This is a genomic window from Pseudomonas sp. EpS/L25 (assembly GCF_001512295.1).
Classification (GTDB): domain Bacteria; phylum Pseudomonadota; class Gammaproteobacteria; order Pseudomonadales; family Pseudomonadaceae; genus Chryseomonas.
The window spans coordinates 87,857-200,415 of the sequence record NZ_LNUP01000014.1 but is presented as its reverse complement, the minus strand read 5'-3'; the positions used below and the strand labels follow the sequence as shown (position 1 = coordinate 200,415).

Sequence of the window (112,559 nt, the reverse complement as noted above, 5' to 3'; positions counted from 1 at the left end):
GCCTTGGCGGCAGGGGCGCCCGGCATCCGCCTGGAAGCGGACCTGGGCACCAATGCCATCGTGCTGATCGGTCCGCCACGGGAGCTGGCCGCCTACAAGCGCATCATCAAGCAGCTGGACATCCGTCGCGCCCAGGTGGTGGTGGAGGCCATCATCGCCGAGATCACCGACACCAAGGCCAACCAGCTCGGCGTCCAGTGGCTGTTCCTCGATCGCAACGGCAACCTGCCGGCGGGCAGCGTCAACTTCACCAATGGCACGCCCATCAACGGCCTCGCCGCCGCCGCGGCCAACCAGGACACCACCGCCCTGGGCAGTCTGCTCTCGGGCATGCAGGGCATCTCCGCCGGGGTCGGTCGCCTCGGCGGCAGCGGGTTGAATTTCGTCACCCTGCTGCAGGCCATGCGCAGCGAGAGCGGCTTCAACCTGCTGTCGACGCCGACCCTGCTGACCCTGGACAACGCCGAGGCCTCCATCATGGTCGGTCAGGAGGTGCCCTTCGTCACCGGTTCGGTCACCAGCAACAACGCCAATCCCTACCAGACCATCGAGCGCCGCGAGGTGGGGGTCAAGCTGCGCCTCAAGCCGCAGATCAACGAAGGCGATACCGTGCGCATGGAGATCGTCCAGGAGGTCTCGTCCCTGGCCGACAATGTCCGCGCCAGCGACGTGGTCACCAACAAGCGCGAGATCAAGACCACGGTGATGGTGGAGGACAACGGCCTCATCGTCCTCGGCGGCCTGATCAGCAACGAGGGCACCGACAGCGACCAGCGGGTGCCGCTCCTGAGCGACGTGCCGGTGCTGGGCAATCTGTTCAAGTCCCGTACCCGCTCCAGCACCAAGCAGAACCTGGTGGTGTTCATCCGCCCGCGCATCCTGCGTGATCCGGGCCTGGTGCAGCAGATCAGCGAAGACAAGTACCGTGGCATGCGCGCGGCCGCCCCGGCCGCCGCCTTGCCGGTCACTCCGCCAGGCGATCGCGGCGCGCCCACGCTGCAGAGTCTCTATCCCTCGGCGCGGGCGCGCCTGGACGGCCTCTGATGACGGCGACACTACCCTATCGCCTGGCGCGCCAGGCCGGCATCGCCCTGGTCGCCGAGCCCGACGGCTATCGGCTGCTGTGCCGCCTGGATGCCGACCTGGCACTGCTGCAAGAAGTGCAGCGCCGCCACGGTCCACCCCTGGGCTGCGGCTGGCTCCCCCGCGAGATCTTCGAGCAGCGCCTGGGTCCGCTCTACGAGGCCGGTCAGGCCAGCAGCGAAGCCCTGGTGGAGGGCCTCGGCGAGACCGTCGACCTGGCCGGGCTGATAGAGGAGTTGCCGCGGGTCGAGGATCTGCTCGACAGCGCTGGCGAGGCGCCGGTGATCCGCCTGATCAACGCCCTGTTCGCCGAGGCCCTGCGCCTGGACGCCTCCGACCTGCACGTGGAGACCTTCGAGCAGACGCTGGTGGTGCGGGTACGGGTGGATGGGGTGCTGCGCGAATTGCTGCGCCCGCCGCGGGCGCTGTCGGCCATGCTGGTGTCGCGGATCAAGGTCATGGCGCGGCTGGACATCGCCGAGAAGCGCCAGCCCCAGGATGGCCGCATCACCCTGAGGGCCAGCGGTCGCGACGTCGACATCCGCGTCTCGACGCTGCCTGGCGTCCACGGCGAGCGGGTGGTGATGCGGATTCTCGACAAGCAGGCCAGCCTGCTGGAGCTGGCGCGCCTTGGCCTGCCGCCGGTCATAGACACGGGCCTGCGTGGTGCCCTGGCCCAGCCCAATGGCATCCTGCTGGTCACCGGGCCCACCGGCTCGGGCAAGACCACCACCCTCTATGCCAGTCTCGGCCTGCTCAACGAAGGCAGCCGCAGCATCCTGACCGTGGAAGACCCGGTGGAATACGCCTTGCCCGGCATCGGCCAGACGCCGGTCAATCCCCGTGCCGGCCTGACCTTCGCCACTGGCCTCAGGGCCATCCTGCGTCAGGACCCGGACGTCATCATGATCGGCGAGATCCGCGACGTGGAGACCGCCAGCATCGCCGTGCAGGCCAGTCTCACCGGCCATCTGGTGCTCTCCACCCTGCACACCAACAGCGCCCTGGGCGCCATCACCCGGCTGCGCGACATGGGCGTGGAGCCCTTCCTGCTGGCGTCGAGTCTCAAGGGCGTGCTGGCCCAGCGGCTGGTGCGGCGGTTGTGCGATTGCGCTGTCTGGCGCCCGCTACGCACGGCCGAACAGGCGCTGCTGCCAGGGCTGGCCGGGCTCGAACGGCTGCGCGAGCCCCAGGGTTGCCCGAGCTGCAACGGCAGTGGCTATCGCGGTCGCCTGGGCCTCTACGAATTCGTCGCCCTGGACGCCGAACTGGCCGAACTTATCTATCGCGGCGCTGGCGAAGGCGAGATGGCCCGGCTGCTCGACGGCCGCCGCGCGACCCTGGCCGAAAGCGCCCTGGAGCGCCTGGCGGCGGGCGAGACCAGCCTGGCGGAGGTGCTGCGTGCGGTGCACCAGTAAGGTCCTCGGCGGAGCGCTGCGCTGATGCCGGCCTACCGCTACCTGGCGCTGGACGGCGACGGACGTCGCCGGCGCGATGTCATCCAGGCCGAGAGCGAGCGCCATGCCCGCCAACTGCTGCGCGAGCGCGGTCTCTTTCCCCGCGAGGTGCAGGCGACCGGTCCGGCGCGTGGCACGCGCAGTCGCGCCGGGCGGCTGGACGCCAACAGCCGGACCGATTTCACCCGCCAACTGGCGACCCTGGTGGGCGCCGCCATTCCCCTGGCCGAGGCGCTGCAGATGCTGGAGCGCCAGAGTCGCCAGCCGGCGCTCAAGGCGCTGCTCCTGGATCTGCTGGGCCAGGTGCGCGAGGGCTATACCCTGGCCGACAGCCTCGGTCGCCATCCCGGTACCTTCGATCCGCTGTACCTGACCCTGGTAGCCGCCGGTGAGCGGGCCGGACGCCTGGGCCCGGTACTGGAACGCCTGGCCGACTATCTCGAGCGGGTGCAGCGCCAGCGGCACAAGGCGCGTACCGCGCTCATCTATCCCCTGGCGCTGGCGTTGGTATCCGTCGCCGTGGTGGCGGGGCTGATGACCTTCGTGGTGCCCAAGCTCACCGAGCAATTCATCCACAGCGGCCTGCAATTGCCCTGGATCACCCGCGCCCTGGTGGCGGTCAGCGATGGCCTGCTGGTCTTCGGGCCCTGGTTGCTGGGTCTGGTTCTGCTGGCCGGCTTCGGTCTGCGGCGCCTGCTGCGCCAGGTCGAATGGCGGCGACGCTGGCACCGGCAACTGCTGCGCCTGCCACGCCTGGGCGAGTTGCTGCGCACCCTCGACAGCGCCCGCCTGACCCGCAGCCTGGCGATCCTGGTCGGCAGCGGCATCCCGGTGCTCGAAGGCCTGCAGGTCAGTCGCGCCACCCTGGGCAACCAGGTGCTGCGCGATGCCCTGGACGCCGCCATCGAACAGGTCACCGCCGGCAGCGGCCTGGGCCGGGCGCTGGATCGCACCGCGGTGTTTCCGCCGCTGCTGGTGAACATGGTCGCCAGCGGCGAGGCCAGTGGCACCCTCGATGCCATGCTGGAGCGGGTCGCCGATGCCCAGGAGCGGGATTTCAACCAGCAGGTGGACCTGGCCCTGGCGCTGTTCGAGCCGGTGCTGATCCTGGTCCTCGGCGGCGTGGTGCTGGCCATCGTCCTCGCCATCCTGCTGCCCATCATGCAGCTCAACCAGGCGCTCAACCTCTGATGCGCCCCAAGGAGACTTTCGCGATGCGCACCCACGCCGTACCCGGCCGCCAGGCCGGCTTCACCCTCATCGAGATCATGGTGGTGATCTTCATCATCGGCCTGCTGGTGGCCATCGTCGCGCCCAACGTGCTGGACAACCAGGACAAGGCCATGCAGCAGAAGGCCCGCGCCGACCTCGCCAGCCTGGAGCAGGCGCTGGACATGTATCGCCTGGACAACCTGCGCTATCCCACCGCCGAGCAGGGCCTGGCCGCCCTGGTGAGCAAGCCGACCCAGGCCCCCGAACCGCGCAACTATCGCGCCGACGGCTATATCCGCCGCCTGCCGGAAGACCCCTGGGGCGCCGCCTATCGCTACCGTATCCCCGGCGAGCACGGTCGGGTGGATCTCTACACCCTCGGCGCCGACGGTCGCGAAGGCGGCGAGGGCAGCGATGCCGACATCGGCAACTGGACCCTCTGAGTCACCATGCCAGGGCGACAGGATGGCTTCACCCTGCTGGAGCTGATGGTCGTGCTCTTGATCGTCGGCCTGCTCACGGCGGTGGGCGTGGCGCGCCTGGGCGGCGGCAGTCCGGCCGGGCAATGGCGGCTGGAAAGCCTGGCGAGCGACTTCCAGCTGGCACGGGACACCGCTCGCCGCAGCGGCCGCATCCTCGGCTGGCAGGCCGACGCCACCGGCTTTCGCTATCTGCAGCTGGTGGCCGATGCCCAGGGCCCGCGCTGGCAACCCCTGGCCAGTGCCGATCTGCCCGACGGGCGCTGGCCCAGCGACTTGCGATTGGCCGAGCCGGTGGGCGCGCAGCCGCGGCTGATCTGGTGGCCGAACGGCGATACCCGCCCACAGCGCCTGGCCTTCGCCGAGGAAGAGCGGCAGTGGCTGCTGACGGTGGATGCGCGCGGTCGCGCCGCGGTGGAACGGCCATGAGGCAGAGCGGCTTCACCTTGCTCGAGGTGCTGGTGGCCCTGGCCATCGTCGCCTTCATGGCGGTGGGCGTCAGCCAGGTGATCGGCCAGCGGCTGGACATCGCCGGCGTCGCCCAGTCCCGCGAGCTGGCCCAGCTCTGCGCCCGCGAGCTCACCGCCCGCTGGCAGGTGGAAGGCCCTACCGCCGACCAGGGCGAACTGAGCCAGGGCGGCGAGCGCTGCTACTGGCGTCTGGACGACGAGGGCGGCCCCCTGGGCACGCAGCGCCTGTCGCTCTATGCCGATGCCGCCCACAGCCGTGCCCTGGGCGACTGGCCGGTCTACACCGGGGCGCGCCCATGAAGCACCAGCAGGGCATGACCCTGATCGAGGTGCTGCTGGCCATCGCCCTCACGGCGCTGCTCGCCGTGCTGCTCGGCAACCTGGTCAATCTCTGGCTCGATGCCCGCGGTCGCCTGGCCGCGCGGGAGTCGACCAACGCCCGGGTGCTGGACTTCTGCGGCCTGCTGGACCGGCGCCTGGGTGGTCTGGTCCTGCGCCCGCTGCAAGAACACCGCCGGCCGTTGCACAACGCCCCGCTGGACTGGCGCCCCGCCGAAAACCGGCTGGACTGGGTCGCCCTGGATGCCTTGCCGCTCGGCGCGGAGCAGGGCGCCGGTCGGTTGCGCCGTCAACGCCTGGAATGGGACGCCGCCCAGGAGCGCCTGCGGCTCTGGCGCAGCGCCGAGCTGGACGCGGTGGACACTCCTGCCTGGCAAACTGTCCTCGACCAGCCCGGCGTCGAACGCCTGCAACTGGAATTCCATGGCGGCGGGCGCTGGCTCGCCTATCCGCCCCAGACCGAGCCCGCCAATGGGATACGGCTGACCTTCACCCTCCAGGGTGCCGGCTATGTCTGCACCTTCGCTCTGCCTCAGACAGGTTGATGCCATGCACGCCTCCTTGACCCTCGGTCGCCATCTGCCCCTCTGGCGCCGCGCGCTCAGCCCGCCCCGTAGCGGCGAACGCCTGCTGCTGCGCACGCGTCGCCCCGGTCCGCCCGGTCCGGACAATCCACTGGTGGCGGCGCGCCTCCAGGATGACCAGCTCCAAGCCGCGACAGCGCTGCCAGCGAGCGCCCAGCCGGTGACCCTGCTGCTGCACGGCGAAGACTGCAGCCTGTTCGACGTCGCCGCGCCCAAGGGGCTGCGTCCCCACGAATGGGGGCTGCTGCTGGAAGACCACCTGCTGGCGGACGCCAGCGGCCAGCACCTGGTCTGCCTGGGTCGTGCCCCTGGCCGGCTGCGCCTGCTGGCGCTGGATCGGACGCTGCTGGACGCCTGGCGCGAACACTGCGCCGCCTGCGGCTGGACGGTGGCGGCCTGCTGGGTCGACTTCCAGCTGTTGCCTGAGCCGACCACCGAGGGCGGGATCGGCTTGCGCCTGGGTGACAGCCTGAGATTCAAGACCCGCGTCGACGACCGGGAGCTCTGGCTGACCTGGCCGCGCGCCCTCGAAGCCAGTCTGCCGCCTGACCTGACCGCGCTCCTCACGCCGGCCTCGAACGAGACCCGGGATGACCTCTGGCCCCGGCCCGCCAAGGGCGTCACGCCCCAGGATCTTTGGCCACGCCAGGGCCGGCGGCGGACCCTGCCCACCCTCGGTCTGCCTCGGTCGCTGGTACTGGGTATGGCCGCTGCCGCCGTGCTGGCCGCGGTGCATCTGGGGCTGCAACAGCTCCAGCCTTGGCGCCAGGCCCAGGCGGACCGGCACTATGTCGCCCAGCGCCTGGGGCTGGCCAGTGAGCGGCTCGAGGCTGGCCGCGCAGCGCGGGAACTCCAACTGGCCGGGCGCACCCAGCGCCAGTTGGAAGAGCGCTGGCGCCTCTGGCAGCGCCTGGGCGGTCCCCTCGGGGCCGCCTTGGCCGCCCAGCCGGGTCTGCGGCTGGTGGAGTGGTCGCTGGACGAACAGGGCATTCGGGTGGCGCTGGACGGACCGGCCAGCCTGGACCAGGCCCTGCGCAACCGGCTGGTCCCGGAATTCGACGCCTTGCAAGGGCAGCGGCAGGCCAACCGCCTGACCCTGCGCCTGGCCACTGCCATGGAGAAAGGACCATGACCTCCATCCTGCAACGCTGGCAAGGCCTGTCCGCCGAGCGCCGCCGCTTGGCCCTGGGCGGCCTGGTCATTCTGGTGCTGGCCACCATCCTGCTGCTGCGACCGACGCCCGGCAGCCGTCCAGTCACGGCGGACTGGTCCCAGCTCGCCGACCAGGCCCGCGCCCTGCCCGTCGCCCAGCCCCTGCAAGAAGCGGACTGGCGCGGGGCCGTGAGCGGGGTGACCTTCAGCGCCCTGACCCTGGCCGAGCCGGCCTGGCAGCTGCGTGGCGAAGCCACGGACGTGGGCGCCGTCGAGCGGCTGCAGGCCTGGGCGCGCACGCGGGGCTGGCTACCGCGGACGCTCAAGATCAGCAGCCAGTCGAACGGCGTGACCTTCGAACTGGAAGTGCTCGCGGTGCTGACGGGGCGGGCGCCATGATCCGCTGGTTCAGGCGTATGGCGTTGACCTTGTTCGCCCTGCTGATCTTCACCCTGGGTTGCCTGCTCTATTGGCCCGCGGCGGACTGGCTGCCGCGGCTCCTGCCGCCCCAGGTCACCCCGGTCGGCCTGCAGGGTTCGCTGCTCGGCGGCGACCTGCAGCGCCTCGACTGGCCGGGCGGCGGGGCCGGCCCCTGGCAGTGGCAACTGCGCTGGCCAGGCCGACTGCAGATTGCGGTGGGTGAGCCTGCGGCTGCGCCCTGGGGGCTGACCCTGAGCGGCTGGCCCTGGCAGTGGCGAGCCGAGCTCACCGGTGGCGACCTGCGCTGGTTGCAGACACCCGGTAGCACGCTACTCGCCGGTCGGTTGCTCGGCGCGGTGCGCCTGGAAGGCAGCTGGCGGCGTTGCCAGGCGGCCAGCGGCAGCTGGCAGGGGGATGGCCTGCAGATTCTGGTACCTCGCCGCCTTGCCCTGGGCGAAGCCCGGCTGCAGGTGGATTGCCAGACCGCACCCTGGTTGCAGGGCGTCTTCGAGCGCACTGGTCAGCATCGTCTGGAACTGCGCCTGAGCCTGGCCAACTGGCGCGGACAGGTTCAGGGTAGCGCCCAACCGGGCAGCGAACTCGCCCCTGTGCTGCAGGGTATCGGCTGGCTCAAGGCCGGCCAGACCCAGGTGTCGGGGCGTTTCTGATCAGCCAGGCGTGCTCAGGCGACCCGCAGGCCCTGATGCGAGCCCAGCTTGGCCAGATAGACCAGCCCCTCTTCCCATTGCCGGTGTCCGGAGCGGGTATTGATATGGCCGGCGCCCGGCAGCACGTCCAGCTCACTGCCCCAGTCCCGCGCCAGGGCTTCGGCCCGCGGCAGGCTGATGGCGTGGTCGTTGTCCGAGGTCACCACCCGCGACGGGAAGGGCAGCGGCTGGCGAGGCAAGGGTGCGAAACCTACCAGTTCCGCCGGGCAGCCTTGGCGTTCCACGTCGGCCGGCGCGACCAACAGCGCCGCCAGCACCCGCTGCCGCCGCGCCACCGTGGCGCTGGCCGCCCAGCGCGCGACGGTCACGCAACCCAGGCTGTGGGCGATCAGCACCACGGGGGAGGGCGAACTGGCGATGGCCCGGTCGAGGCTGTTCACCCAGCGTTGCGGATCGGGGCGTTGCCAGTCGTCCTGCTCGACGCGGCGGGCATCCGGTAGGCGCCGTTGCCAGTGGGTCTGCCAGTGCTCGGGGCCGGAACCTTGCCAGCCGGGGAGGATGAGATAGCGGGTCATGACGGAGCTCCGCGGACGAAAGGGGAGAGCCGATAGTGCCGATGGACGACCCGCAGGAGAAAGAATAAAAGGCGCTTTGGTTATGCCGAAGGAATCAACGAGGGGGTAATGATCGCGGCCATGGGCCGCTCCTACAGGGCGTAATGCTTTTGTAGGAGCAACTGTCTTCTCAAGCGGGCTCAGATCGCCAAGGAGTACCGTCCCTGAGCATGGCATTGAGCCGAATCAGCAAGACGCGTAGGCAGGCGATCAGGGCTACCTTGGCGGGTTTTCCACGCGATGTTCGGCTGGCTGAAGGAGAGTCGCAGGATCGGCACTCGCTACGACAAGCTGGCAAAAAGTTTCGCGGCGATGGTCACGCTCGCTTGCACGCTGCGCTGTCTGCGCCAGTATTTTTCGTACAGAGCCTAAGGTGCCTCCACGCTCACCAAAAGGTTGTGGTCATCTATCTTGGCGATCAAGGTTTTCCCTTTAAATGTCGCGGCGAAGCAATCATCTTTTTTCTGATCGTCAGGACGGATATGATTGCAGAGTCTTTTGTTTTTGGTGATGCTTTCGCTCTGACTTGTTACCGTGGTCCATCGCTTTCTTTGGAGCGCATAATTCACTCCCTGGGACTCGAGCATTACGCCTTCAAGAAGTTCATCGCTGTTTTTTGAGCGCCGGACCGCCAGGGTCTCTATTCCCATCGGTGATCTTTGCAGCAGAGGGGTTGCTGAATCGAGGTTTATCTGCGAAGTTTCTTCAGTGCTATAGATTCTAATGATGTCAATTTCGTATATTGCGATACGGGGGCTTTTTTGCTTTATACTATGGAGGGCATACAAGGAAAATATTGATATAAAGAGTAGCAGTACCGTCTTTTCGAGAGTTTTCTCTAGTTTGCTATTTTTGGGTTTTAAAATCAGCTCGATCACTGGTCCAATGAGTATTACGCCTGCATAATATATTAATATTTCGGTGCGAAGTATTAGTGCGATATCTGCTTGAAAGTACGTCCATCGGCCAATGAGTACAGTCCCTAGAGCAAGGCTTGCTAATGCAAAATAGGTTACAGGCTTTCTATTGAGCGAAACGTCCATCCGGTCTCCAAAAAAAGGCTGCATATGCAGCCCTTTTGAGGTCTAGCTATTTAGCTTCTGCATTCTGCCGGCGCGAATTTGCCAAGCAGGGTAGCACCGCCCGGAGCGCCAGTCTTGCCTGCCGCAAAGCAGGTCCAGATGATCGGATCGGCTGGCGGAGTGCCCGCTACGAGCGCCGCACCGTTTGCTTGGGGTACGAAGACGATCTGGTTAGCCCCAGCAGCAGCGACGCGTGTAGTGTAGGCGACGGTAATAACGCCACTTGCTGTGGTTATCGCCACGTTGGTGACATTGTTCGAGCCTATGGGATTGGTGCAGGTACCTGCAGCGGTGCAGGTAGTAGCGTTACCAGTGCGATAGCCAGCCCCCAGGCCGCCGTTCGCTGCAGGGGTTGCGTTCGCGGCGTTGTCCGCGACTACTATCTTCGCTTCGGAAGCGAAGGTCATTCCTTCCGCCACCCGACTACGGATTGTGTAGTCCTGATAAGCAGGAATTGCTACGGCAGCCAAAATACCGATGATCGCCACCACGATCATCAGCTCGATCAAGGTAAAGCCTTTCTGAGCTTTCATTCCAAATCTCCGAGGTTGGGTCAGGCCAACATGCCTGTTTGAGGTATAGCATAGGGCGTGCCAAAGAAAAGTGGCGACTACAGCACGTTTTTTGTGAGGCAAAGGTCAGTAAAGGGGCAGGTCGTGACAAAAAATGTCAGCTGCTTGACGCCATTTTGCGGGCACCTTTGGCAGTGCTATAACGCTGACTCTAGCCAAGGGTGGGGATGACTATGAACGAGACGGTGATGCTTTCGGGACTGGCGCGGCAGCTGGTAGACGCGCAACTCCTGGCTGAACCGGCAGCCCAGCAAGCGCTGGTCAAGGCCAAGCAAGCCAAGGTACCCCTGGTGACCTATCTCGTTCAGCAGCGGCTGGTGCAGAGTCGTCCTCTGGCGGAGTTGGCAGCCCAGGAGTTCGGCGTGCCTTTCCTCGATCTCGCCGCCATCGACAAAGATCAGTTGCCCAAGGACATCGTCAACGAGAAGCTGATGCAGCAGCATCATTTTCTGCCGTTAAGCAAAAGGGGCAACAAGCTCTTCATTGCGCTCTCCGATCCGACCAACCAACAGGCTATCAACGATGTGTCCTTTGGCAGCAAGCTCGCTGTCGAGGTGGTACTGGTCGAGGACGACAAGCTGCACCAGGCCATCGAAAAGTATCTCGATGGGGGGACCGGCGGGCTGGATCTTGGCGATATAGATCTGGAAGTTGACTTGGAGGGTGGTGAGCGCCCTCAGGAAGCGGTAGCCGGAACCGATGCCGACGATGCGCCGGTGGTCAAGTTCGTCAATAAGATGTTGCTGGATGCTATCAAGAAGGGCTCGTCCGACCTTCATTTCGAGCCCTATGAAAAGATGTACCGGGTGCGTTTCCGTACCGATGGCGTCCTGCACGAGGTCGCGCGGCCACCGGTGCAATTGGTCTCGCGGATCTCGGCGCGGCTCAAGGTGATGTCCAACATGGATATCTCCGAGCGCCGCAAGCCTCAGGACGGACGGGTCAAGCTCAAGGTGTCCAAGACCAAGTCCATCGATTTTCGGGTCAACACCTTGCCTACCCTTTGGGGCGAGAAGATCGTGATGCGGATTCTCGACTCTTCCAGCGCCCAGATGGGGATCGATGCGCTGGGCTACGAGGATGCACAAAAGCAGCTCTATCTGCAGGCACTCAAGCAGCCTCAGGGAATGATCCTGGTGACCGGCCCTACGGGTTCGGGTAAGACGGTATCGCTCTACACCGGCCTGAATATTCTCAACACCGACGATATCAACATTTCCACGGCGGAAGATCCGGTGGAAATCAACTTGGAAGGCATCAACCAGGTCAACGTCAATCCGCGGCAGGGATTGGACTTTTCCCAGGCGCTACGCGCCTTCCTGCGTCAGGATCCCGATGTGATCATGGTGGGCGAGATCCGTGACCTGGAGACCGCTGAGATCGCCATCAAGGCGGCTCAGACCGGTCACATGGTGATGTCGACCCTGCACACCAATAGCGCGGCGGAAACCCTGACGCGCCTGCGCAACATGGGCGTGCCAGCCTTCAACCTGGCGACCTCGGTCAACCTGATCATCGCCCAGCGTCTGGCCCGCAAGCTCTGCAACAAGTGCAAGCGTGTTCACGAGGTGCCCCATGAGGCGCTGCTGGCCGAAGGATTCAGGGAGGATGAGGTGGGTAGTTTCACCCTCTACCAGCCCATTGGCTGCGAAGAGTGCAACGCCGGCTACCGTGGGCGAGTGGGGATCTATGAGGTGGTGAAGATCACCCCGGCGCTGCAGCAGATGATCATGGAGGAGGGCAACTCCATCGAAATCTCGGTGCGGATGAGAGCGGAGGGCTTCAATGACCTGCGGCGGTCTGGCCTGGTGAAGGCGATGCAGGGGATTACCAGTCTGGAAGAGATCAACCGGGTGACCAAGGACTGACAGACTCCCTCACCCTAGCTTTCTCCCGGAGGGAGAGGGGACTTATCGGAGCGTTGGTTAATGTTCGCCACGGGCCTCAGACACCTCAGAGTGCGAAGATCGCCCGTGTTTGGCGCGATGCTTGCCTCCGAAGCTGCAGCACGCTCTGCGAAGAGCATTCTTTTGACGGGTCCGCCAACGCGGGCCGAGCTTTTGACGAGTCGAGGCCATGGCCGATAGAGCTATCAAGTTGGGCAATTTCACCTGGGAGGGGACCGATCGCAAAGGGACCAAGGTGAAGGGCGAGATGACGGGCTTGAATCCCGCGCTGATCAAGGCGCAGCTGCGCAAGCAGGGGATCAATCCGACTCGCGTTCGCAAGAAGTCCGTATCTCTGTTCGGCAAGGGCAAGAAGATCAAGCCCCTGGATATCGCACTCTTCACCCGGCAATTGGCGACCATGATGGGTGCAGGTGTGCCCCTGCTGCAGGCCTTCGACATCATCGGCGAGGGCTTCGACAATCCCAACATGCGCAAGCTGGTGGATGACATCAAGCAGGATGTCGCCGCGGGTAACAGCCTGGCCAATTCCCTGCGCAAGCAGCCGCAGTATTTCGATGACCTCTATTGCAACCTGGTGGATGCCGGCGAGCAATCCGGTGCGCTGGAGACATTGCTGGATCGGGTTGCCACCTATAAGGAAAAGACCGAGGCGTTGAAGAAGAAGATCAAGAAGGCCATGACCTATCCGGCAGCGGTGATCGTCGTCGCGGTGATTGTGTCGGCCATTCTGTTGATCAAGGTAGTGCCGCAGTTCCAATCGGTATTCGAAGGCTTCGGCGCCCAGCTACCAGCATTCACCCTGTTCGTCATCGGCATCTCCGAGATTCTACAGGAGTGGTGGTTGTTGGTGCTTGGCGGGCTGTTCGTACTTGCTTTCGTGCTGCGGCATTTCTATAAGAAATCGGAAAAGTTCCGCGACGCTACCGACCGTGGTTTGCTGAAGATTCCGTTGATCGGCTCGATCCTCTACAAGTCCGCCATCGCTCGTTACGCCCGTACCCTAGCGACCACCTTCGCGGCCGGTGTACCCCTTGTGGATGCCCTCGACTCCGTTGCCGGCGCCACAGGCAACGTGGTGTTCCGCAATGCCGTGGAGAAGATCAAGGGAGATGTGTCCACCGGTATGCAGCTCAATTTTTCCATGCGTACCACGGGTGTGTTCTCCTCCATGGCCATCCAGATGACGGCCATCGGTGAGGAATCGGGTTCGTTGGACGAGATGCTGTCCAAGGTCGCGACCTTCTATGAGGACGAGGTCGACAACATGGTCGACAACCTCACCACCCTGATGGAGCCGATGATCATGGCGGTGCTGGGGGTGTTGGTGGGTGGCTTGATCATCGCCATGTACCTGCCGATCTTCCAGCTCGGCAACGTTGTCTGATGGTGCTACTGGAGTTCCTGGCCAGCGTGCCACTGGCCGCGGCCTTGTGTGCGCTGCTCCTGGGGTTGCTGGTGGGCAGCTTTCTCAATGTGGTGGTCTATCGCTTGCCGGTGATGCTGAGGCGCGATTGGCAGGCAGAGGCGCGCGAGGTGCTGGAGCTGCAGGTCGAGCCGACCGGAGCCTCCTTCAATCTGGCGCGTCCCGCTTCGCGTTGCCCCCATTGCCAGCGCACCGTACGGCCCTGGGAGAATGTGCCGGTGCTGAGCTATCTGCTCTTGCGCGGTCGTTGCAAGGGCTGTCAGGCGACCATCAGCCTGCGCTATCCACTGGTCGAGCTTGTTTGCGGACTGTTGTCTGCCTGGGTGATCTGGCATCTGGGTGTGACCTGGCAGGGTGGGGCTTTTCTGCTGCTGACCTGGGGGTTGCTGGCGGCCAGCCTGATCGATGCCGATCATCAGCTCCTGCCGGATGTCATCGTCCTGCCTCTGCTGTGGCTTGGGCTGATCGCCAATCAGTTCGGGCTGTTTACCAACCTCAGTGATGCCGTCTGGGGCGCAGTGGCGGGGTATCTGAGTCTGTGGTTGGTGTTTCAGCTGTTCCGCCTGGTGACCGGCAAGGAGGGCATGGGCTACGGCGACTTCAAGCTGCTGGCGCTGCTCGGGGCCTGGGGCGGTTGGCAGATCCTGCCCTTGACCATCCTGCTGTCGTCGCTGGTGGGTGCCATCCTGGGCATCATTACCCTGCGTCTGCGCCGGGCGGAAACCAGTACGCCGTTGCCGTTCGGCCCTTATCTCGCCGTGGCGGGGTGGATTGCCTTGCTCTGGGGTGATCAAATAACCGGCTTGTACCTGAATTTCGCCGGATTCCGATGACTTCTACCTGGACCCTCGGTCTGACCGGGGGCATCGGCAGTGGCAAGAGCGCCGCTGCCGAGCACTTCGCCCGCCTGGGCATTACCTGTGTCGACGCTGACCAGGCCGCCCGCTGGGTGGTCGAGCCAGGACGACCCGCGCTGGCCGAGATCGCCAGGCATTTTTCGCCAGCCGTCTTGCAGCCAGACGGTAGCCTGAACCGGTCGGCGCTACGGGCGGCGATCTTTGCCGATCCGGCCAAGCGGCGCTGGCTCGAAGCTCTGCTGCATCCCATCATTCGTCAGGAAATCCTGGCGGTCTTGGCCCAGGCAACGTCACCCTATGCCATCCTGGTATCGCCGTTGCTGTTCGAATCGGGACAGCGTGCCCTGGTGCAACGCGGCCTGGTGATCGATGTACCGGAAGAGCTCCAGCTCGAACGGGCCATGCGTCGCGATGGCGTGGACGAGGCTCAGGTACGGGCCATCCTGGCGGCGCAGCTGCCGCGGGCCGAGCGGTTGGCCAAGGCCGATGACGTCATCTGCAATGACGGCGATCTCGCCAGGCTCCATGCCGAGGTGGAGCGCCTGCATTCCTTTTATCTGACCCTTGACGGAGGCCAAGCATGAGCACTCTTACCGTGGATTGCCCCACCTGTGGCGCACCCGTGGAATGGAGCGAGAAGAGCCCCAATCGGCCCTTCTGCTCCGACCGTTGCAAATTGATCGACCTGGGCGCCTGGGCGGCGGAAGAACATGCCATCCCCGGCAATGAACTCGAAGACGATCTCTATTCGGAAGACCTCAATCGGCGCGGCCACTAGGCCGCGTGCTACAGCCGTTGCGCCCAGGCCTTGGCGGTCGCCAGGGCGGCCTGACGTAGCTTGGCCGCCAGTTCGGGCTTTTCGTATTCCAGCGGGCTAGAAGCCGTCACCGTATGGATGCGGTCCCCCTTGATGAAGAAAACCTGGGTGCCCAGCAGCGGCTTGCTGCAGGCGCTGGCGCCTTCGCCAAGACCGTCGACGGCCTTGCATTCCAGCTGTTCGCTGAGCGATTGCACCTGCCGCCGCAGCTTGGGCAGCGCCCGCCCGCCATTCTCGTAGCCCGCCGACAGGCCTAGCAGGTAGTTGGCCGGCTGGCCGGTGTCGCGATCGGTGAAGGCGCAGCCGCCGGCGATCTGGCGGGCATAGGCCAGGGGTAGGCCGGAGGTTTGCTGGAGCAGGGGCAGCGGCAGTTGGGCCTGCAGGCTGGCGCAGTCGACAGGGGCTGTGTCAGCGGCGTGGGCGAGGGCGACGCCTAGGAGCAGGGGAAGGGCGGCGATGAAGCGCATGAAAACGTCCTGTCGATGGCCGGCGGCCGATAGGCGGTGAGTCTACCGGCTGGAAGCCCGTTGCAGGCGGGTGGAAGAGGCGGCTGTGCACTGCGTCATGCGCAGGCGAGCACATCGCGGGCTGGTGTCCAGGGCGGGTGATCCTTACCCTTGCCGCAGATAGCGAACAGCGAGGCGTAGGATGTCCGAGGCGCTTACTCCCGGATTCATGGTGGTACACGGCAATCGGCTCGAAGAGCTGCGCAGCCTGGCGGTTGGCTGGATGCGTCGTTATCCCCTGGCGCCACTGGAGAACGAACAGGTGCTGGTGCAGAGCAACGGCATCGCCCAGTGGCTCAAGCTGGCGCTGGCCGAGGATCCGCGCGGCGACGACGAGGGCGGCTGCGGAGTGGCCGCAGCCCTCGAGGTGCAGTTGCCGGCGACCTTTCTCTGGCGGACCTATCGCCAGGTGCTGGGCCGCGACAGTGTGCCGCCATCCTCGCCGCTGGATAGAGCGCCCCTGACCTGGCGACTGATGCGCCTGCTGCCGACCCTGCTCATGCAACCGGACTTCGCCGCGCTGCGGCGCTTTCTCGATGATGACGGCGATTTACGCAAGAGATACCAGCTGGCCGAGCGTCTCGCCGATCTGTACGACGGCTACCAGGTCTATCGTGCCGACTGGCTCAACGACTGGGCGGCGGGCCGGGATTTGCTGGCCAGCCTGCGCGACAGTCGGCGTCCTTTGCCGGAGAACTGCCGCTGGCAGGCGCAGCTGTGGCGCGCCCTGCTGGCCGATGTGGGCGACGGCGGGCTGGCCCAGAGTCGCGCCGGCGTGCATCGGCGCTTTCTACAGGTGATGCAGGCAGCGACCGAGCCGCCGGCCGGTCTGCCGCGGCGGGTGGTGATCTTCGGTTTGTCGGCGATTCCGGCACAGACCCTCGAAGCCCTGGCGGCCCTGGCCCAGTTCAGCCAGGTGCTGCTCTGCGTGCACAATCCCTGTCGCCATCACTGGTCCGACATCGTCGCCGACCAGGACCTGCTGCGGCAGAACTATCGTCGCCAGCAGCGCAAGCCAGGCATGCCCCAGACCCTGGATGCCGAGGCGCTGCACCAGCATGGCCAGCCCCTGCTGGCGAGCTGGGGCAAGCAGGGCCGCGACTACATTCACCTGCTGGATGAATTCGACGAACCCGACGGCTATCGCCGCCTGTTCGAAGATATCAACGGCGGGCGCATCGACCTCTTCGCCGATACCGAGCCGCAGCATCTACTGGGCCAGTTGCAGGATGACATCCTCGAATTGCGGCCGCTGGCCGAGACTCGTGCGCGTTGGCCGGCGGTCGATCCGGCGCGGGATAGATCCATGCGTTTCCATGTGGCTCACAGTCCGCAACGGGAGGTGGAGATCCTCCATGACCAACTGCTGGCGCGCTTCAACAGCGATGCCAGTCTGCGACCGCGCGACGTCATCGTCATGGTGCCGGACATTGATGCCTATGCGCCGCACATCCGCGCGGTGTTCGGCCAGCTCGAACGCCAGGATCCGCGCTTCATCCCCTTCAGCCTGGCCGACCAGCACCAGCGCGGCTTCCAGCCATTGCTGATCGCCCTGGAGCATCTGCTGCAACTGCCCGACAGCCGCTTCGCCCTGAGCGAGATCCTCGACCTGCTGGACGTCCCGGCGTTGCGTGCGCGCTTCGGGCTGCGCGAGGGCGATCTGCCGACCCTGCATCTCTGGCTGGAGGGCGCCGGCGTGCGCTGGGGACTGGATGCCGAGCAGCGCAGTCGCCTCGACCTGCCCGAAGGCTTGACGCAGAACACCTGGCGCTTCGGCCTGAGACGCATGCTGCTGGGCTACGCCGTGGGCAGCGGCGCGGCCCTGGGCGATATCGAGCCCTTCGACGAGGTGGGCGGCCTGGACGCGGCCCTGGTCGGGCCGCTGGTGGATCTGCTCGATGCCCTGGACGCGGCCCAGGCGGCGCTGGCCCAGCCGGCGCGACCGGCGGAGTGGGGCGCACGCCTGCAGGCGCTGCTGGCACTGTTCTTCAGCGCCCAGGACGAGCACGACGAATACCTGCTGGAGCAGTTGGAAAGTCTGCGCGAGCGCTGGCTGGAGTTGTGCGAGGACGTGGCGCTGGAGGAGGAATTGCCGCTTACCGTGGTCCGCGAAGCCTGGTTGGCCGGGCTGGATTCCGGCGGCCTGGCCCAGCGCTTTCTCGCCGGGGCGGTCAACTTCTGCACCCTGATGCCCATGCGCGCCATTCCCTTCCGCGTGGTCTGCCTGCTGGGCATGCACGACGGGGCCTATCCGCGTATCCAGCCGCCGCTGGATTTCGACCTCATGGCCCAGGACTATCGCCCCGGTGACCGCTCGCGGCGCGAGGACGACCGCTATCTGCTGCTGGAGGCGCTACTCTCGGCGCGCGACCAGTTCTATGTCAGCTGGGTAGGGCGCAGCATCCGCGATAACAGCGAGCGCCCGCCCTCGGTGCTGATCGCCCAGTTGCGTGACCATCTCCAGGCCGGTTGGCGCCGGGCGGGTCATGAGGAGGAACCCGAGCGTCTGCTGGCGGCGCTGACCCAGGAGCACCCCCTGCAACCCTTCAGCGCCCGCTACTTCCGCGGCGAGCGCGGCTATTTCAGCTTCGCCGCCGAGTGGCTGGGTGTGCACGATCGCACCACGCGCAACGAGGATGCCCTGTTGCCGCCGTTGGTGCTCGAAGAGCCGCTGGGTCTCGATGACCTGGCGCGTTTTCTGCGCGGACCGGTGGATCTGTTCTTCGCCAATCGCCTCAAGGTGCATTTCGAAGCGCCCGATGCGCCGGCGGAAGACGAAGAGCCCTTCGGCCTGGACGCCCTGACCCGCTATCAGTTGGGCGAAGACCTGCTGGAGGCGGCACTGGCCGACCCTGCCGAAGCCGACCGGGCGCTCATCGCGGCGGCCGAGCGCTTGCGTGGCAGCGGTCGCCTGCCGCTGGCGGGCTTTGGCGAGCGGGCCGGGCAGGCGCTCCGCGAGCCGCTGCCCGCCGTGGTCGCCCAGGTCGAGGCCCTGACGCTGCGCTGGCCCGAGCCCCTCGAAGAGGCCGTGACCCTGGATCTCGAACATCGCGAGCTGCAACTGGTGGCCAATCTCGAACGGTTGCGCCGTGGTCCTGAGGGGCTACTGGCCCTGACCGCCCAGGCCAACGGCCTGGGCAATGCCCGTACTCGCAAGTGGCATCGGCTGCTGCGGCCCTGGGTGCAGCATCTGGTCGCCGCGGCTGGTGGTCTGCAGTTGACCACCGCGGTGGTGGCGACCGATCTGACCCTGCTGCTGGCGCCCTTGGACGCCCACCAGGCCCGCCGTCAGCTGAACGAACTGCTCGATGCCTGGGGGCTGGGCCAGCGGCGCCCACTGCCGGTGGCGCCGCGCACCGCCTTCGCCTGGTTGGCCAACGAGCCGGAGAAGGCCTTGGCCGCGGCCGAGCAGGCCTATCAGGGGGAGGCGGCGGCCCATCCGGCGTTGCGTCGGCAGTACCCGGACTTTACTGCGCTGCTGGCCGACGAGGAATTCGATGGCTGGTGCCAGACCCTCTATGCCCCGGTGTATGCCGCCGGTTGGCAGGTCGTCGGCGGGGAGGGGCAGGCATGAATCAGCGTCCGCTCGCCCTGCGCTTTCCGCTGCAGGGCAACCAGCTCATCGAGGCCAGTGCCGGGACCGGCAAGACCTTCACCATTTCCGCGCTCTATGTCCGCCTGGTACTGGGTCACGGGACGCCCGAGACGGCGTTCGGCCGCGAGCTGTTGCCGCCGCAGATCCTGGTGGTGACCTTTACCGAGGCGGCCACCCAGGAGTTGCGCGACCGCATTCGCCATCGCCTGGCCGAGGCGGCGCGCTTCTTCCGGGGCGAAATCGAGGCGCCCGATCCGCTGCTCGACGTCTTGCGCGAGGACTTTCCGGTCGAGCGCTGGGCCGACTGCGCCCGGCGCCTGGACATCGCCGCCCAGTGGATGGACGAGGCGGCGGTCTCCACCATCCACAGCTGGTGCCAGCGCATGCTGCGCGAGCACGCCTTCGACAGCGGCAGCCTCTTCGTGCAGAGCCTGGAGCAGGACCAGAGCGAATTGCTCGCCCAGGTGGTGCGCGATTACTGGCGACGCTTCTGCTATCCCCTGGAAGGCGAGGCGCTGGACTGGGTGATCGAACACTGGGGCGAGCCTCGTGCCCTGGCGGCGCGTCTGCGACCTCTGCTGAGCGAAGCCCTGGGCGCTCCCCAGGGCGAGCCCGCGACGTTGCTGGCTACGACCCTGGCTGAACGCCAGGAGCGGTTGGCACGCCTCAAGGCCCCCTGGGCCCAGTGGGCGGAAGAGCTGCGCGACCTCTGCCAGGCCGGCTGCGACGCCAAGGTGGTCGATGGACGCAGGTTGCAGAAGAGATTCTTCGGGCCCTGGTGCGACAAGCTGGGCGCCTGGGCGGAAGATCCCGCCAGTGAAGTCCTCGATATCGGCACCGGTTTCACCCGGTTGACCGAGGAGGGCTTCGCCGAGGCCTGGACCAAGGCCAGTCCGCCGGATCATCCGGCGCTGGCGGCCATGGCGCGATTGCCCGGGCAACTGGCCGAGCTGCCCAGCCCCGAGGTGCCCCTGCTGGAACACGCCGCGGCCTGGGTGCAGCAGAAGTTCGAGCGCGAGAAGCTGCGCCGCGCCGAGCTGGGTTTCGACGACATCCTCACCCGCCTGGACAAAGCCTTGCAGGCCGATGGCGCCGGGGCGCGTCTGGCGGCGTTGATCCGCGAGCAATTCCCGGTAGCGCTGATCGACGAGTTCCAGGACACCGACCCGGTGCAGTACCGCATCTTCAGCACCGTCTATGGCGCGGGAGAGGGCACCGGATTGTTCCTGATCGGTGATCCCAAGCAGGCCATCTACGCCTTCCGCGGTGCCGATATCCACACCTACCTGCAGGCCCGCCGCGCCAATGCCGGCCATCTGCATTCTCTGGACACCAATTTCCGCTCCACCGCCGCCATGGTGGCCGCGGTCAACCAGGTGTTCCAGCATGGCGAGGTCACGGCGCCGCGGGCGGCCTTCCTGTTCCGCCAGGGTGAGGACAACCCGGTGCCCTTCGAGCCGGTCCGCGCCCAAGGGCGGCGCGAGGTGCTGGAGATCGACGGCGTACCCGGCGCGGCCCTGACCTTCTGGCACCTGGCCGGCGACGAGCCCCTGGCCGGCACCGCCTATCGCGCCAGTCTGGCCGAGAGCACCGCCAGCGAGATCGTCCGGCTGCTGACCCTGGCAGCGGAGGGACGCGCAGGCTTTAGCCAAGAAGACGGCGAGCTCAAGCCCCTGCGGCCCGCCGATATCGCCATCCTGGTGCGCGCCGGCAGCGAGGCCCAGGCGGTACGCCAGGCGCTGGTGCGGCGCGGGGTGCGTAGCGTCTACCTGTCGGACAAGGACTCGGTGTTCGCCGCCCAGGAGGCCCGCTGCCTGCTGGATTGGCTCAAGGCCTGCGCCGAGCCCGACGTGGATCGCCGCCTGCGCGCGGCCCTGGGCAGCCTGACCCTCGACCTGCCGCTGGCCGAGCTGGATGCCCTCAACCATGACGAGCAGGCCTGGGAGGCTCGGGTGCTGCAATTCCGCGGCTATCGCCAGCTCTGGCGTGGCCAGGGCGTGCTGCCGATGCTGCGCCGCCTGCTGCAGGATTTTCGCCTGCCGCAGCGGCTGATGGCCCGCGCCGACGGCGAGCGGGTGCTGACCAATCTGCTGCACCTCGCCGAATTGCTGCAGCGCGCCGCTGGCGAGCTGGACGGCGAACAGGCACTGATCCGTCACCTGGCCGAGCAACTGGCCGCCCAGGGCGCTGCCGACGAACAGATCCTGCGCCTGGAAAGCGACGCCGAGCTGGTCAAGGTGGTGACGGTGCACAAGTCCAAGGGCCTGGAATATCCGCTGGTGTTCCTGCCCTTCGCCTGCGCCTATCGCGCCGAGGAGGGCGCCACCCTGCCGCTGCGCTATCACGACGACCAGGGCAGGGTGCAGCGGAGCTTCCGCCCTTCGGCCGAGGAACTGGCCCGCGCCGACGACGAGCGCCTGGCCGAAGACCTGCGCCTGCTCTATGTCGCCCTGACCCGCGCCCGGCATGCCTGCTGGGTTGGCGTGGCCGATCTGAAGCGCGGGCGCAGCAAGGACTCCGGCTTCGCGCGCAGCGCCCTGGGTTACCTGGCGACCGGTGGCGAGCCCTTGGCGAGTTCGGCCACCCTGACCACCGCGCTGAGCACCCTGATTGGCACTCAGCCCGACAGCCTCATCCTGCCGCTGCCGGAGGCCAGTCCTGAGCGGCTGCCGGAAGCGCGTGAGGCCCCTGTGACGCTCAAGGCTCTGACCGCCCGCCGTGCGGCTCGCGAGGACTGGTGGATCGCCTCCTACAGTGCCCTACGCATCGGTACGCGCCTGGGCGAGGCGCGGGAGGAGGGCCAACTGAATCTGGAGCTGGATCTGGATACCCCCACGGCCCAGAAGCTGTTCGACGACGACCGCCTTGCCCCGGACGAGGCCCGCCAGCCGGCTGCCGGCGAAGACCTGCATCGCTTTCCCCGCGGCCCCGGTCCGGGCACCTTCCTGCACAGCCTGCTGGAGTGGGTCGGCGAGGAGGGCTTCATCGCTATCCAGGCGGCGCCCGAGCGACTGGACGACCTGATCGCCCGGCGCTGCCAGCGGCGGGGCTGGAATCACTGGATTCCGGTTCTGCAGCGCTGGCTGCGCCAAGTGCTGGCCCAGCCGCTGCCCTTGCCCGGCGGCGCGCAACGGCTGGGCGAGCTGGCCCGCTACCAGGTGGAGATGGAATTCTGGTTCGCCACTCACGGCGTCGACCTGGAGCGCCTCGATGACCTGGTTCGCCGCGGCACCCAGGGCGGTCAGGCGCGACCGCTGCTGGAACCGGGGCAGCTCAATGGCCTGTTCAAGGGCTTCATCGACCTGGTCTTCGAGCACGAGGGGCGCTATTTCGTGGTGGACTACAAGTCCAACTGGCTGGGCCCCGAGGCGACTGCCTATACCCGTGCGGCCATGGAAACGGCCGTCCTGGCCAAGCGCTACGACCTGCAGTACGTGCTCTACAGCCTGGCCGTGCACCGGCTGCTCAAGGCGCGGCTGCCCGACTACCGCTATGAGCGCCACTTCGGTGGCGCCGTCTACCTTTTCCTGCGTGGCTGCGATCCCGCTGGCCATGGCGTCTTCGTCGAGCGTCCTGCTCAGGCCCTGATCGAGACCCTGGATCTGCTGTTCAGCGGTGCGGAGAATGCCCATGTCTGACTTCAGCCCTGCCACCGAACGGCTGCTGCGCCTGGCGTCTCTGGTTGAGGAGCGTCCACTTGCGCCTCTCAGCCAGCGTGAGGACCTCTTTCGCCTGCTGGAACTCTGGGTGCAGCGCGGCTGGCTGCGCCAGGTCGACCGGGCCTTCACCAGCTTTCTCGGTGAACTCGAACCCCAGGGCGAGTCGGCGGTGCTGTTGGCCGCGGCCCTGACCAGTCACCAGCTCGGCCATGGCCATGTCTGCCTGGATCTGGCCGCCACCCTGCGCAATCCGGACGCGGCGCTGTCGCTGCCCCCCGAGGGCGACGAGGCGCGCAGCTCGCTGCTGCCGTCGCAACTGCTCCAGGGCTATAGCCTGGACGCCTGGCGCCAGGCGCTACGGGCCAGCGCCCTGGTCGATGGCGACGGCAGCGCGCCGGAACGGCCCCTGGTGCTGGGCGGTGAGCGTCTCTACCTGCGCCGCTATTGGAACTACGAGCGCGAGGTGGCCGCCAGCCTGCGCCAGCGGCTGGCCACAAGGGAGCCCCTGCCGGTGGATCTCGCCGAGCGTCTCGACCGGTTGTTTCCACCGGATGCCGCGGCCGACGGCGAACCCGACTGGCAGAAACTGGCCTGCGCCCTGGCGGTACGCGGCGCTTTCAGTATCGTCACCGGCGGACCTGGCACCGGCAAGACCACCACCGTGGTGCGGCTGCTGGCGCTGCTCCAGGCGCCCGCGGTGGCGGCCGGACGGCCCTTGCGCATCCGTCTGGCCGCGCCCACCGGCAAGGCGGCCGCGCGCCTTACCGAATCCATCGGCGGCCAGGTCAGTCGCCTGCCGGTGGACGAAGAGCTGCGTCGGCACATTCCCACCGGGGTGACCACGGTCCACCGGCTGCTGGGCAGCCGGCCCAATACCCGCCACTTCCGCCATCACCGCGGACATCCCTTGCCGCTGGACGTACTGGTGGTGGACGAGGCCTCGATGATCGACCTGGAGATGATGGCCAGTCTGCTGGCGGCCTTGCCGCCGAGGGCGCGACTCATCCTGCTCGGCGACAAGGACCAGTTGGCCTCGGTCGAGGCGGGTGCGGTGCTGGGCGATCTCTGTCGCGATGCCGAGGCCGGGCGCTACAGCCCCGCCACCCGTGCCTGGCTGGAAGCCGTGAGTGGCCAGTCACTGGCGGCCACCACCCTGGCCGTTGGTGATGATCAAGCCGACGCCCTGGCGCAGCAGGTGGTGATGCTCAGGCGCTCGCGGCGCTTCGGCGCCGGCAGCGGCATCGGCCAGCTGGCCCGCCGGGTCAATGCCCAGGACGGCCAGGGCGCTCAGCAGGTGCTGGTCGACGGCGGCTACGCCGACCTGCATCGGGTGCTGCTCAAGGGGCCGGAGGATCGCGCCTTGGAACGCCTGGTGCTGGAGGGCCGCGGGCGTGCCCGTGGTTATCGCCACTATCTGGAGGTTTTGCGGCAGGCACGGCCCCAGGCCGACACCGCACTGGAGGATCCGGCCTGGACCCTCTGGGCCGGCCAGGTGCTGGCGGCCTTCGACGACTTCCAACTGCTCTGTGCCGTGCGCAAGGGTCCCTGGGGCGTGGAAGGCCTCAACCTGCGCATCGCCAGCGCCCTGCTGGCGGCCGGCCTGCTGTCGGGCGAGCATGGCTGGTACGAGGGACGCCCGGTGCTGGTGACGCGCAACGACTACAGCCTGGGCCTGATGAACGGCGACATCGGCATCACCCTCTGCCTGCCCGATGCTACCCAGCCCGGACGCAAGGTGCTGCGGGTCGCCTTTCCCCGGGGGGATGGCAGCGGCGGACTGAGATTCGTCCTGCCCAGCCGCCTGGCGGCGGTGGAGACGGTGTTCGCCATGACCGTGCACAAGTCCCAGGGCTCGGAGTTCGCCCATACCGCGCTGCTGCTGCCCGAGCAGCTAAGCCCGGTCCTGACCAAGGAGCTGGTCTACACCGGCATCACCCGGGCACGCGATGACTTCACTCTCATCGAGGCTCGGGGCGGCATCTTCGCCGAGGCCGTGGCCCGTCGGGTCCGCCGTGTCAGCGGGCTGGACCTGGATTTGCGAAACACTGTGTAAATGTACAGATAAATGCTGGACGCTCCCGCCTGGCCTGCCTAAGGTGAGGGGGAGCCGTCCGTGATGAGAGCGCCATGACTTCCCTGCCTTTCGTTTCCCTTGTGCTTCCGCTGTTGCTGCTGGCCGGCTGGGCCGGTTCGGCCGTCTGGCTGACCGGACGCCAGCGCTATCTGCAACAGCAACTCGACAGCGCCGCCGAGCGCTACGACATGCTGCGTGACGACCTGCAACGCGCCGAATTGGCCAACGGTCGTCAGGTGGTGGAGCTGGGCGCCGAGCGCGAACGCACCGCCGCCCTGCAGCGCCAGCTGGAAGCCAACCGGGAACTGGAAGCCGAACTGCGCCAGCAGGCCCGTCAGGCCCAGCTGCAGGCGGCTGAACAGCACGCCCTGGCCGAAGCCACCCGGGCCCAATTGCAGGGCATCCAGGAGCAACTCGCCGAACTCCGCGAGCGCCAGCACCGCGAGCAGCAACTGCACGCCGAGGTGCAGGAGCGCCATGCACGCCTGGCCGAAGAGCACGCCACCCTCAAGACCACCCTGGCGCAGAAGGAAGAGCACTTCCAGGCGCAACACCAGCTGCTGCGCGAGAGCCGCGAGCAACTCAAGCTGGAATTCGAACAACTGGCCGGGCGCATCTTCGACGCCAAGGGGCAGGCCTTCGCCCAGCACAGCCAGCAATCCCTGGATGCGCTGCTGCGGCCGTTCCGCGAGCAGATCGAAGGCTTTCGCGCCAAGGTCGAGGACATCCACCACAAGGACGTCCAGCAGCAGGCCGCCCTCGGCCAGCAGTTGCTCGACCTCAAGGAGCTCAATCGCCAGATTACCCAGGAGGCCCATGACCTGGCCACCGCCCTGCGCGGCCAGAAGAAGGCCCAGGGTAACTGGGGCGAACTCATCCTGGAGAACGTGCTGGAGCGCTCCGGCCTGCGCGAAGGACGCGACTTCGTCCGCGAACGCAGCTTCACCACCGAGACCGGCCGGCGGCGACCGGACGTGCTGGTCCATCTGCCGCAGAAAAAGCATCTGGTGGTGGACGCCAAGGTGTCGCTCAACGCCTATACCCGCTACGTCAACAGCGAGGACGAAGGCGAACGCCGCCTGGCCCTGGGCGAGCACGTGCGCGCCGTGGGCGAGCGTATCCGCGAACTGGCCGACCGCGAATATTTCAGCCTGCCGGGGCTGAATTCGCCGGAGATGGTCTTCCTGTTCATTCCCATCGAATCGGCCTTCGTCGAGGCGCTCAAGGCCGATGAGAGCCTGTTCCAGCGAGCCATCGAGCAGAATGTGCTGGTGGCCACCCCGACCACGCTGCTGACCAGCCTCAACATCGTCCGTCAGCTCTGGCGCTTCGAAGACCAGAATCGCCACACGGCGGAATTGGCCGAACGCGCGGCCAAGGTCTACGACAAGTTGCGCACCTTCCTCGGCAGCATGGACGGCATCGGCAAGAGCCTGGACAAGGCCGGCGAAGCCTATCGCAAGGCCTGCGGCCAACTGGTGGGCGGCCCGGGTAACCTGGTCAAGCAGGTGGCCGACTTCAAGGAACTGGGCGTCGCGGTACGCACCGAGCTGGACGGCCAGTGGACCGAGCGGGCGGAGCTGGAGCTCAACGTGGTGGAGTTGGAAACCGCGGCCGAGTTACCCGGCCACGGTTGATCCGACCCTGGAGGAGGGGGCCCGACCGGTGCAGGACGCATCCGTCGGGTCTTGTCGCTTAATGGTGCTCGCGGGTGGCGCGGAATTTGATCTCGGGCCAGCGCTCTTCCATCAGCGCCAGGTTGACCCGGGTCGGCGCCAGATAGGTGAGATGGCCGCCGCCATCCACCGCCAGGTTCTCGAAGGCCTTGTTCTTGAAGTCCTCGAGCTTCTTCTTGTCATCGCACTCGATCCAGCGCGCCGACCAGACGTTGATCGCCTCATAGGCGCACTCCACCTTGTATTCTTCCTTCAGGCGGCTGGCGACCACGTCGAACTGCAGCACGCCCACCGCGCCGAGCACGATGTCGTTGTTGCGCTCGGGGAAGAACACCTGGGTGGCGCCTTCCTCGGCCAGTTCCTGCAGACCCTGGCGCAGCTGCTTGGATTTCAGCGGGTCCTTGAGGCGCACGCGGCGGAACAGCTCCGGGGCGAAGTGCGGGATGCCGGTGAAGCCCAGCGCCTCGCCTTCGGTGAAGGTGTCGCCGATCTGGATGGTGCCGTGGTTGTGCAGGCCGATGATGTCGCCGGCGAAGGCCTCTTCCAGGTGCTCACGTTCGCTGGAGAAGAAGGTCAGGGCGTCGGCGATCTTCAGGTCCTTCTTGATCCGCACGTGGCGCAGCTTCATGCCCTTCTCGTACCTGCCCGAGCAGATGCGCATGAAGGCGATGCGGTCGCGGTGCTTGGGGTCCATGTTCGCCTGGATCTTGAACACGAAGCCGGAGAACTTCTCCTCCACCGGCTCCACTACCCGCTCGTGGGCGGCGCGCGACAGCGGGCGCGGCGCCCAGTCGACCACGGCATCGAGCACCTGGTCGACGCCGAAGTTGCCCAGGGCGGTACCGAAGAACACCGGGGTCATCTCGCCGCGCAGGAAGGCCTCGCCATCGAATTCGTGGCAGGCGCCCTGTACCAGTTCCAGCTCCTCGACGAACCGGTCGTAGAGATCGCCGAGGTGGGCGCGGGCCTCGTCGGAGTCCAGCTTGTCGATGGTCTTGGTGGCGATGCGCTCGTGGCCGTGGCCGGGGGTGTAGACGTAGATGCGGTCGTCCGAGAGGTGATAGACCCCCTTGAAGTCGCGATAGCTGCCGATCGGCCAGGTGATGGGCGCGGCCTTGATCTTGAGTACCGCCTCGATCTCGTCGAGCAGTTCGATGGGGTCGCGGATGTCGCGGTCGAGCTTGTTGATGAAGCTCACGATGGGGGTGTCGCGCAGCCGGCAGACGTCCATCAGGGCGATGGTCCGGGGTTCGACGCCCTTGCCGCCGTCGAGCACCATCAGCGCCGAGTCCACCGCGGTCAGGGTGCGGTAGGTGTCTTCGGAGAAGTCCTCGTGGCCAGGGGTGTCGAGCAGGTTGATCATGTGCTCGCGATAGGGGAACTGCATCACCGAGGTGGTGATGGAGATGCCGCGCTGCTTTTCCATCTCCATCCAGTCGGAGGTCGCATGGCGGTCGGATTTGCGCGACTTCACCGTACCCGCCACGGCGATGGCCTGGCCCATCAGCAGCAGCTTCTCGGTGATGGTGGTCTTGCCCGCGTCGGGGTGGGAGATGATGGCGAAGGTACGGCGCTTGGCGACTTCGGCGGCCTGGGTGGTCATGGATGAACCTGGGCGTGGAGAAAAAAGTGGGGGCGAAGTATAGCAGGGCCGCAGGCCGTGCTTGAATGAAGGGACAGCCATCTTCGGGGAACTCGTCATGCTCTGGTCCGAATCCGCCGAAACCCACGAGGTGTTCAACCAGCCGCCGCCGTTCGAAGGTACTTCTCTCTATCGGAGCGACCCGGCGCTGATCGCCGGTATCGAGCGCTACGGTGGCGCCTGGGGCGCGGCGCAACTGGAGGCCTATGGCGTCATGGCGGGCGGACCGTTGCTGGCGCTGGGCGTCCAGGCCAATCGCCAGGCGCCGGAATTCCACAGCCATGACCGCTATGGTCGGCGGCTCGATCGGGTGGAGTTCCATCCCGCCTGGCACGGGTTGCTGGATGCGGCGGTGAACGCCGGTATTCCCAGCGCGCCCTGGAGCGACCCGCGGCCCGGTGCCCAGGTGGTGCGTGCCGGGCACATGTATTTGCACAACCAGGCCGAAGCCGGCAGCAGTTGCCCGCTGACCATGACCTACGCCAGCGTCGCCGCCCTGCGCCAGGCGCCGGCTCTGGCGGCGCTCTGGCTGCCCAAGGTACTGGCACGAACCTACGACCCGCGCGAGCTGCCGGTGGCCCAGAAGGACGGCGCCCTGCTGGGCATGGCCATGACTGAGAAGCAGGGTGGCACCGACCTGCGTGCCACCACCACCCAGGGCCGCTACCTGGGCGACATGGCCGAGGGGCGGGCCTACGAGTTGCTCGGCCACAAGTGGTTCTGCTCGGCCCCCATGAGCGACGGCTGGCTGACCCTGGCGCAGACCGAAGGAGGCCTGACGTGCCTGCTGCTGCCGCGTATCCGCCCCGACGGCAGCAAGAACTCCTTCCACATCCAGCGCCTCAAGGACAAGCTCGGCAACCGTGCCAATGCCTCTTGCGAGATCGAATTCCGTGGCGCCCTGGCCTGGCAAGTGGGTGAGGAAGGCCGGGGTATCGCCACCCTGTTGCAGATGGTGGCCCTGACCCGCTTCGACTGCCTGCTGGGCTCCGCCTCCCTGATGCGCCAGGCGCTGGCGCAGGCGGTGCACCACTGCCGCCATCGCCAGGTGGGTGGCCGGCCACTGGTGGTGCAGCCGCTGATGACCGCCGTGCTGGCCGATCTGGCGCTGGAGAGCGAGGCCGCCCTGGTGCTCGCCCTGCGCCTGGCCCAGGCCCTGGAGCGGCCGGCGGACGCGCGCGAGCGCCAGCTGCTGCGGCTGTTCACCGCGGTGGGCAAGTTCTGGGTCTGCAAGCGCGCCCCGGCCTTCATCAACGAGGCGGCCGAGTGCCTGGGCGGTGCCGGCTACATCGAGGACGGCAACCTGCCACGCCTGTATCGCGAGGCCCCGGTGAATTCCATCTGGGAAGGCTCGGGTAACGTCCAGTGCCTGGACGTCCTGCGCGCCCTGGAGCGCGAATCCGGGTTGCGCGAGACGGTGCTCGGCCTGCTCGCCGGCAGCGGCGACGCGCGGCTGGAGGCGCGGGTGGCCCGTCTGGGGCAGGCGCTCGCCGGTACGCCGCCTGGCGAGGCCGCGCGCCGGCTCTGCGAGGACCTGGCCTTGGCGCTGCAGGCTCGGCTGTTGCTGGAAGGCGATGCCCAGGTCGCCGAGGCCTTCATCGCCACCCGGCTGCAGGATGGCTCCGGTCGGGTCTATGGTGCGCTACCGCCGGGTGTACCCACGGCTGAACTGGTGGCGCGAGCGCTCGCCTAGTGTGGTGTTTCAGACGTTCGCGCAAGAATTGGCGAATGATTTTTGGGCGGTTCGGCGTTCCGACCGGGCCAGGCGCCTTGACGAGCCATAGCAGGGCTATGCCGAGGCGTGGGAAGGTCGCCAGGACGGTCCGCCGCTGCGGCCAAAAAAGCGCCGCCAAGATTGTGTAGGTTCTGTACGAAAAGTCGCCGAGCGAAGGTTAGGCGAGGCGAAAAAGGCTGAGGAAGCGGAGTTTACGAGTGGTAAATGAGCATTCCGAATGCCTTTTTCAACGAAGCATCACCGAGCGCAGGCATTTTTCGTACAGACCCTAGATAACTGCTGAAAAATCACACTAGGGCTGGGGCTGGATCTTGCCTTCGCACAGCGGCGGTGTGCGTCGCTGGCGTACCAGGCGCTTGCCCAGGGCCATGCCGGGTATCTCGATGTACCTGTGGGTCAGGCAGGCCAGAGCGAGCACCGTGGCGAGCTCCAGTAGCACCAGCAAGTTGTCCAGCAGCGGACTGCCGGTGGCGATGTAGCGGATCATGAAGGGCACCGGGACGTCGTGGGAGGGGGCCACTACCGTGAAGTCCTGGTGCAGCAGCTTGCCCAGCACGATGACGGCGCTCTTGAACACGAAGATCACCGCGGCGTGGCCCAGATAGATCGAGTAGGAGAGCACGCCCAGGCGGACGAAAACGCCATGGTGCAGCACGCTGGAAATCAGCCCACGCTCGAAGGCGAAGGTCAGGATGGTGAAGCAGAACACCAGGCTGGCCAGCACCCCTTTCTTGGCTACCGGCAGATCCGAGGTCATCACCGCGGTGGCGGCGATCAGGCAGGCTACCTCCAGCAGGGTGCCACCGAACTGCTCCGGCTGCCGGGTCTTGATCCAGACGTAAAGGCGATAGGTGCAGGCGCCGCCGAAGAAGCACGACAGCCCACGGAAGATCTCGGTCTTCAACGGCAGCACGGGAAACAGCAGCTGCAGGAAGGCCAGCAGGGCGATCACCAGGAACCATTGGCGGTGGTGACCCTGGCCTTTGAGGACCAGCAGGCCGAAGACCAGGTAGAGGTAGTACTCGATGCTGATGCTCCAGGACGGATAGTTGAACGAGCCGGTGATGGCTTCACCCAGCCAGGACTGCAGCAACAGCAGGTTGGGCAGGAACTGTTCGGGACCGGTGGCACCGCTGAAGGCCGGATCGTTGAAGGTGATACCCAGTCGCTCGGCCAACAGGCGGCCGGTCTCGAGCAGCACATAGAGCGCGAGCATGGCCAGATGCAGCGGCAGGATGCGTGCCGAGCGACCGATGGCGAAGTCGCGGTAGTCGTTCGGGGAGCGCAGGCGGGTTTCGTAGGTGTGCATCAGTACGAAACCGCTGAGTACGAAGAAAAACTCGACGAACAAATAGGCGTTGGCGATCAGCGGGTTTTCCGAGGCGGCCTGGGCGACGTAGGTGTGGAACAGGACCACCGCTACGGCCAGCAGGCCGCGAAAGCTATCCAGCGCGACGAATCTTTCCATGGAACTTCCCTGTGGGTACACGATGAAGGAGGGCAGCGAGTGGCAGTGCCAGCCCTAGGGCGATAGGGATAGCGGCTCGGGAAGGTGAACGAGGGGTGACATGGCATCCTGGCTCTTGTGCATCGCAAGTGGCTTCCAATAGTCGAACTATTACTTGCTGTTACACTTTGATCGCCAAAAGCCCACGAGTTCTTGCTAGGCCCTCCGTGGCCAGGCTTTTTTGTGATTGCAGTCACCGATTTTCGGATAGGTTGTCGCACAACCGCAAGAAGACGCCGCCTGGCTTGCCGGGCGGCGCTTCGCTCAGCGTGGTCCCAGCGTCCGGCAGTCGGACGGCTTGACGTACTTCTGCAGCACAGCCCATTGCGGGCGCGGCTTGCCGTTCACCGGCTCGATGGCCAGCGTGTAGTTGCCCCAGTTGGGACCGGCCGCCCAGTACATCGCCGGGATGCATTCCTGGCGCAGGCGCGCCAGCAGGCGATCCATCGCCGCCAGCCAGCGCGGGTCGTTGTCCGGTACGCCGAACTCACCGATATGGCCACGCTTGCCATGCTGCTTGAGCCAGGTGATGAAGGGCTCGACGCGACGGATTCCAACGTCCGGATCGAAGTCGGTCATGTCCTTCTTGAGGTACTTGCCGCCACCGTCGTTATCGAAATAGACGTGAGCGGAATAGATCAGGTTGTCCGCCGGATCCTTGAGCTCGAGCAGCTTGGCGTTGTAGCGCGGCCAGAGGTAGCTGCTGGACCAGCCATTCCCCTCGACCAGGATCGGTCGGGAACGATCCACCTGACGTACCGCGTCGATGCCGTGCTGGGCCGCGATCGGCCACTGCTCAACCGCGTCATGGGGCTCGTTCATGATGTCGTAGGCGACCAGCGCCGGATGTTGGTGCCAGCGCTGGGCGAGGCGGCGGAGCACGTCGGCATAGGCCTCGTAGGGCACGGCCGGGCTGCCGATGACCTGGCCGCGGTATCTCATGTAGTTGTGCAGATCGAGCACCACGCGCATGCGGTAGCGCTTGGCGTTGTCCAGCGTCTGGTCGATCAGCTTGGCGTAGGTCGGATCGAGGTCCGCGCCGAGACGAGGTTGCAGGCGCTCCCATATGACCGGGAAGCGGATGACCCGGATACCCTTGGCCGCCCAGCGCCGGTAGTGGCCGGCATCGGGAAAGAAGTAGTTGGTCCCTGGCTTGCCCGGCAGGACGTGGGGGGCGAAGCCGGCGCCGGAAAAATTCAGGCCGACCAGGTCGGTGGGGAAGTCCCGGGTATCGGCGGGTGCGGCCGATGCGTTACCGAGGCTGAACAGCAGGACGAGAGGCGCGAAAGCGAATTTCAGGCGAAGCGTCATCGGCAAGGTCCCTGGCAGTGACGGAGGACGGTGATCGCGGGCAGGCGCTGCCCGACTCGCCCATGAGGCCAGAATAGCCGCCGGGAAGTTGCAGTCGTCGTGTTCAGAAGGTGAGGCAGGCAACGTTAATGCCGTGCCAAGACCATGGAATTGCGAGCTGGGTTGGGGCGGAAGGAAGTGGCGGGCATGGCCGCGAGGTGCTCGAATGGCGGCGGAACGGCCGACGCCGAAGGGATCGAGGCGGTCGATGAGCTGCCTGCGACAGCTTTCCGTCCGACGACGGCGCAGGGCAGATCATCCAGCGGTGATCCTCAGCGGCGCAGGCAGATTCCTGCCCATTGCTCGGCTTCGTTGCGGGCCGAGGCCTCGTCGCTGAATTCGGCGATCAGGCCACCGTGGGCATACACCACCACCCAATTTTCCACCTTGGGTTGCAGCAGCAGGACGGGGGCAGGAGACAGGGTAGCGGAGTCCAACGATGCACAAGCCGTCATGTCATTCATAACGTTCCCTTTGAAGTTAGCTCGTTAAATAGTCTGTTGTTATAGCGGTACCAGGAGCGGCATCGAGTGCTGTCACTGGGCCACCTATTGACCTTGAGATGGCTGAATGATCCCTCGACGCGTCAGCCACTCGTCAGAATGATAGAGGGGTGCCAAAACGCTGGCGATGTACTAGCGCACAGAAAGATGTTTCAACCATGACCATACGTCAGCTGGCCTGTGTCCTCTGCCACGAAACCAGGACGGTCGTCCCGGCTGTTTGCGAGGGGTGTCACCTCGACAGTGCCAAGTGGATAACAACGAGGCTATTAAGTTTGCGTACTGCTATCCGATGCGATGAGCTCATGGATACCCGCTTGGGTGCCCGCGTCACCGCAAGTCGACACGGGACGCTCGTTCGTTCGCTATCCCTCTGGCTTCCTGACCGGGGTTGGCATTGAGCCAGCCTATTGGGTTAGCCTGAAAAAGAGTTGGCGAACTATCGACCACGATGGGCGTCAATCACTTCGGTCGAGGCAAAGTGCCATGTCGCTACCCGCGTAGCGGACACCCAAGGGCGCTGCGGACGTTCGCTAGCCGCATCACCCCGTTGGTCCAGCCGGCATCCCTCCATGCCCCGCTGCGTCTCGACCCTGAACCTGGGCAGCCGTCGTGCACCTCGCCCTTGGTGCGAGTTCCGCAATTGGAAGGCACGCGGCCTGTCCGCTCGTTGAAGGAGCCTGACATGGCGAAGTTCAAGACCCTCCTGCTCGGCACGGCCGTGGGAGTGGTGATCCTGGCACTGCTGGTGCACTGGATCGGTATGGATACGCTGCGTACCTATCGCGCAGACCTCTGGTTCTATCTCCAGGCTCATCTCTATCTGGTGGCGCTCTCCATGATCGCGGCACTGCTGGTGGGCATTCCCGCCGGCGTGGTGCTCAGCCGGCCGCGCTTCGCCAGCAGCGCCGAGCGCTTCATGCAGGTGTTCAACATCGGCAATACCGTGCCACCGCTGGCGGTGCTGGCCATCGCCCTGGGCATCGTCGGCATCGGCGACGGCCCGGCGATCCTGGCGCTGTTCCTTGCCTCGCTGCTGCCCATTGTGCGCAACACCTACGAGGGTCTGAGGAACGTGCCCGGCTCGCTCAAGGAGGCCGCCACGGGGATCGGCATGACGCCCAACCAGGTGCTGACCAAGGTGGAACTGCCCAATGCCGTGCCCATCATCGTCGGTGGGGTAAGGGTGGCCCTGGCGATCAACGTCGGCACCACGCCGCTGGTGTTCCTGATCGGCGCCAACAGCCTGGGCAGCCTGATCTTTCCCGCCATCGCCCTGGAGAACCAGTCGCAGCTGCTGCTGGGCGCTGCGGCCACCGCCCTGCTGGCGCTGCTGCTCGATGGCCTGGTGCTGCTCGCCAGTCGCCTCTGGCTGGAACGCGGCCTGGCCCGCTAAGGAGACGAGATGAAGAAGTTGCTTATCGCCCTGGGCACCGCCTGGTTCGGCCTGACCCTGGCCAGTGGTGCCCAGGCCGATCCCATCCGTATCGGTGCCAAGGTCTTCACCGAGCAGGCCATCCTCGCCGAGCTTACCGGCCAGTACCTGGCCAAGCACGGCTACCAGCCGGAGATCGTCGGCGGCCTGGGCAGTACCATCGCCTGGAACGGCGTGAAGAACGCCCAGCTCGACCTCACCTGGGAATACACCGGGACCTCGCTGGTGGCCTACAACCACGTCACCGAGCGACTGGACAAGGACGCCTCCTACCAGCGCGTCAAGGAGCTGGACGCCAAGACCGGGCTGGCCTGGCTGGCGCCCACGCGCTTCAACAACACCTATGCCCTGGCGCTGCCGGAGAAGGTCGCCCGACAGCATCCCGAGCTGAACACCATCAGCGACCTGGCCGGGTTGCTCAAGGCCGAGTCCGGCAAGCGCCACCTGACCGCACTGGACATCGAGTTCGCCAATCGCTCCGACGGTCTCGCCGGCCTGGTCAAGGCCTATGGCCTGACCTACACCCGCGACGACATCCGCCAGATGGACCCGGGCCTGGTCTATACCGCCCTGCGTAATGGCCAGGTGTTCACCGGCCTGGTCTACACCACGGACGGCCGCCTGGACGCCTTCAAGCTCAAGGTGCTCGAAGACGACAAGGGCTACTTCCCCGACTACACCGCCGCGCCGGTGGTGAACGCCGGGTATCTGGCCAAGCATCCGGATCTCGCCGAGTTGCTGAGGCCCCTGGCCGAGAGCCTGGACCAGACCACCATGCGCCAGCTCAACGCCAAGGTGGACATCGAGCGGCAGACGCCGGCCCAGGTAGCCCGCGACTTCCTCGCCCAGCACCCCCTAAGTGGAGGGCAATGACCCATGGATTTCGTCACCTCCTTCAATCACATCGACTGGCTGCAGGTCCTCGAACTGACCCGCCAGCACATCACCCTGGTGGGCGTCGCCGTGACCCTGGCGATCCTGGTGGGCGTGCCCCTGGGCATCCTCATGACGCGCTACCCCTGGCTGGCCGGGCCGCTGCAGGCGGTGGCCACCGTGGTCATGACGCTGCCCTCCATCGCCCTGTTCGGTCTCTTGCTGCCGTTCTACTCCAAGTTCGGCCAGGGCCTCGGTCCGTTGCCGGCCATCACCGCGGTGTTCCTCTATTCGTTGCTGCCGATCCTGAGGAACACCTACCTGGCGCTGACCAACGTCGAACCGGGCATTCGCGAGGCAGGCGCCGGCATCGGCATGACCTTCTGGCAGCGCCTGCGGATGGTCGAGCTGCCCATCGCCCTGCCGGTGATCCTCGCCGGGGTGCGCACCGCCGTGGTCATGAACATCGGCGTCATGACCATCGCCGCCACCATTGGCGCCGGTGGCCTGGGCGTGCTCATCCTCACCTCCATCAGTCGCAGCGACATGGCCACTCTCATCGTGGGTGCCGTGCTGGTCAGCCTGCTGGCCATCGTCGCCGACCTCGTTCTGCAGTGGCTGCAACGCCGCCTCACCCCGCGCGGCCTGCGCAACGCCCATTAAGGAGTCCCAGATGATCGAACTCGACCGCCTCACCAAGACCTTCAAGCAGCACGGCAAGGACGTGACCGCGGTGGATGCCGTGAGCCTCACCGTGGAGGAGGGCCAGATCTGCGTCTTCCTCGGCCCCTCCGGTTGCGGCAAGACCACCACCCTGAAGATGATCAACCGCCTCATCGAGCCCACCTCGGGACGGGTGCTGATCAATGGCGAGGACACCACCGGCATCGACGAGGTGACCCTCAGACGCCACATCGGCTACGTGATCCAGCAGATCGGTCTGTTTCCCAACATGACCATCGAGGAGAACATCACCGTGGTGCCCAAGCTCTTGGGCTGGGACAAGAAGAAGTGCCGCGAGCGTGCCACCGAACTGATGAGCATGGTGCAGCTCGAGCCCAAGCAGTACCTGTCGCGTTATCCGCGCGAGCTGTCCGGGGGCCAGCAGCAGCGCATCGGCGTGATCCGCGCCCTGGCGGCCGAGGCGCCACTGCTGCTGATGGACGAGCCCTTCGGCGCGGTGGACCCGATCAATCGCGACGCCATCCAGAACGAGTTCTTCCAGATGCAGCGGGCGCTGAACAAGACGGTGATCATGGTCAGCCACGACATCGACGAGGCCATCCGCCTGGGCGACAAGATCGCCGTGTTCCGCGGTGGGCGCCTGGTGCAGTTCGATCATCCGGACACCCTGCTGGCCCATCCCAAGGACGAGTTCGTCAGCAACTTCGTCGGCCAGGACAGCACCCTCAAGCGCCTACTGCTGATCCGCGCCGAGGACGCCGCCGACAACGCCCCGTCGATCCAGGCCGAGACCCTGATCGGCGATGCCGTGGAATTGATGGAAGAACACGACCGTCGCTACCTGGTGGTGACCGATGCGGCCAACAAGGGACTGGGCTACGTGCGCCGGCGCGACCTGCGTGGGCAGAGCGGGCCAGTAGCGCCCTTCGTCACTCCGTTCAAGGCCATAGCGGCCTTCGACGAGCACCTGCGCATCCTGCTGTCGCGCATGTACCAGTTCAACAGCTCCTGGCTGCCGGTGCTCAGCGCCGACAACGACTTCCTCGGCGAGGTCACCCAGGAATCCATCGCCGACTACCTGAGCAGCGGCCGTTCACGTGGCAAGACCAGCATCGTCTCGCCGGCGGAGCAGGTGGCGGGGTAGGTCGCGGGAAGCCTATCGGCTCGGAGTCCGTTCAAAGGCCGGGGCGGCCCCGCGAAGACACCTGGGGAAGCGGGTCGGACTCGCGCGAGTTTGCGAGTGGTAAATGTGCACTCCGACGGTGCCGCCCAGGCGGGGCTGGCGCCCCAGCGCCTCTTCAACGCGGTCTGACCGACGCGCAGCGGCCTTCGAACAGGCTCTCAGGGGCGGATCTCGATCAGGGTGCCATCCTTGACCAGGCCCCAGACCTCGCGCATGTCATGGTTGGTCAGGGCGATGCAGCCCTCGGTCCAGTTCAGCGAATTGAAGTACCACTCCGGATACTCCTCGTCGATGGGCGTACCGTGCAGCATGATCATGCTGCCGGGGCGCACGCCGGCCTTCTCAGCCCGCACCAGGTCGTCCCGGTTGGGATAGGAGATGTGCATGGCCAGGTTGAACTTGTCGCTGGTCTTGCGCCAGTCGATCCAATAGAAGCCTTCCGGGGTGCGCTTGTCACCCTCGCGCAGCTTGGGGCCGCGGGGATTCTTGCCCAGCGAGATGCGATAGGACTTCATCACGGTATCGCCGCTGAGCAACTGCAACTGATTGCGCGACTTGATCACCAGCACCTTGTCGATCAGTGGCGCGGCCGGCTGGCGGATCACCGTGACGCTGGTACTGGCCTGAGCCAGCTGGGGAAGCAAGGAACCGCACAGCACATAGCAGAGCGCCAACAACAGGTGCAACGGACGCATGTCGGGAAGATCCTCGGAAGAGCTCAGGCAGGCTTGGGTGCGACCACCATGGGCGCCATGCCTTCATGGCGCAGCGGGAAGACGCCCTGGCGGCGGTCGGCGAAAAAGCATTCTAGTGTTCGCCTGATGGTCGGAAAAGCCAGAGACGACCAGGGGATGTCGGCTTCGTCCAGAAGGCGCACGTCCAGGCTTTCCTCGCCGACGCCGAAGTGGCCGTCGACCAGTTCGCCGCGGAACAGCATGTAGATCTGGTCGATGTGCGGCAGGTCGAAGAGGGTGTAGAGCTCCAGGCCCTGTACGGCCGCGCCGGCTTCCTCGAAGGTCTCCCGGGCGGCGGCCTCGGTGGTGGTCTCGCCGTTCTCCATGAAGCCTGCTGGCAGCGTCCAGTAACCCTTGCGCGGCTCGATGGCGCGCTGGCAGAGCAGGACCTTGCCCTCCCAGGTCGCCAGGCAGCCGGCCACCACGCGGGGATTCTGGTAGTGCACCGCGCCACACTGGCTGCAGACCAGGCGCATCCGGTTGTCCCCGGCAGGGATAAGTTCCTCCAGCAGGCCGCCGCAGTGATTGCAATGCTTCATGGCTCACCCTCGTTTTGCTGCAGTGTGCCGGGGCGGTTACCGGGCCCGCAAGCGATGGCTGGGCTGATGGTCGGACTTGGGATTGCCCCGCGGCCGTGCCATGATCCAGGGGATACGATGAGCAAGGGAGAATTCCGGCGTGGATGAGTTGCTCCAGCGCCTGCGTCACTATCAGCCGCGCACCCTGGGCGGCACCGAAAGCTACCAGGAAGCGGCGGTGCTGGTCCCCATCATTCGCGGCGAGCATCCCGAGTTGCTGCTCACCCTGAGGGCCAGCAACCTGTCCACCCATGGCGGCGAGGTGGCGCTGCCGGGCGGTCGTCGTGATCCCGAGGACGCCGACCTGGTCGCCACCGCCTTGCGCGAGGCCGAGGAAGAGGTCGGCCTGCCGCCGGGGCTGGTGGAGGTGATCGCCCCCCTGAGTCCGCTGGTGTCGCGCTACGGCCTGGCGGTGACCCCCATCGTCGCCCTGATTCCCGATCAGCTCGACTACATCCCCAGCGAAGCCGAGATCGCCGCGATCTTCACCGTGCCCCTGCAGTTCTTCTGCGAGGTGCCGCCGGATTACACCCTCAGGGTCGACCACGACGGCCTGCGCTGGCAGGTGCCCAGCTATCAGTATGGCGAGCACCGCATCTGGGGGCTAACGGCGGTGATCATCGTCGAACTGGTCAACTTGCTGTACGACGCCGGTATCGTGCTCAAGGCACCGCCCAGGCGGGATTGAGCGGTAGGCTCTGTACGAAAAGTCGCCGAGCGAAGGTCAGGCGAGGAGAAAAGCGCTGAGGAAGCGGAGTTTACGAGTGGTAAATGAGCATTCCGAAGCGTTTTTCAACGAAGCATCACCGAGCGCAGGCCTTTTCGTGCAGAGCCTAGCGACAAGGTAAAGGCACATGCCAAGTCGGACGTTAACGGGCACAATGCGCGGCCATTCGAGGGAAGCCGCATGACCACCGCCGATTCACCCGTGCGTTCGCCCTGCGTCCATGTCTGTGCCCTGGACGAACAGGACATCTGCATCGGTTGCCAGCGCAGCGCCGCCGAGATCACCCGCTGGATGTCCATGAGCGACGCCGAGCGCCGCGAGGTGCTGTTGCGCTGCGACGAGCGGGCGCGGGCGGGCGGTGCGGCCTTCCTGACCTGACATCAGCCGGAGAGATCTGTCATGCCCCGTATCGGTACCCCCCTGTCCCCCAGCGCCACCCGCGTGCTGCTCTGCGGCTCCGGCGAACTGGGCAAGGAAGTCGTCATCGAACTGCAGCGCCTGGGCGTCGAGGTCATCGCCGTGGATCGCTACGCCGATGCCCCGGCCATGCAGGTCGCCCACCGCAGCCACGTCATCGACATGCTCGACGGCGCCGCCCTGCGCGCGGTGATCGAGCGCGAGCAGCCGCACTTCATCGTGCCGGAAATCGAAGCCATCGCCACCGCCACCCTGGTGGAACTGGAAGGCGAGGGCTACACCGTGGTGCCCACCGCCCGCGCTGCCCAGCTCACCATGAATCGCGAGGGCATCCGCCGCCTCGCTGCCGAGGAACTGGGCCTGCCCACCTCGCCCTACCATTTCGCCGATACCTACGAGGACTACGCCGCCGCCGCCGAGGCGTTGGGCTATCCCTGCGTGGTCAAGCCGATCATGAGCTCCTCGGGCAAGGGCCAGAGCCTGCTGCGCAGCGCCGAGGAACTCCAGGCTGCCTGGCAGTACGCCCAGGAGGGCGGACGTGCCGGCAAGGGTCGGGTGATCGTCGAGGGCTTCGTCGACTTCGACTACGAGATCACCCTGCTGACCGTGCGTCACGTCGGTGGCACCGCCTTCTGCGCACCGGTCGGCCATCGCCAGGTCAAGGGCGACTACCACGAGTCCTGGCAGCCCCAGGCCATGAGCGAGAAGGCCCTGGCCGAGTCCGAGCGGGTCGCCCGTGCGGTCACCGAGGCCCTGGGTGGTCGCGGTCTGTTCGGCGTCGAGCTGTTCGTCAAGGGCGACCAGGTCTGGTTCAGCGAGGTCTCGCCGCGTCCCCACGACACCGGCCTGGTGACCCTGATCTCCCAGGACCTCTCCGAGTTCGCCCTGCACGCCCGGGCCATCCTCGGCCTGCCGATCCCGGCCATCCGCCAGTTCGGCCCCTCGGCCTCGGCGGTGATCCTGGTGGACGGCGAGTCGCGCCAGACCGCCTTCGCCAACCTGGGCGCGGCCCTGGCCGAGCCCGACACCGCACTGCGCCTGTTCGGCAAGCCCGAGGTCAAGGGTCAGCGCCGCATGGGCGTGACCCTGGCGCGCGACGAAAGCATCGAGGCGGCCCGCGCCAAGGCCGTGCGCGCGTCCCAGGCGGTGAAGGTCGAGCTGTAGCGCCGTTTGCGCGCCACGCAAAAGGGCCCCGCGGGGCCCTTTTTTCATGCGCTGAACAATCTACAGCGACTGATCTCGGGTTTCGCGCATGCACAGCACCGCCACCAGGCTGATGGCCGCCGCCGCCGAGACATAGCCACCCACCCAGCTCAGGCCGCCGGTTTCCACCAGTTGCTGCGCCGCATAGGGTGCCAGGGAGGCGCCGAGGATACCGCCCAGGTTGTAGGCCGCCGAGGCACCGGTGTAGCGCACCCGGGTGGGAAAGATCTCCGGCAGCAGGGCGCCCATGGGGCCGAAGGTCATGCCCATGAGGAACAGCTCCAGGGCCAGGAACAGGCCCACCGCCTGGCTGGAGCCATGGAGCAGCAGCGGTTCCATGGCGAAGCCCGACAGGAGGGCGGCGATGGCGCTCGCCGCCAGCACCGGCTTGCGCCCGAAGCGATCGGCCAGCCAGGCCGACAGCGGCGTGGCCAGGGCCATGAACAGCACCGCGATGCACAGCAGGCCGAGGAATTCCTGCCGGCTGTAGCCGAGGTTCTTCACCCCGTAGCTCAGCGAGAACACCGTGGAGATATAGAAAAGGGCGTAGCACACCACCATGCTCAGGGCGCCCAGCAGCACCGCCTTGCCATGCCTGCCGAAGGTCTCGGCCATGGGCAGGCGCAGCTTTTCCCGGCGGGCCATGGCCTCGGCGAACACCGGCGTCTCGTGCAGCGACAGTCGTACATAGAGGCCCACCACTACCAGCAGGGCGCTGAGCAGGAAGGGGAGGCGCCAGCCCCAGGCGCGGAATTGCTCGTCGTCCAGCAGCAGCGCCAGGGCGAGGAACAGGCCGTTGGCCAGCAGGAAGCCAATGGAGGGGCCGAGCTGGGGGAACATGCCGAACCAGGCACGCTTGCCGGGTGGGGCATTCTCGGTGGCCAGCAGCGCCGCGCCGCCCCACTCGCCGCCCAATCCCAGCCCCTGGCCGAATCTCAGCACGCAGAGAAGTATCGGCGCCCAGACGCCGATACTGGCGTAACCGGGCAGGAGGCCGATCAGGGTGGTGGAGATGCCCATCAGCAGCAGCGAAACCACCAGGGTGGATTTGCGGCCGATGCGATCGCCGAAGTGACCGAACAGCAGCGAGCCCAGGGGGCGCGCCAGGAAGGCGATGCCGAAGGTGATGAAGGCGCTCAGGGTCTGGGCCACGCCCGAGCCCTGGGGAAAGAACACCGGGCCGATCACCAGGGCCGCGGCCGTGGCGTAGACGTAGAAATCGTAGAATTCGATGGCGGTGCCGATGAAGCTGGCGGTGGCCACGCGGGTCGGGGAATTGCGCGGCACCGAGGTGGGCGCGTCGAAGGCGGCAGCGGTCGTGGACATGCAGGGGTACCGGGCAGTCGTTCTTGTAGAAGGCGTCTGCCGGAGCGGCCCGGTGGGGCAGCGGCTGTCCGAGGATGGGGACGGGCGGGACGACCTGATTATGACGTGCCGGGCGCGGCGCGGCTGTTGGCCGGGTCGCGCCGAACGTGGTTCGGTCGCCTGATTATGCGGGTAGTGGAATGACGACTGTCAACGATGCAGGATGAATTCCCGTACCAGCTTGCTGCCGAAGTAGGCCAGCATCAGCAGGATGAAGCCCAGCAACGTCCAGCGGATCGCCCGGTGGCCACGCCAGCCCAGGCGGTTGCGGCCCCACAGCAGGATGCCGAACACCACCCAGGCGATGCAGGAGAGTACCGTCTTGTGCACCAGGTGCTGGGCGAACATGTCCTCGACGAAGAACCAGCCGGAAATCAGCGACAGCGACAGCACTACCCAGCCGGCCCAGAGAAAGCCGAACAGCAGGCTTTCCATGGTCTGTAGCGGCGGGAAGCTGCGGATCAGGCCCGAGGGGTGCTTGCGCTTGAGCTGGCGATCCTGGATCAGCAGCAACAGCGACTGCAGTACCGCCAGGGTGAAGAGACCGTAGGCGATGATCGACAGCAGCACGTGCACCACGATCTTCGGCGAGACGTCCAGCGGCGCCACGGTGCCCGGCGGCACGAACTCCGCCAGCAGCGCGGTCACCGCGCCGAGGGGGTAGATCAGCACCAGCAGCGGTTGCAGCGGCATGCGCAGGCAGCCGATGAGCATCAGCGCGATGGCGGTCGCCGAGATCAGGCTCGAGGCGTCGAAGAAGTCCAGGCTCAGGGTCGGTTCGAGGATCAGTTGCAGATAGACGGCCAGGGCATGGGGCAGCAGGGCCAGGATGCCGGCGCCCAGGACCAGCGGCTTGTTCGAAGGCCGCTTGCGCAGCAGGCAACTGCCCTGGTAGAGGGTCGCGGCGAGGTACAGGACGGCGGCCAGGAGGGTGGGCAGCAGGGCGTGCATGGGTCCGTTTTCAGCAGAGCGGAAAGCAGGCGAGTGTGGCACAGACCGGCCGGCACAGAAAGCCTGGCGGATACCCTGGCCTGGCGGTCTTCGCTATACTCGGCGGTCAGCCGCCGTTTCCGCCCTGGATGTCCGCATGTTCGAGAATCTCACAGACCGCCTGTCACAAAGCCTGCGCCACATTACCGGCAAGGCCAAGCTCACCGAAGACAACATCAAGGACACCCTGCGCGAGGTGCGCATGGCGCTGCTCGAGGCCGACGTCGCCCTGCCGGTGGTCAAGGAGTTCGTCAACCGGGTCAAGGAGCGGGCGGTCGGTACCGAGGTGTCCAAGAGCCTGACGCCGGGTCAGGCCTTCGTGAAGATCGTTCGCGCCGAGCTCGAAGCCATCATGGGCGCGGCCAACGAAGACCTGGCGCTCAACGTCACGCCGCCGGCGGTGATCCTCATGGCCGGCCTGCAGGGGGCGGGCAAGACCACCACCGCGGGCAAGCTGGCGCGCTTCCTCAAGGAACGCAAGAAGAAGACCGTCATGGTCGTCTCCGCCGACGTCTACCGCCCGGCCGCCATCAAGCAGCTGGAAACCCTGGCGGGGGAGGTGGGGGTCACCTTCTTCCCTTCCGACCTCAGCCAGAAGCCGGTGGATATCGCCCAGGCCGCCATCCGCGAGGCCAGGCTCAAGTTCATCGACGTGGTCATCGTCGATACCGCCGGTCGTCTGCACATCGATAGCGAGATGATGGCGGAGATCCAGCAGGTCCACGCCGCCACCAAGCCGGCCGAGACCCTGTTCGTGGTCGACGCCATGACCGGCCAGGACGCCGCCAACACCGCCAAGGCCTTCAACGACGCCCTGCCGCTCACCGGCGTGATCCTGACCAAGGTCGACGGCGATGCCCGCGGTGGTGCCGCCCTGTCGGTCCGGCACATCACCGGCAAGCCGATCAAGTTCATCGGTATGGGCGAGAAGAGCGAAGCCCTCGATCCCTTCCACCCGGACCGTGTCGCCTCGCGCATCCTCGGCATGGGTGACGTCCTCTCGCTGATCGAGCAGGCCGAGCAGACCCTGGATCGCGAGAAGGCCGACAAGCTGGCCAAGAAGCTGAAGAAGGGCAAGGGCTTCGACCTCGAAGATTTCCGCGACCAGCTGCGCCAGATGAAGAACATGGGCGGCCTGGGTTCGCTGATGGACAAGCTGCCGACCATGATGGGTGGCATGAACATCCAGCAGATGGGCAATGCCCAGGGCGCGGCCGAGAAGCACTTCAAGCAGATGGAAGCCATCATCGATTCCATGACCCCGGCCGAGCGCCGCGATCCGGAGCTGATCAGCGGTTCGCGCAAGAAGCGTATCGCCCTGGGCTCCGGTACCCAGGTCCAGGACGTCGGCCGCCTCATCAAGCAGCACAAGCAGATGCAGAAGATGATGAAGAAGGTCACTGCCAAGGGCGGCATGGCCAAGATGATGCGGGGCATGGGCAGCATGTTCCCCGGCGGCGGCATGCCCAAGATGTGATCCCGGGTGCCGCCCGTCGCCAGATGGTCGGCACCCATGAAGAGGCTACGCAGCGCGTCGACGCCAGCGTTGACGCCTCTTCGCGAGCGGCTCGGCACAGGCGCGCGAGCTCGCGGTTCATTCCGTTGCCCCCGGTGCCATCGAAAGCCATTGGCAAACCGGGTGACAGCCCTTAGAATATGCGGCCTTTCGGGCCATGTGGCCCAGTGTGCCCACAGCTACAAGCACCGACTACAGGAACGAAGTTCAATGGTAACCATCCGTCTAGCCCGTGGCGGCTCCAAGAAGCGCCCCTTCTACCACCTGACCGTGACCAACAGCCGCAATGCGCGTGATGGTCGCTTCGTCGAGCGCATCGGTTTCTTCAACCCGATCGCCAGCGGCGCCGAAGTTCGTCTGTCGGTGGACCAAGAGCGTGCCAACTACTGGCTGTCGCAGGGCGCCCAGCCGTCCGAGCGCGTCGCTCAGCTGCTCAAGAGCGCTCAGGCTACCGCCTGAAGATCATGAGTACGCCGACCTCCGCCCCCGACCTGGTGGTCCTGGGCAAGATAGTTTCGGTCTTCGGCGTACGCGGTGAGCTCAAGATCTACTCCTTTACCGACCCGCTCGACAATCTGCTGGACTATCGGACCTGGACGCTGCGGCGCGAAGGCGAGACCCGGCAGGTCAAGGTGCTCGGCGGTCGGTTGCACGGCAAGGTCCTGACGGTTCGTCTGCAGGGCCTGGACGATCGCGAAGAAGCCCGCCTCATGGCCGGTTTCGAGATCTGCGTGCCGCGCAGTGAATTGCCCCAGCTGGGCGCCGGTGACTATTACTGGCATCAGTTGGAAGGTCTCAAGGTGATCAATCGCGAAGGCCAGTGGCTGGGTGTGGTGGATCATCTGCTGGAGACCGGGGCCAACGACGTCATGCTGGTCAAGCCCTGTGCTGGCAGCCTCGACGATCGTGAGCGTCTGTTGCCCTATCTGCCCGACCAGTACGTGCTGGCGGTGGATCTGGCCAAGGGTGAGATGCAGGTCGACTGGGACGCGGATTTCTAATCCATGCGTATCGATGTCATCAGCCTCTTTCCCGAGATGTTCGACGCCGTGAGCGCCTATGGCGTGAGCGGTCGCGCGATGAAGCAGGGGCTCCTGGAGCTGACCTGCTACAACCCGCGCAGCTATACCGAGGATCGCCACCAGACCGTGGACGACCGGCCCTTCGGCGGCGGTCCCGGGATGGTCATGAAGATCCAGCCGCTGGAGCGTGCCCTGGCCGATGCCAAGGGTGATTCGGCGGCGGCGAAGGTGATCTACCTGTCCCCCCAGGGTCGCAAACTCGACCAGGCGGCGGTACGGGAACTGGCGCAAGAGGAACATCTGATCCTCATCGCCGGGCGTTACGAAGGCATCGACGAGCGTTTCATCGAGACGCACGTGGATGAAGAATGGTCGATTGGCGACTATGTGCTGTCCGGCGGTGAATTGCCGGCCATGGTGCTGATCGATGGGGTTACGCGACTGCTGCCCGGAGCCTTGGGGCATGTGGATTCCGCCGAGCAGGACTCGTTCACCGACGGTCTGCTCGATTGCCCGCACTACACCCGACCCGAGGTGTACGAGGGACGTCGCGTACCTGACGTGTTGCTCAGTGGTAACCACGAGCATATCCGGCGCTGGCGCCTGCAGCAGTCCCTGGGACGTACTGCGGAGCGACGCGCCGATCTTCTGGATGGCCGCTCGCTTTCTGGAGAAGAGCAGAACCTGTTGGCGGAATATCTCCGTCAGCGGAACGATAGTTAGGTATCGATGGCGGGCCGCGGCCTGTCTTAGGAGCAGAGTGACATGACCAACAAAATCATTGCCCAGATCGAAGCTGAGCAGATGAACAAAGAAATCCCGGCGTTCGCCCCCGGCGACACCGTGATTGTCCAGGTTAAGGTGAAGGAAGGCGACCGTCAGCGTCTGCAGGCCTTCGAAGGCGTGGTGATCGGCAAGCGTAACCGCGGCCTGAACAGCGCCTTCACCGTGCGCAAGATCTCCAGCGGCGTAGGCGTCGAGCGTACCTTCCAGACCTACAGCCCCCTGGTCGACAGCGTCAGCGTCAAGCGTCGCGGCGACGTGCGCAAGGCCAAGCTGTACTACCTGCGCGAACTGTCCGGCAAGGCCGCTCGCATCAAGGAAAAGCTTTCCTGATCGCGGCGTGACCAGAAAAAAGCAGCCTCGGCTGCTTTTTTCGTTTCTGAGGTTCGAGATAAGGCTAAGGCATGACGACCCGCGAAGCGGAAATCCAGCGGCGCACCGCGCTGTCGGAAACCCGGGTGGCCAAGGCGGTGTTCCCGCCCACCACCAACCATCACGACACCCTGTTCGGCGGCACCGCCCTGGCCTGGATGGACGAGGTGTCCTTCATCACGGCGACGCGTTTCTGCCGCAAGCCGCTGGTGACCGTCTCCACCGATCGCATCGACTTCAATCATCCGATTCCCGCCGGATCCATCGTCGAGTTGATCGGGCGAGTGGTGAAGGTCGGCAATACCAGCATCAAGGTGCAGGTGGAGGTGTTCGTCGAGGGGATGCTGGCGGAAGGCCGTGAGCGCGCCATCAACGGCGCCTTCAGCTTCGTCGCCGTCGATGACGAGGGCAAGCCGACGCCGGTACTGCCCGGGTTCGCCGCGTGAGCGCCGAGCGGCTGATCGAGGAATTCCTCGATGCCCTCTGGCTGGAGAAGGGGCTGTCGCCCCATACCCGCAGCGCCTATCGCACCGACCTGCTGGCCTTCGCCCGCTGGCTGGAGAGCCGGGGGTCGACCCTGGAGACGGTCGGTCGCGATGCCGTGCTCGATCATCTCGGCTGGCGGTTGAGCGAGGGCTACCAGGCGCGCTCCACGGCGCGCTTTCTCTCGGGCTTGCGCAGCTTCTACAAGTACAGTGTGCGCGAGGGGAGGGTAGCCGAAGACCCGACGCTGCTGGTGAGCATGCCGCAGCTGGGCGCGCCGCTGCCCAAGAGCCTGTCCGAGGCGGACGTGGAGGCCCTGCTGGCCGCGCCCGACACCGAGGACACCCTTGGCCTGCGTGATCGCACCATGCTGGAGGTGCTCTATGCCACCGGCCTGCGGGTGACCGAATTGGTCAGCCTGACCTTGGCTGAGGTCAACCTGCGCGAAGGCTCCCTGAGGGTGTTCGGCAAGGGTAGCAAGGAGCGGCTGATCCCCCTGGGCGAGGAGGCCATCGCCTGGCTGGAGGACTATCTCAAGACCGCGCGTCCGTTGCTGCTGGGCGGCCAGCCTGGCGACGTCCTCTTTCCCAGCCAGAGAGGTACGGTCATGACCCGACAGACGTTCTGGCATCGCATCAAGCTGCACGCCCAGGTCGCTGGCATCCGCACCTCGCTGTCACCGCATACCTTGAGGCACGCCTTCGCCACCCATTTGCTCAACCACGGCGCGGATCTGCGCACGGTGCAGATGCTGCTCGGCCATACCAGCCTGTCCACCACCCAGATCTACACCCACGTCGCCCGCGTGCGGCTGCAGCAACTGCACGCCCAGCATCATCCGCGCGGCTAGGGCCCACCGCCGTAGCCGGCAGGTCTGTGGTAGGCTTGCCGGCGTCTCAACAGGAGTCAACCATGCGTATTTCCCGACTGTTGCTCGCCGCTTGCCTGGGGCTCGGCGTGCAACTGGCTCAGGCCGAACCTGAGCAGGCCATTCGCCAGAGCCTGACCGCGCTGCAACCCAATCTCGCCATCGAGTCCATCGCCAAGAGTCCGCTGGAAGGCCTCTACCAGGTCCAGCTCAAGGGCGGCCGCGTGCTCTATGCCAGCGGCGATGGCCAGTTCGTCATGCAGGGCTATCTGTACCAGGTCAAGGATGGCAAGGCCGCCAACCTGACCGAGAAGGCCGAGAACGTCGCCGTAGCGCGGCAGATCAATGGCCTGGATCGCAACCAGATGATCGTCTATCCCGCCCAGGGCGAGACCAAGGCGCACATCACCGTCTTCACCGATACCACCTGCCCCTATTGCCAGAAGCTGCACGCCGAGGTGCCCGAGCTGAACAAGCGCGGCATCGAGGTGCGCTACTTGGCCTTCCCGCGCCAGGGCATGGGCTCGGCGGGCTCCAAGCAGCTCGAGGCGGTCTGGTGCGCCAAGGACAAGCCCGCGGCGCTGAACCAGATGTTCACCGGGCGCGAGGTCAAGTCCGAGAGCTGCAAGGATCCGGTTGCCGAGCAATTCGCGCTGGGGCAGAACATGGGTATCCAGGGCACGCCGGCGATCATCCTCGCCGACGGCCAGATGATCCCGGGCTACCAGCCGGCCGACCAACTGGCGGAAGCGGCAATTAGCGCGCGTTGAGCGCCTTAAATTGAGATTTCAACGGGGCCGCGGAGCGGCGCCACACGACATGGGGATAAGGGTGTGAAGCCGGTCAAAGTAGGCATCTGTGGTCTGGGTACCGTGGGCAGCGGAACCTTCAACGTACTCAAGCGCAACGCCGAGGAAATCGCCCGGCGCGCCGGGCGGGGTATCGAGGTGGCGCAGATCGCCCAGCGCCGACCCAATCCCCAGTGCGATACCGGTAGCACGCCGATCACCGCCGATGTCTTGGCCGTGGCCGACAATCCCGAGATCGACATCGTGGTGGAGCTGATCGGTGGCTACACCCTGGCCCGCGAACTGGTGCTGCGCGCCATCGCCAACGGCAAGCACGTGGTCACCGCCAACAAGGCGCTGATCGCCGTGCACGGTAACGAGATCTTCGCCAAGGCGCGCGAGCAGGGTGTGATCGTCGCCTTCGAGGCTTCGGTGGCCGGCGGCATCCCGGTGATCAAGGCCTTGCGCGAGGGCCTGGCCGCCAACCGCATCAACTGGGTGGCCGGCATCATCAACGGCACCGGCAACTTCATCCTCTCCGAAATGCGCGAGAAGGGCCGTACCTTTCCCGATGTCCTGGCCGAAGCCCAGGCGCTGGGCTATGCCGAGGCCGATCCGACCTTCGACGTGGAAGGCATCGATGCCGCCCACAAGCTGACCATCCTGGCCTCCATCGCCTTCGGCATCCCGCTGCAATTCGACAAGGCCTATACCGAGGGCATCACCCGCCTGACCACCGCCGATGTCGGCTACGCTGAGGCGCTGGGCTATCGCATCAAGCACCTGGGCGTGGCGCGCAGCACCGCCCAGGGCATCGAGCTGCGGGTGCATCCGACGCTGATCCCGGCCGATCGCCTGATCGCCAACGTCAACGGCGTGATGAACGCGGTGATGGTCAATGGAGACGCCGTCGGCTCGACGCTGTTCTACGGTGCCGGCGCCGGGCAGGAGCCCACTGCCTCGGCGGTGGTGGCCGACCTGGTGGACGTGGTGCGTGCCATGACCTCGGATCCCGAGAATCGCGTGCCGCACCTGGCCTTCCAGCCAGATGCGCTGTCCGACCATCCGGTGCTGTCGATCGAGGCCTGCGAGAGCGCCTACTATCTGCGCATCCAGGCCAAGGATCACCCGGGCGTGCTGGCCCAGGTGGCGAGCATCCTCTCGGCGCGCGGCATCAACATCGAATCCATCATGCAGAAGGAAGCCGAGGAACATGACGGCCTGGTGCCCATGATCCTGCTGACCCATCGCGTGACCGAGCGCCACATGGTCGAGGCCATCACCGCGCTGGAAGCCCTGGACGATGTCGTCGGCGATGTCGTCCGTATCCGCGTCGAGCACCTGAACTGAGCAGCCTGGCGGCGCCCGGCGCCGCCGTCTTTCCCGAGGTCGAGTCATGCGTTACATCAGTACCCGCGGCCAGGCGCCCGCGCTGAATTTCGAAGAAGTGCTGCTGGCGGGTCTCGCCAGCGATGGCGGTCTCTACGTCCCGGAGAACCTGCCGCGCTTTTCCCAGGAGGAGATCGCCTCCTGGGCCGGTCTGCCCTACCATGAGCTGGCCTTCCGGGTGATGAAGCCCTTCGTCGCCGGCTCCATCACCGATGCCGAGTTCAAGACCATCCTGGAAGAGACCTACGCCGGTTTCGCCCATAGCTCGATTGCGCCGCTGCGCCAGCTGGATGCCAACGAGTGGGTACTGGAGCTGTTCCACGGCCCGACCCTGGCCTTCAAGGACTTCGCCCTGCAACTGCTGGGTCGGCTGCTCGATCTTGTGCTGGCCAAGCGCGGCGAGCGCGTGGTGATCATGGGCGCCACCTCCGGCGACACCGGCTCGGCGGCCATCGAAGGCTGCAAGCGCTGCGAGAACGTGGACATCTTCATCCTGCATCCGCACCAGCGGGTGTCGGAAGTGCAGCGCCGGCAGATGACCACGCTGCTGGGCGACAACATCCACAACATCGCCATCGAAGGCAACTTCGACGACTGCCAGGAGATGGTCAAGGCCAGCTTCGCCGACCAGGGTTTCCTCAAGGGCACCCCGCTGGTGGCGGTCAACTCGATCAACTGGGCGCGGATCATGGCCCAGATCGTCTACTACTTCCACGCGGCCCTGCAGCTGGGCGCCCCGGCGCGCTCCATCGCCTTCTCGGTGCCCACCGGCAACTTCGGCGACATCTTCGCCGGTTACCTGGCACGCAACATGGGTCTGCCGGTGAGCCAGCTGGTGGTGGCCACCAACCGCAACGACATCCTGCATCGCTTCATGTCCGGCAATCGCTACGACAAGCAGCAGCTGGAAGCCACGCTGTCGCCGTCCATGGACATCATGGTGTCGTCCAACTTCGAGCGCCTGCTGTTCGACCTGCACGGTCGCGACGGCCTGGCCCTGGCCGAGCTGATGGCGAACTTCCGTAGCAGCGGCACCCTGTCGGTGGCGGACGATCGCTGGACCGAGGCGCGCAAGCTGTTCGATTCCCTCGCCGTGAGCGACGAGCAGACCTGCGCCACCATCGCCGAGGTCCATGCCGCCACCGGCGAGGTGCTGGACCCGCACACCGCCATCGGCGTGCGCGCCGCTCGCGAATGCCGCCGCAGCCTGGCCACCCCCATGGTGGTGCTGGGCACCGCCCACCCGGTGAAATTTCCCGAGGCGGTGGAGCGGGCCGGCATTGGCGCGACCCTCAGTCTGCCGACCCACCTGGCCGACCTGCTGCAACGCGAAGAGCGCTGCACCGTGCTGCCCAACGACCTCGCCGCCGTCCAGGCCTTCGTCGCCCGCCACGGCAAGCGGGGGCAGCCGCTGTAAATTCAGGCTGTGAATCGCGGCCATGGACCGCTCCTACAGGCGCATCAGGCTTCTGTAGGAGCGGTCCATGACCGCGATCGGTCTATACCGCCCCCTCGATCCCCAGGTCCCTAGATCTTTTCCGGTACAATGCCCGGCTTTCCCTGCCGGTGACCCGCTCATGGCTCTGCAAGCCACGCCCTACAAAGTCGAACTCAACCTCACCGATCTGGATCGCGGGGTCTACGAGAATCTGCGCCTGACCGTGGCGCGGCATCCCTCGGAGACCGAGGAGCGGCTGGTGGTCCGATTGCTGGCCTTTGCGCTCTGGTACAACGAACAGTTGGCCTTTGGTCGTGGCCTGTCCGACGTCGATGAGCCGGCGCTGTGGGAGAAGAGTCTCGATGGTCGGGTGCTGCACTGGATCGAGGTCGGCCAGCCCGATGCCGACCGGCTGACCTGGTGCAGCCGCCGGACCGAACGCACCAGCCTGCTGGCCTATGGCAACCTGCGCGTCTGGCAGACCAAGGTGGTGGATGCGGTCAGGACGCTGAAGAATCTGCATATCGCCGCCGTGCCCGCCGAGCCCCTGGCCGAGCTGGCCCGCGATCTGCCGCGCAGCATCGCCTGGCAGGTGATGATCAGCGAAGGCACCCTGTTCGTCACCGACGACCGTGGTCAGCACGAACTGCAGCTGGAATGGCTGCTGGGCGAGCGTTGATGCGCCTGGAGCCCCGTCCGCTGCCGGCGGTATTGCCCGACCTGGGCGACCTGCCGCCGTTGCTCACCCGGCTCTATGCCGCCCGCGGCGTGACCCAGCCGGAAGAATTGGACAAGGGCCTGGCGCGGCTGGTGCCCTATCACCAGCTCAAGGGCATCGAGGCGGCGGTGGCGCTGTTGGCCCGCGCCCTGGAAGAGCGCCGGCGCATCCTCATCGTCGGTGACTTCGACGCCGACGGCGCCACCGCCAGCGCCGTCGGCGTCCTGGCGCTGCGGCGCCTGGGCGCCGCCTGGGTCGACTACCTGGTGCCCAATCGCTTCGAATACGGCTACGGCCTGACGCCCGAGATCGTCGCCGTGGCGCTGCAGCGCGAACCCGAGGTGCTGCTCACCGTCGACAACGGTATCTCCAGCCTGGACGGCGTGGCCGCGGCCAAGGCGGCCGGGCTGCAGGTGGTCATCACCGACCACCACCTGCCGGGCGCCGAATTGCCCGCCGCCGATGCCATCGTCAATCCGAACCAACCGGCCTGCGCCTTCCCCAGCAAATGCATCGCCGGGGTCGGGGTGATCTTCTATGTGATGCTGGCGCTGCGCAGTCGCCTGCGCGAGAACGGCTGGTTCGCCCGCCAGGGGCTGGCCGATCCCAATCTGGCCGAGTTGCTGGACCTGGTGGCCCTCGGCAGCGTCGCCGACGTGGTGCCGCTGGATGCCAACAACCGCATCCTGGTGCACCAGGGGCTGATGCGTATTCGCGCCGGTCGGGCGCGGCCGGGCCTCAAGGCACTGCTGGAAGTGGCCGGGCGCCAGCCGGGCAAGGTGGCCTCCAGCGACCTCGGTTTCATTCTCGGCCCCCGACTCAACGCGGCCGGCCGCCTGGACGACATGTCCATCGGCATCGAGTTGCTGCTCTGCGAAGACCCGCAGCTGGCGCAGGAATACGCCCAGCAGTTGGACGACTTCAACAAGGATCGCAAGAGCATCGAGCAGGGCATGCAGCGCGAGGCGCTCAAGCAGCTCAAGGAGTTGCCGGAAGACAATCTGCCCTTCGGTCTCTGTCTGTTCGATCCGGAGTGGCACCAGGGCGTGATCGGCATCCTCGCCTCGCGCCTCAAGGAAAAGTATCACCGCCCGGCGCTGGCCTTCGCCGACGACGGCAGTGGCAGCGGCATGCTCAAGGGTTCGGCGCGCTCGGTGCCCGGGCTGCACATCCGCGATGCCCTGGACGCCGTGGCGACCCGTCATCCGGGGCTGATCACCAAGTTCGGCGGCCACGCCATGGCGGCCGGTCTCAGCCTGCCCCAGGCCCACTACGAGACCTTCGCCAGCGCCTTCGACGCCGAGGTGCGCCGCCATCTGCAGGCCGAGGACCTGAGCGGGCGCCTGCAGACCGATGGCTGCCTCGCGCCCACCGAATTCCAGCTCGGCCTGGCCCAGGCCCTGCGCCAGGCCGGCCCCTGGGGCCAGCAGTTCCCCGAGCCGCTGTTCCATGGCACCTTCGAGATCCTCTCCCAGCGCCTGCTCAAGGAGCGGCATCTCAAGCTGACCCTGCGCAGCGAACAGGGTGGCCCGGAGCTGGACGGCATCGCCTTCAACATCGATCGCGAGACCTGGCCCGATCCCAACATCCGCTGGGCCGAGCTGGCCTATCGGCTGGACGTGAACGAGTTTCGCGGCAACGAGAGCGTGCAGTTGCTGGTGGTGCACCTGGCGCCACGTTAGGGCTCGCCTGAAAAGTCGCCGAGCGAAGGTCAGGCAAGGCACAACGAGCGCAGGCACTTTTCAGACGAGTCCTGTCGGATCGGCGATCTATTCTGGTTGGTAGCACTCCAATGCCGTGCATCCCGACTAGACGAGGTCCGCCATGAGTCTCCTGTTCCAGCCCCTGACCCTGCGTCAGCTGACCCTGCCCAATCGCGTGGTGGTCTCCCCGATGTGCCAGTACTCCAGCGAAGACGGCTTCGCCGACGACTGGCATCTGGTCCACCTCGGCAGTCGCGCCGTTGGCGGTGCCGGCCTGGTGATCTTCGAGGCCACCGCGGTCACCCCCGACGGACGCATCACGCCCCAGGACCTGGGGTTGTGGAAGGACGAACAGATCGAGCCGCTACGGCGCATCACCCAATTCATCGAAGGCCAGGGCAGTGTCGCCGGCATCCAGCTGGCCCACGCCGGGCGCAAGGCCAGTACCTGGCAACCCTGGCTCGGCAAGCATGGCAGCGTGCCCATCGCCGAGGGCGGCTGGGTGCCGGTGGCGCCTTCGGCCATCGCCTTCGATCCCCAGCACACCCGACCCACGGCTCTGGATCGCGATGACATCGCCAGTATCCGTCGGGCCTTCGTCGCCACCGCCGAGCGCGCCCTGGCGGCCGGCTTCAAGGTGGCCGAGATCCACGCCGCCCATGGCTATCTGCTGCACCAGTTCCTCTCGCCACTCTCCAACCGCCGCGACGACGACTACGGCGGCAACTTCGAGAATCGCATCCGCCTGCTGCTGGAGGTGACCGCCGATGTACGCGCGGTCTGGCCGGCGGAGCTGCCGCTGTTCGTGCGGGTCTCGGCCACCGATTGGGTGGAAGACGGCTGGGACGTCGACGAGACGGTGGAACTGGCGCGGCGGCTGAAGACCGTGGGCGTCGATCTGATCGACGTCTCTTCCGGCGGCACTGCCGCCCAGGCCGACATCCCCACCGGCCCCGGCTACCAGACCCAGTTCGCCGAGCGGGTACGCAAGGAAGCCGGGATTCCCAGTGGCGCAGTGGGCATGATCACCGATGCGGCCCAGGCCGAGCACGTGCTGCGCACCGGCCAGGCCGACCTCGTGCTGCTGGCCCGTGAGCTGCTGCGCGACCCCTACTGGCCGCTGAACGCCGCCGAGGCGCTGCGCGAGACGGTGTCCTGGCCGCCGCAATACGTGCGCGCTGCCCATCGGGATACGCCCCTGCGCAAGCCGTTCGGCGCGGAATAGGTCGACGCGGAGCCATCTAGGCGGATGGCTCCGGCCATCAAGGCTTGGCCGGGCGCAGCGCGGCTTCCAGGGCGTCGCTGTCGTAGTAGTCGCCCAGGTACCAGATGCGGCCGTCGCGGATCTTCATGATGCTGGCGCCACGGATCTTCACCGGCTGCTTGCCGGTGGCGGTGACGCGGTTGCCGGTGAGTTCCCATTCGAAGGCGATGCTGCGCGGGCCGATGACCGGCTTGTGCACCATCTTCACCTGCAGGTCGGGTATGGCCTTGAGGGTGACCCTGACGATCTTGTCGCGAGCCTGGGCGCGGCTGGTCTCGGTGGCGGCGGTGCCGCTGTCGAAGTACTGCACCTTGGGATCGAGCAGGGCGCTGGCGGCCTCGGCGTCGTGATCGTTCCAGGCATCGAGATAGCGATTGGCGATGAGGCGGGCGTCCTCGGCGGCGGCCTGAACCTGGCCGGCGGTGAGGACGAGCGAAAGCGCGAACAGCACAGCCAGACGCGAACGCATTGGGTGTCTCCGGCAAACGGGAAAAGGGATGGCGCAAGAGTAGCGCCGGGCACTCGACGAGGTTAGCAATATTTTGTATCAGCTCGCCGATTGCTTGGTCGGTCTGCAACATCCGGTAAGCAGGAAGCCGGAGCTAGAGGGGCGCATGGCGGTCTGAACAGGCTGAATCCCTTGCCTATGGAGACTGCCCATGAATACCCGAGGTCTGCTTGATCAACTGCTCAAGGCCGGCCAGCAGGCCCTGGCCAAGAAGACCGGCCATTCGACCGCACGGCCCCACGGGGACGCGGCGCCGGCCGGCAAGGACCCGCTCGGCGGTCTGCTGTCGGGGCTCGGCAACAGCGGCCTGGCTGCCGGCGCCCTGACGGCGCTGCTGGGCAGCAAGCGCGGTCGCAGCCTGGGTGGCAAGGCGGTCGGCTACGGTGGCCTGGCGGCGCTGGGCATGGTGGCCTACAAGGCTTATCAATCCTGGCAGGCCAACCAGGCGCAGGGGGCGCCGGTGGTCGAGCCGCGCACCGTGGACCGGGTGCCCGAGCACGAAGCCGAGGCCCATGGCCGGGCGGTGCTCATCGCCCTGATCGCGGCGGCCAAGGCTGATGGCCATGTGGATGCCCAGGAACGGCAGGCCATCGAGGCCGAGATGGCCAAGCTGCACGACGATCCCGAGCTGCGCAGCTGGTTGCAGCGCGAGCTGGAGCAACCGCTGGACCCGGCCAAGGTGGCGGCAGCCGCTGAGACACCGGAGATGGCCGCCGAGATGTACCTGGCCAGCCTGATGCTGATCGACGATCAGCAATACATGGAAAAGGCCTATCTGGAAGAGCTGGCGCGCCAGCTGCGTCTGGATCCGGGGCTGCAAGTCGAGCTGGAGCGCCAGGCCGCGGCAGTCTGAGGAGTGATCCGCAGTGGGTCAGGCATCGGCCGGGGGCGCCTCACCCAGTAGCAGGGCCCGCTCCCTGGCGCAGAGCTGCAGCAGGAAATCCCAGACCACGCGCAGGCGCGCGGAGCGGTGCAACTCCCGGTGGGTCGAGATCCAGTATTCGCGGGTGAAGGAGCGTGCTGGCAGCACGCATTCCAGTGCGCTGTCCTGGTCAACCAGATAGCAAGGCAACACGGCAAGACCGACACCCGCGCAGGCTGCCTCGCGTTGGGCGATGACGCTGGTGCTGCGAAAGACGATGCGCGGATCGGGGCAGAGCCCCTGGATGAACTGCAATTCGCGGCAGAACAGCAGATCGTCGACATAACCGATGAAGGTCTGCTCGCCCAGATCGGCCTGGGCATCCAGGGGCGCTGCCCGGTCCAGATAGGCGCGGCTGGCATAGAACCGCAGACGGTAGGGTGTCAGCCGCCGGCCGATCAGACCTTCGGCAGTGGGTCTTTCCAGGGTGATGGCGATGTCCGCTTCGCGGTTGGTGACGCTGACGAAGCGCGGTACCGACACCAGCTCCACTTCGAGACCGGGATAGCTCCTGAGTAGACCGCCCAGGCGTTTGGCCAGGAAGCCCGTTCCCAGCCCCTCGGTCACCCCTACCCGGACGTGGCCCAACGGATTGAGCCTCTGGGTCACCGCCTCCTGGGCCAATAGCGCCGCTTCCTCCATCGCCTGGGCGTGGGCCAGCAGGGCCTGGCCCGCCGGGGTGAGCTGGTAGCCGCTGGCCTGCTGTACCAGCAACTGGCTGCCCAGGGCGCGTTCCAGCGCCTCCAGGTGGCGAGACACGGTGGCGTGGCTGACGCCCAGACGACGGGCGGCGGTCAGCAACCGGCCATGGCGCTGCACCTCCAGAAAAACGCGCAGATCGTTCCAGTCGAACATGCCGCCTCTCTTGTTCTGGTCTAGCCGGCCGTCTCCAGGGAGCTGTGCAGAACTGCACAGCCGTTGCCCGTTTTCGGCGACTGCTGTTCGCGGATGACCACACTAGGATAGGAGCCACAACAACAAAAAAGCGAGGAATGGTCATGCCCGGTTCCGCTCAGGAATATGACTTCATCATCGTTGGTGCCGGCCCGGCCGGCTGCCTGCTGGCCAATCGCCTGTCAGCCGATCCGGGCCATCGCGTACTGCTGCTGGAAGCCGGTGGGCGCGACAACCATCCCTGGATCCATATCCCGGTCGGCTATCTGTTCTGCATCGGCAATCCGCGCACCGACTGGTGCTTCAAGACCGAGGTGGAAGAAGGGCTGGGCGGCCGGGCGCTCAACTATCCGCGCGGCCGGGTGCTCGGCGGCTGCTCCTCCATCAACGGCATGATCTATATGCGCGGCCAGGCCCGTGACTACGATGGCTGGGCCGCCGCCGGCAATCCCGGCTGGGCCTGGCAGGACGTGCTGCCGCTGTTCAAGCGCATGGAGGATCATTGCGATGGTGCCGCGGCCTTTCATGGCGCCGGGGGCGAATGGCGGGTGGAGCGTCAGCGGCTGCACTGGACCTTGCTCGATGCCTTCCGCAGTGCCGCGAACGAAACCGGCATCGCACCGGTGGAGGACTTCAATACCGGCGACAACGAAGGCTGCGGCTACTTCCAGGTCAATCAGCGCAATGGCGTGCGCTGGACCGCGGCCAAGGCCTTTCTCAAGCCGATCCGCCAGCGTACCAATCTCGAGGTGCTGACCGGTGCCGAGGTGGAGCGGGTGCTGCTGGAGGAGGGCAGGGCGCGGGCGGTACTGGCACGCCTGCCGGGCCAGGCCGAGCCGCAGCGGCTGGTGGCGCGGCGGGAGATCGTGCTCTGCGCCGGCGCCATAGGCTCGCCAACGCTGTTGCAGCGCTCCGGCATCGGGCCGCGGACGCTGCTCGAAGGCCTGGGCATCGGTGTCCGGCATCGCTTGGAAGGGGTGGGCGGCAATCTGCAGGACCACCTGCAATTGCGACTGATCTATCGGGTGCACGGCGTGCCGACCCTCAATGCCCTGGCCGGCAGCCTCTGGGGCAAGCTGGGCATGGGGCTCGAATATCTCTGGCGGCGCAGCGGCCCCCTGGCCATGGCGCCCAGTCAGCTCGGTGCCTTCGCTCGTTCCGATCCAGGGCAACCCTCGGCCAACCTGCAATACCACGTGCAACCGCTGTCGCTGGAGCGCTTCGGCGAGCCGCTGCATGGCTTCCCCGCCTTTACCGCCTCGGTGTGCAACCTGCGGCCGGCCAGTCGCGGCCAGGTGGTCATCCGTAGCGCCGATCCCCAGGCCGCGCCATTGATCCAGCCGCGCTACCTCAGTGCGCCGGAGGATCTCAAGGTGGCTGCGGATGCGATCCGCCTGACCCGGCGCATCGTCGCCGCGCCGGCCCTGGCCGCCTATCGGCCCGAGGAATACCTGCCGGGACCGGCCTACCAGGCCGAAGATGAGTTGCAGCAGGCGGCGGGCGCCATAGGCACCACCATCTTCCATCCCTCCGGCACCTGCCGCATGGGGCAGGACGTCGACGCCGTGGTCGATGCGCGCCTGCGGGTGCATGGCATTCCGGGGCTGCGGGTGGCCGACGCCTCCATCATGCCCACCCTGGTCTCGGGCAACAGCTGTTCGCCGACCCTGATGATCGCCGAGCAGGCGGCCACCTTCATGCTGGCCGAGGCGCGGGAGCAGGGCAGTCACGAGCTGCCCGCCGCAGTGGCCCGGGCCAGCGCGGTCTCGGCCGCCTAGCTTCGTCCAGCCGGCTTCACCGGCGGCGGGCCTTCCGCCGTTTCCACCGTAGTAGCTGTCGCCCATAACAACAATCAGCCCGGCGCTCCCGGGCCAGGAGAACGTGCGATGTCAGACTATGCCCAACCCCGGGTGCAACCCTCCGCGGCCACCAGCCGCCGTGAAGAACGCAAGGTGATCTTCGCCTCGTCCCTGGGGACCGTCTTCGAGTGGTACGACTTCTTTCTCTATGGTGCCCTGGCGGCGGTGATCAGCAAGCAGTTCTTCGCCGGGGTCAACGACACCACCGCCTTCATCTTCGCCCTGCTGGCGTTCGCCGCCGGCTTCGTGGTACGGCCCTTCGGCGCCCTGGTGTTCGGGCGCCTGGGCGATCTGGTCGGGCGCAAGTACACCTTCCTCGCCACCATCATCCTCATGGGCATCGCCACCTTCGGCGTCGGGCTGCTGCCCACCTACGCCAGCATCGGCGTGGCCGCGCCCATCATCCTGGTGGTGCTGCGCCTCCTGCAGGGCCTGGCCCTGGGCGGCGAATACGGCGGCGCCGCCACCTACATCGCCGAGCACGCGCCGCCCGGCAAGCGCGGCGCCCACACCAGCTGGCTGCAATCCACCGCGACCCTGGGCCTGTTGCTGTCGCTGGTGGTGATCCTGGTCTGCCGCTACCTGACCGGCGATCAGTTCGAGGTCTGGGGCTGGCGCCTGCCGTTCCTGCTGTCGATCTTCCTCCTGGCCATCTCCACCTGGATTCGGCTGTCGATGCATGAGTCCCCGGCCTTCCTGCGCATGAAGGCCGAAGGCAAGCAGAGCAAGGCACCGATCCGCGATTCCTTCACCAACTGGAGCAACCTCAAGGTGGTGCTGATCGCCCTGTTCAGCATCAACGGCGGCCAGGCGGTGACCTTTTACCTCGCGCAGTTCTACGTGATGTTCTTCCTTACCCAGACCCTCAAGCTGGATCCGCTGCTGGCCAACAACCTGTTGATCGTCAGCGTCATCCTCGGCGCGCCCTTCTTCGTCATTGCCGGCTGGCTGTCGGACAGGATCGGCCGCAAGCCGATCCTGATGCTCGGCCTGCTGCTGGCGACGGTGCTCTACTTTCCGCTGTTCAAGGCCCTGACCCACTACGCCAATCCGCAGATCTACCAGGCCAGCCAACAGGCGCCCATCGTGGTGACCGCCGATCCGGCCACCTGCACCTTCCAGTTCGATCCGGTAGGCAAGGCCCGCTTCGACAGTCCCTGCGACCGGGTCAAGACGCTGCTGGCCAAGAGTGGCCTGCCCTATCGCAGCGTGGCGGCGGCGCCGGGCGATACCGTGCAGGTCAGCGTCGGTGACAAGCTGATCGTCGGCTACGACGAGCCGACCCTGCGCGCCGCGGTGCAGGCCGCCGGCTATCCGGCCAAGGCCGATCCCGCACAGGTCAACAAGCCCATGGTGGTGGCGGTGATCTTCGCCCTGATCCTGATCGCCACCCTCTGCTACGGACCCCTGGCGGCGCTGATGGTGGAGCTGTTCCCCACGCGCATCCGCTACACCTCGATGTCGCTGCCGTACCACATCGGCAATGGCTGGTTCGGCGGCTTCCTGCCGACGGTGTCCTTTGCCCTGGTGGTCTATACCGGCGACATCTTCTATGGTCTCTGGTACCCGGTGCTGATCACCGGCGTCAGCCTGTTGGTGGGGCTCTTCTGCCTGCCGGAAACCCGCCACCGCGACCTCGATGCCGATTGAGCAGCCCACGGACGGCGAAACCCCGTCGCACTCTGAGTTTCGCCGCCGATTGGGTTATACTCGCGAGCTTTTCCACAGCTTTTCTCGCGAGTGTTTCCCCCATGGAAATCAACCCGATCGTCACCAGCATCAAGGACCTCTCCAGCCGTACCCAGACCATTCGGGGGTATCTTTGACTACGATCTGAAAAAGGATCGTCTGGTCGAAGTCGAGCGTGAGCTCGAAGACCCCAATGTCTGGAACAAGCCCGAGTACGCCCAGAACCTCGGCCGCGAGCGCGCCCAGCTGGCCCAGGTGGTCGGTACCCTGGACGAGCTGACCGGTGGCCTGGCCGATGCCAGCGACCTGCTGGAAATGGCCGCCGAAGAGGAAGACCAGGGTGCGGTCGATGACGTGGCGGCCGAGGTGGAGCGCCTGCGCGGCATCCTCGAGAAGCTGGAATTCCGCCGCATGTTCAGCGGCGAGATGGACCCCAACAACTGCTACCTGGACATCCAGGCCGGCTCCGGCGGCACCGAGGCCCAGGACTGGGCCAACATGCTCTTGCGCATGTACCTGCGCTGGGCCGACCAGCATGGCTTCAGCGCCGAGATCGTCGAACTGTCCGAAGGCGAGGTCGCCGGCATCAAGGGCGCCACCGTGCACATCAAGGGCGAATACGCCTTCGGCTGGCTGCGTACCGAGATCGGCGTGCACCGCCTGGTGCGCAAGAGTCCCTTCGACTCGGGCAACCGGCGCCACACCTCCTTCACCGCGGTGTTCGTCTCCCCCGAGATCGACGACAACATCGACATCGAGATCAATCCGTCCGACCTGCGCGTCGACACCTACCGCTCCTCGGGTGCCGGTGGTCAGCACGTGAACACCACCGACTCCGCGGTGCGGATCACCCACGTGCCCACCAACACCGTGGTGGCCTGCCAGAACGAGCGCTCCCAGCACGCCAACCGAGATACCGCCATGAAGATGCTGCGGGCCAAGCTGTACGAGCTGGAGATGCAGAAGCGCAACGCCGCCTCCCAGGCGCTGGAAGACTCCAAGTCCGATATCGGCTGGGGCCACCAGATTCGCTCCTATGTGCTCGACGCCTCGCGGATCAAGGATCTGCGCACCGGCGTGGAACGCAGCGATTGCGACAAGGTGCTCGACGGCGATCTGGACGAATACCTCGAAGCCAGCCTCAAGCAGGGCGTTTAATCCATCATCTCCTGTAGGAGCGGTCGCATCGGCGCACCGCCACGGCCGCGATAAAGCTCTATCGCGGCCATGGGCCGCTCCTACGGTCAGCTACCCCAGGTAAACAATAGACATGAGCGAACAATCCCTAGACCCGCAAGCCCAGGAACAGGAAGACAACAAGCTGATCGCCCAGCGCAAGGAAAAGCTCTCCGCGCTGCGTGACCAGCAGGCCATTCCCTTCCCCAACGACTTCCGTCGCGACAGCCTGGCCGGTGACCTGCAGAAGCAGTACGCCGACAAGACCAAGGAAGAGCTGGAAGCCGCGGGCATCAAGGTCAAGGTGGCCGGCCGCATCATGCTCAACCGCGGTGCCTTCATGGTGCTGCAGGACGGAAGCGGGCGCATCCAGGTCTATGTCGACCGCAAGACTCTGCCGGCCGAGACCCTGGAAGCGATCAAGACCTGGGACCTGGGTGACATCATCGCCACCGAGGGCACCCTGGCCCGTTCCGGCAAGGGCGATCTCTACGTCTACATGAACGACGTGCGCCTGCTGACCAAGTCGCTGCGCCCGCTGCCCGACAAGCACCACGGCCTGACCGACACCGAACTGCGCTATCGCCAGCGTTACGTCGACCTGATCGTCAACGAAGAGGTGCGCCAGACCTTCCGCGTGCGTTCCCAGGTCATCGCCCATATCCGTCGCTTCCTCATGGAGCGTGGTTTCCTCGAAGTGGAAACCCCCATGCTGCAAACCATCCCCGGCGGCGCGGCGGCCAAGCCCTTCGAGACCCACCACAACGCCCTGGACCTGGCCATGTTCCTGCGTATCGCGCCGGAGCTGTACCTCAAGCGCCTGGTGGTGGGTGGCTTCGAGAAGGTCTTCGAGATCAACCGCAACTTCCGTAACGAAGGCGTCTCGACCCGGCACAACCCCGAGTTCACCATGCTCGAGTTCTACCAGGCCTACGCCGACTATCGCGACAACATGGACCTCACCGAGGAACTGTTCCGCGAACTGGCCATGGCCGTGCTCGGCACCACCGACGTGCCCTATGGCGACAAGGTCTTCCATTTCGGCGAGCCCTTCGTGCGCCTGTCGGTGTACGACTCCATCCTCAAATACAACCCGGACCTCACCGCGGCCGACCTCAACGATGTCGAGAAGGCCCGTGCCATCGCCAAGAAGGCTGGCGCCAAGGTGCTCGGCCACGAAGGCCTGGGCAAGCTGCAGGTGATGATTTTCGAGGAGCTGGTGGAGAGCAAGCTGGAACAGCCGCACTTCATCACCGAATACCCCTTCGAGGTTTCGCCGCTGGCCCGTCGCAACGACGACAATCCCAGCGTCACCGACCGCTTCGAGCTGTTCATCGGCGGCCGCGAGATCGCCAATGCCTACTCCGAGCTCAACGACGCCGAGGACCAGGCCGAGCGCTTCATGCTGCAGGTCCAGGAAAAGGACGCCGGTGACGACGAGGCCATGCACTACGACGCCGATTTCATCAACGCCCTGGAATACGGCATGCCGCCCACCGCCGGCGAAGGTATCGGCATCGACCGCCTGGTGATGCTGCTGACCAACTCGCCGTCGATCCGCGACGTCATCCTCTTCCCGCACATGCGTCCGCAATAAGCGTTGCGCCCCCGTCCGGGGGCGCCGCTGGCTCCTGCCGACCGGGGCTCTGTCATCAAAGGTTCATCCGGACCTGCTAAGAGCCTGTTCATAGTCTCGCGAGCTAGAGCCAAACAAGGCGAAAAGGGCTGAGGAAGCGGAATTTACGAAGGGTAAATGAGCATCCGAGGGCGTTTTCAACGCTGTTTGGCCGACGCGCAGCAGACTTTGAACAGGCTCTTAAAGAGCCCTGATGTCGCGTCCCTTTGCAGGTAGCCATGACCAATACGCTGATCCCCCTGCATCCGGCCGCCGAACGGCTGGGGCTGCTCTATGCCTATCACTTCACCTCCGGTCAGCCCGGCCACGCCCTGACCATGGCCCCGGAAGATCCCTGGGAGGCGGAAGAGGGCGGCTTCCGCTGGCTGCATTTCAACCTGGCCCACGCCGCCGCCGAACGCTGGATGCGCGAGCACCTGGGGCTGCCCGAGGAATTCTTCGAATCCCTGCACGCCGGCTCCCATTCGACTCGCCTGGAGCCGGCCGACGATACCCTGCTCGGGGTGGTGAACGACGTGACCCTCGCCTACGGCCAGGTCTCGGTGGACGTCGCCACCCTCTGGGCCTGCGCCCGGCCGGGGCTGCTGGTGACCGCCCGGGCCCAGCCACTGCGCTCGGTGGATCGCCTGCGCCATGCGGTACGCCGCGGCGAGGGCTTCGGCTCGACCCTGGAACTGCTGGTGCACCTCCTGCGCGATCAGGCCGATGTGCTCACCGGCATCATCCGTGACACCACGGTCAAGGTGGATGCCATCGAGGATCGGCTGCTGTCCCAGCGGCTGGCCGCCAGTCGCGCCGAACTGGGCAGCCTGAGACGTGCCCTGGTGCGTCTGCAGCGCCTGCTCGCCCTGGAGCCGGGCTCCCTGCTGCGGCTGCTCAACCGGCCGCCGGCCTGGCTGCGACGCGACGACATCCAGACCCTGCGCGAGGCCACCGAGGAATTCGACCGGGTGCTGGACGACCTCGCCGCCCTGGTGGAGCGGCTCAAGCTGCTGCAGGAAGAGATCGCCGCCGCCTCCGCCGAGCAGACCAACCGCACCCTGTTCACCCTGACCCTGGTCACGGTGCTGGCCCTGCCTATCAACATCATCGCCGGCTTCTTCGGCATGAACGTCGGCGGCATTCCCCTGGCCAGCTCGCCCCATGGCTTCTGGATCCTGGTGGCGCTGGTGGCCACCTTCACGGTACTGGCCGGCACGTGGGCGTTCCGCAAGCGCGGCGACTGATGGGCTGCATGCAACCCCCGGGGGCAGGCCGCGGTCTTCAGTACGGTACTTTAGAAGTTAACTGCACAATCTTGGCGGCGCTTTTTACTCCTGGACTTCTTTGCCACTCCTCGCCATAGCCCTGCTATGACTCGTCGCGGCGCCTAGCCCAAGGGCAAAAATCACTCGCCAACTCTGGTGCGAACCTCTGAAGCACCACATTAGGGAACCGCTGCTGGAGACCGCAATGGACTTCAAGGACTACTACGAGGTGCTTGGCGTCGCCCCCGACGTCGACGACAAGACCCTCAAGACCGCCTATCGCAAGTTGGCGCGCAAGTACCACCCCGATGTGAGCAAGGAGGCCGATGCCGAGGCCCGCTTCAAGGAGGTGGCCGAGGCCTACGACGTGCTGCGCGATCCGCACAAGCGCGCCGAGTACGACCAGGTACGCCTCTATCAGCAGCAGGGCGAGCGTTTCCAGGTGCCGCCGGACTGGCAACCGGGTTCGGGTGCCGACTACAGCGATCCCCATGCCGGCTTCGGCGAGGACTACTCCGACTTCTTCGAATCCCTGTTCGGCGCCGCCGGGCGCTCGCAGCACGGCGGCTTCGCCCGCCGCGGCCGTGACGTCGAGCTGGAACTGCCGCTGTTCCTCGAGGAGAGCCAGGCCGGCCGCACCAAGCCGCTGAGCTTCAGCCTGCCGCAGCGCGACGAGCTCGGCCGCCGCGTCGGCGAGACCACCAAGACGCTCAACGTCAAGATTCCCGCCGGCAGCACCGACGGCGAGCGCATTCGCCTGAAGGGCCAGGGTGAGCCGGGTATCGGCGGCGCGGAAGCGGGGGATCTCTATCTGGTCATCCGCCTGGTGCCCCATCCCCTGTTCGACGTGGACGGCCAGGACCTGGTGGTCACCGTGCCGCTCGCGCCCTGGGAGGCTGCTCTGGGCGCCAAGGTGCAGGTGCCCACCTTGGATGGCCAGATCATGCTCAGCATTCCAGCCGGCAGCCAGAGCGGCGCGCGGCTGCGGGTACGTGGCAAGGGCCTTGCCGGCAAGGACGGGCAGGGCGATCTGCATGCCTTGCTCAAGGTGGTGATGCCGCCCAAGGGCGATGAAGCAACCCAGGCGCTGTGGCGCCAGCTGGCCGAGCGGGCGGCCTTCGATCCCCGCCAAGACTGGAGGAAAGTCCGATGAGCAGTCTGATCGTCCTGCAGGAATTCTGCGTGCTCTGCGAGGTGAGCGAGCCCGTGGTGATGGAGATCGTCGAGCACGGCATCCTGGCACCGCAACGCGGCAAGCGTCCGGCCGAATGGCACTTCGACACCGGCGCCCTGCACCGCGCCCGTCGCGCCGTGCGCCTGAGACGCGAACTGGAACTGGACTGGGCCGCGACCGCCCTGGCCCTGCACCTGTTGGATGAGGTGGAAGAGCTGCGCCGCGAGAACCAGCGACTGCGCCAGCGACTGGCGCGTTTTGCCGGTGAGGTACGGGATGTTTGAATGAGTTGTGTTGGGCTTGGCTGCGCTCAGCCTAACCTGCGGAGTTGAGCTCCTCCTCTCCCGGAGGGAGAGAGCCGAGTGAGGGGGGGCATGTTTAGCGGCGCTAGGCCAATCGCGGCCATGGGCCGCTCCTACAGGTCGTAGTGTGGAAAACGGCGCAGCCTTTTCCACGGGTGAGTTCGCCGCGAAGGATTCCCTTACCCCAGCCCTCTCCCGAAGGGAGAGGGGGCGCTTGGGGCGGACGCTCGTCTTCAGTGACTCAGGCGATAAGACAGTTGCTCCTACAGGAAGAGGCACGCCGGTTTGACGTGATCTTTGCCGTGGCTGATGAAACTGAACGCCTGCTCGGATAGCCTCCTCTCCCTCGGGAGAGGGTTGGGGTGAGGGCGTCCTCGCCACCAAGTCTCCAGTGGAAAAGGCTGCGCCGTTTTCCACGCTACGTGAGGTTATCCCCATAGCGATAAGACAGTTGCTCCTCCAAGAGACCGGTACGTAGGAGCGGCCCACGGGCGCGATGCTCTTGGCGTTCGGCTTCCAACGGGCAGAAAAGGCTACGCCGTTCTCCACGCTACGGACCCAACCTTGTGCTCCAGCGCTGGTAGGCTGGATGTATTCTCTGCCATCCAGGAGTTCTTCATGGCCAGCCATATCCTCGACCATCGCATCCTCGGTGAATCCCTGCAGGCGGTGGAGATCGGCCTCGATCCCGGCGAGACGGTGATCGCCGAGGCCGGTACCATGACCTACATGGAGGCCGACATCGAGTTCACCGCACGCATGGGCGACGGCTCAGCCGGCTTGCTCGGCAAACTCTGGGGCGCCGGCAAGCGCATGCTCGGTGGCGAGTCGCTGTTCATGACCCACTTCACCAACCAGGGCCGGGAGAAGCGCCACGTCGCCTTCGCCGCGCCCTATCCGGGGCAGGTGGTGCCTCTGGACCTCGCCGCCCTGGGCGGTACCCTGTTCTGCCAGCGCGATTCCTTTCTCTGCGCGGCCAAGGGCACCCGCCTCGGCGTGGCCTTCACCCGCCGCCTGGGCGCCGGTTTCTTCGGTGGCGAAGGCTTCATCCTGCAACGGCTGGAAGGTGACGGCATGGCCTTCGTGCATGCCGGCGGCACGGTGATCTGCAAGGAGCTCAAGGGCGAGACCCTGCGCCTGGACACCGGTTGCCTGGTGGGCTTCACCAATGGCGTCGACTACAACATCAAGCTGGCTGGCGGCCTGCGCAGCATGCTGTTCGGCGGCGAAGGCCTGGTGCTGGCCACCCTGAGCGGCCACGGCACGGTGTGGATCCAGACGCTGCCCTTTTCCCGGCTAGCCGGTCGGGTCCAGGCCGCGGCCGGCGGCACGGTAGGGGAGCGCCGTGCCGGCGGAGACTAGCGATCTAGGCCCGTTGTAGAGCGCTCTGCGGCGCCATGCGCTCCAGCCAGTCGCGCCAGCGTACCCGGCTGTCGTGGACCAGCCAGCCGTCCTGGCGGGCGAAGCTTTCCGCCAGCCAGAGGCCGCGGGTCGACACCGGCAGGCGTTGCCCGGCGGACAGGGTGTAGAGCTCGCCGGTGGGCTTGCCGTCGTCCAGGGCGACCAGATAGAGGTCCGGGCGCTGGCGCGCCAGACGGGCCAGCAGCTGGCCGTTCTCGATCTTCTCATCGACGTGGAACAGGCTCGGCGCCTTGCACTCCCTGGGCAACTCCAGCAGCAGGTCATAGACCAGCTGCAGCGAGGCGGTGGGGGTGTGCACATAGGCACGCGGCCGCTCCAGCAGTGCCAGGCTGCCGCAGCGCACCGGACGCGCCGCGCCGGAGCGCGGGGTCAGGCGGAAGGCCACGTCCTCGCGATAGGGCAGGGCGGGGGCATAGGGGGTCGGCAGCCAGGTGTCGGCGAAGCGTCCGGCCAGCCAGCCACGCGGCGTCTCGATCAGGCATTCCTCGGCCACTTCCTGCACGGCGGTGAGCAGCGGCAGGGCCAGTTCGTGGGCGGGGATATAACCGGAGATCAGCTTGAGTACCACGTCGCCGCGGTCGGGCCGACGCTGGCGCACCAGCAGCCAGTGATCCTGGCCCTGCCAGTTCAGCGTCAGCCGTACCGAGACGCCCAGGTTGGCGAGCTTGACGCTGAAGTGCTGGGCGTCGTCGATCTCGATGGGTTTGCGCCGCTCCAGCATCTCGCTGAAATTCAGGGGCTGGCCAAGGGCCTGGTAGGTGAGGCCGTCGTGATTGGCTTCCACCGTCAGGGGCAGGGTCTTGAACGCCTTGGGGTTGTGGCGGGCGATGAGCTGGGGCATGGCCGACTCCTGTTTGTTGTATGCCAGAGACGCACTACCCTGGGCGGCCGGGAGGTCGTCCAGCGGGCAGGTGCGCAGGATCAGCGAAACGCTCTGGATCAGAGCCGAGCGGTGATCACTTCGGCCAGGGTACTGACATTATGTGACAGGTGCAGGGGATCGATAGTGCCGACTATCGCACCGCTCACTCCGGGCTCGCCGAACACCTTGGCAAAGCTGGCCCGCACCGGGTCCTGGCCGGCGCCCAGCACGGCGTGACCGCTGGCCAGCGCCTTCTTGATCAGGATGCCCTTGCCCGCTGCAGCGGCGGCCTGGATCACCGGGAGCTCGGCGTCTTCGTTGAGGTTGAAGGTGACCATGGCGCAATCACCGCTCTCCAGCGCCTTTAGGCCACCGGCCACGGTCTTGCCGGAAAAGCCGAAGGCGCGGATCAATCCCTCGCGCTTGAGCTCGGCCAGGGTTTCGTAGCAGCCGCTCTCTTCGAGGATAGCCAGGTCGTTGCCGTCGGAATGCACCAGCACCAGGTCCAGCCAATCGGTTTCCAGGCGCTGCAGGCTGCGCTCCACCGAGCGGCGGGTGTGGGCCGGGCTGAAATCGAAGCTGGAAAGACCATTGTCGAACTCCTCGCCGACCTTGCTGGCGATCACCCAATGCTGGCGCTGGCCGCGCAAGAGCGGACCGAGGCGTTCTTCGCTACGGCCATAGGCCGGGGCGGTGTCCAGCAGGTTGATGCCCAGCTCGCGGGCCAGGCTGAGCAGATCGGCGGCGCTGCGGTCGTCGGGGATGGTGAAGCCGTTGGGGTACTTCACGCCCTGGTCACGGCCGAACTTGACCGTGCCCAGGCCCAGGGGGGAAATCGTCAGACCGGTGCTGCCCAGCGGACGGTGCAGACCATGCAGATCGCGCAGGCTCATGGCAGCAGCTCCTCCCAGAAGGGCGCCGCCACCGGCGGTTGCGGATGGACGGGCAAGGCAGGATGCCGCCCGGGGGCGATGCCGTCGCGGTCGAGATTGGCCAGGACGCGGTCGGCCAGGTCCGGTGACAGCGCCAGCTTGGTCGGCCAGCCCACCAGCAGACGGCCTTCCTCGGCGAGGAAGGCGTTGTCCGGCCGTACCAGCCCGGATTGCGCTGGCTCGGCGCGGTCCACCCGCAGGGTCGCCCACTGGGCACCAGCGAAGTCGATCCAGGGTAGCAGGCGCTGCAATTCGTCCCGCGCCGCGGCGATCTGCGCCTGGGGTTCGCGCGCTACGCCCTCGGCTTCGGCCAGGTCGCCACCCAGGTACCACAGCCACTGGCCGTCGGCAGCAGGGTGGCTGGTGATGGTCACACGCGGCTTGGGGCCACCGCCCAGGCAGTGGGCGTAGAGGGGTTTGAGCATGGGCCCCTTGACCACCACCATGTGCAGCGGCCGGCGCTGCATGGCCGGTTGTTCGAGATGCAGCGCCTGGAGCAGATCGGCCATGCCGGCGCCGGCGGTGAGCACGATGCGCCGCGCGCGGATCGGCTGGCCATCCACCACCAGGCCGGTCAACTCGCCATCTTCGCGCAGCGGCTGGAGATCACGCCCAGCCAGCAGGCTGTCGCCGGCCAGCTCGGCCAGGCGCTTGACCAGGCTGGGCACGTCCAGCACCAGTTCGGCCAGGCGATAGACCTTGCCCTTGAAGGCGCGGTCGCGCAGGGCCGGGGGTAGTTCGTCGCCCTTGACCGCATCCACCCGACCGCGCACCGCCTTGCTGGCGAAGAAGCTGGTGAGATTGCCGGCCAGGCTGCCGGGCGACCAGAGGTAGTGGGCCTCGGAGAGCAGGCGCACGCCGGAGAGATCCAGCTCGCCACTACCGGCCAGGCTCTCGCGCCAGCGCCGCGGCATGTCGGCGATGGCCTCGGAGGCGCCGGTGAGCATGCCGGTCAGGGCGTACTTGGTGCCGCCGTGGATGATGCCCTGGGACTTGCCGCTCTGGCCGCCACCCAGGGCGCCGCTCTCCACCAGCACGGTGGCGTAGCCGGCGCGCCTGAGGCGGGCGTTGAGCCAGAGGCCGGCGACGCCGCCGCCGACGATGAGGATATCGGTGGACCAGGGTTGGGACATGAACGGCCTGCTGCGTTGGAAGCTTAAAGAGGGGATTCTTACATATTAGGGCGGTCATCTGACCCTGCCGGTGCCGGTCGGTGGCCTATCACTCTCGGCTGCCCGGCGGTTGCTGGGCCAGCCATTGCATGGGCGTCAGGCCCAGTTCGGTCCGGAACGCCGCGCGCAGGGCGTGGGCATCGGCGAAGCCGCAGCGACTGGCGATACTCTCCAGGCCGCGCGCGCCCGCCGCGAGTTGCGCCTGGGCCTGGGCGACCCGCATCCGTCTGAGCCAATCCTTGAGACCGCCCCCGGTTCTTTCGCGAAGATGACGCGACAGGTTGCGCCGACTCATGCCGACGTGCGCGGCCAGTTCGTCCAGCGAGGGCGAGTACCGCGGATCGGCGCGCAAGGCCTCGAGTGCCTCGCTGAGACGGCGCGCGCCGGACGACCCCAGTGTCGGTTGCTTGAGCAGTTGCGCCTGGGTACCGGCGCGTTGCGGCGCGGCGACCAGATGGCGGGCCACGCGATTGGCCTCGCCAGTCCCCATCAGCCGGCCCAGCAGGTGCAGGCAGCAGTCGAGGCCCGCCGCGAGACCGGCGGAGGTCAACACCGCCCCTTCGTCGACGAACAGGGCGTCGGCTTCCACCTGGATGTCGGGATGGCGCCGGGCGAAGGCCTCGGTGTGGCGCCAATGGGTGGTGGCGCGCCGCCCCTGCAGCAAGCCGGCCGCCGCCAGGCCGAAGGCGCCCAGGCAGAGGCCGACCACCAGGGCGCCGCGGGCGGCGGCTTCGCTCAGGACCTCGAGCAGGTCCGCGCTGACCGGCTCGTCCGCATCCCGCCAGCCGGGCAGGATGACCACGTCGGCCTCGTGCGCCCGCGCCAGCGGCCAGTGGGTCGTCAGGGCGAGACCGCCGATGCCGCCCAACTGGCCCGGATTCGCGCAGACCGACAGCTGATGGCCCGCCTCGAGAAAGGGTTCGCCAAAGACCGCCAGGGGCGTCGAGAGCAGAAAGGGACTGATGCCGGGATAGGCGAGGATGGCGATGTGCATTGCCCGATTTCTACCTTGATTGTCGCGTTGCGCCCTGCTGGCAGGCCTCGACCGGATGGCACCATGGCGCTCATCCAGACCAGTCCGCGCCTGGCACCAAAGGAGTCCAGCATGAGCCGTGCCCTAGTGATCGTCGATATCCAGAACGACTATTTTCCCGGCGGCGCCCTGCCGCTGTGGGAGGCGGAGGCCGTCGAGCGGCGGATCGTCGCGGCCATCGCCAAGGCCCGGCAGGCGGGCGATGCCGTGGTCTTGATCCAGCACCTGTCCCCGGCCACGAGTGGCCTGTTCGCCCTGGACAGTCCGGGCAGCGCCTTGCGCCCGGCCATCCTCGCCGCCGCGCCGGATGCGCCGGTGGTGACCAAGGAGGTCGCCGATGCCTTTCAGGGCACGACCCTGGCGAGCCGGCTGGACGGCGTCGACGAACTGCTCATCGGCGGCATGATGACGCAGAACTGCATCGCCTTCACCACCCTGGCCGCCCTCGCGGCGGGGCGGGCCGTCACCGTTGTCGGCGATCTCTGCACCGCGCCGCTGGAGGTGGTGCATCGCATCGCGCTGAACGCCCTGGCCTCCAAGACCGCGGTCCGCAACGCGGCAGAACTCTGGTGATCGCCGCGTCCGTTGGTGCCTGGTCTCAATGCCCGGTGCTGGCGGAAAACAGCTGGATCACCACCACCCCGGTGACGATCAGGCCCATGCCGAGCATGGCCGGCAGGTCCAGCTTCTGGCCATAGAGGTAGGCGGCGGCGATGCTCACCAGCACGATGCCCAGGCCGGCCCAGATGGCATAGGCGATGCCCACCGGGATGCTGCGCACCACCAGGGTCAGCATCCAGAAGGCGAGGGCATAGCCGGCGATCACCAGGAACAGCGGCAGCGGCTTGTTCAGGCCGTCGATGGCCTTCATGGAGGTGGTGGCGACGACTTCGGCGGCGATGGCGATGGCCAGGTAGATGTATCCAGTCATGGTGAGTCCTCCTGTCGAATGCGCCCATTGTGCCCGAGCGTTCGATAGGTGAAAGTTAATACCTATCTTTCAGGAAGATGGGTAATGCAGTGGAATCTTGAGCAGCTGGAGATCTTCGTCGGGGTGGCCGAAGGCGCGAGCTTCTCGGCCATGGGCCGGCGCCTGGGGCGTGCGCAGTCAGCGATCAGCTCGGCCATTGCCCTGTTGGAGACCGACCTGGGCGTGGCCTTGTTCGAGCGCAGCAATGGCCGTACCCCGGTCATTACCGCGGCCGGGCGCGCCCTGCTGGAGGAGGCGCGCGAGGTGCTGCGCCAGTGCCAACGTCTGGATAGCCGCGCCCAGGCCCTCTGCGCCGGGCAGGAGCCGCTGCTGCGCCTGGCGCTGGACGAGGCCATGCCCTATCAGCCGGTACTGGATGCCCTGGACGCCTTGGCCGCCGCCTTTCCTCATCTGGAAGTCCAACTCACCAGCAGCGCCCAGGGTGACGTGGCGCGCAAGCTGCTGACCAACCAGGCCGACCTTGGCCTGCTGTTCCGCCATGAGCGCATGCCCCAGGCCCTGGAACGCCAGGCGTTGGGCGACGTCGCCCAGGTCACCGCCTGCAGTGCCAGCCATCCCCTGGCGGGGCAGCGGGGGGTAGGGCGGCGTGAACTGGCCCGCCATCGGCAATTGCTCATCGCGCCGCTGGAGAATGCCTATCCCGGCGGCGAGCAGATCGCGCCCCAAGTCTGGCGTGCCGACAGCTTCTACCTCCTGGCCGAACTGCTGATGCGCGGCCTGGGCTGGGGCTGGCTGCCCCGGCATGTGGCACGCTATCCCTCCTACCAGGGCCTGCTGGCCGAACTGGAGTGCGACTGGGTGCCGCCGGCGCTGGTAGTGGAGCTGGCCTGGCGCCGCAGCGCCGCACCCGGTCCGGCGGCGCGTTGGCTGGCGCAGCGGTTGGCGGAGGAGTTGCGGGCGATCGGGTGAGGCCGACCTGTCGGGCTTCGCTACGCTCGCTGCCCACAGCGACATTCTGGCCAGATCCGTGGGGCAGCTTGGCCAGCGCCAGGGCGTGACCGCTGCGATACTCAGTTCATCCCTCTGACCTGCGATGATCGCCATGACCAGAATTCCCGCCCTCGGCCAGCGCTACGTCTTCGTCGTCCTGGCATTGATCTTTTTCGCCCTGCTGGTCTCGGCCGGGGTGAGGTCCACGCCCGGCGTGCTGCTCCTGCCGCTGCAGGAGACCTTTGGCTGGAGCCGCGAGAGCGTGTCCTTCGCTGCCGCCGTGGGCATCTTCCTCTACGGCCTGGTCGGGCCCTTCGCCGCCGCCCTGATGCAGACCCTGGGTATCCGTCGCACCCTGCTCGGCGGCCTCGCCCTGATCAGCCTGGCCACCGCCCTGAGCACCCTGATGCGCGAACCCTGGCATCTGGTAGCCACCTGGGGCGTGCTCAGCGGCCTGGGCACCGGTTGCGTGGCCATGGTGCTGGGCGCCGCCATCGTCAACCGCTGGTTCGTCGCCCGCCGCGGGCTGATGATGGGCCTGCTGGCGGCCAGCACGGCCACTGGCAACCTGGTATTCCTGCCGCTGCTGGCCCATCTCGCCAGTCACGAGGGCTGGCAGACCGTGGTGCTGACCGTGGCCGTGGCCAGCGCCGCCCTGATCCCGCTGGTGGCCTGGCTGCTGCCGGAGCGACCGGCGGACGTCGGCCTGCGGCCCCATGGCGCCCCGGCGGACTACCAGGCGCCGGCCGCCACCGCGCCGGGCAATCTGTTTCGCGTGACCCTCGGCACCCTGGCCGTGGCCAGCCGCCGGCGCGATTTCTGGCTGTTGTTCCTCACCTTCTTCGTCTGTGGCTTCACCACCAATGGCCTGATCGGCACCCACTTCATCGCCATGGGCCACGACCATGGCCTGTCCCAGGTCCAGGCCGCCGGCATCCTCGCGCTGATGGGCATCTTCGATCTGGTGGGTACCACCGCCTCCGGCTGGCTGACCGACCGTTACGATCCGCGCCGCCTGCTGTTCGTCTACTACAGCCTGCGCGGCCTTTCGCTGATCTACCTGCCGTTCTCCGGCTTCGCCCCCGAGCAGCTACTGCTGTTCGGCATCTTCTACGGCCTGGACTGGATCGCCACGGTGCCGCCCACGGTCAAGCTGACCAACCAGAGCTTCGGCGAGAAGACCGCCCCGGTGGTGTTCGGCTGGGTGTTCTGCGGCCACATGCTCGGTGCCGCCTGTGCGGCCTTCCTCGCCGGCGCCCTGCGCGAACACTTCGGCTCCTACCAGGAAGCCCTGGTACTGGCCGGGCTGACCGGCATCCTGGCGGCGCTGATGGCCTTGGGGATCGGGCGCCGGCCAGCCCAGGTGGTGGGCGTCGCTCAGTCGGCCTGAATGATGGCCTGGCACTGCTCGCCCAGGCCGGTGATGCCCAGGCGCATGGTCTGTCCGGGTTTGAGGAAGACCGGCTGCGGCTTGATGCCCATGCCGACGCCAGGCGGTGTACCGGTGGAGATGACGTCGCCCGGTTGCAGGCTCATGCAGCGGCTGAGGTAGGCGATCAGCTGCGGGATCTTGAAGATCAGGGTGCGGGTGTTGCCGTCCTGGTAGCGCTGGCCGTCCACCTCCAGCCAGAGGTCCAGGGCGTGCGGGTCGGGCACTTCGTCGCGGGTCACCAGCCAGGGGCCGAGGGGGCCGAAGGTGTCGAAGCCCTTGCCCTTGTCCCAGGTGCCGCCGCGTTCGAGTTGCCATTCGCGCTCGGAGACGTCGTTGACCACGCAGTAACCCGCCACATGCTCCAGGGCGTTCGCCTCGTCGATATAGCGACCGCCCTTGCCGATGACGACGCCCAGCTCGACCTCCCAGTCGGTCTTCTGCGAGCCACGGGGGATCTCCACCGCATCGTTGGGGCCGCAGATGGCGCTGGTCCACTTGTTGAAGATGATCGGCTCCGTGGGGATGGCCATGCCGGCTTCGGCAGCGTGGTCGGCATAGTTGAGGCCGATGCAGATGAACTTGCCGACGTTACCGACGCAGGGGCCGAGGCGCGGCTCGCCCCCGACGCGCGGCAGGCTGGCCGGATCGAGGCGGGCGAGGCTGGCCAGGGTATCGGCGCCCAAGGTGGAGCCGGTGATGTCGGGGACGTGGTCGGACAGATCGCGCAGGATGCCCTGCTCATCCAGCAGACCGGGTTTTTCCTGGCCCTTTTCGCCATAGCGCAACAGTTTCATCGGGTTCTCCTGTCGGGATAAAAACTAGAGGCTCATGCCACCATCGATAACCTGTATGGCGCCCGTCGTATAGAGGGATGCATCGCTGGCCAGGTAGAGGGCGAGCCGGGCGATTTCCTCGGCCTGGCCGAAGCGCCCCAGGGGCTGGCGGGCGATGAAGCGCTCCCGAACTACCTCCAGCGGCAGATTTTCGGCCCGGGCTGCAGCGGCGATACGCTGTTGCAGCGACGGTGAGTCGACCGTGCCGGGGCAGATGGCGTTGCAGCGGATGCCCTGGCGGACGTGATCGATGGCGACGGCCTTGGTCAGGCCGATCACCGCGGCCTTGCTGGCGGTGTAGGCCAGCCGGTCCGGGACGGCTTTCACGCTGGAGGCCACGGACGCCATGTTGATGATGGCACCGCCGCCGCGTTCGATCATCGCCGGCAGGAAGGCCCGGATGAGGCGGTACATGGCGGTGACGTTGATATCGAACGAACGCTGCCAGGCGCTCTCGTCGCAGTCCAGGATGGTGCCGCTATGGACGTAGCCGGCGCAGTTGAAGAGGACGTCGATGCCGCCCAGCGAAGCCGCCAACTCATCGATGGCCGCCGCCGAGGTGACGTCCAGTTCGCGTGGCTCGACGCCGGGCAGATCGTGCAGGGCAGCCAGGCGGATATCCGTGGCGATGACCTCGGCACCGGCCTCGGCGAAGAGGCGCGCGCTGGCCAGGCCGATGCCCTGGCCAGCAGCGGTGATCAGCGCTCGCTTGCCGTCGAGTCTCATGCGGCCTCCGGCGCCAGGGTCGGTTGGCGAACCTGGCGGGACGACGCCTGCAGCATCGAGCGCGGAATCGCCAGGATCAGCAGGCCGCTGACGAACAGGCAAGCACCGAGCACATAGGTGCCGTTGTTGATGTCGCCGGTGAGGGTTTCCATGGTCGCGGTGATCATGGAACCGGTGAAGCCGGAGAGGTTGCCGATGGCGTTGATCATGCCGATGCCCGCCGCGGCGGCGACGCCGGAGAGCAGGGTGCCGGGCAGCGACCAGAAGATCGGCATCAGCGCCAGCAGGCCCGAGGCGGCCACGGTGAGGAAGAAGATCGACAGCACGATGTTGTGGATGAACCAGGCGCTCAGCACCAGGCCCAGGGCGCCGACGAAGGCCGGCACCGCCGCATGCAGCCGCTGCTCGCCGGTCCGCGCCGAGTGACGGGCGTTGAGCAGCATGACCACCAGGGCGACGCTGTAGGGAATGGCGGTGAGCAGGCCGATCTGCAGGCTGCCGCTGACGCCGGCGTTCTTGATGATCGAGGGCATCCAGAAGGCCAGGCCATAGAAGCCGGTGTTGAAGGTCAACAGGATGAACACCAGCAGCCAGACCCGCGGATTGAGGAACACCTCACTGAGCCGCGAAGCCTTGCCGGTGTTGTGCTGATCCAGATTGCGCTTGAGCAGGGCCTTTTCCCTGGCGTCCAGCCAGGGCGCCTTGTCGATGTTGTCGCTCAGGCAGCAGAACACCACCACCGCCATGATGATCGAGGGCACGCCTTCCACCAGCAGCATCCACTGCCAGCCGGCCAGGCCGTGCCAGTTGTGCAGGCTGCTCATCAGCCAGCCGGAGAGCACGCCACCGAAGCTCAGGCTGAAGGGCAGGGCGATGAGAAAGCCCGACATCACCCGGCTCTGCCGGCGGGTCGGGAACCAGTAGTTGAGATAGAGGATCACCCCGGGAAAGAAGCCCGCCTCGCAGACGCCCAGCAGGAAGCGCAGCACATAGAAGAGGGTGCTCGACTGCAGGCCGAAGAGCTGCGCCAGCGGCTGGGTGAAGGCCACCGCCATGGAGATGATCGCCCAGGTCAGCATGATGCGGGCGATCCAGAAGCGCGCGCCGTAGCGGTGCAGCAACAGGTTGCTGGGGACTTCGAAGAGGAAGTAGCCCCAGAAGAACATGCTGGCGCCGAGGGCGTAGACGGTGTTGCTGAAGCCGAGGTCGCCCAGCATGTCCAGCTTGGCGAAGCCGACGTTGACCCTGTCCAGGTAGGCGGCGATGTAGCACAGCAGCAGGATCGGCAGGATGCGCAGCACCACCTTGCGATAGGTGCGTTCTTCGAAGGCGTCGCCAGCGGCGCCCTGGGGAGCGGTGGTTTCGAACATGGGAATGACCTTCGGGGCCTTGGGGGCCCGTTGTTGTTATTGAAGAGGTCGAAGGCGGCCGGGGATGCAGGTGGCCGTCTGAAGCGCCAGGCCACTCTAGGAGGACGAGCGATTCTTTCCCAATGGCATTTGCGGATCATTCGATAACGGAGTGTTATCGAACTGTCTAGTTCGAGGCTTCGTCGCGTCCGGCATGGGCGAGCAGGATGGCGGCGAATTCCCGCGCGGCCTCGCCGAGGGGTTCGTCCTTGCGGGTGAGGATGCCGTAGTCCTGGGCCGGGAGGTGCAGGGGCAGCTCCAGGATGCTCAGGGCGCCGCTGGCCAGATAGGGCTCCACCATGGCCTCGGGCAGCATGCCGATCATGGGGCCGGCGTGCAGCACCTGGAGAAAGGTCTGCATGGAGATGGTGTCGATGGTGTTGCTCGGCACCGGCAGGCCGGCGGCGGCGAAGGCCTGCTCCATGCGGCCGCGGATCGGGGTGCCCCGGGGATAGAGGATCCAGGGCCAGGCCAGCACCTGGTCGAGCGCTACCGGGCCGCTGCCCGCCAGCGGATGGTGCTCGTTGACCACGAAGCGGAAGGGCTCGGGTGCCAGCGGGCGGAAGTCGAAGCGCTGGGCCTGGGCGTCGTCGGTGAAACGCGCCACCGCCAGGTGCAGCAGCTTGTCATCGAGCATCTCCATCAGGTGATCGCTGGTCTGCTCCACTACCTCGATGGCCAGCAGCGGCCAGCGCTGCTTGATCGCGACGATGGCCTGCGGCAGGGCCACGGCGGTGGCGGCGAAGATGCCGCCGACCTTGAGCTGCCCGTGGCCACCGCGCCTCAGGCTGTCGATCTGCTCGGCGAAGTCGCGGGCCTCGTTGAGCGCCACCCGGGCATAGCGCAGCACGTGTTCGCCCAGCGCCGTGGGCGGCATGGCGCGCGGCAGGCGCTCGAACAGCGCAAAGCCCAGCAGGTGCTCGATCTCCTTGAGCATCTTGCTGATGGCCGGCTGGCTGAGACTCATCTGCTGCGCGGCCAGGTGCATGTTGCGGGTGCGCCCCAGAGTGTCGATCAGCAGCAGGTGGCGGAACTTGAGCCAGTGGCAGATCTGGCTGAACGATGGCTCGGACATGAATGCCTTCCTGCGTGATAAACAGCGGTTATCGAATGATGAGATAAGCCCATTTGAGTTTATCAGTCCGGCTGCCTAGCGTGGACCCATCCCTCCCGGAGTCCTGTCCATGTCCTCTCGTCTCACACCCGCCAACACCCTTCCCACCGACGGCTTGGCCGGCACCCTGGTAGGTCGCGCCTGGGTGCCGGGCCCCCTGGCCGGTCCTTCGCCCGTGGTGCTGCGCGAGGATGGCGTCTTCGATTTGTCCCAGCGTTTCGCCACCCTCAGCGCCCTGTTCGAGGAAGAGGCACCGCTGCAGGCCCTGCGCGACACCCCCGGGCGTTACCTTGGTAGTCTGGACGAGCTGCTGGCCAACAGTGGCGAGCGGGCCGATCCCGCCCGCCTGCACCTGCTGCCGCCGGCTGATCTGCAGGTGATCAAGGCGGCCGGGGTCACCTTCGCCACCAGCATGCTGGAGCGGGTGATCGAGGAGCAGGCCGGTGGTGACGCCGGACGCGCCGCGGCCATTCGCGAGCAGGTGCAGGCGGTGATCGGCATGGATCTGCAGGGCCTGGAGCCGGGCAGTCCGCGCGCCCAGGCGCTCAAGGCGCTGCTGATCGAGAAGGGCATGTGGTCGCAATACCTGGAGGTGGGCATCGGGCCGGACGCCGAGATCTTCACCAAGGCGCCGGTGCTGGCCGCGGTCGGCAGCGGCAGCGCCATTGGCATCCATCCCGCCTCCCAGTGGAACAATCCCGAACCCGAGGTGGTACTGGTGGCGGACAGCCGCGGCCGTATCCACGGCGCCACCCTGGGCAATGACGTCAACCTGCGCGACATCGAGGGCCGCAGTGCCCTGCTGCTGAGCAAGGCCAAGGACAACAACGCCTCCTGCGCCCTGGGGCCCTTCATCCGCCTGTTCGACGAGACCTTCGATCTCGATCGGGTCCGCCAGTGCGTGGTGACCCTGGAGGTGCGGGGCGAGGACGGCTTTCACCTCAACGGCAGTAGCTCCATGGCGCAGATCAGCCGCGACCCCACGGACCTGGTGGCCCAGACCCTCGATGCCAATCACCAGTATCCCGACGGCTTCCTGCTGTTCCTCGGTACCCTGTTCGCCCCGACCCAGGACCGCGACGCGCCGGGCGGCGGCTTCACTCACAAGGTGGGCGACGTGGTGAGCATCGCCAGTCCGCTGCTGGGGACCCTGCACAACCGGGTGACCACCAGTGACCAGGCCCCGGCCTGGCGCTTCGGCCTCGGTGCCCTGATGCACAACCTCGCCGCCCGCGGCCTGTTGGGCCGCTAACCGCTCTTCACCCATAACAACTAGAGATAGCCATGACTTCCGCCAAACGCCCGCTGCGCAGCCAGCTCTGGTTCGATGACCCTGCCCACGCCGACATGACCGCGCTCTATGTCGAGCGCTACATGAACTACGGCCTGACCCGCGACGAACTCCAGTCCGGTCGGCCCATCATCGGCATCGCCCAGACCGGCAGCGACCTCACCCCCTGCAACCGCCATCACCTGGAACTGGCCCAGCGGGTCAAGGCCGGTATCCGCGACGCCGGCGGCATCCCCATGGAATTCCCGGTGCACCCCATCGCCGAGCAGAGTCGCCGGCCCACCGCGGCCCTGGATCGCAACCTGGCCTACCTAGGCCTGGTGGAGATCCTGCATGGCTTTCCGCTGGATGGCGTGGTGCTCACCACCGGCTGCGACAAGACCACCCCGGCCTGCCTGATGGCCGCGGCCACCACCGACCTGCCGGCCATCGTGCTCTCCGGCGGACCCATGCTCGACGGTCATTTCAAGGGCGAGCTGATCGGCTCCGGCACCGTGCTCTGGCACGCGCGCAACCTGCTGGCGACCGGTGAGATCGATTACGAGGGCTTCATGGCCCTGACCACCGCCGCTTCGCCCTCGGTGGGTCACTGCAACACCATGGGCACGGCCCTGTCGATGAACGCCCTGGCCGAGACCCTGGGCATGTCGCTGCCCGGCTGCGCCAGCATTCCCGCGCCTTACCGGGAGCGCGGCCAGATGGCCTATGCCACCGGCAAGCGCATCTGCCAGCTGGTGCTGGACGACGTCCGCCCCTCGCAGATCATGACCCGAGAGGCCTTCGAGAACGCCATCGTGGTGGCCTCGGCCCTGGGCGCCTCCAGCAACTGCCCGCCGCACCTGATCGCCATCGCCCGGCACATGGGCATCGAATTGTCGCTGGACGACTGGCAGCGCCTGGGCGAGGACATCCCGCTGTTGGCCAACTGCATGCCGGCCGGCAAGTACCTGGGCGAGGGCTTCCACCGCGCCGGCGGGGTGCCGGCGGTCCTTCACGAACTGCTCAAGGCGGGGCGCCTGCATGGTGACTGCCTGACCGTCTCCGGGCGCACCATAGGCGCCATCGCCGAGGGCGCCGCCAGTTCCGATCCCGCCGTGATCCAGCCCTACGAAGCGCCGCTCAAGCACCGCGCCGGCTTCATCGTGCTCAGCGGCAACTTCTTCGATAGCGCCATCATGAAGATGTCGGTGGTGGGCGAGGCCTTTCGCCAGACCTACCTGGCCGAACCGGGCAAGGAAAACAGCTTCGAGGCGCGGGCCATCGTCTTCGAGGGCCCGGAGGACTATCACGCACGCATCGACGATCCGGCCCTGGACATCGACGAGCGCTGCATCCTGGTGATCCGTGGCGCCGGTCCGGTGGGCTATCCGGGTAGCGCCGAGGTGGTCAACATGGCCCCGCCAGCGGCCTTGATCAAGCAGGGTATCGATTCCCTGCCATGCCTGGGCGACGGCCGCCAGAGCGGCACCTCGGCCAGCCCCTCGATCCTCAATATGTCACCCGAGGCGGCAGTGGGGGGCGGCCTGGCACTGCTCAAGACCAACGACCGGCTGCGCGTGGACCTCAACGGCCGCCGCGTCGATGTGCTGCTCGACGCGGCCGAGCTGGAGCGCCGCCGCGCCGAATGGACGCCCAACCTGCCGCCGGCCCAGACCCCCTGGCAGGAACTCTACCGGCAACTGGTGGGCCAGCTCTCCACCGGCGGCTGCCTGGAGCCGGCGACCCTGCACCTCAAGGTGATCGCCCGTGAGGGTGGGGTGCCGCGGCATTCGCATTAGGTCGAACAGGCTCGCACTGGCGGCCCTGCTTCATTAAGCTCTGCCGCCATGAACCGTACCCTCTATAGCCTGATCTTCACCCTGGCCTTGCCCTTCATCCTCCTGCGCCTGCTCTGGCGCGGCCGCAAGGCTCCCGCCTATAGACACCGCATCGGCGAGCGCCTGGCGCTGGGCTTGCCAGAAGTGCCGCCCGGCGGCATCTGGGTGCATGCGGTGTCGGTGGGGGAGAGCATCGCCGCCGCGCCGGTGATCCGCGCCCTGCGCCAGCGCCATCCCGGGCTGCCGATCACCGTGACCTGCATGACGCCCACGGGCTCGGAGCGCATCCGTGCCCTGTTCGGGAGCGACGTCCATCATTGCTATCTGCCCTACGACCTGCCCTGGCTGGCCGGGCGCTTCCTCGATCGCTTGCGGCCAAGCCTGGGGGTGGTGATGGAAACCGAGCTCTGGCCCAACCTCATCCACCAGGCGGCGCGGCGCGGCATTCCAATCGCCCTGGCCAATGGCCGGCTTTCCGAGCGTTCGGCGCGTGGCTATGGAAAGCTGGGCGGGGTGACCGGACCGATGCTGGCGGAGCTGGCCTGGCTGGCAGTGCAGACGCCGGTGGAAGCCGAGCGCTTTCGTGCCCTGGGCGCCTGCGCCGAGCGGGTTTCGGTGACCGGTTCCATCAAGTTCGATCTGCGCATCGACCCCGAGCTGCCGGCCCGCGCGGCTGCGCTGCGCCAGGACTGGGGCAGCCGCCCGGTGTGGATCGCCGCCAGCACCCATGCCGGCGAAGATGGCATTCTGCTCCAAGCCCACCGTCAACTGCTGTCCACCCGGCCCGATGCCCTGCTGATCCTGGTGCCGCGTCATCCCGAGCGCTTTCCCGAGGTGTTGGCCGAGGTGCGCCGCGAAGGCTTCCGCGTGATCCAGCGCTCGACGGGGGAGGCGGTGCAGCCGCAGACCCAGGTACTGTTGGGCGACACCATGGGCGAGTTGCTGTTTCTCTATGCCCTGGCCGACGTGGCCTTCGTCGGGGGTAGCCTGATCGAGCGCGGTGGTCACAATCCGCTGGAGCCGGCGGCCCTGGGCCTGCCGGTGCTCAGCGGCCCGCATGTGTTCAACTTCCTCGACATCGTCGCCCAGTTGCGCGAGGCCGGCGCTCTGGAAACCGTGGCAGAGGCCCCGGCCATCGCCGCCGCCGTGGCCCGGCTCTGGGCCGAGCCGCCGGAGGCCGAGCGACGGCGGCAGGCCGGCCTTGCGGTACTGTCCGCCAATCAGGGCGCGCTGGAGCGCCTGCTCTCCGGACTGGACGGACTGCTCACGCCCTGAGTCGAGCGCGCCGGCAGCACGTCGGCGCGGGTCTTGGCCAGGTCTGGCGGCAGGAAGTCGCGATCCGGGTCGTAGTGGGGATCGAGATAGCCGGACAGCGCCAGCAGGTCGTTGGGCGCCAGGGTGCCGGCCGCCTGCTTGAGCCTCAGGGTATCCAGGATGTAGTTGTAGCGGGCGTCGTTGTATTGGCGCACGGCGTTGTACAGCAGCCGCTGGGCGTCGAGCACGTCGACGATGGTGCGGCTGCCCACCTGGTAGGCGATCTCGGTGGCGCGCAGGGCGCGCTGGCTGGAGGCGATGGACAGCCGACGGGCACGCACCTGCTCGATGTCGGTGTTGATCGCGCGGTGGGCGTTACGGGTGTTCTGCACCACCTGGCGGCGCAGGCTCTCCTGGCGCTGCTCGCTCTGGTCCAGTTGCTGATAGGCCTGGCGCGCCTGGGAGCTGGTGGCGCCGCCGCTGTACAGCGGTAGCTCGACCTGGATACCGATGCTACGGCTGTTGACCGGGCTGCCGAACAGCGAGAGCTGCTCGGCGTTGGGCAGATTCACCGCGTCGTTGTCGCTGTGGCTGTAGCGCGCCACCGCATCCACCGTCGGCAGGTGCCCGGCGCGGCGCTGGCGCAAGGTCTCCTGGGCGGCGTTGACGCCCTGGCCGGCGGCCAGCAGCTGCAGGTTCTGGCGCATGGCGGTGTCCACCCACAGGCGGGCATCGTTGGGTTGCGGCGGCAGAATCGGCAGGTCGTGGCGAATACCGGCGATGCTGCCGTAGTCACGATCGGTCAGCCGGGTCAGGGCCTGGAAGGCATCGGCCACCTGCTGCTCGCTCTGCGAACGGTTGGCCTGGGCATTGTCGAAGCTGGCCTGGGCCTGGAGCACGTCGGTGTCGTCGGTCAGGCCGACCTTGTAGCGCTCGCGGGACTGGTCCAGCTGGCGGTACAGCGCCTTTTCCTCAGCACGGGCGGTGGCCAGGGCGTCCTGGGCGCGCAGGGCGCTGAAATAGCCCTCGGCGGTCTGCAGGATGAGTTGCTGCTGGGCGGCGGAGAATTGCAGCTCGGCCTGCTCGGTGGCGGCCTGGGCGGCCTTGAGCTGGAACCAGCGGTCGGCGCGGAACAGCGGCTGGCTGAGGGTGGCCTGGATCAACTGGCTGCTGCGGTCGCTGCTGTAGCGGCCACCCTGGACACCCAGGGCCGGATTGTCCTTCAGCTCCAGGCTGGTGTGGGTGTCGTTGAACTGGGCGCCAAGGCCGAGTTGCGGCAGCAGGCCGGCCCGCGCCTGGGGCACCGCCTCGCGCTGGGCACCGAGCCCGGCGCGCTCGGCGGCCAGGTCGGCGTTGTTGTCCAGCGCCTCGCGATAGACGTCGAGCAGGCCACTGCCGGCCACCTGGGCCTGGGCCAGACCGGCCGTGGTGCAGAGCGCCGCGAGCAGCAGGAATCTTCGCATTTTTGGAGCCTTCCTTGAGGGACCGCGCCAGTGTAGTGGCTTCGTCCGAATCCGCCATAGGAGAGGAAATAGCGGTCGAAGTTTCTGCCAGTCTGGGTTTACACTGGGCGCGTTCTTGTCGGGGTGCGCTACGAGGCGCTGAGATCGGGTAGTCCCGGATCCCGTTGAACCTGATCAGGCTAGGCGCGCCGCATGGCGGTGCGTCAACCTGCGTAGGGAACAAGAGGGCGTCCGCAGTCTCATTCCGTGGTCGCCATCCGTCCGGGCTTGCCTCTTCTTGCGTGCCCACCCCTTCGTCCAGGTTCTTCCCTCGGCAACGCGCCCACCAGGAGAGCCTCGATGAACAAGCAGAACAACGTCACCGACTTCACCCGCGTCGACCGCCAGTCCACCCAGCCGCTGCCCAATTCGCGCAAGGTCTACCTGACCGGCTCGCGACCCGACATCCGCGTGCCGGTGCGGGAAATCGCCTTGGCCGATACCCCCACCGCCTTCGGTGGCGAGCGGAACGCCCCGGTGTGCGTCTACGACACCTCCGGTCCCTACACCGATCCGGCGGTGCGCATCGACCTGCGCAAGGGCCTACCGGACGTACGCTCGCGCTGGATCGAAGAGCGTGGTGATACCGAGCTGCTGGCCGGGCTGACCTCCGAATTCGGCCAGGCACGCCTCGCCGATCCAAGCCTCGCCGCCCTGAGATTCGACCTGGCGCGCCAGCCGCGCCGGGCCAAGGCCGGGCGCAACGTCTCCCAGATGCACTATGCCCGCCAGGGCTTCGTCACTCCGGAGATGGAATACATCGCCATCCGCGAGAACATGAAGCTCCAGGAGGCCCGCGCCGCCGGCCTACTCGGCAACCAGCACCGCGGCCAGAGTTTCGGCGCCAGCATTCCCCAGGAAATCACGCCGGAGTTCGTTCGCGACGAAGTGGCTCGCGGCCGTGCCATCATCCCCGCCAACATCAACCACCTGGAGCTGGAGCCGATGATCATCGGCCGCAACTTCCTGGTGAAGATCAACGGCAACATCGGCAACAGCGCCCTGGGTTCCTCCATCGAGGAAGAGGTGGAGAAGCTGACCTGGGGCATCCGCTGGGGCGCCGACACCGTGATGGACCTGTCCACCGGCAAGCACATCCACGAGACCCGCGAGTGGATCATCCGCAACTCGCCGGTACCCATCGGTACCGTGCCCATCTACCAGGCCCTGGAAAAGGTCGGCGGCGTTGCCGAGGAACTGACCTGGGAGCTGTTCCGCGACACCCTCATCGAGCAGGCGGAGCAGGGCGTGGACTACTTCACCATCCACGCCGGGGTGCGTCTGCACTACGTGCCCCTGACCGCCAAGCGCGTCACCGGCATCGTCTCCCGCGGCGGCTCCATCATGGCCAAGTGGTGCCTGGCGCATCACAAGGAAAACTTCCTCTACACCCACTTCGAAGACATCTGCGAGATCATGCAGGCCTACGACGTGAGCTTCTCCCTGGGTGACGGCCTGCGCCCGGGCTCCATCGCCGACGCCAACGACGCCGCCCAGTTCGGCGAACTGGAAACCCTCGGCGAGCTGACCAAGATCGCCTGGAAGCACGACGTCCAGACCATGATCGAAGGCCCGGGCCACGTGCCCATGCAGCTCATCAAGGAGAACATGGACAAGCAGCTGGAGTGCTGTGACGAGGCGCCGTTCTACACCCTCGGCCCGCTGACCACCGACATCGCCCCCGGCTACGACCACATCACCAGCGGCATCGGCGCCGCCATGATCGGCTGGTTCGGCTGCGCCATGCTCTGCTACGTGACGCCCAAGGAGCACCTGGGCCTGCCCAACAAGGACGACGTCAAGACCGGCATCATCACTTACAAGATCGCCGCCCATGCCGCCGACCTGGCCAAGGGGCATCCCGGCGCCCAGATCCGCGACAATGCCCTGTCCAAGGCGCGCTTCGAATTCCGCTGGGAAGACCAGTTCAACCTGGGCCTAGACCCGGACACCGCACGTGCCTTCCACGACGAGACCCTGCCCAAGGACTCGGCCAAGGTGGCGCACTTCTGCTCCATGTGCGGGCCCAAGTTCTGCTCCATGAAGATCACCCAGGAAGTCCGCGACTACGCCAAGGAAAACGGCCTGACCGACGAACAGAAGGCCATCGAGGCCGGCTTCCAGGAACAGGCCGCGCGCTTCAAGGACGAAGGTGGGGTGATCTACAAGCAGGTCTGACGCCGCGGTTGTCGGGGCAGGCAGGCCCAGCCGCGTCCCGCGTTTTCAGGTACTGACAGGCTTCAAGGATGAAGCCGCTGCCGTTTCCTCGGTAGGGCTGGGCGCAGCCTGACAGGACTCCCCTCAAGCCCGAGGTAGCGGGCTTGGGAGGGCCGTCTCGCGCCGACCTCTATTTCCCCTAATCCTCTTGCACGAGATTCATCATGGCTCAGGCGCCCGGCCTCTATACCCCCACCGTCCCTGTACCAGCGGACCGCCGCATCCTTGGCGGGCGTGACCTCTTCACCCTCTGGTTCTCCCTCGGCATCGGCCTCATGGTCGCCCAGGCCGGCGCCCTGCTGGCGCCCGGGCTGGGCCTGGCCGATGGCCTGCTTGTGCTAGTGCTCGGCACCCTCGTCGGCGTACTGCTGCTGGCCGCTGCCGGCCTGGTGGGCAGCGACACCGGCCTGGCCGGCATGACCGCCCTGGGCCAGAGCCTCGGCCAGCGTGGTGCGCTATTGCCGGCGCTGCTCAACATCACCCAGCTGATCGGCTGGGGCGCCTTCGAACTGGTGGTGATGCGCGAGGCGGCCAGCGTGCTGCTGGGCAGTTGGGGTCTGCAGAGCTGGGCCTCGCCCGTCCTCTGGACCCTGGTCTTCGGCGCCCTGGCCACGGCGCTGGCGGTGGCCGGTCCGCTGACCTTCGTCCGCCGCTTTCTCAGCCGCTGGGGCATCTGGCTGCTGCTGGGCGCCTGCGCCTGGCTGACCCTGGATCTGTTCCTGCGCGCCGACCTGGCCGCGCTCTGGCAACGCCCGGGCGATGGCTCCCTGAGCCAGGCCCTGGGCTTCGACCTGGTGGTGGCCATGCCGCTGTCCTGGCTGCCGGTGATCGCCGACTACACCCGTTTCGCCCGCACCGGGCGCAGCGCCGGGCGTGGCGTGATGCTGGGCTACTTTTGCGGCAACCTCTGGCTGATGGGCCTGGGCTTCGCCTACACCCTGGCCTTCGCCAGCGGCGGCGAGGCCGACGCCCTGCTGCGCGCCCTGGCCGTGGCCGGCCTCGGCCTGCCGCTGTTGCTGATCCTGCTGGACGAGTCGGAAAACGCCTTCGCCGCCTATCACTCGGCCGCCGTCGCCACCGGCTTCCTCGCCCAGGTGAAGATCTGGCAGCTGACCCTGGCCATCGGCATCCTCTGCACCCTGTTGGCGCTGCTGGTGCCCCTGGCGCAGTACGAACACTTCCTGCTGCTGATCGGCTCGGTGTTCGCCCCGCTGTTCGGTGTGGTGTTGGTGGATCACTTCCTGCTGCGCCGCCGCCGGGCCCCGGAGCAGGTGAAGGCACTGCGCCTGGAATCCCTGATCGCCTGGGCGCTGGGCGTGGCCGTCTACCATCTGTTGCCGACCCTGCTCCCGGCCTGGGGCGCGACCCTGCCGGCCATCGTGGTGGCAGGGACTGCGCAGGCGGTGTTGGGGCTGAAGCGGACTTGAGTCACCGCGCGTGGATGAGGCTGCGCCGTCATCCACGCTACGACCCAGCCCGGGCAGGCTACCCCGGACGTCGAACGGCTCCCTCTCCCGCGTGCGGGGGAGGGTTGGGGTGGGGGCATCGCGCCCATGGCGGTCCGCCGATGCGGCCGTTGCTACGGGTTGGATCGTGCCCGTAGGAGCGGCCCATGGCCGCGATCAAACCCATTGCGGCAGGTGATTTCGGCTGACAATACGCGAACGGTGGCCTATCGCTGCGAGGTGTGCTCGACCAGACCCTACGGCTGGCGGCTCTTGCCGCGCCCGGGGAAGTATTCTGGCTTGAGGATACCGTTTAGCTTGGGATAGGGGATCTTCAGCTCCGGATGCCCCATGGCATAGGGCGCGATGCTGCCGATGTCGTACTTGAGCGTCAGGGCGCCGAAGTCCAGGGCCACGTTGTTGGTCTTGAGGAAGGGCCATTGCTGGCGGAATTCGGCATCCCCGACGTTGTTGCTGAGCATCCAGGCCTCGCGGGACAGCTGCGCCAGCCGCCAGAACTCGGCTTCCTGCCCGGGGACCAGCATGTCGCCGAGGGTGATCTGCCGATTCAGATGGCGATCCCAGGTGACGAAATCGCGCCCGGCCAGGCCATGGGCACCGCCATTGGCCAGGTAGCTGGAGAATTCGACGATCACCAGACCGTCATGCTGTTCGCGCACCTTGGCCTGCAGATAGCTGCTCCAGCGCGGCTGGGCCTTACCGAGGAAATCACGCTCATAGCTTGCCAGCGAGGCGGGGATGGGCGCACCCGGCTCGGCGCGGGCCAGGCCCAGCAGGTGGCGCTGCACCAGGGCATCCAGGGCAGGTTCGCCGAATTCCACGTAGTCGATGTTGACCAACGGGCATTCGTCGCCCTGGCAGCCGGCGGGCCGATGCTCCCAGGCCTGGTGGCGTGGCGTGAGGGGTTTGTCGAGGTTCGGACCGAAGACGCTTTGGCAACCACCGAGCAGCAGGCCGGCTAGCAGGAGGAACGGGCGGATACGCATGGGATTCCTTTTCGTTGAAACCTTTTTTGGCGAAACAGGACGCGACGGCTTTCGAACCCGTCTGGCGCCATAAGTTTGCCAGGACCGAGCGCGGGATTCCCGGCTTGTTGCCCGTTTCGCGACTTGTCCCGCCAGGGGGCTGCACGAGTGCAAGCGGCGCGCTAGGATGATCTGATTACCTGTCACCAGCGCTGGAGCGCCCATGAACCAAGCCAACGAGTCCCAGGCGCCCGCCGTCGAGATCCTGAGCCGCGAGATCTGCTTCCAGGGCTTTTACCGCATGGCCCGTTTCCGGCTGCGTCATCGGCAGTTCTCCGGTGGGATGGGGCCGGAACTGGAACGCGAAGTCTTCGAGCGGCCCGATGCCGTCTGCGTGCTGCCCTACGACGCCGTGCGCGACGAGGTGGTGCTGATCGAGCAGTTTCGCGTCGGCGTCATGGATAAGACCGCTCATCCCTGGCTGCTTGAGCCGGTAGCCGGCTTGGTGGACAAGCAGGGCGAAGCCGTCGAGACGGTCGCCCATCGGGAAGCCGAGGAAGAAGCCGGCCTGACCTTGCAATCGCTCTGGCCCATCTCCACCTACTTCCCTTCGCCCGGCGGCAGCAACGAACAGGTCTATCTTTACCTGGGGCGCTGCAGCGCCGCCCAGGCCGGTGGCGTCCACGGCCTGGAAGAGGAGGGCGAAGACATTCGCGTTCATGTCTGGTCGTTGGACGAGGCACTGGCGGGGGTACGAGACGGTCGAATCAATAACGCGGCGGCGATCATCGCCCTGCAATGGCTGGCGCTCAATCGCGCCGAGGTAAGAGGGTTATGGGGCTGAAACTGCGAGATCGCTACCGGGTTGACCTGCCGGGCCTGCAGGCCACGTGCGAGGCCAACTACGTGCGGCTGATGCGGCTTCTGCCCAAGATGCGCGAAGCCGTGATTTCACGGCGCGTCATGCTGTCGCAGGGCGAGCGCCCGCTGGGGGTGCTGGCGCTGGAGGTCACCGAGGCCTGTCCCTACACGACGGCGCTGCGGGTCCGCCAGGAGCTGGGACTGCCCTGGCTGCCGGTTCCCGAACTCGAGGTGCGGGTGTACCACGATGCGCGGATGGCGGAAGTGGTGTCGGCCGGTGCCTCCCGGCACCTGCTCGGGCGCTATCCCTATCCGAACCAGGCGATGCACCAGCCGGACGAGAAGAGCCAGCTCAATCTGTTCCTCGGCGAGTGGCTCAGTCACTGCCTCGCCTGTGGCCACGAAGCCGAGCCGATCCTGCAGCGGTGAGCACCAAGGCGCAACGCCGACAGCCGCATCTTCCATCGCGATAACCAAGCTGCGAAAATGTGAGCTGTGCACGCAAGTTCTCGGGAACTTTTCTGCACCCTGCCTGCGCTCGTTGTTCTCTTTGCCTAGGAGGCTTTGGTGAGTTCGCCGGATAGTGTCAATGCTCCCCTCGTCGTCCAATTGACCGACAGCCATCTGTTCGCCCGGGCGGATGGCAAGTTGTTGGGCATCGATACCGCCGCCAGCCTGCGGCAGGTCGTCGTTCAGGTCATGGCGGAACAGCCACGCATCGACCTCTTGCTGGCCAGTGGTGACCTCTCCCAGGACGGCTCGGTAGCCTCCTATCAGCGCTTTTGCGAACTGACCGCCCCCCTCGGCGCCCCCATGCGCTGGCTGGCGGGCAACCATGACGAGAATGCGCCCATGGCCAAGGCCTGCGGCGACCGCGACTTCATGGATACGGTCACCGACCTGGGCGCCTGGCGCCTCATCCTGCTCGACAGCACCGTGCGTGGCTGCGTGTTCGGCGAACTGGAGCAGGCGCAACTCGCGGCGCTGGACCAGGCCCTGGCCGCCGCGCCCGACCGGCCGGCGCTGATCTGCCTGCACCATCACCCGGTTCCCGTGGGCTGCGGCTGGATGGAGCCCCTGGGCCTGCATCGCCCGGACGAACTGTTCGCCGTGCTGGATCGGCACCCGCAGGTCAGGGTGGTGCTCTGGGGCCACATCCACCAGGAATTCGATCAGCTCCGCAACGGGGTACGGCTGCTGGCCTCGCCATCCACTGGCCTGCAATTCGAGCCTGGCAGCCGGGATTTCAAGGCCGGCGATCAGGCGCCAGGCTATCGCTGGCTGCGCCTACTGCCCAACGGCGAACTGGAAACGGGTGTCTCGCGCCTGCAACAGCACGGGTTCACTGTGGATCACAACGCAGCGGGCTACTAGGGCACGCCGCCTCGCTCGGACGCAGGCATTGCGCACGGATTCCAGGCCGAGCACGGGTCGGCCACCTTGGTGTCGGGGTCGAAACGGGTTACTCTTTTACCTGTTTTTTTATCCAGTAGGAGCGGCCCGATGCCGTCGATCCTCTATATCCATGGCTTCAACAGTTCACCTGCTTCCCACAAGGCGCAACAGCTGACCGCCTGCATGACCCGGCTGGGGCTGGCCGACCGGCTGCGGACCCCGGCGCTGCCCAACGACGCCAGTGCTGCCTGCGCCCTGTTGGAGCGCCAACTGACCGAGCTGGACGCCCCCTTGCTGGTCGGCAGCTCCTTGGGCGGCTACTATGCCACCGTCCTGGCCGAGCGCCACGGGCTCAAGGCCGTGCTGATCAACCCGGCGGTCCGTCCCTGGCGCTTCATGGAGCACTACCTGGGACCGCAGCGCAATCACTACACCGGCGAGACCTGGACCCTCACCGAGGCCCACGTCGAGGCCCTGCGGGCACTGGAAGTCGACGCGCCGGCGGACCCGGAGCGGTTCCACGTCTGGCTGCAGACCGGTGACGAGACCCTCGACTACCGCGACGCCGAGCGTTACTACGGTGCCTGTACCCTGCGCATCGAGCAGGGCGGCGACCATGGCTTCCAGGGCTTCCACCGTCAGTTGCCGCTGCTGCTGGAACTGGCTGGCTTCGCCCCGTCGCTCTGGCGCGACCTGGATTTCACCACCTTCGAATAGAGACCCCATGGCCACGCAAAACGCCTACAACGCCGACGCCATCGAAGTCCTCTCCGGACTCGACCCGGTGCGCAAGCGCCCCGGCATGTACACCGACACCTCCCGGCCCAACCACCTGGCCCAGGAGGTCATCGACAACAGCGTCGACGAGGCCCTGGCGGGCCATGCGCGCGCGGTGCAGGTGATCCTGCACGCCGACAACTCCCTCGAGGTGATCGACGATGGCCGTGGCATGCCGGTGGACATCCACCCGGAAGAGGGCGTCTCAGGCGTCGAGCTGATCCTTACCAAGCTGCACGCCGGCGGTAAGTTCTCGGGCAAGAACTACCAGTTCTCCGGTGGTCTGCACGGCGTGGGCATCTCCGTGGTGAACGCCCTGTCGACCCGCGTCGAGGTACGTGTCAGGCGTGAAGGCAACGAATACGCCATGGCCTTCGCCGATGGCTTCAAGGCCAGCGAGCTGGCCGTGGTCGGCAGCGTCGGCAAGAGAAACACCGGCACCAGCGTGCATTTCTGGCCGGACCCCAAGTATTTCGATTCGCCCAAGTTCTCCGTCAGCCGCCTCAAGCATGTGCTCAAGGCCAAGGCGGTGCTCTGCCCGGGCCTGGCCGTGAGCTTCCACGACGAAGCCAGCGGCGAACGCAGCGAATGGCATTACGAAGACGGCCTGAGATCCTACCTGGTGGACACCGTGGGCGACGCCCCGCGGCTGCCCGAGGCGCCTTTCCATGGCAGCCTGGCCTCGGCCCGGGAAGCGGTGGACTGGGCCCTGTTCTGGCTGCCCGAAGGGGGCGAGTCGGTACAGGAAAGCTACGTCAACCTGATTCCCACCGCCCAGGGCGGCACCCACGTCAACGGCCTGCGCCAGGGCCTGCTGGACGCCATTCGGGAATTCTGCGAATTCCGCAATCTGCTGCCGCGTGGCCTTAAGCTGGCCCCGGAAGATGTCTGGGAGCGCATCGCCTTCGTCCTCTCGATGAAGATGCAGGAGCCGCAGTTCTCCGGCCAGACCAAGGAGCGCCTGTCGTCCCGCGAGGCCGCCGCCTTCGTCGCCGGCGTGGTCAAGGACGCCTTCAGCCTCTGGCTCAACGCCCATCCCGAGCTGGGGCAGCAGATCGCCGAGCTGGCCATCAACAATGCCGGCCGCCGCCTCAAGGCGGGCAAGAAGGTCGAGCGCAAGAAGATCACCCAGGGCCCGGCGCTGCCCGGCAAGCTGGCTGATTGCGCCGGCCAGGACCCGATGCGCTCCGAACTCTTCCTGGTGGAGGGCGACTCCGCCGGCGGCAGCGCCAAGCAGGCGCGCAGCAAGGAATTCCAGGCCATCATGCCGTTGCGCGGCAAGATCCTGAACACCTGGGAAGTGGACGGCAGCGAGGTGCTGGGCAGCCAGGAGGTGCACGACATCGCCGTGGCCATCGGCATCGATCCGGGCAGCGCCGACCTCAGCGGCCTGAGATACGGCAAGATCTGCATCCTCGCCGACGCCGACTCCGACGGCCTGCACATCGCCACCCTGCTGTGCGCCCTGTTCGTGCAGCACTTCCGCCCGCTGGTGGATGCCGGGCACGTCTACGTGGCCATGCCGCCGCTGTATCGCATCGACCTCGGCAAGGAGGTCTACTACGCCCTCGACGAAGCCGAGCGCGACGGCGTGCTCGATCGCCTGGCGGCGGAGAAGAAGCGCGGCAAGCCCCAGGTCACCCGCTTCAAGGGCCTCGGCGAGATGAATCCGCTGCAATTGCGCGAGACCACCATGGACCCCAACACCCGGCGCCTGGTGCAGCTCACCCTCGAGGATGTGCCCGGCACCCTCGAGATGATGGACATGCTGCTGGCCAAGAAGAGGTCCAGCGACCGCAAGAGCTGGCTGGAGTCCAAGGGCGACCGCGCCGAAGTGCTGATCTAACTAAATAGGTTGGCTGCGCCTATCGCGGCCATGGGCCGCTCCTACAGGTGTATCGAGCGCCTGTAGGAGCGGTCCATGACCGCGATGGACCGGGCCCCCGATCAAAGACGTATCACCAAAGGATTCCCATGAGTGCACCCCTCGACCTGAGCCTGGACGGCGTCGAACGCCGCTCGCTGGCCGACTTCACCGAGCAGGCGTACCTGAACTACTCCATGTACGTCATCATGGACCGCGCCCTGCCGCACATCGGCGACGGCCTCAAGCCGGTCCAGCGCCGCATCGTCTATGCCATGAGCGAACTGGGCCTGGACGCCGACGCCAAGCACAAGAAATCCGCCCGTACCGTGGGTGACGTGCTCGGTAAGTACCACCCCCACGGCGACTCGGCCTGCTACGAAGCCATGGTGCTCATGGCCCAGCCGTTCTCCTACCGCTATCCGCTGGTGGACGGCCAGGGCAACTGGGGGGCGCCGGACGATCCCAAGTCCTTCGCCGCCATGCGCTACACCGAGGCGCGGCTGTCGCGCTATTCCGAGGTGTTGCTCAGCGAACTGGGGCAGGGCACCGTCGACTGGGTGCCCAACTTCGACGGCACCCTGAACGAGCCGGCGGTGCTGCCCGCGCGGCTGCCCAACCTGCTGCTCAACGGCACCACCGGCATCGCCGTGGGCATGGCCACCGACATCCCGCCGCACAACCTGCGCGAAGTGGCGGCCGCCTGCGTGCGCCTGCTGGACGATCCCATCGCCGGCGTGCCGGAACTGCTCGAACACGTACCCGGACCGGACTTCCCTACCGAGGCCGAGATCGTCACGCCGCGCGCCGACCTGCGCAAGATCTACGAGACCGGCCGCGGTTCGGTGCGGATGCGCGCCGTCTATCGCCGCGAGGATGGTGACGTGATCATCACCGCGCTGCCGCACCAGGTCTCCGGCTCCAAGGTGCTGGAGCAGATCGCCGCCCAGATGCAGGCCAAGAAGCTGCCCATGGTGGCCGACCTGCGCGACGAGTCGGACCACGAGAATCCGACCCGCATCGTCATCGTGCCGCGTTCCAACCGCATCGATGCCGACGAGTTGATGCAGCACCTGTTCGCCACCACCGATCTCGAGTCCAGCTACCGGGTCAACCTCAATGTCATCGGCCTGGATGGCAAGCCGCAGGTCAAGGACCTGCGGCAGATCCTCCAGGAGTGGCTGATCTATCGCATCGGCACCGTGCGCCGCCGGCTGCAATTCCGGCTGGACAAGGTGGAGCGCCGCCTGCACCTGCTGGACGGCCTGCTGATCGCCTTCCTCAACCTGGACGAGGTGATCCACATCATCCGTACCGAGGAGCATCCCAAGCAGGCGCTGATGGCCCGCTTCGAGCTCTCCGAGGATCAGGCCGACTACATCCTGGAAACCCGCCTGCGGCAGCTGGCGCGGCTGGAAGAGATGAAGATCCGCGGCGAACAGGCGGAACTGCTCAAGGAGCAGAAGCGCCTGCAGACCCTGCTGGGCAGCGACAGGAAGCTGCGCGGCCTGGTCCGCGACGAACTGATCAAGGACGCCGAGACCTATGGCGACGCCCGTCGCTCGCCCATCGTCGCGCGCGCCGAGGCCAAGGCACTCTCCGAAGTCGAGCTGATGCCTACCGAGCCGGTCACCGTGGTGCTGTCCGAGAAGGGCTGGGTGCGCCAGGCCAAGGGCCACGATGTCGACCCGACCGGGCTTTCCTACAAGGCTGGCGACGGGTTCAAGGCGGCGGCCCTGGGGCGCTCCAACCAGTTCGCGGTGTTCATCGATTCCACTGGGCGCAGCTATTCGTTGGCCGCGCACTCGCTGCCCTCGGCGCGGGGGCAGGGCGAGCCCCTGACCGGACGCCTGACACCGCCGCCGGGCGCCAGCTTCGAATGCCTGCTGCTGCCCGACGACAGCGGTCTCTATGTCCTCGCCTCGGATGCCGGCTACGGCTTCGTGGTCAAGGGCGAGGACCTGCAGGCCAAGAACAAGGCTGGCAAGGCACTGATCAGCCTGCCCAACGGCGCCAAGGTGTTGCCACCCAAGCCAGTGGCCTCCCTGGAGGACACTTCCATCGCGGTGGTCACCAACGAAGGCCGCCTGCTGGTGTTCGCCATCAGCGAGCTGCCGCAACTGGCCAAGGGCAAGGGCAACAAGCTGATCTCCATTCCCGGCGAGCGGGTCGCCAAGCGCGAGGAATACGTGGTCGACCTGGCCGTGGTACCGGCCGGGGCGTCCCTCACCTTGCAAGCGGGCAAACGGCCCTACACCCTCAAGGGCAGCGACCTGGAACACTATCGCGCCGAGCGGGGCCGACGCGGCAACAAGCTGCCGCGGGGCTTCCAGCGGGTGGACTCGCTACAGGTGGAAACTTGAGCCGCCTGCGGTCAGCCGCTAGCATAGGCCCGATTTTTTCGACCAGGACTCGCAGGGCCACTGGGCCCGTCGAGAGCGATCTTCGATGAAACGGATGCGTCTCGCCAGGTTGGCGTTGGTGGCTGTGCTGGCTGGCCTGGGTGGTTGCGCCAGCCTCGGCCCCACTCATTATTACCAGCTCGATGGCGGCAACGTGCGGGCGCCTGCCAGCAAGGACAAGGGCGTCGCGGTGTGGATCGAAAGCCTGCAACTGGCCGACTACCTGCAGCGTGACGTGCTGCTGGAGCGTCAGCCCGATGGCAGCCTGGCGACCACCCGCGATCACTGGGCCGGTCCGCTCAATGCCAACGTGCGCCAGTTGCTGCAACGCCAGCTCGCCAGTCGCCTGAACAGCGGCCGGGTGGTGGTGGGCGAACCGCCGGAAGGCTTCGAGCCGCAGTACCGGCTGGAACTCAATGTCACCCGCCTCGATGCGGGCGACCGCGCGCCGGCCGTGCTCGATGCCGGCTGGCAGTTGCGCGATGCCCAGGGCAAGCTGCTGGATACCCAGGTAGTCCATCTGCAGGCCCGTCATGACGGCGACCGCGCAGCCCAGGTTCGCGCCCAGGGCGATCTGCTGCAGCAATTGGCGGCACGGCTGGCCACCGATCTCACCAAGGTGGCCCAGCGCGGCAGGCGGGACAACGAGACGGCCCGCAAGGAGCCGAAGAAGCTCGTGGAAGAGGCCCAGGCCAAGCCGACCCTGCCGGCCGTAGTGCCCATTCGTACCGGCGCCGAGGTCTACCGCTTCTGACCCGGCATTCCCGCGTGTCGCCGCGCGGGAATGCTCGTGGCGTTCGACGATCCATCCAGCAGGACCAACTGTCCTCGGAGGTTCCATGTCGCTCCCCCTGTTTCCGCTGAATACCACCCTGTTTCCCGGCTGCCGCCTCGATCTACAGCTGTTCGAGGCGCGTTACCTGGACATGCTCGGTCGCTGCCTCAAGCAGGGTACCGGTTTCGGTGTGGTGACCATCCTCGACGGCCGCGAGACCGGCGCGGCGCCCGATCGGCTGGGTACCTACGGTTGCGAGGCCTTGATCCGTGACTGGCAGCAGCAGAGTAATGGCCTGCTCGGCATCCGTGTCGAGGGCGGACGGCGCTTTCGCCTGCTGAGCCAGGAGGAGCAGGCCGATCATCTGGTCGTGGGCGAGGTGGAGTGGCTACCCGAGGCGGCGCCCCAGCCCGTGCGCGATGCCGATGGCGATCTGCTGGCGCTGCTGGTCGCCCTGGCCCAGCATCCCATGGTGGCCGGCCTGGACATGGGCGGGGAGGTCGCCGACCGCCAGGCCCTGGGCTGCCAGCTGGCCTATCTGCTGCCCTTCGAGCCCCGCCTCAAGCTTGCCTGGCTGGGCCTGGACGACCAGGGTCAGCGCCTGGCCGACATCGAGCGTCACCTGGTGGATCTGCAGGGTGATTTCCAGGCCTGACAGAGCCTGTCCATGATCTGCTGCGCGTCGGCCAAATCGCGTTAAAAGCGCCCTGGATCGGCAGCCTGCCGGAATGCTCATCAACTCAATGCAAACCCGAGCGCGAGTGCGATCCGCTTTCTCAAGGCGTGTTTGCCTTGCTTGTCTCTGGCTCGCAAGATCGTGGACAAGCTCTCAGGCCAAACGTCGGGCAAAAGAAAGCCCGCCGGGCAGGGCGGGCTAAAAGTGCTTTGGGGGCACTCGATAAGACCTGGCACTTTGCCACGAGTTCAGTCTTATGAGATCAAAGTGCCATTCTTCAGCGTCAGCCCGCCAGCAGTTTGATGAATTCGCGATTGAAGGCCGGGATGTCGTCCGGCTTGCGGCTGCTCACCAGTTGACCGTCGACGATGACCTCCTGGTCCTGCCAGGTGGCGCCGGCATTCTTCAGGTCGTCGGTCAGCGATGGCCAACTGGTCAGGGTCTTGCCTTGCACCAGGCCGGCGGAGATCAGCAGCCAGGCACCGTGGCAGATGACGGCGACCGGCTTGCCGGCGTCGGCGATCTGCTTGGTCAGTTGCTGGGCCTTGGCGTCGGTGCGGATGGTGTCGGCATTGACCACGCCACCGGGCAGCAGCACGGCATCGTAGTCACCGGCGTTGGCGGCGGCGAAGGTCAGGTCGACTGCGAAGGAGTCGGCTGGATCGGTATGGTTCCAGCCCTGCACCTGGCCGGCTTCGGCGGAAATGATGTGGGTCTGGGCGCCTGCCTGCTCCAAGGCCTCCTTGGGCCCGGTAAGTTCGGCCTGTTCGAAGCCGTCGGTGACCAGGATGGCGATCTTCTTGCCGTTCAGGGATGTAGCCATGGTTGCGGATACCTCGGGTCGGAATTTGGTAGGGGCTAGCCTTGTGCCAGCGCTCTTCATTCCGGCCGCTGCGGGCCAGACGAAGTTCCTTCGTCGCGCCCGATGGCATCCGGCCGCGCTGCGAGGTAAATTTGCGACATCCATCGCAGAGTAGCCCCCATGTCCCAAGCCTCCCCCCAGCTGACCGAGGAGCAGATCCGCCTGGCTCTGCAAGGCATCAGCATCCCGCCGCAACCGCAGATCATGGTGGACCTGCAACTCGAGCAGATGATGCCGAACCCCGATCTCAAGGTCATCGCCCGCCTGATCGGGCAGGACCCGGGGCTGTCGGGCGCCCTGCTCAAGCTGGTCAATTCGCCGTACTTCGGCCTGAGCAACCGCGTCACCTCCATCCAGCGTGCGGTCAACCTGCTGGGCAGCCAGTCGGTCATCAACCTGATCAACGCCCAGTCGATCAAGGGCGAACTCACTGACGAGACCATCGTCATCCTCAACCGCTTCTGGGACACCGCCCAGGACGTGGCCGAGACCTGCCTGAGCCTGGCCAAGAAGACCGGTTATCCGACCCCGGACGAGGCCTATGCCCTGGGGCTGTTCCACAACTGCGGCATTCCGCTGATGCTCAAGCGCTTCCCCAACTACATGGCGGTGCTGGAAGAGGCCTACGCCAGCGTCAATGAGCAGGTGCGGGTGGTGGATGTGGAGAACCGCCTGTACAACACCAACCATGCCGTGGTGGGCTACTTCATCTCGCGCTCCTGGCGCCTGCCGGAACACGTCGGCCAGGCCATCGCCAACCACCACAACGCCCAGTCGGTGTTCGACGAGGAGTCGACCACCGACATCCAGATCAAGAATCTGCTGGCGCTGCTGAAGATGGCCGAGCACGTCTGCGGCTGCTATCGCGCCCTGGGCAGCCAGGACGAGGATCGCGAGTGGCAGGCCATCGCCCCGCGGGTGCTCGATCACGTCGGGTTGTCCGAGTACGACTTCGAGTCGCTCAAGGAGACCATCCTTGAGATGGGCAGCGGTCGGATCAATTACTAGATTTGGTTAAAAGGGCCTGTGCTCGGCCAGGCGGCGTTGAAAACCAGCTGGTTCGCCAGCCCGGTCGGAATGCTCATTTACCCTTTGTAAACTCGTGCGCGAGCCCGGTCCGCTTCCTCGCTGTTTTGATTCGCTGGCGCTCACCCTTCGGGCCAGCCTTCGACTGTTACTCCCGTTGGTCGTTGCGCCTTGCCCGACCTTCGCTCGGCGCCTTTTAAGCCAAATCTCTGGAATAAGCCTCCTGGATCCTCATGCCCGAATTACCTGAAGTCGAAACCACCCGCCGCGGCATCGCGCCCCATGTCGTCGGTCAGCGCGTGCGCCGGGTCATCGTCCGCGATGCCCGGCTGCGCTGGCCGGTGCCCGAGGATCTCGACGTGCGCCTGTCCGGCCAGCGCATCGAGGCCGTGGAGCGGCGCGCCAAGTACCTGCTGATCCGCGCCGAGAGCGGCACCCTGATCGGTCACCTGGGCATGTCCGGCAGCCTGCGCCTGGTTCCCGCCGACCAGCCGCCGGCCAAGCACGAGCACGTCGACATCGAGCTGGAGTCCGGCCTGTCGCTGCGCTACACCGATCCGCGCCGCTTCGGTGCGCTGCTCTGGACCCAGGACCCCCACGCCCATGTGCTGCTCAGCAAGCTGGGGCCCGAGCCGCTGACCGCGGCCTTCGACGGCGGTCGGCTGTTCGAGCTGTCGCGCGGGCGCAGCATGGCGGTCAAGCCCTTCATCATGGACAACGCCGTGGTGGTGGGGGTGGGCAACATCTACGCCGCCGAGGCGCTGTTCGCCGCCGGTATCGATCCTCGCCGCGCCGCCGGTAGCATTTCCCGGGCGCGCTACGATCGCCTGGCCGAGGAGATCAAGAAGGTGCTGGCGCGCTCCATCGAAAGCGGCGGCACCACCCTGCGCGACTTCATCGGCGGTGACGGGGCGCCGGGCTATTTCAAGCAGGAGCTGTTCGTCTACGGACGCAAGGGCGAGTTCTGCAAGATCTGTGGCACCGGCCTGCAGGAAATTCGTCTCGGCCAGCGGGCCAGCGTCTACTGCCGGAAATGCCAGCGGTGAAGACCCTGGCCGGGGTGGTTTTGCTGACGCTGCTGGGCGGAGAGCTGGCCTGGGCCGATGCCGACAACGGCCGTAATCTCTTCCTGCGGCGTTGCCACAACTGCCACTCCGTCGGGCCCGGTGCCCAGTCAGGCTTCGGGCCCCAGCTCAACGACCTCTTCGGTCGCCAGGCCGGAAGCCTGGCCGGCTACAACTACTCAGAAGCCATGCGCCACGCCGGCTTCGCCTGGGATCGCGAGGCCCTGGCGGCCTTTCTCCGCGATCCCGAGGCGAAGGTGCCGGGCACCAAGATGAGATTCTGGGGCATCGGCGACAGCGACGACCTGCGCGACATCACCGACTACCTGGAGACCCAGCACCACGCGCCCTGAATTACGGCTTAGTGGTCGCCGCCGCCGGCCCCCGGCTTGGCCGCAAAGGGCGGCTTGGCCAGCCAGATGATCAGGAACAGTCCCATGAATATCCAGCCGAGCAGGGTGAAGTAATCCACCGTGGAGAGCATGTAGGCCTGGCTCTCCACCACCTTGTCCAGCTGGGCATAGGCCTGTTGCGACGGCCCGCCGAGGGCGTCCAGGTAGTGCTGGGTGGCCGGGCTGTAGACGGTCACGTCCTCGGTCAGCTGGGCATGGTGGTGGATGGCGCGGCGCTGCCACAGCCAGGTGGTCAGGGAGGAGGCGAAGCTGCCGCCCAGGACCCGCAGGAAGGTGGCCAGGCCGCCGCCGTCCGCCAGTTCCGAGGGCTTGAGGCTGGACAGCAGGATGCTGGTGGTGGGCATGAAGAACAGCGCCACGCCCAGGCCCATGAAGGTCTGCACCTCGGCGATGTGGCGATAGTCGACCTCGTTGTTGAAGGTGGCGCGCATGAAGCAGGAGGCGCCGATCACCAGGAAGGAGCCCCCGGCCAGCAGCCGCAGGTCGGTCTTGTGCGCGAACTTGCCCACCAGCGGTGAGAGGATCACCGGCAGGATACCGATGGGCGCCGCCGCCAGGCCCGCCCACACCGGGGTGTAGCCGAGCTGGGTCTGCAGCCACTGGGGCAGCAGCAGGTTGATGCCGAAGAAGCCCGAATAGCCCAGCACCAGCGCCAGGGTGCCGAAGCTGAAGTTGCGATAGCGGAACAGCCGCAGGTTGACGATGGGGTGCTTGTCGGTCAACTCCCAGATCACCAGGGCGGTCAGGGCCACGGCGGAGAGGGCGGCGCCCAGGCAGATCAGGTTGGATTCGAACCAATCCAGGTCGTTGCCCTTGTCCAGCACCACCTGCAGCACGCCGACACCGATCACTAGCAGGATCAACCCGACGTAGTCGATGGGCTGGCTCACCAGTTTTTCCGGCTTCTTGCCCAGTTGGCTCCAGACCACCAGGGTGGCGAAGATGCCGATGGGGATGTTGATGAAGAAGATCCAGGGCCAGCTGTAGTTGTCGGTGATCCAGCCACCGGCGATGGGCCCGATGATGGGCGCCACCACCGTCACCATGGCCAGCAGCGCCAGGGCCATGCCGCGCTTGGCGGCGGGAAAGATGGCCAATAGCAGGGTCTGGGCCATGGGGTAGAGCGGACCGGCGACGAAGCCCTGCATGGCGCGGAAGATCACCAGCTCCGGCATGGAGGTGGCGATGCCGCAGAGGAAGGAGGTGATGACGAACAGCACCACGGCGGCCATGAACAGCTTGACCTCGCCGAAGCGCCGTGCCATCCAGCCGGTCAGTGGCAGGGCGATGGCGTTGCTCACGGCGAAGGCGGTGATGACCCAGGTGCCCTGTTCCGAGCTCACCCCGAGGTTGCCGGAAATGGTGGTCAGGGCGACGTTGGCGATGGTGGTGTCGAGCACCTGCATGAAGGTGGCCAGGGACAGGCCCACCGTGGCGAGCACCAGGCTCGCCGGGCGAAAGGCGTTATCGCTCATGACGGGTTACCAGAAGGGTGGGCGGGGAGGCTCGCCGACGAGCCTCCAGGGCTTCAGCGCTTGGCGACGCCGGCAGCACGCGCCGCCGGACCGTTGACGTGGATGATCTGCTGGATCAGCTGGTCGGCATCGGCCAGCTGGTGATCGTAGACATCGGTGCTGTAGCGCGGCTGCTGCGGGGTGGTGGTGGTGGGCAGGCGGGCGCCGTCCTGGTCGTGCAGATCGACGTCGACCACGGTCGACAGGCCGATACGCAGCGGGTGCTTGTCCAGGTTGTCGCCTTCCAGGCGGATCCGCACGGGCAGGCGCTGGACGATCTTGATCCAGTTGCCGGTGGCGTTCTGCGCCGGCAGCAGCGAGAAGGCGCTGCCGGTACCCACGCCCAGGCTCTCCACGGTGCCGCGATAGCGTACGTCGTCGCCATAGAGGTCGGAGTGGATTTCCACCGGCTGGCCGATGCGCATCTCGGCGAGCTGGGTTTCCTTGAAGTTGGCGTCGATCCAGATCTGGTCCAGGGGCACCACGGCCATCAGCGCCGCACCGGGCTGCACGCGACTGCCGACCTGCACGGAGCGCTTGGCGACATAGCCGCTGACCGGCGCCACCAGGGTGCTGCGGGCGTGGTTGAGATAGGCCTGGCGCAGCTGGGCGGCGGCGGCCTTGACGTCCGGGTGCGAGGCGATCTCGGTGTCGTCCACCAGTGCCTGGTTGGTGTCCAGTTGCTGCTGGGCGGAGGTCAGGGAGCTCTGCGCCGCTACCAGGGTGTCGCGGGCGTGGGCCAGCTCTTCCTTGGAGATGGCACCACCCTTGGCCAGTTGCTGGCGCCGGGCATAGTCGGCGCGGGCACGGTCCACCTCGACGCGGCGGGCGGCGACCTGGGCCTTGTAGCTGTCGACGTTGCTGTACAGGCCGCGCACCTGGCGCACGGTCTTGGCCAGGTTGGCCTCGGCGCTCTGCTGGGCGACCGCCGTATCGCTGGGATCGAACTCCACCAGCATCTGGCCCTGTTTGACATAGTCGCCATCGTCCACGGCGATGCGGGTCACGGTGCCGGTGACCTGGGGCGTGATCTGCACCAGGTTGCCGTTGACGTAGGCATCGTCGGTGCTGGCGTGGAAGCGGCCATAGAACAGGTGGTAGCAGTAGACGCCCACGCCAGCCAGGATCACCAGCAGCAGTAGCAGCAGCAGGAAGAGTTTGCGTTTGCCGGAGCGCTGCGGCTTCTGCTCCTGGGCGTTGTCTTGGGGGGTTGCGGCAGAATCGGCCATGATCGCGACCTCGGTATCAGTGAGTGGCCGCGGCGGCGGGCGCCGGCGGCAGTTTGGACGGTTGGAAGCCGCCACCCAGGGCCTGCATCAGCAGCACACCGCTGTCGATGCGGTCGGCCTGGAGGCTGGCGAGCTGGCGGTCGGCCTGCAGCAATTGCTGCTCGACGGTCAGGGCGTCGAGGTAGTTGCCGATGCCGGCGCCATAGCGCTGCATGGCGATGTCGAAGGAGCTCTTGGCGATGTCTCTTGCCCGCTGCTGGTCGACCAGCTGCTGGTCCAGCGAGCGCTGGCGGGTGATGGCATCGGCGATGTCGCCCAGTGCCTGCACCAGGGTCTGGTTGTACTGGGCCACGGCCAGGTCGTAGTCGGCATCCCGACTGGCCAGATCGGCGCGGCGGCGACCGCCGTCGAAGATCGGCAGCGACAGCGCCGGACCGACGTTGAAGAAGCGCGCCGGGGCGCCGAACAGGGCATCGCCGAGGATGGCCTTGCTGCCGGCGGCCACCGTCAGGTTCAGGTTGGGATAGAAGTTGGTCTTGCTCGCGGCGATGTCCTTGCGCGCGGCCTCCACGCGCCAGCGGGCGGCGATCAGATCCGGACGACGCCCGACCAGTTCGGCGGGCAGCTGGGCCGGCAGATTCACCGCGGTGGGGGCGATCAGCCTGGGTCGCGGGATTTCGGCGCCGCGATCGGGCCCCTTGCCCAGCAGCACGGCGAGACGGATCTGGGCACTGCGTACCTGTTGCTCGGCGGCCGTGTGCGAAGCCGCCGCGCTGGCTTCCAGGCTCTGGGTTTGCTGCAGCTGGTAGTCGCTGTCGAGGCCGGCGTCCACCCGGCGCTGGGCCAGGTCGAGCATGCCGCGGGTGCGGTCCAGGTCCTGCTGGGCCACGTCCAGGTTGGCATAGGCGAGGCCGAGCTGGTTATAGGCGCGGCTGACGTTGGCGGCCAGGGTCAGGCGGGCGGCCTGGCGATCCACTTCGCCGGCGCGAGCCCGGCCAAGGGCCGCTTCCCAGGCGGCGCGCTGGCCACCCCAGAGGTCGAAGCTATAGCTGCCGCTGAGGTCCAGCTGGCGCAAGGTGCTGTAGCGGTCGCCCTGGCCCGAGGGGTCGTCCGGGCGCGCCAGGCGCGAGCGAGTCACGCCGCCATTGGCGTCGAGTTGCGGATAGCGATCGGCATCGGCGGCCAGCACCGCGGCGTCGGCCTGGCGGCTGCGGGCGTCGGCTTCCTGCAGCGACGGACTGTCGCGCAGGGCCTCGCGGATCAGGTTGTCCAGTTGCGGATCGCCCAGCCGGGTCCACCAGTCGGCGCTCGGCCACTGGGCAGGCGAGAGACGGTCGCTGGCGAAGGTGGCCTCACCCTTGAGGGTCGCCGGGTCCACGGCGTGCCCCTGGGGATTCAGACCCGCGGACGACACGCAGCCTGCCAGCAGCAGGGCGGTGCAGAGGGCGGTCAACGGCAGGCGGAAGGTCATGGTTCAGAGGTCTCCAGTGGGCTCGGGCAACAGGCCGGAGGGGCCGAGCAGCCGGTGCAGCAGGCGTTCCAGTTCATCCAGCTCCTGGCGGTCCAGGCATTGGGTGAGGTCATTGAGGGCATCCACGCCGATCTGCATGAGTTCGCTGCTCAGCGCCTTGCCCTGGTCGGTCAGCTCCAGGCGCACCTGGCGGCGATCGCTCAGGCTGCGCACCCGGCGCAGCAGGTCCTTGGCTTCGAGGCGATCGAGCATGCGGGTCATGGCGCCGCTGTCGAGGGACAGGCAGCGGCTGAGTTCGGCCGGGGTATCGGTCAGGTCGCGGGCGAGTAGCAGCAACACCTTGAACTGGGCGGCGGTGATGTCGTACGGCGCGAGGTGACTGTCCAGCAGGCGATCCTTGTACTGGTTCGCCAGGTGGATGAGATGGCCTACGGAGTAGCGCAGGGGAAAGTTGCTACGGTCGAAATGTGACATTGCAGTATCTGCCCAGGCAATCAAGCGGTTCCAGAATACTGCCTAGGCAGTGAAATATTCAGTCATCATTGCGGGCAACTGTCTTACGATTAATGAAACAATTGGTAATGGTTGTCGCCGGGGCTTGTCGTCGCCCGTCCCGGCCACCGATCATGGTCGGCCCTTGCCTGAACGATCCGCTGTGATGACCGCTTCCTTCGATCTAGACCGGCTGCGCCAGGCCTTGGTGCCATTGCGCTTCGATCTGCCGCCCGATGCCGAGCACCAGGGCTACCGCCGCCATTACCGGCTCGCCGACAGCCTGGTACGACCGGAGGTGACGGTGGCCCTGGGCAGCCTGGCCGCGGGTGACTACCAGTTGGCGGTGCAGGGCTGGCGGCCTTCCGCGCCGCGAGGCAGCGTGCTGATGCTGCATGGCTACTACGACCACATGGGGCTCTATGGCCACGTGGTGGATTGGGCGCTGTCACGCCAACTGGCGGTACTGGCCTGCGACCTGCCCGGCCATGGGCTGTCGAGTGGGGCGCGCGCCAGCATCAATGACTTCGCCGAATACCAGAGCGCCTTGGCGGCGCTGATCGCCGAGGCGCGTCGCCTGGACCTGCCGCGGCCCTGGCATCTGCTCGGCCAGAGCACCGGTGGCGCCATCCTGCTGGACTATCTGCTGCGCGGCGATCCGGCGCCCGAGGTGGGGGAGACGGTGCTCCTGGCGCCCCTGGTGCGTCCCCATGCCTGGCGGCAGGGGCTCTGGACCTATCGTCTGGTCAAGCCTTTCGTACGCGCGCTGCCACGGCGCTTCTCGGTGAATTCCGGCGACCCGGCCTTTCTCGACTTCCTGCAGCGCGATGGCCTGCAACCCCGGGAGCTGCCTGCCCAGTGGGTCGGCGCCCTCGCGCGCTGGATTCCCCAGCTGGAAGCGGCGCCAGCCAGTCGCCGCACGCCCCTGGTGATCCAGGGCGAGCAGGATTTCACCGTCGACTGGCGGCACAACCTGGGGATACTGGAGGCCAAGTTCGCCCGCCCCGAGGTGCTACGCCTGCCCGAGGCGCGGCACCATCTGGTCAACGAGACCGAGGCGCTGCGCCAGCGCTATTTCCGCTGGCTGGACGAGCGTCTCGCCTGAGTTGTCCTACTGACCGCCGCCGCCCAGGCCGGCACGCAGGGCGGCCACCGCCGCCCGGTAGTAGGCCGTGCCGTTGGGCGAACCGGCGAAGTCGGCGAACTGGCCGAGTTCGTTGTCGTTCAGGGTGCGATAGACATAGAGCAGGGTGTTCTCCAGGTCGCCGGCGTTCATCTGCTGGATGAATCTCTGGCGTTGCTGCTCGATCATCCCGCCGGATTGCTGCTGGCCCAGCAGGCCCGGCAGCATCGAACTCAGGCTGTCGGCCGCGAGGCCTGCCAGGGCCACGCTCACTTCGGCGCCGGCCTCACGCACCGGCAGGGCAGTGGCCAGGCGCTTGGCCAGGGCCCGGCGTGCCGGGCTGGCCTGCATCTGGGGGACGCCATTGGCGTTCTTGGCCAACTGGTCGCTGCGGGTGGCGGCGATTTCCGCGGCCACTACCTTCTGGCCCACCGGCGACTGGAAGAACTGCAGCGCGGGCCCTTCGGCCGGCAGGTTCTGGCGCAGGGCGGCGAGGGCGCGCTGGTCGATGGCCGCGGCGGTGTAGCGTTTGTTGCTGTTGTCCACCAGGCTCTGGTAGAGCGCCGGCGGCAGGCTGTTCTGGTAGCGCTGCTGGGCGGCCTGCAGGGCGTCGCGGAAGTGTCCGCGCTGCTCGGGCCAGCCCGCGGCCTGGTAGAGGCTGACCGTGTCGTCGGCGAAGGTCGGCAGGGCGACGGCGAAAAGCAGGGAAGCGAACAGAACGCGCATGGACACCTCGAACAGCGGCGCAGAGCCGGAAAGTTCGCCATTGTCGGCAACCCCAGGCTGACTGTCGAGGCGCTCGCCCCGGGCATTCGTCGCCTGGTCAAGGCAGGCGCGCAGCCGTGGCCGACTTCTCTTACACTCGACATCCCGCCGGCTGCGTCCGGTCTCCTACGGTTTTCCCGATGGCGCTGCACCCCGAGCATCCCCTGCTGCAACGTATCGTCGACGATCTCGCCGAACATGGCTGGTCACGGCAGAGCATCTTCCTGCCCCTGGAGCTGACCGCCGAACTGGCCGCCGAATGCCGGCTACGCCATGCACGGGGTGAGCTGGAACGCGCTGGCATCGGCCGCGGCGAGAGTCCGCTGATCCGCGAAGGGGTGCGTGGCGATCACATCGCCTGGCTGGAGCCGGACGACGCCCATCCAGGCGTGCAGCGCTATCTGCAACTCATGGACACCCTGCGCGAGGCCTTCAATCGCACGCTGTTCCTCGGTCTCGAGGATTACGAGAGCCATTTCGCGCTCTACCCGCCGGGCGCCTGCTATGCCCGTCATCTGGATCGCTTTCGCGACGATGACCGGCGCATGGTCTCCCTGGTGCTCTATCTCAATGGCGCCTGGCTGCCGGAGCAGGGTGGCGAGCTGCGTCTTTACCTGGACGAACGGCGTCACCAGGACGTGTTGCCCCTCGGCGGCAGTCTGGTGTGCTTCCTGTCCGGCCAACTACCCCATGAGGTGCTGCCCGCCACCCGCGAGCGATTGTCGCTCACCGGCTGGTTCCGCCGCCGTGGCGACAACCCGTTGCAGGGCTGAGGCATACCGGGGCTTCTGCTCGTGGAGGACGCATGGAAAAGATTCTGGTGAGTCGCTGCCTGCTGGGGCACCGGGTGCGCTATGACGGCGGTGCCCACGGCCCCTTCGATCTGCTGGGCCTCTGGCAGGCCGAAGGCCGCATCGTACCTCTCTGTCCGGAGGTGGCGGGTGGCCTGCCCACGCCGCGCCCGCCGGCGGAGATCCCCGGCGGCCAGGGTGGCGCCGTGTTGGATGGCCAGCTGCCGGTACTGACCGATGCCGGTGAGGACGTCACCGCGGCTTTCGTCGCCGGGGCCGAGGCCGCGCTCGAACTCATCGCGCGTCACGGCATCCGCCTGGCGGTGCTCAAGGCGCGCAGTCCGTCCTGCGGCAACCTGGAAAACTACGATGGCAGTTTCAGCGGTACCCGGGTCGCGGGTGAGGGCGTCACCGCGGCAGCGCTGAAACGCGCGGGTGTCAGGGTATTCAACGAGACCGAGCTGGCCGCCGCGCAGCGGGCGCTGGTGGAGCTGGAAGCCGACGTCTACCAGTGTGGTGTTTCAGACGTTCGCGCAAGAATGGGCGAGTGATTTTTGGGCGGTTCGGCGTTCCGACTGGGCTAGGCGCCGCGACGAGTCATGGCAGGGCTATGGCGAGGAGTGGCAACGACGCCTAAGCCAAAAGAGCGCCGCCAAAATTGTGTAGTTAACTTCTGCAACACCACACTAGAGGGTGTCCGGCTGGCGCCCCAGCAAGCGCTGGAAGTGCGCCTTCTGCACGAAGCAGCCCTTGGGAAAGCGCCAACCCACCAGTTCGCCGGGCTGCTTCTCAAGGTTCTGCGCGAAGACCGTGGCGCCCATGGCGCGCGCCAGGGCCGCATATTCGCGCAGCGGGACCTTAACGACAGGAACATCCGGGCTGATCATGGGCGCTCTGCTGGGTGGAGCGTCGACGCGCGAAACGACGCGCGTGGGCGAGTCCACAGGTGACTTGCCCAAGCTATCGGCACCTCCTGTTGGAACTTCAGCGCCGGGATGAAAAAGTTGTCTATTCAGAGGCTCTTGGGGTTTCCGGCAGGAACCAGTTCAGCAGCAGGGCACAGAGGCCACCGGTGGCGACGCCCGACTCCAGCACCGCGCGCAGGCCGGCGGGCAGATGGGTGAGGAACTCCGGCACCTGGGAGACGCCCAGGCCCAGGGCCAGGGATACCGCGATGATCAGCAGCGCGCGGCGATCCAGTTCGACGCCGGCGAGGATGTTGATGCCCGAAGCGGCCACCGCGCCGAACATCACCATGGCCGCGCCGCCGAGCACCGGCTCGGGCACCGCCTGGATCACTCCGGCCACTGCCGGGAACAGTCCCAGCAGCACCAGGATGACGGCGATCCACAGGCCGACATGACGGCTGGCGATGCCGGTCAGCTGGATCACCCCGTTGTTCTGCGCGAACACCGAGCTGGGAAAGGTATTGAACAGCCCGGCCAGCAGCGAATTGGCGCCGTTGACCAACACCCCACCCTTGATCCGCTGCATCCACAGCGGGCCTTCCACCGGTTCGCGGGAGACCTTGCTGGTGGCGGTGATGTCGCCAATGGCCTCCAGGGAGGTCACCAGGTAGATCACCAGCAGGGGCACGAACAGCGACCAGGAAAAGCCCAGGCCGAAATGCAGGGGCGTGGGGATCTGCACCCAGGCCGCTTCGTGCATGCCGGTGAAGTCCAGCCGGCCCAGCCAGGCGGCCAGGGCATAGCCCAGCAGCAGGGCGACGACGATGGCGCTGCTGCGCAGCCCGCGCAGCGGGAGACGATTGAGCACCACGATGGTCGCCAGCACCGTACCCGACAGCAGCAGGTTCTCGCCGTTGGCGAAGGTGCCGTTGCCCAGGGCGGCGAAGCCGCCACCCATGCTGATCAGGCCGACCTTGATCAGCGTCAGGCCGATCATCAGCACCACGATGCCGGTCACCAGCGGCGTGATGAGTCTTTTGACGAAGGGCAGTACCCGCGACACCCCCATCTCGACGAAGGAACCGGCCATGACCACGCCGAAGATGGCGGCCATCACGGCTTCCACCGGGGTGCCGTTCTTCACCATCAGCGCGCCGCCGGCGATCAGCGGGCCGACGAAGTTGAAGCTGGTGCCCTGGACGATCAGCAGTCCGGCGCCGAAGGGGCCGAAGCGGCGACACTGGACGAAGGTGGCGATGCCGGAGATCACCAGCGACATGGAGACGATCAGGTTGGTGTCGTGTGGTGCGACGCCCAAGGCCTGGCAGATCAGCAGGCCGGGGGTGACGATGGGCACGATGATCGCCAGCAGGTGCTGGATGGCGGCCAGCAGGGCGATCAGCGGGCGCGGCCGATCGGCGGGGCCGTAGAGCAGTTCGGGGCGTGGGGACTGGGGC

General features: G+C 66.6%; 104 protein-coding genes, 2 pseudogenes and 1 riboswitch (1 of these 107 cut by a window edge). Of the genes and pseudogenes, 72 read left to right on the top strand and 34 right to left on the bottom strand.

The window, feature by feature from the left end:
- The 10 genes in view from gspD to AR540_RS15800 are tightly spaced (at most 24 nt apart) and all read left to right on the top strand, a layout consistent with a single transcriptional unit that may run on beyond the window.
- On the top strand, positions 1–1,044 hold the 3' portion of the coding sequence (gene gspD, locus AR540_RS15845) for a type II secretion system secretin GspD (protein WP_059230174.1). The gene continues 900 nt to the left of window position 1, outside the view; the window shows 1,044 of its 1,944 coding nt (coding positions 901–1,944); the start codon falls outside the window, past its left edge; its stop codon occupies positions 1,042–1,044.
- Positions 1,044–2,501 (top strand): GspE/PulE family protein, encoded by a 1,458-nt coding sequence (locus AR540_RS15840; RefSeq protein ID WP_059230173.1) that lies wholly within the window; start codon positions 1,044–1,046, stop codon positions 2,499–2,501. Before gspD ends, AR540_RS15840 begins: the two co-directional genes overlap by 1 nt.
- A 24-nt stretch (positions 2,502–2,525) precedes the next feature.
- Positions 2,526–3,731 carry a type II secretion system inner membrane protein GspF gene (gspF, locus tag AR540_RS15835; protein ID WP_059230172.1) on the top strand — a complete coding sequence of 402 codons (1,206 nt, stop codon included), beginning with the start codon at positions 2,526–2,528 and terminating at the stop codon, positions 3,729–3,731.
- 23 nt (positions 3,732–3,754) lie between these two features.
- Entirely contained in the window at positions 3,755–4,195 is a 441-nt protein-coding gene (gene gspG / locus AR540_RS15830) for a type II secretion system major pseudopilin GspG (RefSeq protein WP_059230171.1), read from the top strand.
- Between the two features lie 6 nt (positions 4,196–4,201).
- The gene (locus AR540_RS15825; protein WP_059230170.1) at positions 4,202–4,660 is read left to right on the top strand and encodes a GspH/FimT family pseudopilin; all 459 of its coding nucleotides are present in this window, start codon (positions 4,202–4,204) and stop codon (positions 4,658–4,660) included.
- A complete protein-coding gene (locus AR540_RS15820) occupies positions 4,657–5,001 on the top strand; it encodes a type II secretion system protein (protein WP_059230169.1) in 345 nt (114 codons plus the stop codon). The genes AR540_RS15825 and AR540_RS15820 overlap by 4 nt, the downstream gene beginning before the upstream one ends.
- On the top strand, positions 4,998–5,585 hold the full coding sequence (locus AR540_RS15815; protein WP_059230168.1) for a prepilin-type N-terminal cleavage/methylation domain-containing protein: 588 nt from the start codon (positions 4,998–5,000) through the stop codon (positions 5,583–5,585). The genes AR540_RS15820 and AR540_RS15815 overlap by 4 nt, the downstream gene beginning before the upstream one ends.
- A gap of 4 nt (positions 5,586–5,589) precedes the next feature.
- Complete coding sequence (locus AR540_RS15810) at positions 5,590–6,756, top strand: type II secretion system protein GspL (protein ID WP_059230167.1); 1,167 nt, start codon at positions 5,590–5,592, stop codon at positions 6,754–6,756.
- Positions 6,753–7,175 (top strand): hypothetical protein, encoded by a 423-nt coding sequence (locus AR540_RS15805; RefSeq protein WP_059230166.1) that lies wholly within the window; start codon positions 6,753–6,755, stop codon positions 7,173–7,175. Before AR540_RS15810 ends, AR540_RS15805 begins: the two co-directional genes overlap by 4 nt.
- 17 nt (positions 7,176–7,192) lie before the next feature.
- The gene (locus AR540_RS15800) at positions 7,193–7,864 is read left to right on the top strand and encodes a hypothetical protein (protein WP_236712079.1); all 672 of its coding nucleotides are present in this window, start codon (positions 7,193–7,195) and stop codon (positions 7,862–7,864) included.
- Positions 7,865–7,878: 14 nt separating this feature from the next.
- Here the strand turns inward: AR540_RS15800 and AR540_RS15795 are convergent, their stop codons facing one another.
- Entirely contained in the window at positions 7,879–8,439 is a 561-nt protein-coding gene (locus tag AR540_RS15795) for an RBBP9/YdeN family alpha/beta hydrolase (protein ID WP_059230164.1), read from the bottom strand.
- Between the two features lie 169 nt (positions 8,440–8,608).
- Positions 8,609–8,713: pseudogene (locus tag AR540_RS26110) on the bottom strand (IS110 family transposase); the annotation flags it as partial.
- Here AR540_RS26110 and AR540_RS25470 point away from each other — a divergent pair.
- Positions 8,707–8,850 (top strand): annotated as a pseudogene (locus tag AR540_RS25470) (IS5/IS1182 family transposase); the annotation flags it as partial. The pseudogenes AR540_RS26110 and AR540_RS25470 overlap by 7 nt on opposite strands.
- Here the strand turns inward: AR540_RS25470 and AR540_RS25465 are convergent.
- Positions 8,847–9,521: a hypothetical protein gene (locus AR540_RS25465; protein WP_153014259.1), complete on the bottom strand. Its 675-nt coding sequence runs from the start codon at positions 9,519–9,521 to the stop codon at positions 8,847–8,849. The pseudogene AR540_RS25470 and the gene AR540_RS25465 sit on opposite strands and share 4 nt — an antisense overlap.
- Before the next feature lie 50 nt (positions 9,522–9,571).
- Positions 9,572–10,093 (bottom strand): pilin, encoded by a 522-nt coding sequence (locus AR540_RS15780; protein WP_059230162.1) that lies wholly within the window; start codon positions 10,091–10,093, stop codon positions 9,572–9,574.
- 212 nt (positions 10,094–10,305) lie between these two features.
- Between AR540_RS15780 and pilB the strand changes: the two genes are divergently transcribed.
- The 5 genes from pilB to yacG all read left to right on the top strand — a co-directional run bounded on the left by pilB (position 10,306) and on the right by yacG (position 15,100).
- Entirely contained in the window at positions 10,306–12,000 is a 1,695-nt protein-coding gene (pilB, locus tag AR540_RS15775) for a type IV-A pilus assembly ATPase PilB (RefSeq protein ID WP_059230161.1), read from the top strand.
- Positions 12,001–12,208: 208 nt separating this feature from the next.
- Entirely contained in the window at positions 12,209–13,426 is a 1,218-nt protein-coding gene (locus AR540_RS15770; RefSeq protein ID WP_059230160.1) for a type II secretion system F family protein, read from the top strand.
- Positions 13,426–14,298, top strand: coding sequence for a prepilin peptidase (locus tag AR540_RS15765; protein WP_059230159.1), 873 nt, complete (start codon positions 13,426–13,428; stop codon positions 14,296–14,298). The genes AR540_RS15770 and AR540_RS15765 overlap by 1 nt, the downstream gene beginning before the upstream one ends.
- The gene (gene coaE / locus AR540_RS15760) at positions 14,295–14,906 is read left to right on the top strand and encodes a dephospho-CoA kinase (RefSeq protein ID WP_059230158.1); all 612 of its coding nucleotides are present in this window, start codon (positions 14,295–14,297) and stop codon (positions 14,904–14,906) included. The genes AR540_RS15765 and coaE overlap by 4 nt, the downstream gene beginning before the upstream one ends.
- On the top strand, positions 14,903–15,100 hold the full coding sequence (gene yacG, locus AR540_RS15755; protein ID WP_058767413.1) for a DNA gyrase inhibitor YacG: 198 nt from the start codon (positions 14,903–14,905) through the stop codon (positions 15,098–15,100). Before coaE ends, yacG begins: the two co-directional genes overlap by 4 nt.
- A gap of 8 nt (positions 15,101–15,108) precedes the next feature.
- On the opposite strand, the gene AR540_RS15750 is transcribed toward yacG, so the two are convergent.
- Complete coding sequence (locus tag AR540_RS15750; RefSeq protein ID WP_059230157.1) at positions 15,109–15,606, bottom strand: hypothetical protein; 498 nt, start codon at positions 15,604–15,606, stop codon at positions 15,109–15,111.
- Positions 15,607–15,787: 181 nt separating this feature from the next.
- On the opposite strand from AR540_RS15750, the gene recC reads away from it, so the two are divergent.
- The 4 genes from recC to rmuC all read left to right on the top strand — a co-directional run bounded on the left by recC (position 15,788) and on the right by rmuC (position 26,610).
- The gene (gene recC, locus AR540_RS15745) at positions 15,788–19,219 is read left to right on the top strand and encodes an exodeoxyribonuclease V subunit gamma (RefSeq protein ID WP_059230156.1); all 3,432 of its coding nucleotides are present in this window, start codon (positions 15,788–15,790) and stop codon (positions 19,217–19,219) included.
- Positions 19,216–22,878, top strand: coding sequence for an exodeoxyribonuclease V subunit beta (recB, locus tag AR540_RS15740; RefSeq protein WP_059230155.1), 3,663 nt, complete (start codon positions 19,216–19,218; stop codon positions 22,876–22,878). Before recC ends, recB begins: the two co-directional genes overlap by 4 nt.
- Positions 22,871–24,952, top strand: a complete 2,082-nt coding sequence (recD, locus tag AR540_RS15735) for an exodeoxyribonuclease V subunit alpha (protein WP_059230154.1) — start codon at positions 22,871–22,873, stop codon at positions 24,950–24,952. The genes recB and recD overlap by 8 nt, the downstream gene beginning before the upstream one ends.
- 74 nt (positions 24,953–25,026) lie before the next feature.
- Positions 25,027–26,610: a DNA recombination protein RmuC gene (gene rmuC, locus AR540_RS15730; protein WP_059230153.1), complete on the top strand. Its 1,584-nt coding sequence runs from the start codon at positions 25,027–25,029 to the stop codon at positions 26,608–26,610.
- 58 nt (positions 26,611–26,668) lie between these two features.
- On the opposite strand, the gene AR540_RS15725 is transcribed toward rmuC, so the two are convergent.
- The gene (locus AR540_RS15725; protein ID WP_059230152.1) at positions 26,669–28,252 is read right to left on the bottom strand and encodes a peptide chain release factor 3; all 1,584 of its coding nucleotides are present in this window, start codon (positions 28,250–28,252) and stop codon (positions 26,669–26,671) included.
- 97 nt (positions 28,253–28,349) lie between these two features.
- Here AR540_RS15725 and AR540_RS15720 point away from each other — a divergent pair, with 97 nt between their 5' ends.
- The gene (locus AR540_RS15720) at positions 28,350–29,984 is read left to right on the top strand and encodes an acyl-CoA dehydrogenase family protein (protein WP_059230151.1); all 1,635 of its coding nucleotides are present in this window, start codon (positions 28,350–28,352) and stop codon (positions 29,982–29,984) included.
- 334 nt (positions 29,985–30,318) lie between these two features.
- Here the strand turns inward: AR540_RS15720 and AR540_RS15715 are convergent, their stop codons facing one another.
- From AR540_RS15715 to AR540_RS25460, 3 genes are all read right to left on the bottom strand, one after another.
- Positions 30,319–31,494 carry an acyltransferase family protein gene (locus tag AR540_RS15715; protein WP_059230150.1) on the bottom strand — a complete coding sequence of 392 codons (1,176 nt, stop codon included), beginning with the start codon at positions 31,492–31,494 and terminating at the stop codon, positions 30,319–30,321.
- 303 nt (positions 31,495–31,797) lie between these two features.
- Positions 31,798–32,844 (bottom strand): glycoside hydrolase family 5 protein, encoded by a 1,047-nt coding sequence (locus tag AR540_RS15710; protein ID WP_059230149.1) that lies wholly within the window; start codon positions 32,842–32,844, stop codon positions 31,798–31,800.
- Positions 32,845–33,155: 311 nt separating this feature from the next.
- A complete protein-coding gene (locus AR540_RS25460) occupies positions 33,156–33,347 on the bottom strand; it encodes a hypothetical protein (protein ID WP_153014258.1) in 192 nt (63 codons plus the stop codon).
- Between the two features lie 724 nt (positions 33,348–34,071).
- On the opposite strand from AR540_RS25460, the gene AR540_RS15705 reads away from it, so the two are divergent.
- From AR540_RS15705 to AR540_RS15690, 4 genes are read left to right on the top strand one after another with little or no spacing between them, the layout of a single operon-like run.
- A complete protein-coding gene (locus AR540_RS15705; RefSeq protein ID WP_059230148.1) occupies positions 34,072–34,782 on the top strand; it encodes an ABC transporter permease in 711 nt (236 codons plus the stop codon).
- A gap of 9 nt (positions 34,783–34,791) precedes the next feature.
- A complete protein-coding gene (locus AR540_RS15700; protein WP_059230147.1) occupies positions 34,792–35,694 on the top strand; it encodes a glycine betaine ABC transporter substrate-binding protein in 903 nt (300 codons plus the stop codon).
- A 3-nt stretch (positions 35,695–35,697) separates the two neighbouring features.
- On the top strand, positions 35,698–36,357 hold the full coding sequence (locus AR540_RS15695) for an ABC transporter permease (protein ID WP_059230146.1): 660 nt from the start codon (positions 35,698–35,700) through the stop codon (positions 36,355–36,357).
- Positions 36,358–36,367: 10 nt separating this feature from the next.
- Positions 36,368–37,522, top strand: coding sequence for an ABC transporter ATP-binding protein (locus AR540_RS15690; protein ID WP_059230145.1), 1,155 nt, complete (start codon positions 36,368–36,370; stop codon positions 37,520–37,522).
- Positions 37,523–37,719: 197 nt separating this feature from the next.
- On the opposite strand, the gene AR540_RS15685 is transcribed toward AR540_RS15690, so the two are convergent.
- On the bottom strand, positions 37,720–38,193 hold the full coding sequence (locus AR540_RS15685; protein WP_442963798.1) for a L,D-transpeptidase family protein: 474 nt from the start codon (positions 38,191–38,193) through the stop codon (positions 37,720–37,722).
- An 86-nt stretch (positions 38,194–38,279) separates the two neighbouring features.
- Positions 38,280–38,834: an NUDIX hydrolase gene (locus AR540_RS15680; protein WP_059230143.1), complete on the bottom strand. Its 555-nt coding sequence runs from the start codon at positions 38,832–38,834 to the stop codon at positions 38,280–38,282.
- Positions 38,835–38,973: 139 nt separating this feature from the next.
- Here AR540_RS15680 and AR540_RS15675 point away from each other — a divergent pair, with 139 nt between their 5' ends.
- The 3 genes from AR540_RS15675 to purT all read left to right on the top strand — a co-directional run bounded on the left by AR540_RS15675 (position 38,974) and on the right by purT (position 41,181).
- Positions 38,974–39,561: a CoA pyrophosphatase gene (locus tag AR540_RS15675; RefSeq protein WP_059230142.1), complete on the top strand. Its 588-nt coding sequence runs from the start codon at positions 38,974–38,976 to the stop codon at positions 39,559–39,561.
- 219 nt (positions 39,562–39,780) lie between these two features.
- Positions 39,781–39,978, top strand: a complete 198-nt coding sequence (locus AR540_RS15670) for a DUF1289 domain-containing protein (protein WP_059230141.1) — start codon at positions 39,781–39,783, stop codon at positions 39,976–39,978.
- Positions 39,979–39,999: 21 nt separating this feature from the next.
- Positions 40,000–41,181: a formate-dependent phosphoribosylglycinamide formyltransferase gene (purT, locus tag AR540_RS15665; protein WP_059230140.1), complete on the top strand. Its 1,182-nt coding sequence runs from the start codon at positions 40,000–40,002 to the stop codon at positions 41,179–41,181.
- Between the two features lie 60 nt (positions 41,182–41,241).
- Here the strand turns inward: purT and AR540_RS15660 are convergent, their stop codons facing one another.
- Positions 41,242–42,546 (bottom strand): MFS transporter, encoded by a 1,305-nt coding sequence (locus tag AR540_RS15660; RefSeq protein WP_059230139.1) that lies wholly within the window; start codon positions 42,544–42,546, stop codon positions 41,242–41,244.
- 189 nt (positions 42,547–42,735) lie between these two features.
- Positions 42,736–43,536: a cytochrome C assembly family protein gene (locus AR540_RS15655; protein ID WP_059230138.1), complete on the bottom strand. Its 801-nt coding sequence runs from the start codon at positions 43,534–43,536 to the stop codon at positions 42,736–42,738.
- Positions 43,537–43,672: 136 nt separating this feature from the next.
- Here AR540_RS15655 and ffh point away from each other — a divergent pair, with 136 nt between their 5' ends.
- The 13 genes from ffh to AR540_RS15590 all read left to right on the top strand — a co-directional run bounded on the left by ffh (position 43,673) and on the right by AR540_RS15590 (position 55,880).
- A complete protein-coding gene (gene ffh, locus AR540_RS15650) occupies positions 43,673–45,052 on the top strand; it encodes a signal recognition particle protein (protein ID WP_059230137.1) in 1,380 nt (459 codons plus the stop codon).
- Between the two features lie 249 nt (positions 45,053–45,301).
- The gene (gene rpsP, locus AR540_RS15645) at positions 45,302–45,550 is read left to right on the top strand and encodes a 30S ribosomal protein S16 (RefSeq protein WP_059230136.1); all 249 of its coding nucleotides are present in this window, start codon (positions 45,302–45,304) and stop codon (positions 45,548–45,550) included.
- A 5-nt stretch (positions 45,551–45,555) separates the two neighbouring features.
- On the top strand, positions 45,556–46,092 hold the full coding sequence (rimM, locus tag AR540_RS15640; RefSeq protein WP_153014257.1) for a ribosome maturation factor RimM: 537 nt from the start codon (positions 45,556–45,558) through the stop codon (positions 46,090–46,092).
- A gap of 3 nt (positions 46,093–46,095) precedes the next feature.
- The gene (gene trmD, locus AR540_RS15635) at positions 46,096–46,836 is read left to right on the top strand and encodes a tRNA (guanosine(37)-N1)-methyltransferase TrmD (RefSeq protein ID WP_059230134.1); all 741 of its coding nucleotides are present in this window, start codon (positions 46,096–46,098) and stop codon (positions 46,834–46,836) included.
- Positions 46,837–46,878: 42 nt separating this feature from the next.
- A complete protein-coding gene (rplS, locus tag AR540_RS15630) occupies positions 46,879–47,229 on the top strand; it encodes a 50S ribosomal protein L19 (protein WP_059230133.1) in 351 nt (116 codons plus the stop codon).
- Positions 47,230–47,300: 71 nt separating this feature from the next.
- Positions 47,301–47,714, top strand: coding sequence for an acyl-CoA thioesterase (locus tag AR540_RS15625; RefSeq protein WP_007160958.1), 414 nt, complete (start codon positions 47,301–47,303; stop codon positions 47,712–47,714).
- Complete coding sequence (gene xerD, locus AR540_RS15620; protein ID WP_059230132.1) at positions 47,711–48,601, top strand: site-specific tyrosine recombinase XerD; 891 nt, start codon at positions 47,711–47,713, stop codon at positions 48,599–48,601. Before AR540_RS15625 ends, xerD begins: the two co-directional genes overlap by 4 nt.
- Positions 48,602–48,663: 62 nt before the next feature.
- Positions 48,664–49,389, top strand: a complete 726-nt coding sequence (locus tag AR540_RS15615; protein WP_059230131.1) for a thioredoxin fold domain-containing protein — start codon at positions 48,664–48,666, stop codon at positions 49,387–49,389.
- A gap of 63 nt (positions 49,390–49,452) precedes the next feature.
- Entirely contained in the window at positions 49,453–50,757 is a 1,305-nt protein-coding gene (locus tag AR540_RS15610) for a homoserine dehydrogenase (protein WP_059230130.1), read from the top strand.
- A 46-nt stretch (positions 50,758–50,803) separates the two neighbouring features.
- Positions 50,804–52,213 carry a threonine synthase gene (gene thrC, locus AR540_RS15605; RefSeq protein WP_059230129.1) on the top strand — a complete coding sequence of 470 codons (1,410 nt, stop codon included), beginning with the start codon at positions 50,804–50,806 and terminating at the stop codon, positions 52,211–52,213.
- A 160-nt stretch (positions 52,214–52,373) separates the two neighbouring features.
- Entirely contained in the window at positions 52,374–52,913 is a 540-nt protein-coding gene (locus tag AR540_RS15600) for a YaeQ family protein (RefSeq protein ID WP_059230128.1), read from the top strand.
- A complete protein-coding gene (recJ, locus tag AR540_RS15595; protein ID WP_059230127.1) occupies positions 52,913–54,634 on the top strand; it encodes a single-stranded-DNA-specific exonuclease RecJ in 1,722 nt (573 codons plus the stop codon). The genes AR540_RS15600 and recJ overlap by 1 nt, the downstream gene beginning before the upstream one ends.
- Before the next feature lie 142 nt (positions 54,635–54,776).
- Complete coding sequence (locus AR540_RS15590; protein WP_059230126.1) at positions 54,777–55,880, top strand: NADH:flavin oxidoreductase/NADH oxidase; 1,104 nt, start codon at positions 54,777–54,779, stop codon at positions 55,878–55,880.
- A gap of 37 nt (positions 55,881–55,917) precedes the next feature.
- Here AR540_RS15590 and AR540_RS15585 read toward each other — a convergent pair whose 3' ends face one another.
- Positions 55,918–56,388 carry a nuclear transport factor 2 family protein gene (locus AR540_RS15585; RefSeq protein WP_059230125.1) on the bottom strand — a complete coding sequence of 157 codons (471 nt, stop codon included), beginning with the start codon at positions 56,386–56,388 and terminating at the stop codon, positions 55,918–55,920.
- Between the two features lie 190 nt (positions 56,389–56,578).
- Between AR540_RS15585 and AR540_RS15580 the strand changes: the two genes are divergently transcribed.
- On the top strand, positions 56,579–57,280 hold the full coding sequence (locus tag AR540_RS15580; protein WP_059230124.1) for a tellurite resistance TerB family protein: 702 nt from the start codon (positions 56,579–56,581) through the stop codon (positions 57,278–57,280).
- Between the two features lie 18 nt (positions 57,281–57,298).
- Here AR540_RS15580 and AR540_RS15575 read toward each other — a convergent pair whose 3' ends face one another.
- On the bottom strand, positions 57,299–58,204 hold the full coding sequence (locus tag AR540_RS15575) for a LysR family transcriptional regulator (protein WP_059230123.1): 906 nt from the start codon (positions 58,202–58,204) through the stop codon (positions 57,299–57,301).
- Positions 58,205–58,347: 143 nt separating this feature from the next.
- Between AR540_RS15575 and AR540_RS15570 the strand changes: the two genes are divergently transcribed.
- From AR540_RS15570 to AR540_RS15535, 8 genes are all read left to right on the top strand, one after another.
- Positions 58,348–60,021: a GMC family oxidoreductase gene (locus tag AR540_RS15570; protein ID WP_059230122.1), complete on the top strand. Its 1,674-nt coding sequence runs from the start codon at positions 58,348–58,350 to the stop codon at positions 60,019–60,021.
- Between the two features lie 108 nt (positions 60,022–60,129).
- Positions 60,130–61,752, top strand: a complete 1,623-nt coding sequence (locus AR540_RS15565; protein ID WP_059230121.1) for an MFS transporter — start codon at positions 60,130–60,132, stop codon at positions 61,750–61,752.
- Between the two features lie 101 nt (positions 61,753–61,853).
- A protein-coding gene (prfB, locus tag AR540_RS25455) for a peptide chain release factor 2 (protein ID WP_153014256.1) occupies positions 61,854–62,949 on the top strand; the annotation gives its coding sequence in 2 pieces (ribosomal slippage) (positions 61,854–61,925 and positions 61,927–62,949; 1,095 coding nt in all).
- A gap of 112 nt (positions 62,950–63,061) precedes the next feature.
- A complete protein-coding gene (gene lysS, locus AR540_RS15555) occupies positions 63,062–64,564 on the top strand; it encodes a lysine--tRNA ligase (protein WP_059230119.1) in 1,503 nt (500 codons plus the stop codon).
- A gap of 257 nt (positions 64,565–64,821) precedes the next feature.
- Positions 64,822–65,829, top strand: a complete 1,008-nt coding sequence (locus AR540_RS15550; protein ID WP_059230118.1) for a transporter — start codon at positions 64,822–64,824, stop codon at positions 65,827–65,829.
- 226 nt (positions 65,830–66,055) lie between these two features.
- Positions 66,056–67,003 carry a curved DNA-binding protein gene (gene cbpA / locus AR540_RS15545; RefSeq protein WP_059230117.1) on the top strand — a complete coding sequence of 316 codons (948 nt, stop codon included), beginning with the start codon at positions 66,056–66,058 and terminating at the stop codon, positions 67,001–67,003.
- Positions 67,000–67,308 carry a chaperone modulator CbpM gene (locus AR540_RS15540; protein WP_059230116.1) on the top strand — a complete coding sequence of 103 codons (309 nt, stop codon included), beginning with the start codon at positions 67,000–67,002 and terminating at the stop codon, positions 67,306–67,308. Before cbpA ends, AR540_RS15540 begins: the two co-directional genes overlap by 4 nt.
- 636 nt (positions 67,309–67,944) lie before the next feature.
- Entirely contained in the window at positions 67,945–68,688 is a 744-nt protein-coding gene (locus AR540_RS15535) for a TIGR00266 family protein (protein ID WP_059230115.1), read from the top strand.
- 4 nt (positions 68,689–68,692) lie between these two features.
- Here AR540_RS15535 and AR540_RS15530 read toward each other — a convergent pair whose 3' ends face one another.
- From AR540_RS15530 to AR540_RS15515, 4 genes are all read right to left on the bottom strand, one after another.
- Positions 68,693–69,589: a hypothetical protein gene (locus AR540_RS15530; protein WP_059230114.1), complete on the bottom strand. Its 897-nt coding sequence runs from the start codon at positions 69,587–69,589 to the stop codon at positions 68,693–68,695.
- Positions 69,590–69,687: 98 nt separating this feature from the next.
- On the bottom strand, positions 69,688–70,503 hold the full coding sequence (locus AR540_RS15525; RefSeq protein WP_059230113.1) for an aldo/keto reductase: 816 nt from the start codon (positions 70,501–70,503) through the stop codon (positions 69,688–69,690).
- Positions 70,500–71,675, bottom strand: a complete 1,176-nt coding sequence (locus AR540_RS15520; RefSeq protein ID WP_059230112.1) for an NAD(P)/FAD-dependent oxidoreductase — start codon at positions 71,673–71,675, stop codon at positions 70,500–70,502. Before AR540_RS15520 ends, AR540_RS15525 begins: the two co-directional genes overlap by 4 nt.
- Positions 71,676–71,763: 88 nt before the next feature.
- Positions 71,764–72,708: a GlxA family transcriptional regulator gene (locus AR540_RS15515; RefSeq protein WP_059230111.1), complete on the bottom strand. Its 945-nt coding sequence runs from the start codon at positions 72,706–72,708 to the stop codon at positions 71,764–71,766.
- Positions 72,709–72,819: 111 nt separating this feature from the next.
- Here AR540_RS15515 and AR540_RS15510 point away from each other — a divergent pair, with 111 nt between their 5' ends.
- Positions 72,820–73,320 (top strand): cysteine hydrolase family protein, encoded by a 501-nt coding sequence (locus AR540_RS15510; RefSeq protein WP_059230324.1) that lies wholly within the window; start codon positions 72,820–72,822, stop codon positions 73,318–73,320.
- Positions 73,321–73,345: 25 nt separating this feature from the next.
- Here AR540_RS15510 and AR540_RS15505 read toward each other — a convergent pair whose 3' ends face one another.
- Positions 73,346–73,678, bottom strand: coding sequence for a DMT family transporter (locus AR540_RS15505; protein WP_059230110.1), 333 nt, complete (start codon positions 73,676–73,678; stop codon positions 73,346–73,348).
- 84 nt (positions 73,679–73,762) lie between these two features.
- On the opposite strand from AR540_RS15505, the gene AR540_RS15500 reads away from it, so the two are divergent.
- Positions 73,763–74,647: a LysR family transcriptional regulator gene (locus AR540_RS15500; protein WP_059230109.1), complete on the top strand. Its 885-nt coding sequence runs from the start codon at positions 73,763–73,765 to the stop codon at positions 74,645–74,647.
- Positions 74,648–74,780: 133 nt separating this feature from the next.
- The gene (locus AR540_RS15495) at positions 74,781–76,058 is read left to right on the top strand and encodes an MFS transporter (RefSeq protein ID WP_236712078.1); all 1,278 of its coding nucleotides are present in this window, start codon (positions 74,781–74,783) and stop codon (positions 76,056–76,058) included.
- On the opposite strand, the gene AR540_RS15490 is transcribed toward AR540_RS15495, so the two are convergent.
- The 4 genes from AR540_RS15490 to AR540_RS15475 all read right to left on the bottom strand — a co-directional run bounded on the left by AR540_RS15490 (position 76,046) and on the right by AR540_RS15475 (position 80,143).
- Entirely contained in the window at positions 76,046–76,894 is an 849-nt protein-coding gene (locus AR540_RS15490) for an ureidoglycolate lyase (RefSeq protein ID WP_059230108.1), read from the bottom strand. The two genes, AR540_RS15495 and AR540_RS15490, sit on opposite strands and share 13 nt — an antisense overlap.
- Positions 76,895–76,918: 24 nt before the next feature.
- Positions 76,919–77,659, bottom strand: a complete 741-nt coding sequence (locus AR540_RS15485) for an SDR family oxidoreductase (RefSeq protein WP_059230107.1) — start codon at positions 77,657–77,659, stop codon at positions 76,919–76,921.
- Positions 77,656–79,029, bottom strand: a complete 1,374-nt coding sequence (locus tag AR540_RS15480) for an MFS transporter (RefSeq protein ID WP_059230106.1) — start codon at positions 79,027–79,029, stop codon at positions 77,656–77,658. Before AR540_RS15480 ends, AR540_RS15485 begins: the two co-directional genes overlap by 4 nt.
- Positions 79,030–79,195: 166 nt before the next feature.
- The gene (locus AR540_RS15475) at positions 79,196–80,143 is read right to left on the bottom strand and encodes a LysR family transcriptional regulator (RefSeq protein ID WP_059230105.1); all 948 of its coding nucleotides are present in this window, start codon (positions 80,141–80,143) and stop codon (positions 79,196–79,198) included.
- A gap of 109 nt (positions 80,144–80,252) precedes the next feature.
- Between AR540_RS15475 and AR540_RS15470 the strand changes: the two genes are divergently transcribed.
- The 3 genes from AR540_RS15470 to waaA are packed head-to-tail and all read left to right on the top strand — an operon-like array spanning position 80,253 to position 84,565.
- Complete coding sequence (locus tag AR540_RS15470; protein ID WP_059230104.1) at positions 80,253–81,434, top strand: fumarylacetoacetate hydrolase family protein; 1,182 nt, start codon at positions 80,253–80,255, stop codon at positions 81,432–81,434.
- A gap of 32 nt (positions 81,435–81,466) precedes the next feature.
- Positions 81,467–83,251: an IlvD/Edd family dehydratase gene (locus tag AR540_RS15465; RefSeq protein WP_059230103.1), complete on the top strand. Its 1,785-nt coding sequence runs from the start codon at positions 81,467–81,469 to the stop codon at positions 83,249–83,251.
- Between the two features lie 48 nt (positions 83,252–83,299).
- Positions 83,300–84,565, top strand: a complete 1,266-nt coding sequence (gene waaA, locus AR540_RS15460; RefSeq protein ID WP_059230102.1) for a lipid IV(A) 3-deoxy-D-manno-octulosonic acid transferase — start codon at positions 83,300–83,302, stop codon at positions 84,563–84,565.
- On the opposite strand, the gene AR540_RS15455 is transcribed toward waaA, so the two are convergent.
- Positions 84,511–86,007: a TolC family outer membrane protein gene (locus AR540_RS15455; protein WP_059230101.1), complete on the bottom strand. Its 1,497-nt coding sequence runs from the start codon at positions 86,005–86,007 to the stop codon at positions 84,511–84,513. The genes waaA and AR540_RS15455 overlap by 55 nt on opposite strands.
- Before the next feature lie 109 nt (positions 86,008–86,116).
- Positions 86,117–86,243, top strand: a riboswitch (TPP riboswitch).
- A 103-nt stretch (positions 86,244–86,346) separates the two neighbouring features.
- Between AR540_RS15455 and thiC the strand changes: the two genes are divergently transcribed.
- Both thiC and cytX read left to right on the top strand, forming a co-directional pair.
- Positions 86,347–88,224: a phosphomethylpyrimidine synthase ThiC gene (gene thiC / locus AR540_RS15450; RefSeq protein WP_059230100.1), complete on the top strand. Its 1,878-nt coding sequence runs from the start codon at positions 86,347–86,349 to the stop codon at positions 88,222–88,224.
- Positions 88,225–88,427: 203 nt separating this feature from the next.
- Complete coding sequence (cytX, locus tag AR540_RS15445; protein WP_059230099.1) at positions 88,428–89,690, top strand: putative hydroxymethylpyrimidine transporter CytX; 1,263 nt, start codon at positions 88,428–88,430, stop codon at positions 89,688–89,690.
- A gap of 275 nt (positions 89,691–89,965) precedes the next feature.
- Here cytX and AR540_RS15440 read toward each other — a convergent pair whose 3' ends face one another.
- Entirely contained in the window at positions 89,966–90,715 is a 750-nt protein-coding gene (locus AR540_RS15440; protein ID WP_059230098.1) for an RsiV family protein, read from the bottom strand.
- A 202-nt stretch (positions 90,716–90,917) separates the two neighbouring features.
- Here AR540_RS15440 and AR540_RS15435 point away from each other — a divergent pair, with 202 nt between their 5' ends.
- The 8 genes from AR540_RS15435 (at position 90,918) to AR540_RS15400 (ending at position 99,423) form a co-directional block, all read left to right on the top strand.
- Positions 90,918–91,538 carry an NUDIX domain-containing protein gene (locus tag AR540_RS15435; RefSeq protein WP_059230097.1) on the top strand — a complete coding sequence of 207 codons (621 nt, stop codon included), beginning with the start codon at positions 90,918–90,920 and terminating at the stop codon, positions 91,536–91,538.
- Positions 91,529–91,984 carry a DUF1249 domain-containing protein gene (locus AR540_RS15430; protein ID WP_059230096.1) on the top strand — a complete coding sequence of 152 codons (456 nt, stop codon included), beginning with the start codon at positions 91,529–91,531 and terminating at the stop codon, positions 91,982–91,984. Before AR540_RS15435 ends, AR540_RS15430 begins: the two co-directional genes overlap by 10 nt.
- Before the next feature lie 138 nt (positions 91,985–92,122).
- Positions 92,123–92,929 carry a 3',5'-cyclic-AMP phosphodiesterase gene (cpdA, locus tag AR540_RS15425; protein WP_059230095.1) on the top strand — a complete coding sequence of 269 codons (807 nt, stop codon included), beginning with the start codon at positions 92,123–92,125 and terminating at the stop codon, positions 92,927–92,929.
- 129 nt (positions 92,930–93,058) lie between these two features.
- Positions 93,059–93,667: a YqiA/YcfP family alpha/beta fold hydrolase gene (locus tag AR540_RS15420; protein ID WP_059230094.1), complete on the top strand. Its 609-nt coding sequence runs from the start codon at positions 93,059–93,061 to the stop codon at positions 93,665–93,667.
- Between the two features lie 7 nt (positions 93,668–93,674).
- The gene (gene parE, locus AR540_RS15415; RefSeq protein WP_059230093.1) at positions 93,675–95,573 is read left to right on the top strand and encodes a DNA topoisomerase IV subunit B; all 1,899 of its coding nucleotides are present in this window, start codon (positions 93,675–93,677) and stop codon (positions 95,571–95,573) included.
- A 128-nt stretch (positions 95,574–95,701) separates the two neighbouring features.
- Positions 95,702–97,954: a DNA topoisomerase IV subunit A gene (gene parC, locus AR540_RS15410; RefSeq protein WP_059230092.1), complete on the top strand. Its 2,253-nt coding sequence runs from the start codon at positions 95,702–95,704 to the stop codon at positions 97,952–97,954.
- 85 nt (positions 97,955–98,039) lie between these two features.
- Positions 98,040–98,747 carry a PqiC family protein gene (locus AR540_RS15405; protein ID WP_059230091.1) on the top strand — a complete coding sequence of 236 codons (708 nt, stop codon included), beginning with the start codon at positions 98,040–98,042 and terminating at the stop codon, positions 98,745–98,747.
- Positions 98,748–98,832: 85 nt separating this feature from the next.
- On the top strand, positions 98,833–99,423 hold the full coding sequence (locus AR540_RS15400) for an LON peptidase substrate-binding domain-containing protein (protein WP_059230090.1): 591 nt from the start codon (positions 98,833–98,835) through the stop codon (positions 99,421–99,423).
- A 304-nt stretch (positions 99,424–99,727) separates the two neighbouring features.
- Here the strand turns inward: AR540_RS15400 and AR540_RS15395 are convergent, their stop codons facing one another.
- On the bottom strand, positions 99,728–100,267 hold the full coding sequence (locus AR540_RS15395; protein ID WP_059230089.1) for a type 1 glutamine amidotransferase domain-containing protein: 540 nt from the start codon (positions 100,265–100,267) through the stop codon (positions 99,728–99,730).
- A gap of 222 nt (positions 100,268–100,489) precedes the next feature.
- Here AR540_RS15395 and AR540_RS15390 point away from each other — a divergent pair, with 222 nt between their 5' ends.
- The 3 genes from AR540_RS15390 to AR540_RS15380 all read left to right on the top strand — a co-directional run bounded on the left by AR540_RS15390 (position 100,490) and on the right by AR540_RS15380 (position 102,749).
- Complete coding sequence (locus AR540_RS15390) at positions 100,490–101,314, top strand: HDOD domain-containing protein (protein WP_153014264.1); 825 nt, start codon at positions 100,490–100,492, stop codon at positions 101,312–101,314.
- A gap of 251 nt (positions 101,315–101,565) precedes the next feature.
- Positions 101,566–102,378 (top strand): bifunctional DNA-formamidopyrimidine glycosylase/DNA-(apurinic or apyrimidinic site) lyase, encoded by an 813-nt coding sequence (gene mutM, locus AR540_RS15385; protein ID WP_059230087.1) that lies wholly within the window; start codon positions 101,566–101,568, stop codon positions 102,376–102,378.
- On the top strand, positions 102,375–102,749 hold the full coding sequence (locus AR540_RS15380; protein WP_059230086.1) for a c-type cytochrome: 375 nt from the start codon (positions 102,375–102,377) through the stop codon (positions 102,747–102,749). Before mutM ends, AR540_RS15380 begins: the two co-directional genes overlap by 4 nt.
- An 8-nt stretch (positions 102,750–102,757) precedes the next feature.
- On the opposite strand, the gene AR540_RS15375 is transcribed toward AR540_RS15380, so the two are convergent.
- Genes AR540_RS15375 through AR540_RS15360 form a run of 4 tightly spaced genes read right to left on the bottom strand, consistent with a single transcriptional unit; the run spans position 102,758 to position 107,497 of the window.
- Positions 102,758–104,284 (bottom strand): DHA2 family efflux MFS transporter permease subunit, encoded by a 1,527-nt coding sequence (locus AR540_RS15375; RefSeq protein ID WP_059230085.1) that lies wholly within the window; start codon positions 104,282–104,284, stop codon positions 102,758–102,760.
- Positions 104,285–104,337: 53 nt separating this feature from the next.
- Complete coding sequence (locus AR540_RS15370) at positions 104,338–105,552, bottom strand: efflux RND transporter periplasmic adaptor subunit (RefSeq protein WP_059230084.1); 1,215 nt, start codon at positions 105,550–105,552, stop codon at positions 104,338–104,340.
- 16 nt (positions 105,553–105,568) lie between these two features.
- Positions 105,569–107,023, bottom strand: a complete 1,455-nt coding sequence (locus tag AR540_RS15365; RefSeq protein ID WP_059230083.1) for an efflux transporter outer membrane subunit — start codon at positions 107,021–107,023, stop codon at positions 105,569–105,571.
- Positions 107,024–107,026: 3 nt separating this feature from the next.
- Positions 107,027–107,497, bottom strand: a complete 471-nt coding sequence (locus AR540_RS15360; RefSeq protein ID WP_059230082.1) for a MarR family transcriptional regulator — start codon at positions 107,495–107,497, stop codon at positions 107,027–107,029.
- A gap of 184 nt (positions 107,498–107,681) precedes the next feature.
- Here AR540_RS15360 and AR540_RS15355 point away from each other — a divergent pair, with 184 nt between their 5' ends.
- Positions 107,682–108,620, top strand: a complete 939-nt coding sequence (locus tag AR540_RS15355; protein WP_059230081.1) for an alpha/beta hydrolase — start codon at positions 107,682–107,684, stop codon at positions 108,618–108,620.
- A gap of 6 nt (positions 108,621–108,626) precedes the next feature.
- Here the strand turns inward: AR540_RS15355 and AR540_RS15350 are convergent, their stop codons facing one another.
- Positions 108,627–109,364, bottom strand: coding sequence for a DUF2059 domain-containing protein (locus AR540_RS15350; protein ID WP_059230080.1), 738 nt, complete (start codon positions 109,362–109,364; stop codon positions 108,627–108,629).
- A 179-nt stretch (positions 109,365–109,543) separates the two neighbouring features.
- Between AR540_RS15350 and AR540_RS15345 the strand changes: the two genes are divergently transcribed.
- Both AR540_RS15345 and AR540_RS15340 read left to right on the top strand, forming a co-directional pair.
- On the top strand, positions 109,544–110,176 hold the full coding sequence (locus AR540_RS15345) for a 2OG-Fe(II) oxygenase (RefSeq protein WP_059230079.1): 633 nt from the start codon (positions 109,544–109,546) through the stop codon (positions 110,174–110,176).
- Positions 110,177–110,208: 32 nt separating this feature from the next.
- Positions 110,209–110,745, top strand: coding sequence for a DUF523 domain-containing protein (locus AR540_RS15340; protein WP_059230078.1), 537 nt, complete (start codon positions 110,209–110,211; stop codon positions 110,743–110,745).
- A gap of 135 nt (positions 110,746–110,880) precedes the next feature.
- Here AR540_RS15340 and AR540_RS15335 read toward each other — a convergent pair whose 3' ends face one another.
- Entirely contained in the window at positions 110,881–111,081 is a 201-nt protein-coding gene (locus AR540_RS15335; protein ID WP_059230077.1) for a hypothetical protein, read from the bottom strand.
- Between the two features lie 121 nt (positions 111,082–111,202).
- Positions 111,203–112,559, bottom strand: a 1,357-nt coding sequence (locus AR540_RS15330) for a nucleobase:cation symporter-2 family protein (RefSeq protein WP_059230076.1), incomplete at its 5' end; no start/stop codon positions are given.

Excerpts from the sequence above, each read along its gene's own strand:
- AR540_RS15840 (WP_059230173.1), top strand. The coding sequence starts at position 1,044 with ATGACGGCGACACTACCCTATCGCCTGGCGCGCCAGGCCGGCATCGCC.
- gspF (WP_059230172.1), top strand. The coding sequence starts at position 2,526 with ATGCCGGCCTACCGCTACCTGGCGCTGGACGGCGACGGACGTCGCCGG.
- gspG (WP_059230171.1), top strand. The coding sequence starts at position 3,755 with ATGCGCACCCACGCCGTACCCGGCCGCCAGGCCGGCTTCACCCTCATC.
- AR540_RS15825 (WP_059230170.1), top strand. The coding sequence starts at position 4,202 with ATGCCAGGGCGACAGGATGGCTTCACCCTGCTGGAGCTGATGGTCGTG.
- AR540_RS15820 (WP_059230169.1), top strand. The coding sequence starts at position 4,657 with ATGAGGCAGAGCGGCTTCACCTTGCTCGAGGTGCTGGTGGCCCTGGCC.
- AR540_RS15815 (WP_059230168.1), top strand. The coding sequence starts at position 4,998 with ATGAAGCACCAGCAGGGCATGACCCTGATCGAGGTGCTGCTGGCCATC.
- AR540_RS15810 (WP_059230167.1), top strand. The coding sequence starts at position 5,590 with ATGCACGCCTCCTTGACCCTCGGTCGCCATCTGCCCCTCTGGCGCCGC.
- AR540_RS15805 (WP_059230166.1), top strand. The coding sequence starts at position 6,753 with ATGACCTCCATCCTGCAACGCTGGCAAGGCCTGTCCGCCGAGCGCCGC.
- AR540_RS15800 (WP_236712079.1), top strand. The coding sequence starts at position 7,193 with ATGGCGTTGACCTTGTTCGCCCTGCTGATCTTCACCCTGGGTTGCCTG.
- AR540_RS15795 (WP_059230164.1), bottom strand. The coding sequence starts at position 8,439 with ATGACCCGCTATCTCATCCTCCCCGGCTGGCAAGGTTCCGGCCCCGAG.
- AR540_RS25465 (WP_153014259.1), bottom strand. The coding sequence starts at position 9,521 with ATGGACGTTTCGCTCAATAGAAAGCCTGTAACCTATTTTGCATTAGCA.
- AR540_RS15780 (WP_059230162.1), bottom strand. The coding sequence starts at position 10,093 with ATGAAAGCTCAGAAAGGCTTTACCTTGATCGAGCTGATGATCGTGGTG.
- pilB (WP_059230161.1), top strand. The coding sequence starts at position 10,306 with ATGAACGAGACGGTGATGCTTTCGGGACTGGCGCGGCAGCTGGTAGAC.
- AR540_RS15770 (WP_059230160.1), top strand. The coding sequence starts at position 12,209 with ATGGCCGATAGAGCTATCAAGTTGGGCAATTTCACCTGGGAGGGGACC.
- AR540_RS15765 (WP_059230159.1), top strand. The coding sequence starts at position 13,426 with ATGGTGCTACTGGAGTTCCTGGCCAGCGTGCCACTGGCCGCGGCCTTG.
- coaE (WP_059230158.1), top strand. The coding sequence starts at position 14,295 with ATGACTTCTACCTGGACCCTCGGTCTGACCGGGGGCATCGGCAGTGGC.
- yacG (WP_058767413.1), top strand. The coding sequence starts at position 14,903 with ATGAGCACTCTTACCGTGGATTGCCCCACCTGTGGCGCACCCGTGGAA.
- AR540_RS15750 (WP_059230157.1), bottom strand. The coding sequence starts at position 15,606 with ATGCGCTTCATCGCCGCCCTTCCCCTGCTCCTAGGCGTCGCCCTCGCC.
- recC (WP_059230156.1), top strand. The coding sequence starts at position 15,788 with ATGTCCGAGGCGCTTACTCCCGGATTCATGGTGGTACACGGCAATCGG.
- recB (WP_059230155.1), top strand. The coding sequence starts at position 19,216 with ATGAATCAGCGTCCGCTCGCCCTGCGCTTTCCGCTGCAGGGCAACCAG.
- recD (WP_059230154.1), top strand. The coding sequence starts at position 22,871 with ATGTCTGACTTCAGCCCTGCCACCGAACGGCTGCTGCGCCTGGCGTCT.
- rmuC (WP_059230153.1), top strand. The coding sequence starts at position 25,027 with ATGACTTCCCTGCCTTTCGTTTCCCTTGTGCTTCCGCTGTTGCTGCTG.
- AR540_RS15725 (WP_059230152.1), bottom strand. The coding sequence starts at position 28,252 with ATGACCACCCAGGCCGCCGAAGTCGCCAAGCGCCGTACCTTCGCCATC.
- AR540_RS15720 (WP_059230151.1), top strand. The coding sequence starts at position 28,350 with ATGCTCTGGTCCGAATCCGCCGAAACCCACGAGGTGTTCAACCAGCCG.
- AR540_RS15715 (WP_059230150.1), bottom strand. The coding sequence starts at position 31,494 with ATGGAAAGATTCGTCGCGCTGGATAGCTTTCGCGGCCTGCTGGCCGTA.
- AR540_RS15710 (WP_059230149.1), bottom strand. The coding sequence starts at position 32,844 with ATGACGCTTCGCCTGAAATTCGCTTTCGCGCCTCTCGTCCTGCTGTTC.
- AR540_RS25460 (WP_153014258.1), bottom strand. The coding sequence starts at position 33,347 with ATGAATGACATGACGGCTTGTGCATCGTTGGACTCCGCTACCCTGTCT.
- AR540_RS15705 (WP_059230148.1), top strand. The coding sequence starts at position 34,072 with ATGGCGAAGTTCAAGACCCTCCTGCTCGGCACGGCCGTGGGAGTGGTG.
- AR540_RS15700 (WP_059230147.1), top strand. The coding sequence starts at position 34,792 with ATGAAGAAGTTGCTTATCGCCCTGGGCACCGCCTGGTTCGGCCTGACC.
- AR540_RS15695 (WP_059230146.1), top strand. The coding sequence starts at position 35,698 with ATGGATTTCGTCACCTCCTTCAATCACATCGACTGGCTGCAGGTCCTC.
- AR540_RS15690 (WP_059230145.1), top strand. The coding sequence starts at position 36,368 with ATGATCGAACTCGACCGCCTCACCAAGACCTTCAAGCAGCACGGCAAG.
- AR540_RS15680 (WP_059230143.1), bottom strand. The coding sequence starts at position 38,834 with ATGAAGCATTGCAATCACTGCGGCGGCCTGCTGGAGGAACTTATCCCT.
- AR540_RS15670 (WP_059230141.1), top strand. The coding sequence starts at position 39,781 with ATGACCACCGCCGATTCACCCGTGCGTTCGCCCTGCGTCCATGTCTGT.
- purT (WP_059230140.1), top strand. The coding sequence starts at position 40,000 with ATGCCCCGTATCGGTACCCCCCTGTCCCCCAGCGCCACCCGCGTGCTG.
- AR540_RS15660 (WP_059230139.1), bottom strand. The coding sequence starts at position 42,546 with ATGTCCACGACCGCTGCCGCCTTCGACGCGCCCACCTCGGTGCCGCGC.
- AR540_RS15655 (WP_059230138.1), bottom strand. The coding sequence starts at position 43,536 with ATGCACGCCCTGCTGCCCACCCTCCTGGCCGCCGTCCTGTACCTCGCC.
- ffh (WP_059230137.1), top strand. The coding sequence starts at position 43,673 with ATGTTCGAGAATCTCACAGACCGCCTGTCACAAAGCCTGCGCCACATT.
- rpsP (WP_059230136.1), top strand. The coding sequence starts at position 45,302 with ATGGTAACCATCCGTCTAGCCCGTGGCGGCTCCAAGAAGCGCCCCTTC.
- rimM (WP_153014257.1), top strand. The coding sequence starts at position 45,556 with ATGAGTACGCCGACCTCCGCCCCCGACCTGGTGGTCCTGGGCAAGATA.
- trmD (WP_059230134.1), top strand. The coding sequence starts at position 46,096 with ATGCGTATCGATGTCATCAGCCTCTTTCCCGAGATGTTCGACGCCGTG.
- rplS (WP_059230133.1), top strand. The coding sequence starts at position 46,879 with ATGACCAACAAAATCATTGCCCAGATCGAAGCTGAGCAGATGAACAAA.
- AR540_RS15625 (WP_007160958.1), top strand. The coding sequence starts at position 47,301 with ATGACGACCCGCGAAGCGGAAATCCAGCGGCGCACCGCGCTGTCGGAA.
- AR540_RS15615 (WP_059230131.1), top strand. The coding sequence starts at position 48,664 with ATGCGTATTTCCCGACTGTTGCTCGCCGCTTGCCTGGGGCTCGGCGTG.
- thrC (WP_059230129.1), top strand. The coding sequence starts at position 50,804 with ATGCGTTACATCAGTACCCGCGGCCAGGCGCCCGCGCTGAATTTCGAA.
- AR540_RS15600 (WP_059230128.1), top strand. The coding sequence starts at position 52,374 with ATGGCTCTGCAAGCCACGCCCTACAAAGTCGAACTCAACCTCACCGAT.
- recJ (WP_059230127.1), top strand. The coding sequence starts at position 52,913 with ATGCGCCTGGAGCCCCGTCCGCTGCCGGCGGTATTGCCCGACCTGGGC.
- AR540_RS15590 (WP_059230126.1), top strand. The coding sequence starts at position 54,777 with ATGAGTCTCCTGTTCCAGCCCCTGACCCTGCGTCAGCTGACCCTGCCC.
- AR540_RS15585 (WP_059230125.1), bottom strand. The coding sequence starts at position 56,388 with ATGCGTTCGCGTCTGGCTGTGCTGTTCGCGCTTTCGCTCGTCCTCACC.
- AR540_RS15580 (WP_059230124.1), top strand. The coding sequence starts at position 56,579 with ATGAATACCCGAGGTCTGCTTGATCAACTGCTCAAGGCCGGCCAGCAG.
- AR540_RS15575 (WP_059230123.1), bottom strand. The coding sequence starts at position 58,204 with ATGTTCGACTGGAACGATCTGCGCGTTTTTCTGGAGGTGCAGCGCCAT.
- AR540_RS15570 (WP_059230122.1), top strand. The coding sequence starts at position 58,348 with ATGCCCGGTTCCGCTCAGGAATATGACTTCATCATCGTTGGTGCCGGC.
- AR540_RS15565 (WP_059230121.1), top strand. The coding sequence starts at position 60,130 with ATGTCAGACTATGCCCAACCCCGGGTGCAACCCTCCGCGGCCACCAGC.
- lysS (WP_059230119.1), top strand. The coding sequence starts at position 63,062 with ATGAGCGAACAATCCCTAGACCCGCAAGCCCAGGAACAGGAAGACAAC.
- AR540_RS15550 (WP_059230118.1), top strand. The coding sequence starts at position 64,822 with ATGACCAATACGCTGATCCCCCTGCATCCGGCCGCCGAACGGCTGGGG.
- cbpA (WP_059230117.1), top strand. The coding sequence starts at position 66,056 with ATGGACTTCAAGGACTACTACGAGGTGCTTGGCGTCGCCCCCGACGTC.
- AR540_RS15540 (WP_059230116.1), top strand. The coding sequence starts at position 67,000 with ATGAGCAGTCTGATCGTCCTGCAGGAATTCTGCGTGCTCTGCGAGGTG.
- AR540_RS15535 (WP_059230115.1), top strand. The coding sequence starts at position 67,945 with ATGGCCAGCCATATCCTCGACCATCGCATCCTCGGTGAATCCCTGCAG.
- AR540_RS15530 (WP_059230114.1), bottom strand. The coding sequence starts at position 69,589 with ATGCCCCAGCTCATCGCCCGCCACAACCCCAAGGCGTTCAAGACCCTG.
- AR540_RS15525 (WP_059230113.1), bottom strand. The coding sequence starts at position 70,503 with ATGAGCCTGCGCGATCTGCATGGTCTGCACCGTCCGCTGGGCAGCACC.
- AR540_RS15520 (WP_059230112.1), bottom strand. The coding sequence starts at position 71,675 with ATGTCCCAACCCTGGTCCACCGATATCCTCATCGTCGGCGGCGGCGTC.
- AR540_RS15515 (WP_059230111.1), bottom strand. The coding sequence starts at position 72,708 with ATGCACATCGCCATCCTCGCCTATCCCGGCATCAGTCCCTTTCTGCTC.
- AR540_RS15510 (WP_059230324.1), top strand. The coding sequence starts at position 72,820 with ATGAGCCGTGCCCTAGTGATCGTCGATATCCAGAACGACTATTTTCCC.
- AR540_RS15505 (WP_059230110.1), bottom strand. The coding sequence starts at position 73,678 with ATGACTGGATACATCTACCTGGCCATCGCCATCGCCGCCGAAGTCGTC.
- AR540_RS15500 (WP_059230109.1), top strand. The coding sequence starts at position 73,763 with ATGCAGTGGAATCTTGAGCAGCTGGAGATCTTCGTCGGGGTGGCCGAA.
- AR540_RS15495 (WP_236712078.1), top strand. The coding sequence starts at position 74,781 with ATGACCAGAATTCCCGCCCTCGGCCAGCGCTACGTCTTCGTCGTCCTG.
- AR540_RS15490 (WP_059230108.1), bottom strand. The coding sequence starts at position 76,894 with ATGAAACTGTTGCGCTATGGCGAAAAGGGCCAGGAAAAACCCGGTCTG.
- AR540_RS15485 (WP_059230107.1), bottom strand. The coding sequence starts at position 77,659 with ATGAGACTCGACGGCAAGCGAGCGCTGATCACCGCTGCTGGCCAGGGC.
- AR540_RS15480 (WP_059230106.1), bottom strand. The coding sequence starts at position 79,029 with ATGTTCGAAACCACCGCTCCCCAGGGCGCCGCTGGCGACGCCTTCGAA.
- AR540_RS15475 (WP_059230105.1), bottom strand. The coding sequence starts at position 80,143 with ATGTCCGAGCCATCGTTCAGCCAGATCTGCCACTGGCTCAAGTTCCGC.
- AR540_RS15470 (WP_059230104.1), top strand. The coding sequence starts at position 80,253 with ATGTCCTCTCGTCTCACACCCGCCAACACCCTTCCCACCGACGGCTTG.
- AR540_RS15465 (WP_059230103.1), top strand. The coding sequence starts at position 81,467 with ATGACTTCCGCCAAACGCCCGCTGCGCAGCCAGCTCTGGTTCGATGAC.
- waaA (WP_059230102.1), top strand. The coding sequence starts at position 83,300 with ATGAACCGTACCCTCTATAGCCTGATCTTCACCCTGGCCTTGCCCTTC.
- AR540_RS15455 (WP_059230101.1), bottom strand. The coding sequence starts at position 86,007 with ATGCGAAGATTCCTGCTGCTCGCGGCGCTCTGCACCACGGCCGGTCTG.
- thiC (WP_059230100.1), top strand. The coding sequence starts at position 86,347 with ATGAACAAGCAGAACAACGTCACCGACTTCACCCGCGTCGACCGCCAG.
- cytX (WP_059230099.1), top strand. The coding sequence starts at position 88,428 with ATGGCTCAGGCGCCCGGCCTCTATACCCCCACCGTCCCTGTACCAGCG.
- AR540_RS15440 (WP_059230098.1), bottom strand. The coding sequence starts at position 90,715 with ATGCGTATCCGCCCGTTCCTCCTGCTAGCCGGCCTGCTGCTCGGTGGT.
- AR540_RS15435 (WP_059230097.1), top strand. The coding sequence starts at position 90,918 with ATGAACCAAGCCAACGAGTCCCAGGCGCCCGCCGTCGAGATCCTGAGC.
- AR540_RS15430 (WP_059230096.1), top strand. The coding sequence starts at position 91,529 with ATGGGGCTGAAACTGCGAGATCGCTACCGGGTTGACCTGCCGGGCCTG.
- AR540_RS15420 (WP_059230094.1), top strand. The coding sequence starts at position 93,059 with ATGCCGTCGATCCTCTATATCCATGGCTTCAACAGTTCACCTGCTTCC.
- parE (WP_059230093.1), top strand. The coding sequence starts at position 93,675 with ATGGCCACGCAAAACGCCTACAACGCCGACGCCATCGAAGTCCTCTCC.
- parC (WP_059230092.1), top strand. The coding sequence starts at position 95,702 with ATGAGTGCACCCCTCGACCTGAGCCTGGACGGCGTCGAACGCCGCTCG.
- AR540_RS15405 (WP_059230091.1), top strand. The coding sequence starts at position 98,040 with ATGAAACGGATGCGTCTCGCCAGGTTGGCGTTGGTGGCTGTGCTGGCT.
- AR540_RS15400 (WP_059230090.1), top strand. The coding sequence starts at position 98,833 with ATGTCGCTCCCCCTGTTTCCGCTGAATACCACCCTGTTTCCCGGCTGC.
- AR540_RS15395 (WP_059230089.1), bottom strand. The coding sequence starts at position 100,267 with ATGGCTACATCCCTGAACGGCAAGAAGATCGCCATCCTGGTCACCGAC.
- mutM (WP_059230087.1), top strand. The coding sequence starts at position 101,566 with ATGCCCGAATTACCTGAAGTCGAAACCACCCGCCGCGGCATCGCGCCC.
- AR540_RS15375 (WP_059230085.1), bottom strand. The coding sequence starts at position 104,284 with ATGAGCGATAACGCCTTTCGCCCGGCGAGCCTGGTGCTCGCCACGGTG.
- AR540_RS15370 (WP_059230084.1), bottom strand. The coding sequence starts at position 105,552 with ATGGCCGATTCTGCCGCAACCCCCCAAGACAACGCCCAGGAGCAGAAG.
- AR540_RS15365 (WP_059230083.1), bottom strand. The coding sequence starts at position 107,023 with ATGACCTTCCGCCTGCCGTTGACCGCCCTCTGCACCGCCCTGCTGCTG.
- AR540_RS15360 (WP_059230082.1), bottom strand. The coding sequence starts at position 107,497 with ATGTCACATTTCGACCGTAGCAACTTTCCCCTGCGCTACTCCGTAGGC.
- AR540_RS15355 (WP_059230081.1), top strand. The coding sequence starts at position 107,682 with ATGACCGCTTCCTTCGATCTAGACCGGCTGCGCCAGGCCTTGGTGCCA.
- AR540_RS15350 (WP_059230080.1), bottom strand. The coding sequence starts at position 109,364 with ATGCGCGTTCTGTTCGCTTCCCTGCTTTTCGCCGTCGCCCTGCCGACC.
- AR540_RS15345 (WP_059230079.1), top strand. The coding sequence starts at position 109,544 with ATGGCGCTGCACCCCGAGCATCCCCTGCTGCAACGTATCGTCGACGAT.
- AR540_RS15340 (WP_059230078.1), top strand. The coding sequence starts at position 110,209 with ATGGAAAAGATTCTGGTGAGTCGCTGCCTGCTGGGGCACCGGGTGCGC.
- AR540_RS15335 (WP_059230077.1), bottom strand. The coding sequence starts at position 111,081 with ATGATCAGCCCGGATGTTCCTGTCGTTAAGGTCCCGCTGCGCGAATAT.